General features: G+C 42.5%; 104 protein-coding genes, 1 tRNA gene, 1 pseudogene and 1 riboswitch (2 of these 107 only partly in view). Of the genes and pseudogenes, 59 read left to right on the plus strand and 47 right to left on the minus strand.

All coding sequences use genetic code 11. The features are described 5' to 3' along the window. The 10 genes from AC4JOV_RS01965 to AC4JOV_RS02010 all read left to right on the plus strand — a co-directional run. On the plus strand, positions 1-1,716 hold the 3' portion of the coding sequence (locus AC4JOV_RS01965; RefSeq protein ID WP_229936800.1) for an ATP-binding cassette domain-containing protein. Its footprint begins 504 nt before the window's first position; only the last 1,716 of its 2,220 coding nucleotides appear in the window; the start codon falls outside the window, past its left edge; its stop codon occupies positions 1,714-1,716. After that, entirely contained in the window at positions 1,713-2,879 is a 1,167-nt protein-coding gene (locus AC4JOV_RS01970; RefSeq protein WP_229936799.1) for a beta-barrel domain-containing protein, read from the plus strand. The genes AC4JOV_RS01965 and AC4JOV_RS01970 overlap by 4 nt, the downstream gene beginning before the upstream one ends. 174 nt (positions 2,880-3,053) lie before the next feature. Beyond that, on the plus strand, positions 3,054-4,001 hold the full coding sequence (locus AC4JOV_RS01975; RefSeq protein WP_229936798.1) for an AAA family ATPase: 948 nt from the start codon (positions 3,054-3,056) through the stop codon (positions 3,999-4,001). Between the two features lie 181 nt (positions 4,002-4,182). Beyond that, a complete protein-coding gene (locus AC4JOV_RS01980; RefSeq protein ID WP_229936797.1) occupies positions 4,183-5,016 on the plus strand; it encodes a DUF58 domain-containing protein in 834 nt (277 codons plus the stop codon). 80 nt (positions 5,017-5,096) lie between these two features. Continuing rightward, the gene (locus AC4JOV_RS01985) at positions 5,097-5,555 is read left to right on the plus strand and encodes a hypothetical protein (protein ID WP_229936796.1); all 459 of its coding nucleotides are present in this window, start codon (positions 5,097-5,099) and stop codon (positions 5,553-5,555) included. Continuing rightward, on the plus strand, positions 5,542-6,465 hold the full coding sequence (locus AC4JOV_RS01990) for a vWA domain-containing protein (RefSeq protein ID WP_229936795.1): 924 nt from the start codon (positions 5,542-5,544) through the stop codon (positions 6,463-6,465). Before AC4JOV_RS01985 ends, AC4JOV_RS01990 begins: the two co-directional genes overlap by 14 nt. A 134-nt stretch (positions 6,466-6,599) precedes the next feature. Further along, complete coding sequence (locus AC4JOV_RS01995; RefSeq protein WP_229936794.1) at positions 6,600-7,568, plus strand: VWA domain-containing protein; 969 nt, start codon at positions 6,600-6,602, stop codon at positions 7,566-7,568. Further along, positions 7,565-8,491 (plus strand): tetratricopeptide repeat protein, encoded by a 927-nt coding sequence (locus AC4JOV_RS02000; RefSeq protein ID WP_229936793.1) that lies wholly within the window; start codon positions 7,565-7,567, stop codon positions 8,489-8,491. The genes AC4JOV_RS01995 and AC4JOV_RS02000 overlap by 4 nt, the downstream gene beginning before the upstream one ends. Positions 8,492-8,536: 45 nt before the next feature. Beyond that, positions 8,537-10,030, plus strand: a complete 1,494-nt coding sequence (locus tag AC4JOV_RS02005; RefSeq protein ID WP_229936792.1) for a BatD family protein — start codon at positions 8,537-8,539, stop codon at positions 10,028-10,030. 45 nt (positions 10,031-10,075) lie between these two features. Then, positions 10,076-11,968 (plus strand): TIGR00341 family protein, encoded by a 1,893-nt coding sequence (locus AC4JOV_RS02010; RefSeq protein WP_229936791.1) that lies wholly within the window; start codon positions 10,076-10,078, stop codon positions 11,966-11,968. On the opposite strand, the gene AC4JOV_RS02015 is transcribed toward AC4JOV_RS02010, so the two are convergent. Beyond that, the gene (locus tag AC4JOV_RS02015; RefSeq protein ID WP_404820145.1) at positions 11,963-12,802 is read right to left on the minus strand and encodes a prephenate dehydrogenase; all 840 of its coding nucleotides are present in this window, start codon (positions 12,800-12,802) and stop codon (positions 11,963-11,965) included. The two genes, AC4JOV_RS02010 and AC4JOV_RS02015, sit on opposite strands and share 6 nt — an antisense overlap. A 165-nt stretch (positions 12,803-12,967) precedes the next feature. On the opposite strand from AC4JOV_RS02015, the gene bamA reads away from it, so the two are divergent. Then, positions 12,968-15,331: an outer membrane protein assembly factor BamA gene (bamA, locus tag AC4JOV_RS02020; RefSeq protein WP_229936790.1), complete on the plus strand. Its 2,364-nt coding sequence runs from the start codon at positions 12,968-12,970 to the stop codon at positions 15,329-15,331. Between the two features lie 119 nt (positions 15,332-15,450). Here the strand turns inward: bamA and AC4JOV_RS02025 are convergent, their stop codons facing one another. From AC4JOV_RS02025 to plsY, 5 genes are all read right to left on the minus strand, one after another. Beyond that, complete coding sequence (locus AC4JOV_RS02025) at positions 15,451-16,974, minus strand: Ppx/GppA phosphatase family protein (RefSeq protein WP_229936789.1); 1,524 nt, start codon at positions 16,972-16,974, stop codon at positions 15,451-15,453. A gap of 3 nt (positions 16,975-16,977) precedes the next feature. Then, a complete protein-coding gene (locus AC4JOV_RS02030) occupies positions 16,978-17,232 on the minus strand; it encodes a YfhL family 4Fe-4S dicluster ferredoxin (RefSeq protein ID WP_229936788.1) in 255 nt (84 codons plus the stop codon). Positions 17,233-17,388: 156 nt separating this feature from the next. Next, the gene (gene hsrA / locus AC4JOV_RS02035) at positions 17,389-18,063 is read right to left on the minus strand and encodes a homeostatic response regulator transcription factor HsrA (protein WP_229936787.1); all 675 of its coding nucleotides are present in this window, start codon (positions 18,061-18,063) and stop codon (positions 17,389-17,391) included. A gap of 158 nt (positions 18,064-18,221) precedes the next feature. Then, a complete protein-coding gene (locus AC4JOV_RS02040) occupies positions 18,222-18,551 on the minus strand; it encodes a dihydroneopterin aldolase (RefSeq protein ID WP_229936786.1) in 330 nt (109 codons plus the stop codon). Then, positions 18,551-19,174, minus strand: a complete 624-nt coding sequence (plsY, locus tag AC4JOV_RS02045; RefSeq protein ID WP_229936785.1) for a glycerol-3-phosphate 1-O-acyltransferase PlsY — start codon at positions 19,172-19,174, stop codon at positions 18,551-18,553. Before plsY ends, AC4JOV_RS02040 begins: the two co-directional genes overlap by 1 nt. 110 nt (positions 19,175-19,284) lie before the next feature. Between plsY and nadA the strand changes: the two genes are divergently transcribed. The 15 genes from nadA to AC4JOV_RS02120 all read left to right on the plus strand — a co-directional run bounded on the left by nadA (position 19,285) and on the right by AC4JOV_RS02120 (position 35,000). Further along, positions 19,285-20,280 carry a quinolinate synthase NadA gene (gene nadA, locus AC4JOV_RS02050; RefSeq protein WP_229936784.1) on the plus strand — a complete coding sequence of 332 codons (996 nt, stop codon included), beginning with the start codon at positions 19,285-19,287 and terminating at the stop codon, positions 20,278-20,280. A gap of 4 nt (positions 20,281-20,284) precedes the next feature. Further along, positions 20,285-21,103, plus strand: coding sequence for a carboxylating nicotinate-nucleotide diphosphorylase (gene nadC / locus AC4JOV_RS02055; protein ID WP_229936783.1), 819 nt, complete (start codon positions 20,285-20,287; stop codon positions 21,101-21,103). A gap of 1 nt (position 21,104) precedes the next feature. Beyond that, positions 21,105-22,094: a DHH family phosphoesterase gene (locus tag AC4JOV_RS02060; protein WP_229936782.1), complete on the plus strand. Its 990-nt coding sequence runs from the start codon at positions 21,105-21,107 to the stop codon at positions 22,092-22,094. 68 nt (positions 22,095-22,162) lie between these two features. Further along, positions 22,163-23,545, plus strand: a complete 1,383-nt coding sequence (gene pgp6, locus AC4JOV_RS02065) for a peptidoglycan metallopeptidase Pgp6 (RefSeq protein WP_229936781.1) — start codon at positions 22,163-22,165, stop codon at positions 23,543-23,545. Positions 23,546-23,645: 100 nt separating this feature from the next. After that, positions 23,646-24,530, plus strand: a complete 885-nt coding sequence (gene lpxC, locus AC4JOV_RS02070) for a UDP-3-O-acyl-N-acetylglucosamine deacetylase (protein ID WP_229936780.1) — start codon at positions 23,646-23,648, stop codon at positions 24,528-24,530. Next, positions 24,511-24,978 (plus strand): hypothetical protein, encoded by a 468-nt coding sequence (locus AC4JOV_RS02075; protein WP_229936779.1) that lies wholly within the window; start codon positions 24,511-24,513, stop codon positions 24,976-24,978. The genes lpxC and AC4JOV_RS02075 overlap by 20 nt, the downstream gene beginning before the upstream one ends. A 16-nt stretch (positions 24,979-24,994) precedes the next feature. Beyond that, positions 24,995-25,876 (plus strand): homoserine kinase, encoded by an 882-nt coding sequence (gene thrB / locus AC4JOV_RS02080; protein WP_229936778.1) that lies wholly within the window; start codon positions 24,995-24,997, stop codon positions 25,874-25,876. A gap of 33 nt (positions 25,877-25,909) precedes the next feature. Beyond that, complete coding sequence (locus AC4JOV_RS02085; protein WP_318532949.1) at positions 25,910-26,152, plus strand: DUF448 domain-containing protein; 243 nt, start codon at positions 25,910-25,912, stop codon at positions 26,150-26,152. Continuing rightward, positions 26,145-28,799 (plus strand): translation initiation factor IF-2, encoded by a 2,655-nt coding sequence (gene infB, locus AC4JOV_RS02090; RefSeq protein ID WP_229936776.1) that lies wholly within the window; start codon positions 26,145-26,147, stop codon positions 28,797-28,799. The genes AC4JOV_RS02085 and infB overlap by 8 nt, the downstream gene beginning before the upstream one ends. Continuing rightward, entirely contained in the window at positions 28,799-29,167 is a 369-nt protein-coding gene (gene rbfA / locus AC4JOV_RS02095; RefSeq protein ID WP_229936775.1) for a 30S ribosome-binding factor RbfA, read from the plus strand. The genes infB and rbfA overlap by 1 nt, the downstream gene beginning before the upstream one ends. Beyond that, positions 29,160-29,591, plus strand: a complete 432-nt coding sequence (gene rimP / locus AC4JOV_RS02100) for a ribosome maturation factor RimP (RefSeq protein WP_229936774.1) — start codon at positions 29,160-29,162, stop codon at positions 29,589-29,591. The genes rbfA and rimP overlap by 8 nt, the downstream gene beginning before the upstream one ends. A 457-nt stretch (positions 29,592-30,048) precedes the next feature. Next, on the plus strand, positions 30,049-31,053 hold the full coding sequence (ribD, locus tag AC4JOV_RS02105) for a bifunctional diaminohydroxyphosphoribosylaminopyrimidine deaminase/5-amino-6-(5-phosphoribosylamino)uracil reductase RibD (RefSeq protein WP_491522172.1): 1,005 nt from the start codon (positions 30,049-30,051) through the stop codon (positions 31,051-31,053). Then, positions 31,043-31,780: a bifunctional demethylmenaquinone methyltransferase/2-methoxy-6-polyprenyl-1,4-benzoquinol methylase UbiE gene (gene ubiE / locus AC4JOV_RS02110; protein ID WP_229936772.1), complete on the plus strand. Its 738-nt coding sequence runs from the start codon at positions 31,043-31,045 to the stop codon at positions 31,778-31,780. The genes ribD and ubiE overlap by 11 nt, the downstream gene beginning before the upstream one ends. 18 nt (positions 31,781-31,798) lie before the next feature. Beyond that, positions 31,799-33,061: an exodeoxyribonuclease VII large subunit gene (xseA, locus tag AC4JOV_RS02115; RefSeq protein ID WP_229936771.1), complete on the plus strand. Its 1,263-nt coding sequence runs from the start codon at positions 31,799-31,801 to the stop codon at positions 33,059-33,061. Positions 33,062-33,194: 133 nt separating this feature from the next. Further along, positions 33,195-35,000 (plus strand): bifunctional diguanylate cyclase/phosphodiesterase, encoded by a 1,806-nt coding sequence (locus AC4JOV_RS02120; protein ID WP_229936770.1) that lies wholly within the window; start codon positions 33,195-33,197, stop codon positions 34,998-35,000. Between the two features lie 172 nt (positions 35,001-35,172). Here the strand turns inward: AC4JOV_RS02120 and groL are convergent, their stop codons facing one another. Beyond that, on the minus strand, positions 35,173-36,813 hold the full coding sequence (gene groL / locus AC4JOV_RS02125) for a chaperonin GroEL (protein WP_229936769.1): 1,641 nt from the start codon (positions 36,811-36,813) through the stop codon (positions 35,173-35,175). A gap of 49 nt (positions 36,814-36,862) precedes the next feature. Further along, positions 36,863-37,123 carry a co-chaperone GroES gene (gene groES, locus AC4JOV_RS02130; protein WP_229936768.1) on the minus strand — a complete coding sequence of 87 codons (261 nt, stop codon included), beginning with the start codon at positions 37,121-37,123 and terminating at the stop codon, positions 36,863-36,865. Between the two features lie 159 nt (positions 37,124-37,282). Between groES and AC4JOV_RS02135 the strand changes: the two genes are divergently transcribed. Both AC4JOV_RS02135 and AC4JOV_RS02140 read left to right on the plus strand, forming a co-directional pair. Beyond that, positions 37,283-37,537 (plus strand): glutaredoxin family protein, encoded by a 255-nt coding sequence (locus AC4JOV_RS02135; RefSeq protein WP_229936767.1) that lies wholly within the window; start codon positions 37,283-37,285, stop codon positions 37,535-37,537. 64 nt (positions 37,538-37,601) lie between these two features. Beyond that, positions 37,602-37,678, plus strand: a tRNA-Met gene (locus AC4JOV_RS02140). A gap of 6 nt (positions 37,679-37,684) precedes the next feature. Here the strand turns inward: AC4JOV_RS02140 and AC4JOV_RS02145 are convergent. The 5 genes from AC4JOV_RS02145 to AC4JOV_RS02165 form a co-directional block, all read right to left on the minus strand. After that, the gene (locus tag AC4JOV_RS02145; RefSeq protein WP_229936766.1) at positions 37,685-38,761 is read right to left on the minus strand and encodes a tyrosine-type recombinase/integrase; all 1,077 of its coding nucleotides are present in this window, start codon (positions 38,759-38,761) and stop codon (positions 37,685-37,687) included. A gap of 38 nt (positions 38,762-38,799) precedes the next feature. After that, positions 38,800-39,021 (minus strand): hypothetical protein, encoded by a 222-nt coding sequence (locus AC4JOV_RS02150; RefSeq protein ID WP_229936765.1) that lies wholly within the window; start codon positions 39,019-39,021, stop codon positions 38,800-38,802. After that, positions 39,018-40,199 carry a replication endonuclease gene (locus AC4JOV_RS02155; protein WP_229936764.1) on the minus strand — a complete coding sequence of 394 codons (1,182 nt, stop codon included), beginning with the start codon at positions 40,197-40,199 and terminating at the stop codon, positions 39,018-39,020. Before AC4JOV_RS02155 ends, AC4JOV_RS02150 begins: the two co-directional genes overlap by 4 nt. Before the next feature lie 141 nt (positions 40,200-40,340). Beyond that, positions 40,341-40,610 carry a hypothetical protein gene (locus AC4JOV_RS02160; RefSeq protein ID WP_229936763.1) on the minus strand — a complete coding sequence of 90 codons (270 nt, stop codon included), beginning with the start codon at positions 40,608-40,610 and terminating at the stop codon, positions 40,341-40,343. Then, positions 40,610-41,122, minus strand: coding sequence for a hypothetical protein (locus tag AC4JOV_RS02165; protein ID WP_229936762.1), 513 nt, complete (start codon positions 41,120-41,122; stop codon positions 40,610-40,612). Before AC4JOV_RS02165 ends, AC4JOV_RS02160 begins: the two co-directional genes overlap by 1 nt. A 715-nt stretch (positions 41,123-41,837) precedes the next feature. On the opposite strand from AC4JOV_RS02165, the gene AC4JOV_RS02170 reads away from it, so the two are divergent. The 3 genes from AC4JOV_RS02170 (at position 41,838) to serS (ending at position 45,897) form a co-directional block, all read left to right on the plus strand. After that, a complete protein-coding gene (locus tag AC4JOV_RS02170) occupies positions 41,838-42,365 on the plus strand; it encodes an outer membrane beta-barrel protein (RefSeq protein ID WP_229936761.1) in 528 nt (175 codons plus the stop codon). Between the two features lie 34 nt (positions 42,366-42,399). Next, positions 42,400-44,532 carry a hypothetical protein gene (locus tag AC4JOV_RS02175; RefSeq protein WP_229936760.1) on the plus strand — a complete coding sequence of 711 codons (2,133 nt, stop codon included), beginning with the start codon at positions 42,400-42,402 and terminating at the stop codon, positions 44,530-44,532. Between the two features lie 120 nt (positions 44,533-44,652). After that, complete coding sequence (gene serS, locus AC4JOV_RS02180; protein ID WP_229936759.1) at positions 44,653-45,897, plus strand: serine--tRNA ligase; 1,245 nt, start codon at positions 44,653-44,655, stop codon at positions 45,895-45,897. A gap of 298 nt (positions 45,898-46,195) precedes the next feature. Here the strand turns inward: serS and AC4JOV_RS02185 are convergent, their stop codons facing one another. The 5 genes from AC4JOV_RS02185 to hisH form a co-directional block, all read right to left on the minus strand. Continuing rightward, the gene (locus AC4JOV_RS02185; RefSeq protein WP_229936758.1) at positions 46,196-47,749 is read right to left on the minus strand and encodes a 2-isopropylmalate synthase; all 1,554 of its coding nucleotides are present in this window, start codon (positions 47,747-47,749) and stop codon (positions 46,196-46,198) included. A 308-nt stretch (positions 47,750-48,057) separates the two neighbouring features. Further along, positions 48,058-50,049 (minus strand): ATP-dependent zinc metalloprotease FtsH, encoded by a 1,992-nt coding sequence (gene ftsH / locus AC4JOV_RS02190; protein WP_229936757.1) that lies wholly within the window; start codon positions 50,047-50,049, stop codon positions 48,058-48,060. After that, positions 50,042-50,854: a 50S ribosomal protein L11 methyltransferase gene (locus AC4JOV_RS02195; protein WP_229936756.1), complete on the minus strand. Its 813-nt coding sequence runs from the start codon at positions 50,852-50,854 to the stop codon at positions 50,042-50,044. The genes ftsH and AC4JOV_RS02195 overlap by 8 nt, the downstream gene beginning before the upstream one ends. Continuing rightward, on the minus strand, positions 50,851-51,567 hold the full coding sequence (gene hisA / locus AC4JOV_RS02200; RefSeq protein WP_229936755.1) for a 1-(5-phosphoribosyl)-5-[(5-phosphoribosylamino)methylideneamino]imidazole-4-carboxamide isomerase: 717 nt from the start codon (positions 51,565-51,567) through the stop codon (positions 50,851-50,853). The genes AC4JOV_RS02195 and hisA overlap by 4 nt, the downstream gene beginning before the upstream one ends. An 8-nt stretch (positions 51,568-51,575) precedes the next feature. After that, positions 51,576-52,187, minus strand: coding sequence for an imidazole glycerol phosphate synthase subunit HisH (hisH, locus tag AC4JOV_RS02205; RefSeq protein ID WP_229936754.1), 612 nt, complete (start codon positions 52,185-52,187; stop codon positions 51,576-51,578). Positions 52,188-52,315: 128 nt separating this feature from the next. Here hisH and AC4JOV_RS02210 point away from each other — a divergent pair, with 128 nt between their 5' ends. The 10 genes from AC4JOV_RS02210 (at position 52,316) to AC4JOV_RS02255 (ending at position 62,147) form a co-directional block, all read left to right on the plus strand. Beyond that, positions 52,316-53,206, plus strand: coding sequence for a lysophospholipid acyltransferase family protein (locus AC4JOV_RS02210; RefSeq protein ID WP_229936753.1), 891 nt, complete (start codon positions 52,316-52,318; stop codon positions 53,204-53,206). After that, positions 53,167-54,102, plus strand: coding sequence for an ELM1/GtrOC1 family putative glycosyltransferase (locus AC4JOV_RS02215; protein WP_229936752.1), 936 nt, complete (start codon positions 53,167-53,169; stop codon positions 54,100-54,102). The genes AC4JOV_RS02210 and AC4JOV_RS02215 overlap by 40 nt, the downstream gene beginning before the upstream one ends. Then, on the plus strand, positions 54,099-55,196 hold the full coding sequence (locus AC4JOV_RS02220; RefSeq protein ID WP_229936751.1) for a glycosyltransferase family 4 protein: 1,098 nt from the start codon (positions 54,099-54,101) through the stop codon (positions 55,194-55,196). The genes AC4JOV_RS02215 and AC4JOV_RS02220 overlap by 4 nt, the downstream gene beginning before the upstream one ends. A gap of 10 nt (positions 55,197-55,206) precedes the next feature. Next, on the plus strand, positions 55,207-56,220 hold the full coding sequence (locus AC4JOV_RS02225; RefSeq protein ID WP_229936750.1) for a glycosyltransferase: 1,014 nt from the start codon (positions 55,207-55,209) through the stop codon (positions 56,218-56,220). 67 nt (positions 56,221-56,287) lie between these two features. Next, on the plus strand, positions 56,288-57,448 hold the full coding sequence (locus AC4JOV_RS02230) for a glycosyltransferase family 4 protein (protein WP_229936749.1): 1,161 nt from the start codon (positions 56,288-56,290) through the stop codon (positions 57,446-57,448). 121 nt (positions 57,449-57,569) lie between these two features. After that, entirely contained in the window at positions 57,570-58,619 is a 1,050-nt protein-coding gene (locus AC4JOV_RS02235; RefSeq protein WP_229936748.1) for an ELM1/GtrOC1 family putative glycosyltransferase, read from the plus strand. A gap of 219 nt (positions 58,620-58,838) precedes the next feature. Beyond that, positions 58,839-59,528: a cytidylyltransferase domain-containing protein gene (locus AC4JOV_RS02240; RefSeq protein ID WP_229936747.1), complete on the plus strand. Its 690-nt coding sequence runs from the start codon at positions 58,839-58,841 to the stop codon at positions 59,526-59,528. Next, complete coding sequence (gene aroB / locus AC4JOV_RS02245; RefSeq protein WP_229936746.1) at positions 59,515-60,642, plus strand: 3-dehydroquinate synthase; 1,128 nt, start codon at positions 59,515-59,517, stop codon at positions 60,640-60,642. The genes AC4JOV_RS02240 and aroB overlap by 14 nt, the downstream gene beginning before the upstream one ends. 3 nt (positions 60,643-60,645) lie before the next feature. After that, positions 60,646-61,395: an SDR family NAD(P)-dependent oxidoreductase gene (locus AC4JOV_RS02250; RefSeq protein ID WP_229936745.1), complete on the plus strand. Its 750-nt coding sequence runs from the start codon at positions 60,646-60,648 to the stop codon at positions 61,393-61,395. Continuing rightward, entirely contained in the window at positions 61,389-62,147 is a 759-nt protein-coding gene (locus AC4JOV_RS02255) for a 3-deoxy-manno-octulosonate cytidylyltransferase (protein ID WP_229936744.1), read from the plus strand. The genes AC4JOV_RS02250 and AC4JOV_RS02255 overlap by 7 nt, the downstream gene beginning before the upstream one ends. A gap of 242 nt (positions 62,148-62,389) precedes the next feature. Here AC4JOV_RS02255 and galU read toward each other — a convergent pair whose 3' ends face one another. The 7 genes from galU to AC4JOV_RS02290 are packed head-to-tail and all read right to left on the minus strand — an operon-like array spanning position 62,390 to position 70,181. Next, positions 62,390-63,232, minus strand: a complete 843-nt coding sequence (gene galU, locus AC4JOV_RS02260) for a UTP--glucose-1-phosphate uridylyltransferase GalU (RefSeq protein ID WP_491522173.1) — start codon at positions 63,230-63,232, stop codon at positions 62,390-62,392. 32 nt (positions 63,233-63,264) lie between these two features. Continuing rightward, the gene (locus tag AC4JOV_RS02265; protein ID WP_229936742.1) at positions 63,265-64,488 is read right to left on the minus strand and encodes a glucose-6-phosphate isomerase; all 1,224 of its coding nucleotides are present in this window, start codon (positions 64,486-64,488) and stop codon (positions 63,265-63,267) included. After that, complete coding sequence (locus AC4JOV_RS02270; protein ID WP_229936741.1) at positions 64,485-65,858, minus strand: phosphomannomutase/phosphoglucomutase; 1,374 nt, start codon at positions 65,856-65,858, stop codon at positions 64,485-64,487. The genes AC4JOV_RS02265 and AC4JOV_RS02270 overlap by 4 nt, the downstream gene beginning before the upstream one ends. Further along, entirely contained in the window at positions 65,855-66,874 is a 1,020-nt protein-coding gene (gene galE, locus AC4JOV_RS02275; protein ID WP_229936740.1) for a UDP-glucose 4-epimerase GalE, read from the minus strand. Before galE ends, AC4JOV_RS02270 begins: the two co-directional genes overlap by 4 nt. A 29-nt stretch (positions 66,875-66,903) precedes the next feature. Next, positions 66,904-67,467 (minus strand): YfaZ family outer membrane protein, encoded by a 564-nt coding sequence (locus tag AC4JOV_RS02280; protein ID WP_229936739.1) that lies wholly within the window; start codon positions 67,465-67,467, stop codon positions 66,904-66,906. 56 nt (positions 67,468-67,523) lie between these two features. Further along, positions 67,524-67,763 carry a cbb3-type cytochrome oxidase assembly protein CcoS gene (gene ccoS / locus AC4JOV_RS02285; protein WP_229936738.1) on the minus strand — a complete coding sequence of 80 codons (240 nt, stop codon included), beginning with the start codon at positions 67,761-67,763 and terminating at the stop codon, positions 67,524-67,526. Further along, positions 67,764-70,181 (minus strand): heavy metal translocating P-type ATPase, encoded by a 2,418-nt coding sequence (locus AC4JOV_RS02290; RefSeq protein ID WP_229936737.1) that lies wholly within the window; start codon positions 70,179-70,181, stop codon positions 67,764-67,766. A 56-nt stretch (positions 70,182-70,237) separates the two neighbouring features. Between AC4JOV_RS02290 and AC4JOV_RS02295 the strand changes: the two genes are divergently transcribed. From AC4JOV_RS02295 to AC4JOV_RS02320, 6 genes are all read left to right on the plus strand, one after another. Next, a complete protein-coding gene (locus AC4JOV_RS02295) occupies positions 70,238-70,627 on the plus strand; it encodes a hypothetical protein (protein ID WP_229936736.1) in 390 nt (129 codons plus the stop codon). Positions 70,628-70,733: 106 nt separating this feature from the next. Next, positions 70,734-72,080 carry a transcription termination factor Rho gene (gene rho / locus AC4JOV_RS02300; protein WP_229936735.1) on the plus strand — a complete coding sequence of 449 codons (1,347 nt, stop codon included), beginning with the start codon at positions 70,734-70,736 and terminating at the stop codon, positions 72,078-72,080. A 213-nt stretch (positions 72,081-72,293) separates the two neighbouring features. Beyond that, the gene (murI, locus tag AC4JOV_RS02305) at positions 72,294-73,037 is read left to right on the plus strand and encodes a glutamate racemase (protein WP_229936734.1); all 744 of its coding nucleotides are present in this window, start codon (positions 72,294-72,296) and stop codon (positions 73,035-73,037) included. 271 nt (positions 73,038-73,308) lie between these two features. After that, positions 73,309-73,929 carry a rhodanese-like domain-containing protein gene (locus AC4JOV_RS02310; protein WP_229936733.1) on the plus strand — a complete coding sequence of 207 codons (621 nt, stop codon included), beginning with the start codon at positions 73,309-73,311 and terminating at the stop codon, positions 73,927-73,929. Beyond that, positions 73,929-74,546 carry a rhodanese-like domain-containing protein gene (locus tag AC4JOV_RS02315; RefSeq protein ID WP_229936732.1) on the plus strand — a complete coding sequence of 206 codons (618 nt, stop codon included), beginning with the start codon at positions 73,929-73,931 and terminating at the stop codon, positions 74,544-74,546. The genes AC4JOV_RS02310 and AC4JOV_RS02315 overlap by 1 nt, the downstream gene beginning before the upstream one ends. Before the next feature lie 11 nt (positions 74,547-74,557). After that, positions 74,558-75,076: a hypothetical protein gene (locus tag AC4JOV_RS02320; RefSeq protein ID WP_229936731.1), complete on the plus strand. Its 519-nt coding sequence runs from the start codon at positions 74,558-74,560 to the stop codon at positions 75,074-75,076. 3 nt (positions 75,077-75,079) lie between these two features. Here AC4JOV_RS02320 and trpS read toward each other — a convergent pair whose 3' ends face one another. The 3 genes from trpS to AC4JOV_RS02335 all read right to left on the minus strand — a co-directional run bounded on the left by trpS (position 75,080) and on the right by AC4JOV_RS02335 (position 78,862). Beyond that, a complete protein-coding gene (trpS, locus tag AC4JOV_RS02325; RefSeq protein ID WP_229936730.1) occupies positions 75,080-76,039 on the minus strand; it encodes a tryptophan--tRNA ligase in 960 nt (319 codons plus the stop codon). A 128-nt stretch (positions 76,040-76,167) separates the two neighbouring features. Continuing rightward, entirely contained in the window at positions 76,168-77,574 is a 1,407-nt protein-coding gene (der, locus tag AC4JOV_RS02330) for a ribosome biogenesis GTPase Der (protein ID WP_229936729.1), read from the minus strand. A gap of 109 nt (positions 77,575-77,683) precedes the next feature. Further along, positions 77,684-78,862 carry a mechanosensitive ion channel family protein gene (locus tag AC4JOV_RS02335; protein WP_229936728.1) on the minus strand — a complete coding sequence of 393 codons (1,179 nt, stop codon included), beginning with the start codon at positions 78,860-78,862 and terminating at the stop codon, positions 77,684-77,686. Positions 78,863-78,938: 76 nt separating this feature from the next. Between AC4JOV_RS02335 and AC4JOV_RS02340 the strand changes: the two genes are divergently transcribed. After that, positions 78,939-79,676, plus strand: a complete 738-nt coding sequence (locus AC4JOV_RS02340) for a DUF3108 domain-containing protein (protein ID WP_229936727.1) — start codon at positions 78,939-78,941, stop codon at positions 79,674-79,676. A gap of 66 nt (positions 79,677-79,742) precedes the next feature. Here AC4JOV_RS02340 and AC4JOV_RS02345 read toward each other — a convergent pair whose 3' ends face one another. The 5 genes from AC4JOV_RS02345 to AC4JOV_RS02365 form a co-directional block, all read right to left on the minus strand. Further along, a complete protein-coding gene (locus AC4JOV_RS02345; protein WP_229936726.1) occupies positions 79,743-80,141 on the minus strand; it encodes an ExbD/TolR family protein in 399 nt (132 codons plus the stop codon). Next, entirely contained in the window at positions 80,138-80,644 is a 507-nt protein-coding gene (locus AC4JOV_RS02350; protein WP_229936725.1) for a MotA/TolQ/ExbB proton channel family protein, read from the minus strand. The genes AC4JOV_RS02345 and AC4JOV_RS02350 overlap by 4 nt, the downstream gene beginning before the upstream one ends. Before the next feature lie 9 nt (positions 80,645-80,653). After that, complete coding sequence (locus AC4JOV_RS02355) at positions 80,654-81,457, minus strand: energy transducer TonB (protein WP_229936724.1); 804 nt, start codon at positions 81,455-81,457, stop codon at positions 80,654-80,656. 340 nt (positions 81,458-81,797) lie between these two features. After that, positions 81,798-82,064 (minus strand): hypothetical protein, encoded by a 267-nt coding sequence (locus tag AC4JOV_RS02360; RefSeq protein ID WP_229936723.1) that lies wholly within the window; start codon positions 82,062-82,064, stop codon positions 81,798-81,800. Positions 82,065-82,141: 77 nt separating this feature from the next. Next, positions 82,142-82,393, minus strand: coding sequence for a hypothetical protein (locus AC4JOV_RS02365; protein ID WP_229936722.1), 252 nt, complete (start codon positions 82,391-82,393; stop codon positions 82,142-82,144). 420 nt (positions 82,394-82,813) lie between these two features. Between AC4JOV_RS02365 and ppk2 the strand changes: the two genes are divergently transcribed. The 8 genes and pseudogenes from ppk2 (at position 82,814) to recG (ending at position 91,087) form a co-directional block, all read left to right on the plus strand. Then, the gene (gene ppk2, locus AC4JOV_RS02370) at positions 82,814-83,683 is read left to right on the plus strand and encodes a polyphosphate kinase 2 (RefSeq protein WP_229936721.1); all 870 of its coding nucleotides are present in this window, start codon (positions 82,814-82,816) and stop codon (positions 83,681-83,683) included. A 60-nt stretch (positions 83,684-83,743) separates the two neighbouring features. After that, positions 83,744-84,640, plus strand: a complete 897-nt coding sequence (locus AC4JOV_RS02375; protein WP_256444091.1) for a DMT family transporter — start codon at positions 83,744-83,746, stop codon at positions 84,638-84,640. Between the two features lie 140 nt (positions 84,641-84,780). Beyond that, positions 84,781-85,584, plus strand: a pseudogene (gene kdsA / locus AC4JOV_RS02380) (3-deoxy-8-phosphooctulonate synthase); the annotation flags it as partial. 73 nt (positions 85,585-85,657) lie between these two features. Next, positions 85,658-86,128, plus strand: coding sequence for a 6,7-dimethyl-8-ribityllumazine synthase (gene ribH, locus AC4JOV_RS02385; protein WP_229936719.1), 471 nt, complete (start codon positions 85,658-85,660; stop codon positions 86,126-86,128). Positions 86,129-86,248: 120 nt separating this feature from the next. Next, entirely contained in the window at positions 86,249-86,641 is a 393-nt protein-coding gene (gene nusB, locus AC4JOV_RS02390) for a transcription antitermination factor NusB (RefSeq protein WP_229936718.1), read from the plus strand. 175 nt (positions 86,642-86,816) lie between these two features. Continuing rightward, positions 86,817-87,866: a dehypoxanthine futalosine cyclase gene (locus AC4JOV_RS02395; protein ID WP_229936717.1), complete on the plus strand. Its 1,050-nt coding sequence runs from the start codon at positions 86,817-86,819 to the stop codon at positions 87,864-87,866. A 32-nt stretch (positions 87,867-87,898) separates the two neighbouring features. Then, positions 87,899-89,197, plus strand: a complete 1,299-nt coding sequence (locus tag AC4JOV_RS02400; protein ID WP_229936716.1) for a M16 family metallopeptidase — start codon at positions 87,899-87,901, stop codon at positions 89,195-89,197. Between the two features lie 78 nt (positions 89,198-89,275). Further along, a complete protein-coding gene (gene recG, locus AC4JOV_RS02405; RefSeq protein ID WP_229936715.1) occupies positions 89,276-91,087 on the plus strand; it encodes an ATP-dependent DNA helicase RecG in 1,812 nt (603 codons plus the stop codon). On the opposite strand, the gene AC4JOV_RS02410 is transcribed toward recG, so the two are convergent. From AC4JOV_RS02410 to AC4JOV_RS02445, 8 genes are all read right to left on the minus strand, one after another. Further along, the gene (locus AC4JOV_RS02410) at positions 91,088-91,840 is read right to left on the minus strand and encodes a DUF481 domain-containing protein (protein ID WP_229936714.1); all 753 of its coding nucleotides are present in this window, start codon (positions 91,838-91,840) and stop codon (positions 91,088-91,090) included. It abuts the gene before it with no gap. A gap of 125 nt (positions 91,841-91,965) precedes the next feature. Beyond that, a complete protein-coding gene (gene hpf, locus AC4JOV_RS02415; protein ID WP_229936713.1) occupies positions 91,966-92,499 on the minus strand; it encodes a ribosome hibernation-promoting factor, HPF/YfiA family in 534 nt (177 codons plus the stop codon). A gap of 470 nt (positions 92,500-92,969) precedes the next feature. Next, positions 92,970-96,884, minus strand: a complete 3,915-nt coding sequence (locus AC4JOV_RS02420; RefSeq protein ID WP_229936712.1) for a hypothetical protein — start codon at positions 96,882-96,884, stop codon at positions 92,970-92,972. Between the two features lie 342 nt (positions 96,885-97,226). After that, entirely contained in the window at positions 97,227-97,925 is a 699-nt protein-coding gene (locus AC4JOV_RS02425; protein WP_229936711.1) for a pilus assembly FimT family protein, read from the minus strand. Then, positions 97,922-98,410 (minus strand): type II secretion system protein, encoded by a 489-nt coding sequence (locus tag AC4JOV_RS02430; RefSeq protein ID WP_229936710.1) that lies wholly within the window; start codon positions 98,408-98,410, stop codon positions 97,922-97,924. Before AC4JOV_RS02430 ends, AC4JOV_RS02425 begins: the two co-directional genes overlap by 4 nt. Continuing rightward, complete coding sequence (locus AC4JOV_RS02435) at positions 98,407-99,378, minus strand: prepilin-type N-terminal cleavage/methylation domain-containing protein (protein ID WP_229936709.1); 972 nt, start codon at positions 99,376-99,378, stop codon at positions 98,407-98,409. Before AC4JOV_RS02435 ends, AC4JOV_RS02430 begins: the two co-directional genes overlap by 4 nt. Continuing rightward, positions 99,375-100,115 carry a type IV pilus modification PilV family protein gene (locus tag AC4JOV_RS02440; protein WP_229936708.1) on the minus strand — a complete coding sequence of 247 codons (741 nt, stop codon included), beginning with the start codon at positions 100,113-100,115 and terminating at the stop codon, positions 99,375-99,377. Before AC4JOV_RS02440 ends, AC4JOV_RS02435 begins: the two co-directional genes overlap by 4 nt. After that, positions 100,115-103,633, minus strand: a complete 3,519-nt coding sequence (locus tag AC4JOV_RS02445) for a DUF6701 domain-containing protein (RefSeq protein ID WP_229936707.1) — start codon at positions 103,631-103,633, stop codon at positions 100,115-100,117. The genes AC4JOV_RS02440 and AC4JOV_RS02445 overlap by 1 nt, the downstream gene beginning before the upstream one ends. A gap of 224 nt (positions 103,634-103,857) precedes the next feature. Further along, positions 103,858-103,932: riboswitch (cyclic di-GMP riboswitch) on the minus strand. A gap of 134 nt (positions 103,933-104,066) precedes the next feature. On the opposite strand from AC4JOV_RS02445, the gene AC4JOV_RS02450 reads away from it, so the two are divergent. Then, positions 104,067-104,720: an outer membrane protein assembly factor BamD gene (locus AC4JOV_RS02450; protein ID WP_229936706.1), complete on the plus strand. Its 654-nt coding sequence runs from the start codon at positions 104,067-104,069 to the stop codon at positions 104,718-104,720. A 141-nt stretch (positions 104,721-104,861) separates the two neighbouring features. Then, entirely contained in the window at positions 104,862-107,282 is a 2,421-nt protein-coding gene (gene lon / locus AC4JOV_RS02455; protein WP_229936705.1) for an endopeptidase La, read from the plus strand. Positions 107,283-107,350: 68 nt separating this feature from the next. Here the strand turns inward: lon and AC4JOV_RS02460 are convergent, their stop codons facing one another. From AC4JOV_RS02460 to AC4JOV_RS02485, 6 genes are all read right to left on the minus strand, one after another. Continuing rightward, positions 107,351-107,716: a response regulator gene (locus AC4JOV_RS02460; RefSeq protein WP_229936704.1), complete on the minus strand. Its 366-nt coding sequence runs from the start codon at positions 107,714-107,716 to the stop codon at positions 107,351-107,353. Positions 107,717-107,721: 5 nt separating this feature from the next. Then, positions 107,722-110,835: a hybrid sensor histidine kinase/response regulator gene (locus AC4JOV_RS02465; protein ID WP_229936703.1), complete on the minus strand. Its 3,114-nt coding sequence runs from the start codon at positions 110,833-110,835 to the stop codon at positions 107,722-107,724. A 10-nt stretch (positions 110,836-110,845) separates the two neighbouring features. Beyond that, positions 110,846-112,237 (minus strand): Hpt domain-containing protein, encoded by a 1,392-nt coding sequence (locus tag AC4JOV_RS02470; protein ID WP_229936702.1) that lies wholly within the window; start codon positions 112,235-112,237, stop codon positions 110,846-110,848. Positions 112,238-112,252: 15 nt separating this feature from the next. Continuing rightward, positions 112,253-112,666 (minus strand): PAS domain-containing protein, encoded by a 414-nt coding sequence (locus AC4JOV_RS02475; protein WP_229936701.1) that lies wholly within the window; start codon positions 112,664-112,666, stop codon positions 112,253-112,255. 192 nt (positions 112,667-112,858) lie between these two features. Then, positions 112,859-114,655: an excinuclease ABC subunit UvrC gene (gene uvrC, locus AC4JOV_RS02480; protein ID WP_229936700.1), complete on the minus strand. Its 1,797-nt coding sequence runs from the start codon at positions 114,653-114,655 to the stop codon at positions 112,859-112,861. Then, entirely contained in the window at positions 114,652-115,098 is a 447-nt protein-coding gene (locus tag AC4JOV_RS02485; RefSeq protein WP_491522174.1) for a DciA family protein, read from the minus strand. The genes uvrC and AC4JOV_RS02485 overlap by 4 nt, the downstream gene beginning before the upstream one ends. Before the next feature lie 103 nt (positions 115,099-115,201). Here AC4JOV_RS02485 and nadB point away from each other — a divergent pair, with 103 nt between their 5' ends. After that, positions 115,202-115,343, plus strand: partial view of an L-aspartate oxidase gene (gene nadB, locus AC4JOV_RS02490; RefSeq protein ID WP_229936698.1) — the 5' portion only. The gene runs 1,310 nt beyond the window's last position; the window shows 142 of its 1,452 coding nt (coding positions 1-142); it begins with the start codon at positions 115,202-115,204; the stop codon falls past the right edge of the window.

Here is a 115,343-nt window from a genome sequence, read left to right on the forward strand (position 1 = left end):
GCAATTGCAACGTTTAGTATAAACTTTTTGGCGCTGGGAACATCATTTTTCAGTATGCAGGTGTATGACAGGGTAATCCCAACCCATGGAATGTCCACATTGGTATGGCTTGTTGTGGGTGTGTTCATCGCGATACTGTTGGAGATGATACTGAAAGTTGCCAGATCGATTATACTTGACCATGCATCGGTAAGAATAGACAAAAGTTATTCTCATAATATTTTTGACCGTTTTTTAAAGATCAGGCTTGATGTGATACCCCAGAGTATCGGTACGCTCTCTGCACAACTTCAAAGCTATGTTGCCATCCGTTCTTTTATTTCAAGTGCAGCGATGTATTTTGTCATTGATCTTCCATTCACAATATTCTTTCTTGTCATCATTATGATGATCGGCGGGTTTTATATGGGATTGGTTCCTATGATCTTTTTTGCATTGTCTTTGATGATGGCATTTTTCTTTAAAAACAAGATAGAATTTTTGACCATGCAGTCAGTTGCCGCTTCAAACAAAAAACTGGGGCTTCTTGTTGAGGCAGTGGAGAGTGTAGAGACGGTAAAAGCTTCCGGTCACGGTTATGCGGTATTAAGTAAATGGAATGCTTTAAGTGAGGATGCCATCTATGATGATATAGGCATTAGACACTACAGTGAGTTGTCAGGGTATATTGCAGCCTTTCTACAGCAAATGAGTTATGTCGGACTCATCGCGTTAGGGGCATATATCGTCAGTACGACAGATACACTGACGATGGGGGGATTGATCGCGATATCTATACTCTCCGGTAGAGTGCTTTCTCCTCTGGCAATGCTGCCAAACCTTTTCATGCAGTGGGGGAAAGCGAAGATAGCAGTCAAAGACATAGACAATATCTATGCGTTGCCAAATGATAACGAAGGCGTTGATAAGCCTCTATTCCCTGATATCACAACGCCGATCTATAATTGTCAAAATGTGAAATTCAAGTATGGTGAAGATACGGCATCTGTTGTTGTGTCCAACTTGACGATAAAGCCTGGTGAGAAGATCGCGATTTTGGGAGTCATAGGTTCCGGTAAATCCACCTTGCTGAAGATGTTGTCAGGACTCTATGCCCCGACAGAAGGGAAAGTGTTGATCGATAATATAGATATCCAACAGATCGCAAGAGATAAGATAAGTGAAACGATAGGGTATCTGTCACAAAGCACCAGGTTGATATCAGGAACACTAAGGGATAACCTTGTATTAGGGCTTGTGGGAGTGGATGATAGAAAGATCATGGAAGCAGCAGAGAAAACCGGTCTTTCTATGCTTATCAACAATTTGCCAAAAGGGCTTGATACGATCATCCCTGAAGGCGGAAACAGTGTATCAGGAGGGCAGAAACAGCTTATCGCTATCACGAGGATGTTGTTGACGGATCCAAAAATATGGTTATTGGATGAACCGACTGCCAACATGGATGATATGACAGAAAAGAGAATCATACAAATTTTAGAATCCAATATTGCAAATGATCAGACATTGGTTGTTGTGACACACAAGCCTTCGTTGTTGAAATTGGTAAATAGGATTATCATTATGACGCCGCAAGGAATTGTGATGGATGGAGCGAGAGATGAGATACTGGGAAAACTAGCCAATGCAAAACAACAGCAAAAGCAGCCGCCAGCGAAACCGGCTGCTGCAAATACAGCGCCAGCATCAAATAATCAGGAAAAGAGTAACGTATGAGAGAACATATACCATTAGTAACGAAAGTCAATCCTTTATGGATTATTTTTGGCTCATTTTTTCTGTTGATTATTCCTTTTTTGATCTGGTCTCAGTTTGCTACACTCGATCAGATATCACATGCGGAAGGTCAGGTCATTGCTACTGCAAAAACACAGGAGATCCAAGCGGCAACAGACGGGGTGATAGAGAGAATCTATGTCAAAGAGGGTCAGCGTGTAAAGACAGATCAAAGGCTTATTCTACTCGAACAGGATAAGGCAAAAGCTGCCTATGATGACAGTAAGGCAAAAGTAGCGGCACTTAAAGCAACGCTCATCAGACTTCAGGCAGAAGTCTTTGATAAACCGTTGGTTTTCCCCGATGAAGTCAAAGCATATCCGGAGTTTGTAGCAAACCAGACGGAACTCTTTAAAAGACGTCAGCAGGCTATCAAGGATCAGACCTCTGCCATCAGTGAATCGTTGGCACTGGCAGAAGAGGAGCTCAATAATAACCTGCCGCTTCTTGAGACCGGGGATATCGGTTCAGCTGAGATCATTAAGCTCAAAAGACAGATTGCGGATCTGAATGGAAAACTTTCCAATGTAAGAAACAAATATTTTCAAGATTCCCAAACTGAAATGACAAAAGCGGAAGAGGAACTCTCAACAAAAGAACAGGAGTTGGCAGATAAGAAAATTACTTTGGAATGGACAGATATCAGATCTCCTATGGATGCCATCGTAAAAAATATTCTTGTTACGACAAAAGGGGCAAGAGTCAGAGGCGGTGACATCATTATGGAGCTTGTACCATACGGGGATAAGTTGATCATTGAAGCCAAGTTACCGACATCAGAGGTATCATTTGTCCAGAAGGGCCAAAAAGTGGCAGTAAAACTGGATGCTTACGACTATAGTATCTATGGGATTTTTGATGGTGAGGTTTCCTATATCAGTCCGGATGCCTTAATGGAAAAAACAGAAACAGGCAATAAATATTATTTTAAAGTGAAAGTCGTCTTGTCCGAAACAACACTGGTCGCTAAGAACGGCCGAGAGGTCGTGGTCTCACCTGGGATGACCACGCAAGTGGATATCATTACAGGGCAACGAACGGTATGGCAATATATTACCAAGCCTATCACGAAAACACTCAACAAAGCATTTAGTGAGCGTTAATCTCAGCCGCCTTTATAAAGGGCGGCTTTTTACTTTTCATTTAAAGCGAGATAGTGTATAGAAACTGCCTGCTTCTCCTCTTTTTTCACTCTTTTCCGCCATCCGGCAGTATGATTTACTTTCAATTAACTTGACATAAGTATACTTTTTTTAACATTTACTTAGGAGCGTATTTTGAGTCAAGTCGTACAAAATATCAAAAAAGAGATTTCCAAAGTTCTTGTAGGACAAGATAAGATGGTTGAGGGGCTATTGGCAGGTCTTCTATGCAGGGGGCATATCCTCCTGGAAGGGGTACCGGGACTGGCAAAGACCACTGCGGTAAATGCCTTGGCAAAGACACTGGGACTGGACTTCAAACGTGTACAGTTCACCCCCGACCTGCTTCCTTCCGATATCATCGGTACAGAGATCTACGATCCTTCAAACAACTCCTTTAAGATCAAAAAAGGACCGGTATTCACCAACCTCCTTTTGGCCGATGAGATCAACCGTGCACCTGCAAAGGTACAATCAGCACTGCTTGAAGTGATGCAGGAGCGTCAGGTGACGATCGGTGATGATACCTTCAAGATCGATCTCCCTTTTTTGGTTATGGCAACACAAAATCCGGTGGAGCAGGAGGGAGCGTATGAACTTCCTGAGGCACAGCTGGATCGTTTTATGATGAAAGTAGTGGTAGGCTATAACACAAAAGAAGAGGAGCTTGAGATCGCCCGCAGGGTAGCCAATAGCGGTTTTGAAGAGATCAATCAGGTTGCAAGTCTTGATGATCTGGAGGCGATCCGTAAAGAGGCACTTGCTGTCCATATGGATGAAGAGATTGAAGCCTATATCATAGAGCTGGTGCATGCAACACGTGCGCCCAAGGAGTACGGACTTGAAGAGCTGGAAGCCTATATCGAGTTCGGGGCAAGCCCAAGAGCAAGTATCGATATGTATAAAGCTGCCCGTGCAATTGCCTATCTGAAAGGGCAGGAGTATGTATCCCCTATCGAAGTGGCATATATCGCCAAAGAGGTTCTTAGACACCGTGTCATTCTCAGCTATGAAGCGCAGGCTGAAGATATCACTCAGGATATGATCATCGAGAAGATTTTGGCGGCAGTACCGATTCCATAAATAGGACGCCAAATGAACCAAGTCCATTTGACTACGTTAACACTGGGTTTTACGATTCAGAATTTAGTTCTTCGCTTGCACTGCACTTTAGGTGCTAGTCCTCAGCGGAAGGCTCACGCGGATAACCGCGTTGGAAGTATTGATCAGTGTGAGAGTATGAGTATGAAGACAAAGGCCTAAATTGAACAAAGCAGCTAAAAAGATCATTCTTAAAACCAAAAAGCAGGTCTATGGCGACATGCTTGGAAACAATGCTTCGCTTTTCCAGGGTGAAGGGTTCGAGTTTGCGGAACTTCGTGAATATGTCTACGGGGATGATGTACGAAAGATAGACTGGAAGACGACGGCAAAGCTGGGAAAACCTTATGTAAAGATCTACAAAGAGGAGCGTGAGCTCAATGTGGTGGTCGTGTCTATGCTTGGCGGATCGATGTATTTCGGTACAGTCAAACAGAAGAGTGATGTTGTGGCTGAGCTGGTTGCGACCCTTGGGTTTTCCGCGGTGAAAAACAGTGATCTTTTTACCCATATCCTTTTTGCCGATGCACTGTATGAAAGAAGCAAGCCGAGTAAAAAACACTTCTCTATCCATAAAGCGGTAGAGGACGTCACAGCGTTTGAACTTTTGGGAAAAGAGTCAGATTTTGCCAAACTTACCGAGATGCTGAACACCCGTCTCAAAAAGAAGTCTCTGCTTTTTATCCTTTCAGACTTCATCGGGGATATCGATCTCAGACTTCTGAGTGTAAAACATGACGTTGTGGCTGTAGTGATCAGAGACAGGTTTGAAGAAGATCCGAGTGAACTGGGTTACCTCAGTCTGATCGATATGGAGAGTAAAAAAAGTTTCGAAGGCGATATCAATAGAGGGGCTTTAAAGGCATATAAAAAAGCGATCCATGAGAATGATGAGAAGTTGTACAAACAGTTTAAGAAGCAGGGGATACGCTTTGTCAAAGTCTATACAGATGAAGAGCCCGCACTGAAGTTGATGAATGCAATGAGGAGAGGATAATAATGAGGAGTGAGGAGTTAGGAATTAGGAGTGATGGAAAAGTTTTCTTTGAAAACTGTTTTTCTGATAAAGGCGTTGCATTGCAACTCAAACTATTCACTATTCACTATTCACTATTCACTTTTGCGAATGGAAATGAGCAGAGTCCTGCCTCCCAGTTACGGGATATCAAGCCGCTTCTGGAGATACCGGACCACTCTTTCTATATCTATTGGGGATTGATCGGTTTTTTTGCGTTGCTTGGGCTGGGGATTCTTTTCTTTGTCGCAAAAAAGTTTTGGGAGAACCGCAAGGTGAACCTGGCAAAAGTCTATCTTGAAAGACTCAAGCAGATAGACTGGGAGGACAGCAAGCATGCTGCTTATGAGGCAACCAAATATGCAAGACTGCTGGCTACCGATGAGAGAAGAGAGGAGCTCTTCAGTCAGCTTGAGCCGATGCTGGAACAGTACAAGTATAAAAAAGTGGTCAAGGAAGTAGACCAGGATACCCTCAACCAGTTTCATCTCTTTGTGAGGATCACAGATGAGTCAATTTAGTTTTGAGTTTCCCTTTTTACTTCTGTTGATCATTCCGTTTTTGGTCTGTGCAAAGTTATGCAGGGAGCGCAGCCGGGCGATCTTTTTTCCCCATGTGCAGAAACTCGTAGCCGGCAGTGTAGATAAGAGTTCATTGCTTATGTTTCTCAAATGGTTTGGGATCGTCTCTGCAATTATCGCACTGGCTTCTCCTGTACTTTCCCACAGTTATACCAATACCAAAAAAGAGGGACGTGATATCGTACTGATCACAGATGCAAGTGAATCGATGCTTCAGCGTGGGTTTGATGCCGAAAACCCTCTGAAAAACAAGTTTGAGGTGGTCAAAGAGGTCGTAGAGGATTTTATCGGCAAACGGGAAAATGACCGTATAGGATTGGTGAGCTTCGGAGCGATCTCGTTTGTCGCTTCACCTTTGACATTTGAGAAGGAGTTTCTACAGAAGATCATCTCTATGCAGTATATCGGAATGATCAACGGAAAACGCACAGCAATACAGGATGCTCTGGTACAAAGTTATAATATGATGAGCAAATCCAAAGCCAAATCCAAGATCGCTATCTTACTGACTGACGGTATCGATAACGGCAGCAGGATCCCGCTGGAAGATGTAGTAGATATGATCAAAAAACAGGATATCAAACTCTATGTGATCGGAATCGGATATCCAAACAGGGATTATGATGCTTCCTACCTCAAAATTTTGGCAGATGCGGGAGGGACTCAGGCATACGGGGCGAAAGATGCAAGCGAGCTGAGCCGCATCTATGAAGGGATCGACAGACTTGAAGTCACCAAGATTGAGGATAAGAGAGTGGTACAGCATACCTATCTCTATATCTATCCTCTCCTGTTTGCGATACTGAGTCTGCTTGGGTTTGTCTATTTCAGAAATGCAAGAGGGATATAGAAAATGAATCATTTGATGATCGTAGGTCGGGGTATCCTTACCCCGACAAAAACTTTGAATGAATTGCAACAGCAACAAGCCCATTATATCAATGTCGGGGTGGGGACACCCCGACCTACAAAAAGGACTTTAAGATGAGCTTTGTCAACTCAACACTCTTTTGGATACTCATCGTCCCCTTTATTATATTCGCTATCCTGATCTCCACGAATAAAGAGAAGCTTTCACGTGTCTTTGATGAGAAGGTACTGAAACGTCTCAGTGCCAGTGATGAGACGATACCTCTCGTGATACGCAATATAACGATGTTTGTAGCGATCTTTTTGATGATCGTAGCTTTGGCACGTCCCGTGATAGAGAAGGGGGACAAGGTAGTGGATGTGAAGGGGTTGAGCCTGCTAGTCGGACTGGATATCTCAGGTTCTATGCGCAGCACGGACTTATACCCCAATCGTCTGGAGTTTGCCAAAAAGAAGATGTTTGAGTTCTTTGAAATGATGCCTAGCGATGAGATCAGTGTACTTGCCTTTGCACACTCCCCCTTTATTCTTGCACCCTTTTCAGCCGATAAACAGACACTTAAGATGATGGTGGAAGGGGTAGATGACAGCTACATCACTATGGGCTCGACCAATTTCAGTGAACTGGGGTTGCTGGCAAGCGATGTACTGGAGAAAAAAGAGCCGAAGATCGTCGTGCTTTTTACCGATGGAGGGGATGAAGAGGCGATCGCAGGGTTTGCCGATATCCTGGAGCAAAGCGGGATCGATCTATATGTCGTACTTATCGGTACGACCAAAGGTGCACCGGTACTGACAAAAGAGGGGAAACCCTATAGGCTTGAAGATGGCACGATGGCTATCACACAGCGGAATGATGCGCTGCTCTCATTGGCAAAGAAAAGCGGCGGTGAAGGTATCGTTGCCGGTCACGGGAAAGAGGATATAGAGAAACTGGCTACGCTTATTAAAAACAACTATCAGGATGAGCAGCAGGGTGAAGTAAGGATCAAAGAGAGAGTAGAGCTCTTCTACTATCCTCTTGGTGCAGGAGTGTTGCTGCTGCTGATTGCATTGAGTTCTATTCCAAGGAGAAGAAGATGAAACGATTTGTGAGTATTTGTCTCTACTCTTTTGCTACTTATGCCGTGGCTGGCTTGACGGATTTTAAGACGATTGAAGAGGCGAAGCAGGCGTATGATGCAAAAGAGTTTACCAAAAGTGAAGCACTTTTCAACGCACTGGACAAGAATCTGCCTCAAACCAAGTATGATATCGGTAATGCCCAATACAAGTCAAAAAACTATGATGCGGCAATCAAATCCTATGAGAGTGCCCAAGGCATAGACGAAGCAGCCAGACAGCATAATATCGGTAATAGTTATTTTCAGAAAAAAGCATGGGATAAGGCAATAGAATCCTATGAGAAAGCACTGGAAGCGAGAGAGGATAAGGATACACGCTTTAACCTTGATCTGGCAAAAAAGATGAAGCAGCAAGAAGAGCAGAAAAAACAGCAACAGCAAAAAGAGCAACAGAACCAGGACCAAAAAGATCAGAAAGAGCAGCAGAAACAAGAGCAAAACCAGGATCAAAAGAAGCAGGATCAGCAAAAAAAAGATCAGAAGAAGAACAATCAAGAGCAAAAAAACCAACAAAAGAGTCAACCTCAGAATAGACAGGAAAAGCAGAAAAACCAGGAGAACAAAGAGGGAGAAACAGGCAAAGAGGATCAAAGAAAAAAAGAGGAGAAAAAACAAAAAGAAGAGGAGCAAAAAAAGAGAGAAGAAGCGCAAAAAGCGAAAGAGCAGCAAGAGAAAAATGCCAAAGATAAAAAGTCTGAAGAGCAAAAAAAACAAAAACAGCGTGCTTCAGGTAGAGAAGCTCAGATGAGCGAAGCAGAGAAACAGAAGGCCAAAGAGATGAAACGGCTGATGAAGAAGATGGGTGATCAGAAGATGCCTACGATGATGTATCAGATGAGTCGAGAAGAAGAGGAGGAGAAGAGTCATGCAAACCCTTGGTAGAGTGAGCGTTGAGAGTTTAGTGCTGAGTATTGAGAGGAGCTTTTTATGAAAAAACTAGTTATCCTGACCATTATTTTCCATCTGTTATCTGCGGTGCTTCAGGCAGCATCCGTAGAGGCAAGAGTTTCTGCCTCTGAAGTGATCGAAGGCAATGTTGCCAGGTTGCAGATCAGTGCCGAGGGGGATGAGGTTGAGTTTCCCCGGATCACTGAGATTGAGGGTGCAACAGTAGCGGGAAGTTCGATGCAAAGCAGCAGGAACATGACCTATATCAATGGAGAGATGAAAAGCGAGAAGATCACGACAATGGTCATCGGTTTTGTTCCCCAAAAAGATCTGACGATTCCTTCCTATACGGTGAAGATCGATGGTAAAGAGTATCAGACCAAACCGATCACTGTCAAAGTCGTTGCCTCCAAAGCCCCGAAACTCAAGGCTGATTCCCTCTACTCCTTTGAGCTCAAGAGCGAGAAAAGAGAAGTGATGGCCGGGGAGAGTTTTATCGTGAACCTCTATGTCTCTATCTCAGACAGTATACAAGGTGCGAAGCTTACTGATTTTGCTGATCCTCAGATGCAGGACTTTTACAGCAAGGCACTGGGTGAGCCGAAGCAGTATCGTCAAAACGGATATACCATAGTAGAAAAAGCGTATCTCCTGACAGCTAAGCGTGACGGAAACTTTACCGTCGGTGCTGCAACAGCAAAGCTGGGAGAGGCTGATCTCAGACGCCGTGATTTTTTTGGGCGTTATGCGACACAATGGTATGATATCAGCTCCAATGATCTGATGATTCAGGTCAAACCACAGCCTCAAAAGAGTGATCTCATCGGAGAGTTTACTCTGGACGCAACCGTGGATACGACTGAGGTAGAGGTCAATAAACCTGTCAACCTGACGATTAAAATAGAGGGGAAGGGAAACCTTGAAGATTTTGAGCTCCCGCCTTATGAGATTAACGGTGTGACAATATTCTCGGATGATGCCAAGGTAGAGAGCAGGGTAAAGGACGGTGTTCTCTATAGCAGTTATACAAAAAGCTTTGCGATGATCTCAGATAAGGATTTTACGATTCCGGAAAAAAGCTTTACTCTCTACAACCCTAAAACCTTGCATCTTGAAGTGCTGAAGATCTCGTCCTATGATGTGAAGGTAAAAGGGGACAGCAGCGCACTCGTTGCTACAACTCCTCAAGTGACTGCCCCCTCAAAGGCTGAAGATAAGCCGCTTGAGAAGCGTATACCGGTCCAGAAGAGTGAAGAGGTGCAAGCAGTACAGCCGATAGCATGGTGGATGCTGGTTCTCTCTTTTGGTTCTGGAATGATCGTAATGTACCTTATGCTCAAATTGCTCTCCGGGATAAAGTATAAGAAAAAGGGGTGTAGCCATGATGAAGCCCTGCAGAAACTCTACCCTCATATCAATGAAGATCCTGAAATCGAAGAGATGGTACGAAAACTCTATGCCCAAAAGAACGGAGATAAAAGTATCACCATAGATAAAAAGGTACTTAAGAGACTTATCGAAAAAGTCCAATAGGAGATATGATACAATATTCCTAACGTGTGAGGAAGGGAGTACTGTATGGGCCGGACCTACTATCTTTATGCAGATGAAAATGCACCATTTGTTGAGGAGTATAAAACATACTTGGATGATCAGGGGGTAAAAAGCCTCCCCCTATCACAAATAGAACATTTTGATATAGACCAGGCATCCCATCTTCTTGTTACCGGGACACTGGAAGAGATCAAAGAGGTGCTTATGCTTGCAGAGCACTCAGGTATCTCTATCGGTATCATTCCCAAGCCTGAACAGAAACAGCTCATTAAAACCTTTTCCCTTCCTACCGATACAAAAGAGGCGATTGCTCTTGCAGTGACTCCCAGTGAAAAAAGAGTCGATCTTCTTTATGCAGAGGATAGGATCGTACTGCAGGAAGTGGTAGTGGGAGATGTCCCTCCTCTTGATCAGTATGAGTCGGTACTTGAAGGGAAAGGTCTCTGGGAGAGGATCAAACTTTTCGGCAGTACACTGAAACGGGTAAAGTCACTGCATCATACCTCTTTTAAGATCGTTGACGGCAATGACAATACCGTCAAATTTTCAGCCGTAGGTATCGTGGGGCTAAAGTATCCTATTCAGACGTTTGCATCAAGGCTGATTCCTACACAGCTTTTTGCCAGCGATGGAAAACTCTCATTGGTGGTGCTTTCGCCGGGTTCTACCATACAGTATATGGGGTACCTCTTTAAATCACTGGTATCACGCTTTACGCCAAAGAGGTTGCCAGACTCAGTAGGGTATCTTAGATCTTCTTCCGTCAGGATAGAGGCTTCCCGAGTCCTGACTGCAGTTGTGGATTCGAGCTGTGAACTTCATACCCCTATTACACTTACAGCGAAAGAAGAGGCAATAGCACTCAGTGTAGGAGAGGAGTTTTGGGAACGACAGGGGGAGTTGAAACAGCCTAAAGACAGTATCAAACTTGATCATCTTCCCTGTGATGAAGAGAGTAGTGCCTATCTTGAAAAAGCGATACCGCTGTTTACCCATGCCTCTCAGGAACAGTATGCTGCACTCTTTACCAATCTCCGTGAAGAGGCCCAGCTGAGTTCCGCGTTTATGACGCTGCTGATCTTGGCAACGATGATCGCTACATTCGGACTCTATATCAATTCTCCTTCGGTGATCATCGGTGCGATGCTTTTGGCCCCGCTGATGCAGCCTATAGTAAGTATGAGTATGGGCGTGTTGCGACAGGATAGTGCGTTGGCATTCGGAGGGCTAAAGAGTATTACGATAGGCGTGATAAGTGTATTGCTCACTGCCATGCTAATCTCCTTTTTCACTCCGATAGAGAAGCTTACCTCTGAAATGGTGGGAAGACTCCATCCTACGATTTTGGATCTTTTTGTAGCTATTGTCTCCGGTGCAGCGGCAGCCTATGCAAAGAGTAATGAAAAGATCATGGGGTCACTTGCAGGTGTGGCGATCGCCGTGGCTCTGGTACCGCCGCTAGCGGTATCCGGTATAGGGCTTGGTTGGGGCGAGTGGCATATGTTTGGTATGGCCTTTTTGCTCTTTGTTACCAATCTGGTGGGGATTGTTCTGGCTGCTGCGCTGATATTTATGATGCTTGGATATTCTCCGCTGCATATCGCAAAAAAAGGGGTTACGGTATGGATGATCATTGTATTTGCAGTTGCTGTACCGCTTTATAGCGCATTTGGTACCATGAGAGAAGATATCAGGATAGAGAGCAGACTCTCAAATACAAACTTCCTGATAGAAAGTGAGGCTATCAAGCTAAGAAGTGTTGAAGTGTACCATCGCCAAGGTGTCGATGAGATACATTGCGAAGTGATCACTTCGGGCAGACTCTCAAAAGCAGGTAAAAAGGTCTTAAAAGCAAAGATAGAGTCTTTGGTGGGGAAAGAGGTGGATGTCGTGGTAACTTTCAGATACCGGCTATAAGATATCGTGCAGGGTATTGGCTTCCCCCATCCAGTGGTTTAATGCTTCCCACTCATCGTTTTCAACCATCTTACGGCATTTCTTGAGTTCTACTTCAAAGCTCTCTATCGCTTCGATGAGGTTAGCACGGTTCTGCCTAAAGATATCTTCCCACATATGAGGGGAGGATTTGGCAATACGGCTCATATCTCTAAATCCACCGCCGGCAAGTGCCACGATACTGCTCGCATCTTCCTGTCTCATAACAGAGTTCGCCAAAGAGTAGCTCAGGGCATGAGGCATATGTGAAATGAAGGCGGCATGTCTATCGTGCTCTTCGGCACCCATAAAGACAAGCTTCATGCCGATTTCCGTAAAAATCTTCTTTGCAACTTCCTGTTGATGGGTTCCGCTTTTTTCCAGATCACATAAAACAACGACTTTGTTTTCATAGAGTTTCGGAATGGCTGCTTTAGGACCGAACTTTTCTGTTCCTGTCATCGGATGGGCAGTGACGAAGTTCGTACGGATTGACTCGGGGATAGAGGCCGAGATCTTTGCTTTGGTGCTGCCGAGGTCTATTACGGTGCATTTTTCATCGAGGTTGTGAAGTTGTTGAGAGATAGCGATGATCCCGTCTACGGGAATCGTGAGGATGATGATGTCACACTTGCTGATCTCCTCAAGTGTATGCACGATCTCCTGGACAAGCCCGAGTTCAAGTGCCTGCTGCTGATGGGTCTCATTGTGATCCAGTCCGATAAAGCGGTATGCATTCGATCGCTCCTGAAGTGCGATACTCAAGGAACCTCCCATAAGTCCAAGACCGATAATTCCGACGTTTGTCATATCCATTCACCTATCCTTATAAAGTGCAGATTATAGCATGATTTCATGAATCTTCAATGTGGCCTCATCCACGTCACCCATAGCATGCGATAGAGTATGGATTAAGGTGCTAGATAGATATAAAAAGATACACTATTAGCAAAATTATTTGCAGGACAAGGTTAAAAGGAAATGAAGAAAATAGCGCTTTCTTTGGTACTCGTGGGGACGTTGCTCATCGCACAAAAAATTAGTCAGATCAAGTATATCGGTCTAGCACATCTTTCTCCAAGTGTCGCTACAGAGATATCAGGAATCCAGGTTGGTGATGAGATGGATATTACCAAGATCAATCAATCCGTCAAAAACTTTTATGCACAGGGCTACTTTGAAGATGTATGGGTAGAGAGTAAAGGCAGCACGCTCATCTATCACTTCAAAGAGAAAGTGGCGATTGCAAACCTTAAAATAAAGGGGTTTGGTACAGGTGATGAGGGGGAGAAACTCCTTGCAAGTACAGGACTTAAAAAGGGTGATCTCTATGATCAAAGACGTGTGAAGCAAGCGAAAAAGGCACTGATTGAAAACCTGGAAAGCCAGGGATATTATGACACGGTGGTAGAGGTAACGACTGCCAAAGTCAGCCAAAGCAGTGTCTCCCTTGTCTTTGATGTCAATAAGGGTGAAAAGATCACGATCCAAAAAATGAACCTTGTCGGTGCAAAAGAGCTGGACAAGGGTGAAATAGAGGCCAATTTAGCGAATAAAGAGGTCGATTTTTGGGGATGGATACCGTTCCTGGATGATGGCGTAGCCAAAGTCGATCAACTCGAGTATGACTCTTACAGAGTCAAAGAGGCATATATGCAAAAAGGGTACCTTGATGCAGATGTCAGTAAGCCTCTAATGAAAGTGGATTTCGGTTCCTATAATGCTGATATAGACTACCAGATCAAAGAGGGGGTACAGTATCGTATCGGTAAGATCACTATCACGCAAAACCTCAAAGGTCTAGATACAAAAGAGTTGATGGAGGATCTTACATTAAAGTCCGGAAAAGTGTTTAATATCAACCGTATGCGTTCAGATATCAATCATCTTAAAGAGAAGATAGGGAACCGTGGGTATGCCTATGTTGATATTCTCCCACAGATGCATAAAGAGCCTAAGACGCAAACACTTGATCTTAATTATGTGATCAAAGAGGGGGTACCTGTAACGATCAATGACGTATTGATCTCAGGAAACAGCGTAACCAAAGACAGGGTCATCCGTAGATATATCTATCTTGCTCCGGGAGATAAGTACAACGCAACAGACTTGAAAGATTCAAAAAATGCATTGGGTAGAACCGGGTTCTTTGAAAAGGTGGATATTGAAACACAAAGGGTCAGTGCGGACAAGATCAACCTTCTGGTCAAAGTAAAAGAGGCTCCGACAGGGACGATCTCTGCAGGTGGTGGTTACGGTTCCTATGAAGGATTGATGGTCAATGCATCTATCTCGGACAAAAACCTCTTTGGTTCAGGGATCAGCAGTACGTTAGGATTTGAACTTTCCAAGATTTCAACGAACTATAATGTCTCATTTGCCAATCCTAGAGTATGGGACAGCCTCTACAGTCTGGGTTTGAGTGTCTATAAACGTGACTATGAGTATATCGACTTTACACAGGATCAGTTGGGTGCGAATCTCTCTTTGGGACGTCAGTTCTACAGACATATTTATGCTTCCGTGGGAGTCGGCTATGTTGATAACCAGTCTGAAGTGAATTCAGATGCAAACACAACGTTGTATCAGGATATTTTTTATGATGATAAGTATCAGAAAACCTCAGGCTTTGCCAGTGTAAAGTTTGACAATACTGATGACTATTATCAACCAAGAGAAGGGTTTATCGCTTCTACAAGTGTTGAACTGGCAATGTTAAGCGGTGATCTTGATCCGGAGAATATCGAAGAAGGCTATACAGACTTTGCAGACTTCACAAAGTTTTCAGGTAAGTTCGGTGCCTATTATGGGATGGAAGATATGCTTGATTATGATTTGATCTTACGTGCCAAAGCAAGATTTACGGTACTTTCAGCAGGAGATGATGAGTATATCCCTATAGGGGAAAGACTCTTTATGGGAGGTATAGGATCGGTAAGAGGGTATGATCCGTATTCTCTCTCTCCTACGGTTATTATGGACGATGCCGGTACTAAAAGGGCCGCAGATGATGGAGAACTTCCTAATTATGATCTCAATGAAACGAGCAGACGTATCGGTGGTACGAAGAGTGCATCGATAAGTCTGGAGGCAAGTATCCCTCTCTCTGAAGCTGCAAAGATGAGATTGGCGTTCTTTGTTGACTATGGTGTCATCGGAACAGATTCTGTGCCGATAAAGGATGGTGAGATGAGTTTTGACACTATCTCCAGAGCTTCTACGGGTGCCGTGATAGAGTGGCAATCAGGGTTTGGTCCGATCAATCTGGTCTTTGCCAAAGCACTCAATTCTAAAGATGGAGATAGAACCTCGGTCTTTGAGTTCTCTATGGGAACAAAGTTTTGATAAAGTAGTAAGGAGCAGGGGTAGGGAGCAGGTTTGGTAGGCTTTTCTCTGAAAAGCTTTTGCCAATTAAGGTTGGGCAAAGCCCAACTATGAAAATATCACTTATCACTTATCACTTATCACTTATCACTTATCATTAAATACTTATTCTTTGGAAGCTCGTTCTTATCTGCGATAATGATCGCAAAAGGGATAGGCTTTTTCAATGTCCTGATCTTCTCTTTTGCCAGGTAGAGTGACTTGTCAGAGTAGATCACCAGTACCTGATTCTCATAGGTAAATTCGATTTTAGCACCATTGGATGCTTCATGGATCAGTATCGTGAGCTTATAGAAGAAACTGAGCCATGCAAGGATCTTTTTTGAAGGGAGTAAGGATCTATACTCTCTAAGAAGGATCTTCGGCAGGGTACCATCATTGTCTGAACGTAATAGAAGGGCTATCAGTACTATCTGTTCATGGGTAAAGCCGTAGTTAAGCTCCTGCATGGCGATATAAAAGGCATGTTTATGTGAACGGTAGATCGTCAACGTTTTTCCTATGCTGGATAGCTTCAGGGCATAGAGAAGTTCACTTTCATACGTTTTCTCCAGAGAGGTCTTGTGTAGAAAAGTATGATAGAGTGAAAGAGCGATTTGAAGTTTGGCTCTTTTATTTTTTTCGATGTTGACCATCGGTTTGAACCGGCTCAGGATAGACTCGATACTTGGATTTTTCCCTTCCGGGAACTTGTGGGTACGTTTATTCAGGGAACTGTTTAAAAACAGCCCTTCACGTACACCTGCACTGCTTGTGATGACCTCTTCAACCTCCATCTGTTTAAGCAGTTCATCAAAGATCAATGTCCCCTCTCTGATCGTATCATAACGGTTGCGTTTGAGCGGAAAACGTTTCAGCCCTTTTGCCGAAGAGCGATAGATCTCTTGAAAATAGGCATGTCGTTCCTCGGTTACCGTATAACGGTAGGCATGGAGCTTATCCAGAGGGTATTGGTTTGATTTCATAATGGATTTAGAAAGGGTTCTTGCCGTTCCGCCGATACCGATAGCCCTATGATGTTTGAAGTGTGCAGGAAGTGCTTCCAAAGCGTGATGAATATAGTCTATAGCATCCTGTAACGGTTTCCCTTTATCAAAAAAAAGCTCTTTGAGCCTGACCGTACCTAAATTAAGGGAGAACGTGTCAACAATCTTTCCTTTATTAATCAATGCGAGGTCTGCCGAACCGCCACCGATATCGATCGTGATCCCTTCACTGACCGGTAAAAGATTGCTCACAGCGATAGCACCGTATTGTGCCTCTTTTTTACCGTCAATGACCTGGATATCAAGTTTAAGCTCTTTTTTGATCCAGCTGACAAAAGCGTTGCCGTTAGGGGCATCTCTAAGCGCTGAAGTTGCTACACATAGGGTCTTGGATGTTTTATATTTTTGAATGGTTTCCTGGAAAGACTGGAGAGTAAGAAATGCCCGTTTGATACCATTAGGCTGCAGATAGCCTCCCTTCTGGTAGGCCCCTTCACCTATACGGACTTTGGATTTCTGTTCGCAAATGAGATGAAATCCGTAGCGGCTTGTCTTTTCATAGATGACAAGCCTGGCCGAGTTAGAACCGATATCGATAATGGCGGTTCTATGATTCATCTGTTAACTGTACTCTTCCTGAAGTTTGTCGAATTTGAACTTCAGCTCTTCTACGTTCTCGACATTATCCGGGTCCGGAACGATACAATCTACCGGACATACAGCAATACATTGAGGTTCATCGAAGTGACCGACACACTCCGTACATCTGTCCGGGTCAATCAGATAGATCGGATCATTTTCTTCAATTGCTTCATTTGGACACTCTTCTCTACATGCATCACACGCGATGCATTCATCATTGATTATTAAAGCCATGGTTTCCTCAACTTTTAATTTTATTTTCTTATTTTTCTGATTTATAACCGAAGAAACCTTATGCTTTATTTAAAATAAAACTTTTATAAAATTTATTTACTTTTTTTGAATAAAAAGAGGTAAAGTGTAGAGAAAAGAGCTAAGCCCAATTAGGACTTAGTTTATCTTCTTTGGAAAGCAGAATCGGTAACCTCTTCTTCTCACCGTTTCGATCGTTGAAATATCAAGCGGTTTATCCATTTTCTGTCGTATCTGGTTGATGGCAACTTCGATGACATTCGGAGTAACAAGCTCCGGCTCTTCCCAGATCGCATCAAGTAACTGTTCTTTTGAAACAATCTGGTCTTTATGCATAGCGAGATGGGTGAGTACCTCAAAAGGTTTCCCCTTGAGCTCGATCTCTTCACCTTCATAGATGATCTTCTCCTCTTCGGGATTGATGATAAGTTCGTCTATCTCGATGATATTGGAAGCACCGAAACGGAGTTTCGCTTCTACACGTACAAGGAGAATGTCATAATCCAGAGGTTTACGGATAAAGTCATCTGCACCCGCACGCAGTGCTTCGATCTCGCTCTCTTTCTCCAGTCTGTCTGAAAGTACGATCACTGATGTTTTGTGTGCATCTCGTTTGATCTCTGTAATAATGTCAATACCTGACTTAGCAGCCTTGTCCCAGCTTAAAAGCACAAGATCATAATTTCTGATATCAAGCATATATCTAGCATCATTGATATTCTCAGCGATATCACACTGATAATTTTGCGAAGTCAGTACATCATTTAATGATTTACTTAGTTCCTCATCATTCTCTATGATCAATATTCTCATAGTGAAGCTCCTTTTCTCTTACTCTCAGTAAACTCTCTATGCCATACTCAGGCTCATCTACCCTTGTTCGTTTCAATCTTAGGATATTGACTTAATATCCAAAAAAGTTAAACTTTGCTTAATTATAACATAATATATGGTAGTTGTAAAAGTTTTTTTTAAGAATTAAATTCCCAGGAGTGACTGAGTGCTACAGAACATTCGGAAAGGATATCAGGTTTGGAGATTTTCAGCTTCAGAGCTGTGATTTGGGGATATTCTCCCATCAATTCATCTTTGATGCCAAGCAGTGCATCCTCAAGGAGCTCATAGCGCTTGGTTTTCAGATGTGCAATGATACTCTCTGTGATCTTGGCATAATCCAGAAATATATCTTTGTAGGGATAGGTAGCTTCCATGTCCACTATAACCCTTTGCGGTTTTTCCCGTTCAAAATCAAGCAGACCTATGATCACTTCAAAGGTCAATGCCTCGATATGAATCGTCATTAGACCTGTCCTTCCTCTTTTTTGAAAAGTCTGACGATATTCGGTATATGTTTATAAAAGATCACAAATGCGATGATCCAGATCGGGGCATGGGATGTGATCTCCGGTACTTCAGGATAGAGGATGTAAGAAGCGATAATAAACGCTATCAATCCGATCAGTGAAGAGAGTGAGGAGATCTTGAGCCCTTTGGCCGCGATAAGCCATACGACAATCGCGATCAATGCGGGGATCGGCATCATCACCAGCAATACACCAAAACCGGTAGCAACGCCTTTCCCTCCCTCAAATGCCAAAAAGACTGAAAAACAGTGGCCGAGTACGGCAAGCACTGCGATCGTCCAGAGTACACCCTCGGGGGCACCCAGGAATTGAGCAATGAGTATGACGATGATCCCTTTGATCGCATCCAGGAAGAGTGTGATAGCCCCCAGCTTTTTTGCAAGTTTGGGATCTGTTTCTTTCACAACCCTTAGTACATTGGTTGCTCCGATATTACCGCTTCCCGCCTGTTTGATATCGACGCCTGCAAACTGTTTTGCCAAAAGGTATCCGAATGGTATACCTGCAAGAATATAGGCTGCAAGGTAGAGTAGTATATTTTGGTTACTTAGTAGATCCATATGTGGTTTCCATTTTCTTAAGATAGTGCAATTTTATCCGAATTTAGATAAAATCATACAATTCTGGGGTTTTATGGAAAGAACCCTTTTAGTGATACTGAAGGATAGCAATGAGTATAGATTATAAAGCTGAGATAGAAAGGCTCAAGAGAGAGCTGGATGTAACGGTAGTGGCACACTACTATCAGCGTGATGAAGTATTTGAGATGGCAGATATCACAGGAGATTCACTGGAGCTTGCACGGAGATGTAAGGCAGATAAAAACCCATGGGTTGTCTTTGCCGGTGTGGGATTTATGGGACAGAGTGTCAAGGTGATCGCTCCTGAAAAACGTGTATTGATGCCAAAGATCGCGTGTTGTGCGATGGCAAGAATGATTGACGGAAGTTACTTTGATGAGAGTGTTGAATATATGGTGAAACACGGGGTTGCCAAGGAGAATATCCTGCCGATCACCTATATCAACTCCGATGCATCCGTGAAAGCAAAGGTCGGAGAGATGGGAGGAATGGTATGTACCTCTTCCAATGCCTATAAGATCATTGAAAAAGGTCTGGAGAGCGGCAAAAAGATTCTCTTTGTTCCTGACCGCTGTTTGGGGCAGAATTTTGCAAACAGCATGGGGCTTAAGTCATGTGTGATCGGAGAGGGCGAATGTGATCCCAAAGAGGCAGATGTGATCTGTTTTAACGGTTTCTGTTCGGTACACCAGCTCTTTACGGTAGAGGATGTAGCGTTTTACCGTAACAAGTATCCGGGTATCAAGATCGCTGTACACCCGGAGAGTGATCCTTCCGTAGTGAAGATAGCGGATTTTACGGGATCGACTTCACAGTTGATCAAGTATGTGAACGATCTTGATCCGGAACAAAAGGTCGCTGTCGGTACGGAGTATAACCTTGTCAACCGTATGAGAGAGAAAAATACCTATGTACTCTCCTCAACCAAACCGGAGTGTCCGACAATGAACGAGACGACGCTGGAAGATCTCTATCTGACACTCAAGTCGATTGAAGATGGCAATCCTATCAATGAGATCGTTGTAGATCCGCATACGGTAAAGTATGCCAACCTGGCACTAGAGCGAATGTTGGCGATCAAGTAGAATGATGCTGAAAAGAAAATTTATCGAGGCGATGGTAGAGGAAGATGTGGGCAGAGGGGACCTCTTCAGCCGTATTAGCGACTCTAAAGCGATCAGGGCCTATATCCTTGCCAAAAGTGACGGCGTCTTTGGAGGTCGTGAGTATCTGGAAGCATTTGAAAAGATGTATCATCTGCATATAGAGTGGGCGATCGAAGATGGTGAAGCCTTCTCCAAAGGTGACAGACTGATGGATATCTACGGTCCCTCCAAGACTATTCTATCCTTAGAGCGTTCATTGCTGGATGTGGCGCTGCATGCAAGCTCTATCGCAACATTGACAAACCGGTATGTCAAAGCGATCGAGGGGACCGGTGTGAAGCTGCTTGATACACGCAAGACCAGACCCCTGCTGCGTGAGCTTGAAAAATATGCGGTACGCTGCGGCGGGGGATTGAACCACCGCATGGGTCTGGATGATTGTCTGATGCTCAAAGACACACACCTCAAAACGATCGATGATCTGGACAGTTTTATGGAAGAGGTACGTCAAAAGATCCCGTTTACTTCCAAAGTGGAGATCGAATGTGAAACCCTGGAGATGGTCCAACGTGCGATGAAAGCAGGGGCTGATATCGTGATGTGTGACAATATGGGTTTGGAAGAGACACGTGAAGTGGTAGCTTTCAGAAACGAAAACTATCCACATATCCTACTGGAGGCCAGCGGAAACGTTACACTTGAGACCATACGTGAGATTGCTGAGACCGGTGTCGATGCGATCAGTTCGGGGAGTATTATCCATCAGGCCAACTGGATCGATCTTTCGATGAAGGTTGAATAGGGTGGACAGCAACGTGGCATTGTCTCTGCCCTGTGATGCAGTTCTGCAGAAGATAGAAGCAGCAGAGAGTATCACCATACTCTCCCATATCAACCCTGATGCAGATGCCCTGGGTACGGCTCTTGGCATCTATCATCTTCTCTCTACCAATTACAGAGGGAAAAAGATCGAAGTGGTGAATGCATCAACTGCACTCCCCAGATATCTGGATTTTTTGCCGCACTTTCAACGGATAAAACACAAAATGGATTATGAAAAAGGGTTGGTGATCACGTGTGACTGCGGGAGTCTGGACAGGCTTGGGTTTGATGTAAGCAACAGAGAACTAATCAATATCGATCATCATCAAAGCAACACCCATTATGGTTCTATCAATGTTGTCTTGCCTGAACTGGCTTCAAGTTCACAGGTAGCTTATATGCTTTTTAAAGAACTCTATGCGATAGATCAGAGTGCAGCTACCTGTTTCTATACGGCACTGCTCTCTGATACCCGTTATTTTACCACTTCGAGTGTGACTGCAGAGGTATTGGATGTGGCCAAAGCATTTGTAGAGGCCGGTGTAGATCCGGCTTATGTCTCACGGAACTTTACCCAAAGAAAGCCTTTGGGTGCATTTCGTATCCTGCAGAGGGCACTGGAGTCGTTAACCCTGCACCATGAAGCAAAGGTGGCATCACTCTATGTGACAAAAGAAGATATCGCATCTTCCGGGGCTACTATACCCGATATGGAGGGTATCGTGGATTATGGCAAGTCACTTGCCACGGTTGAGGTTGCATGCTTTGTTATGGAACTGGAAGAGGGGTTACGTATCTCTTTGAGAAGCAAAAGTGTTGATGTCTCCAGTATGGCAAAGGTATTTGGCGGCGGAGGGCATAAAGTAGCAGCAGGTTTTATGGTTCCCGCCAGTGAGGAAGTGACTATCGACAGGATGATCGAACGTATTTTAAAGACAATAGATACACTCAGGTTACTGGATGAAATCTGAAGAGTGTAAGCATAGATAAAAAAAGTATCGATACAATTTTAGAAAAATAGCTTGATTTAGGATAAAAGATGGGTCGTATACGTAAAAAAAAGAGTAGCGGTAAATGGATGATCATAGTGATTCTCTTAGGGCTTCTTCTGGGGGGAGGATATCTATATACCTCACCTGAGTTCGAGAGAGTAGCACCTCAGATCACGAGTCAAAATGACTTTTATTGGAATAAAAAAACACCGCTTAAGGTCAAACTGACCGATAATGTAGGGCTTAAATCTTTCAAGTTGGTTTTGAGTGATGGAAAAACAAGCGTCATTGTAGGACAAGGAGAGTTCGAAAAAGGGGTTAAAGAACGTATCCTTAGTGTAAAGTACCCGAAAAGTAAGCTGCTTGATCCTAAAGCGAAACATTTGAAGATGAAAATTACGGTCGTTGATCAAAGTCTCTGGAACACATTTAAGGGAAATCAGAGCGAAAAGCTCATTGATATCAAGGTAGATACGAGAAGGCCTACGATCAATATCCTTGCAAACTCCTACAGTATTACACAAGGGGGAGCTGCTTTAGTGGTCTTCTTTGCAGAGGATGAGAACCTGGAGAGGCTTTATGTAGAAGCAGGCGGCAACCACTTTAAAGTACAGCCCTATAAACAAGAAGGGTATTATGCGACGCTGGTAGCTTGGCCTTTCAATCAGCAGGAGTTTGATGCATATGTGATTGCCAAAGATGAAGCAGGCAATCAAAGAAAAACCAAGGTACCTTTTTATCTTATAAATCATAATTATAAAGTTTCCTGGATTCAGGCAAGAGACAGTTTCATCGATGGCAAGATCACAGATCTTGCCTCTACAAGCTCTGAGGATGAAGAGGTGAGTGATAGACTGGATAAATTAAGAGCTGTAAATGAAACAATGCGCCTTAAGAATGAAGATAAGATTCACACGTTGAGCAAAGTGGTATCGGATAAGATGCTTTCTACATGGAAAATGGGAAAGTTCTATCCGCTTAAAAACAGTGCTAAGGTTGCAAGCTACGGAGATGAGAGACACTATTACTATGGAGATAGGTCCAATGAGGTTTCCCGTTCCAGTCATGTCGGAATCGACCTGGCAAGTACCAAGATGGCAGTGATCAGAAGTTCAAATCCGGGTAAAGTTGTCTATGCCGGATTTAACGGTATCTATGGGAATATGCCGATGATAGACCATGGATTTGGACTCTATACGCTTTATGGGCACTGTTCACAGCTATTGGTAGAAGAGGGTGAGTATGTGAAAAAAAATCAAGCCATTGCTAAGACCGGAGTATCAGGCTTGGCTCTGGGTGACCATCTCCACTTTGGTGTCCTGGTGCAGGGGGTTGAAGTAAGACCGGTGGAGTGGTTTGATGCGGGTTGGATCAAAAAAAATATTGACAATATTTTTGCAGAGGCTGATAAGATTATCGACAAAAAATAACCTTATTATCCTTCAATGAAGAGATAGAACAATATTTGCATTTTGTAAAAGTATAGAAAATTTGCTATAATGCACCAAATTGATGAAAGGAGAGAGCAGCATGCAACAGCGAACAATAAGTAAGCCGGTTGAGGTTGTAGGAATCGGATTGCATAAAGGTGAACCTATCAAACTGAGACTGGAGCCTTTAGATGTAGATGCAGGTATTGTCTTTTACCGTGAAGATCTTGCAATGAGTATTCCTCTCTCTCCGGCAGCTGTCATTGATACGAAAATGGCGACAGTCATCGGTAACGAAAAAGGATTTATCTCTACGATTGAGCACTTTCTTTCTGCAGTCTATGCCTACGGGATCGATAATCTCAGAGTAGTGGTGAATGAAAATGAGATGCCGGCAATGGACGGATCGGCAATCTCCTTTTGTCTTTTGTTTGATGAGGCAGGTATCGTAGAACAAGATGCCCCTAAAAAAGTGATAAGAGTCAAACAAGCAGTTGAGGTGAAGGAGGGAGAGAAGTTCGTAAGGCTTACCCCTCACCATAGTGCTGAGTTTGACTTTCATGTGAAATTTGACCACCCGGTAATAGGGGATCAGAGTCACTCGTTCCTCTTCTCAACGGAGAACTTTATCAATGAGATCGCACGGGCACGAACATTCGGGTTTGCAAAAGATATTCAATATCTACAGAGCCAAAATCTAGCATTGGGGGCATCCTTACAAAATGCGATCGGTCTGGATGACCATAAAGTACTGAACCCTGAAGGATTGCGTTTTGAAAATGAGTTTGCAAGACATAAGATCCTTGATGCAATGGGTGATATGATGGTATCAGGACACAATATTCTCGGAAAATACGAATCGTTTGCCGGGAGTCACAACCTGAACTATCAATTAACATCAAAACTGTTGGCTGACACTGCAAACTATGAGTTTGTTACAGTAGATGAGCTAAAAAGTAGGGAATTTGCAAAATCATTTGCCTAAATACGAGCTTCTCGTTATCTCTATCTCCTCACCTCTCTTGATAGGCCTCTACAGAGATAAAGCGTTGATAGAGAGCACTTCCAGTGAGAAAAAGACTTCAGAAATACTCTTGCCGCTGTTGAACAGTTATATGGAGCGCTATGACCTATCCGATATCATCTATACGCGGGGACCGGGTTCTTATATGGCGATCAAGCTCACCTATATTATGCTAAAGACGATAGAGATTACACGGGGCATCAACTGTTTGGGATGTAGTGCTTTTGCCCTGAATAACGGTGCTCCGATCAAAGCAATGGGGAACCTTTATTTTACCAAGGAAAAAGAGACTATAATAACAAAAAAAATTGATCAGCCGGTCGATGCAGCGTTTGCATTGCCTCAAAGTATTCAAGATCTACCGTTAGATGAAGAGTCAACACCTGAGTATATCATTCCGGCTGTTTAAGAATAGAGAATAAACCATGTTTGTAAGCGTACCAGCCACTTCGGCAAATTTAGGACCGGGTTTTGATACCCTGGGACTGGCAGTTGATTTGAGAAATGAGATTATCATCAAACCATCCAAGTTTTTATCCATCTCCACCCATGGGGAGGGGGCGGACAACCCAAAAATCAAGAAAAATACCCTCTTTTTGAATATTTTTAATGAAAACTATAAAAGATTGACCAAACGAAGTGATAATTTCCGTTTTGAATTCCATAACAGAATTCCTATCTCCAGAGGTTTGGGAAGTTCTTCCGCGGTGATCGTGGCAAGTCTCAGTGCAGCGTATACTGCAGCAGGTGTCAAGTATACCAAAAGAGAGATACTTAACCAGGCACTGCGCTATGAGAACCACCCTGACAATATCACCCCTGCTGTCATGGGCGGATTCAATGTGGCCTGTGTAGAGAACGGACGTGTCTACAGCAAGAAAAGAAGGCTGCCTGATTATCTTAAAGCAGTGGTCGTTGTACCTAACCGTACGATCTCTACTGCAAAATCCAGAACAGTACTGCCGAAAATGTATAAAAAAGAGGAGGCGGTCTATTCACTTTCAAGGTCATCCTATATGACGGCACTCTTTATGTCCGAATCATGGGACCTGTTACGGATCGCATCTAAAGACAAACTGCATCAATCCAGACGTATGAAAATGATGCCCGAACTCTTTGATGTACAGAAGCTTGCATTGAAGCACGGTGCATTGATGAGTACACTTTCCGGGTCCGGTTCGACATTCTTCTCTCTAGCCTATGAGAAAGACGCACCTAAAATTGCACAGTCTCTCCGATCCCGTTTCCCGAACTATAGAGTTCTCATCCTTGATCTTGACAACTACGGTGTCACGACAAAAGATTAGTACAGCTTAATTCTAATTGGGTATAATACGCGGATGAATAAATCACAGCCCATACGTATGTGTATTAGTTGTCGGGATAGACAGCCTCAGGGGAATCTGTTGCGACTGAAGATGGCCGACAAAGATATCATTGCCTATGATGGCAGTGGCCGTAGCTTTTATCTTTGTGATGTATGCAGTAAAAATCAAAAAAAAATCAAAGGTTTAATCAAACGTTTTAAACAAGATGAAGAACGGTTTGTAAAGCTTTTAGAGGAGTTAATCAAGAATGGATAAAGTAAGAATCCAAGAGATAGCATTAGAAGCAGGACTATCTAATAACGAACTGCTGGAAAAAGCAAAAGAGTTAGGCTTTGCCGTCAAAGCAGCCAACAGTGCGATCAGTATGGATGAAGCAGGGATACTTGTGGACTATGCTATCAGTGGTACACTGCCAAAAGGATTTGACAAACCTGGAGAGAAAAAACCAAAAATAAAAGTGGTTAAAAAAGAAGAGCCTAAGGCTGTTGAACCTTCAGAAGAGAAAGTCGCGGAGACTCCAGAGGAAGAAGTTGCAAAAGAAGAGGCTGCACCTGTAGAAGAGAGTGCACCTGTTGAAGAGAGCGAAGTTGAAACACCTGTAGCAGAAGAAAAACCGGCGCCTAAAAAAGAGGTGAAAAAACGAAAAGGTATCTCGGTAGTTGCCCCCAAAGAGGAACCTACCGCTCAGATCAGAAAGGCTTCAGATGAAGAGACGACCAAGAAGAGGTCTCTCTCCCGAGGCGGGATCAAGATCGTTCGTAAAGCGAAACCTGCACCGGTAAAAGCAGCGAAAAAGATCTCACTTGGCCAGGCAAACATGGAGCCTTTTGTCTCTAAGAAAAAACCTAAAAAGATTGCTGAAGCAAGAGACAGCGGAGAGAAACTGGATATTATGAGCGGTGATATCAGTTCTGATATCAGTTCCGGGTTCGGTGAAGAGGAAGTGGTACTTTTGGACTTCTCAGATAAGAATATTTACGAAGAGATGCAGCGTCAGGAGCAGAAGCGTAAAGAAGAAGCAAAAAAACGTGAAGCAATGGGCGTTATGGGCGGTAAAGGTAAACAGGCATTCCGCCCGCAACAGCGTTCACTAAAACGTGGAGGCAAACGTAAGAAATATGTCAAAGAGACAAATACAGAGGTAGTGACTTCTGTTGAGATCCCTGAAAATGTAAGGGTTTACGAGTTTGCTGAAAAAGTGAATAAATCAGTTGGTGATGTTGTGAAGGTGCTTTTTGCACTGGGGATGATGGTGACGAAAAACGACTTCCTTTCAAAAGATGAGATCGAAATCCTGGCTGAGGAGTTCGGTGTAGAAGTCACTACCATGAACCCGCTTGATGAGCTGGATTATGTAGCTGCGTATGATGCCGTAGAAGATGAGCATCTTGAAGAGAGACCGCCGGTGATTACGATCATGGGACACGTTGACCATGGTAAGACTTCACTGCTTGACAAGATCCGTTCAGCAAAAGTGGCAGATAAGGAAGCGGGTGGTATCACGCAGCACGTCGGTGCTTACCAGGTAGAAAAAGACGGTAAAAAGATCACTTTTGTGGATACCCCGGGTCACGAAGCCTTTACAGAGATGCGTTCACGTGGTGCGCAAGCGACAGATATCGTTATTATCGTAGTTGCTGCAGATGACGGGGTGATGCCGCAAACGAGAGAGGCGATTTCACATACCAAAGCAGCAGATGTTCCAATGATCATTGCTGTGAATAAGATGGATAAAGAGACAGCAAACCCTGACAATGTCAAAGCACAACTTGCCGAGATCGGTGTTATGGCAACTGATTGGGGCGGAGAGTATGAGTTTGTACCTGTTTCTGCACATAGCGGTATGGGTATTGATGACCTTCTTGAGACGATCCTTCTTCAGGCTGAAGTGATGGAGCTTGAAGCTGATCCGACACGTGAAGCGAAAGCGGTTGTGGTTGAGAGTTCATTGGAAAAAGGATTCGGACCGGTTGCGAATGTAATCATCAAAAACGGTACACTGAGAGTTGGTGACAATGCGATCGCAGGTAAAACATACGGACGTATCAAAGCGATCAAGCTTGATGACGGCACCAATGTAAAAGAGATCGGACCGAGCACACCGGCTGCAATCGTTGGTCTGAATGAAGTACCGGGTGCAGGTGAAACACTGATCGTAATGGAGAGTGAAAGAGAAGCACGTGAGTTGGCAGAGAAGAGAGCAGAGTATGATAGAGAGAAACAACTCTCTAAGAGTACAAAAGCATCACTTGATGACCTCTCTGATCTTATTGCAGAAGGTAAACTCAAGTCATTGCCGGTTGTGATCAAAGCAGATGTACAAGGTTCTCTTGAAGCGATCAAAGGAAGCCTTGACAAGCTGAAAAATGAAGAGGTTAAAGTCAATATCATCCATGAAGGTGTCGGTGGCGTTACAGAGAGTGATGTGACACTTGCCGATGCTTCTGAGCATGCCGTGATCCTAGGCTTTAACGTACGTCCTACCGGTGCTGTGAAGAAAAAATCCAAAGAGCTTGGTGTTGAGATCAAATCATATTCAATCATCTATGACCTGATCGATGATGTAAAAGCACTGCTTGGCGGTATGATGAGCCCTGTTATCTCTGAAGAGGTAACAGGTCAAGCTGAAGTTCGTGAGACATTTGTTGTGGGTAAAGTCGGTACAATTGCCGGATGTAAGGTAAGTGACGGTGTGATCACGAGAGGAAGTAAAGCAAGACTTATCCGTGACGGTGTCGTTGTGTATGAGAGTACAATCTCATCACTCAAGCGTTTCAGTGAAGATGCGAGAGAGGTCAAGAGTGGGTATGAGTGTGGTATCATGCTTGAAAATTACAACGACCTTAAAGAGGGTGATGTGATCGAGACTTTCAAAGATGTTGAGGAACAGGCAGTACTGTAATGACACAAGAAGAGATCAAACGACATCGTGTAGAGTCAGTGCTGAAGGAGGTGATTCCTGAAGCTTTGGCTACACTTGATGATGAGCGTATCAATGCACTGCTGGTAACTGAAGTGGTCTGCTCAAAAGGGCGTAGTGATGCTAAAGTCTATCTGGATAAATCTTTTTTAAATGAGAAAGAACAAAATGAAGCATTGCGTCAGTTACGCAGTGTAGCAGGGTATATCCAGAACCATTGCAAACAGAGCGAGGGATGGTTTAAAGCACCTCGTCTTACATTTGAGTTTGATGAACAACTGGAAAAACAGCAGCGTATGGAAGAGTTGTTTGCACAAATCAGTACGAAAAAAGGTGAGGATGATGAGTAAGACAGAAGATCAGATCGCAAAGATCGTTGAGGCGAACGGTGCTTCACTCTATGGCATAGAGACAGTGACTGAATTTGATGAGACGATCTATCGTGTACTTATCACAAAAACAGGCGGGATAACGCTTGATCAGTGTGCTGATATCTCCAATGAACTCTCTCCTTTTTTGGATGTCCATGCACCGGTAAGCGGTAAATACCGTTTGGAGGTGAGTTCACCGGGGATCGAACGTAAACTCACAAAACCAAGCCATTTCAAAAATGCCATCGGTGAGAAGGTGAAGGTGAAGGTTATGGGTGGGGATAAGCTCAAAGGTGAACTGAAAAGCGCAGATGATGAAGGTATCACTGTTACGACAAAACATGGTGATGAAACCTATCGCTATGATGACCTAGGAACAGTAAAAACCTACTTTGAATGGTGAGGCCCGTTAAGCAAATGACACCTGCGTGTCATTTGTAGGGCCGAAACCGGAGCGGTGGAGCAAAGCGACCCGCGAAGGCAACCCCGTTAAGCAAACGACACCTGCGTGTCATTTGTAGGGCCGAAACCATGAGAGCTGTGAAGCAAAAGCAAACTGCTTTCTCACAGAGAGTGCAAGCACAAGGCTTTTGTAAGCTCGGAACCGGAAGTGTTGTGCAGAATGCACCACTGAAGGCAAAGCGACCCGTGAAGGCAAACACGTTAAGCAAATGACTTTGTGCCTGCACTCTCTGTGAGAGGTGCATGTCATTTGTAGGGTCGAAACCATGAAATAGGGTTGGAACCGGAGCGTGTCGAACGCAGTAAGCCGTGTAGGCATGTGCACTTCTGTATCACTGAAGGCATGTGGAGCGAAGCGATCCGCGTAGCCAAAGGGTTGATTTTGCAATAAAATGTAAATGGAGGCAAGAATGTCGGATAACTTCTATATGCAATTGGCACTCAATGAAGCATGGAAGTATCAAGGCCTTACCTATCCCAATCCTGCGGTAGGTGCTGTCGTAGTTCAGGATGGCAGAGTGCTTAGTATCGCAGCACATCAAAAGGCAGGGACTTCCCATGCGGAAGTCCTGGCACTCATTTCAGCTTATGAGACATTAAGTGGACAAAAGGTTGATTTTGATCCAATGGACTCTCACGTATCACACGATTTTTTATTGAAGCTTCCTCAAAACTACTTTGGAAAATGCACTATCTATGTGACTTTGGAACCCTGTTCCCATCATGGTAAAACACCATCATGCGCCTCTTTACTCTCTAAACTGAAATTAGAACAGGTAGTCGTCGCTACCCATGATCCTATCAAAGGACATGATGGTGGTATGAAGTTACTTGAAAATGTGACTTTTGGTGTGTTAAGAGAAGAGGCGGAAATACTGCTTGAGCCGTTTAAACTATGGCAAAAGCGGGCATTTGTTCTTTTCAAGCTGGCCCAAACATCCAATGGGCGTATCGGGGGAGGTTATCTCAGTTCAGAAGCCTCTTTGCGACATGTACATCGTTTGCGAGAAGTGTGCGACAGGCTTTTGATAGGCGGTAATACAGTGAGAACAGACAGACCGACCCTTGATTGCCGCTTTACAGGGGGAAGAGCACCTGATATAAAGATCTACTCTTCCAAGCGTGATTTTGACAGAGAGATACCGCTTTTCAAGGTAACAGAGAGAGAGGTGGAGATCACGGATGATCTGACTTTTTTGGATCACCCTTCATTTATTCTGGTTGAAGGGGGAGAAGGGATGCTCAACGCGTTAAAAGAGAAGATAGATTGGCTACTGATTTATCAGACGCCTAAGCTCTCTACAAACGCTTTATCCTATAATATCGAGATGAATTTGGATTTTTTACACACGCAGAGAGCCGATGTGGATATGATGATATGGAGTAGACAAGTTGGGTATTGAAAAACTGACCGATAAAAAAGAGAAACAAGAGAAGATTGTAAGTATGTTTGATGATATCGCATCAACATACGATCTGGCAAATAGAGTACTGAGTTTCGGTATCGATAAGCAATGGAGAAAAAAAGGCTGCAATAAAGCCTATGAGATACTGGGCAAGGAGACATTGACCCAGATTACTGATGTTGCTACAGGTACGGGTGATCTGTTGATCTTCTGGAGAGATATTGCAAAACAAAGAGGGATAGAAGTCAAGGACTTTGTAGGAGTCGATCCTTCTGTCGGGATGTTAAAAGTTGCCAAAGAGAAAGTGGATTTTGCGACATTTATCGAAGGAAAAGCGCAGGAACTGCCGATAGCGGATGAGAGTACAGATATCATCTCTATCTCTTACGGTATACGTAATGTTGTAGATAGAGTCGAGGCTCTGCAGGAGTTCTATCGTGCCCTGAAGCCCGGAGGTATGGTTGTGATCCTGGAGTTTACCAAGCAGGATAGAAGTGGTGTAGTCAACAAGTTTGTAGATTTTGGAATGAAAAAAGTACTGCCTAGAGTAGGTGGAATCATTTCTAAAAACTATGAGGCGTACAGATACCTTCCTGACTCTATCGAAGAGTTTTTAACGACTGAAATGCTTGAAAATGAGCTAAAAGAGGCCGGCTTTGAGATGAAGTATGTGAAGTCGTTCTCCATGGGTATCTCAACACTCCTCGTAGCACAAAAAGTTTAATCACCTAAAGGAGACCGGATGTCACAGCCTATGATGAGTGTCTCCTCCCTCAATACCAAGATAAAGTCTCTTCTTGAGGCCACTTTTATGCATATTCTCGTAGAAGGAGAAGTGGCTTCAGTGACCTATCATACCTCCGGTCATGTCTATTTTTCCATCAAAGACAGTGACTCCTCGATCAAGTGTGTGATGTGGCGGTCAAATGCTGCCAGGATGAAGTTCCGTTTAGAGCAAGGGATGCATATTGTGATAGAGGGATCGGTCGGCGTTTATACCCCACGCGGAGAGTATCAATTCTATGCAGTGAAGATCGAACCTTACGGGAAAGGGGCACTGGCACTGGCATATGAACAGCTCAAAGAGAAGCTTAAAGCCAAAGGCTACTTTGATGTTGCAGCTAAAAGAAATCTCCCGAAAATCATTCAAAAAATTGCACTGGTAACAGCTAAAGAGAGTGCTGCGTTGCATGATATGTTAAAGATCATTCAGAAACGCTGGCCTTTACTTGAAGTGGTGATCGTAGATACGCTGGTACAAGGTGAGAATGCAGCGCCTCAGATTGCAAGAGCACTTAGGTATGCGGATAGCCTGGAAGCCGATGTGGTTGTAGTGGGACGTGGGGGTGGAAGTACGGAAGACCTCTGGGCGTTCAATGAGGAGATAGTCGCCGATGCCATCTATAGGATGCATACGCCTGTAGTCAGTGCAGTGGGACATGAGGTGGATGTGATGATATCAGATTTTGTAGCGGATATGCGTGCACCGACCCCCAGTGCTGCGATGGAGATGATACTCCCCGATGTTCAGGAGACACTCTATGCATTAGGTGAATTGCAAGAGCGCTTGAGGTATGTATGGCAAGAGAAGATGATACAAAAAGAGAAAGCCCTCTCACACCACAGTGAGCTGATACTGCGGTCGTCTCCTCTGAGAAAACTGGATGAGACCAATAGCGTATTTGAACAGTTAAACAGTGAATTTCAACGGGCCGTAAACCGTAAATTTGAGAAAGAGCACGCTTTACTTCCGGAAATAGAAAAAAGTTTTTCTCAAACACTGGAGTTCATTCTGAAAAATAAAAATGAACTTTTAGGATATATGGCGAAAAGGTTTGAGATGGTAGATCCTAAAAAACAGTATAAAAAAGGGTGGGCGCAGGTTTCCTATCAGGGAGTATCCCTCTCTTTGGATAGGTTGAAAAAAGATCAAAAGTTTATCCTTGAAGATGAGACATCGAGAGTTGAAGCGCTTTGTCTGAATCAAATTAAACGGGACAGCTGAACTCACATGGATGGCATAGAGTTTAAGTAGAAAATTGATAGTATTAAGTCTCGGATTTTTATAGTTTATAGTATAAAAGCGGGAAGATGCATCAGTGATGTATACTCAGGTATGTATCTAAAAAGGCAAGGTTTTGAATATAGAAGCGTTACAGACAATTATCACTGAAAACTTGATGAATTTTGACTCCTTATATCTGATCTCTATCTCTCTTCTACTGATTGTTCTATGGTATCTTTCAAACAAACGTTTAAAAAAGAGACTATCTACTTCAAGAGATGACTCAACAGAGTTACTTGAAAAAGTATTTGATACTTCAGATGATGCAGTGTTGGTTCTCTCTTCAACCTATCATGTACTTTACAGAAACGTATTGATGATCAAATTATTGGGATTAAAACCTAATGATAACTCCAGTAAACTCTATCAGTCGCTTAAGATAAAAGTGAAAAAAAGATGGTTGACGTTAGACGAACTGATCAAAAGTAAATTGACACAATCAGCAAATAGCTCCTATGAGTTGGATAGGACACAACTCACTATGAATGATAATGATACACTACCCGTCTCTATACATATCATTCAGAATATACAAGAAAACAATGAATGGAAGTATATTGTCTCTATACAGGATCTGCGTTATGAAGAGTCACAGAAAACATTGGCATATCGTCATCATGTAACAAAACTACCGAATCAAAATCAAGCGTTTGAAGATCTGAATCCCCTGTTTGCCAAAACACATTTGATAGATGGGAAGATCGTGTTTGTGTTATTGGAGATAGACAACTTCCTGAAACTTAGATCACTATTGGGTTATGAACAATCTACAAAGATCATGATCAAGCTAGCCAGCTATCTTACGTTGGTATCACAGAGACATGGATTTAAAGTCTATCATATGTTCCCAAATAGTTTTTTGCTTGTGATGAGTGATATATCTGATCCGCAGATCGCATTAAACTATGTCAAAGAAATTCAGGGAGAACTCAAAAAGTTTTATAAAATACAAGATGTAAGAATGCATCTAACCACATCGGTAGGTATCAGTATCTATCCAGACAGCGGTAATACACGAAATTTACTTGACAATGCCTATAAAGCATTGAATGAAGCCCAATCGCAGGGACATGGACAGGTCCATGTATTTATGCCGGAACAGGCAAGATTTGTTTTTGATGAGTTGACTCTCTATAATGAGATGCATCAAGCACTTGAAAACAATGAGTTCGAGCTTTATTATCAGCCGATTATGGATGCGCACAGGCAAGAAATTATTTCAGCCGAGGCATTGATACGATGGATACACCCCGTACATGGTTTGATCCCGCCTGATGCATTTATACCGATCATGGAAAAAACAGGGTTTATCATTGAAGTAGGAAAATATATTTTAAATGAGGTAGTGAAACAACAAAAACGTTGGGAGATGTTCAAGTTCAAACGGATATCAGTATCGATCAATGTTTCAATGATAGAGCTTGAAACCGGAAACTTCTTTAACCAAGTTGAGAAAAAGCTGACAGAGACCAAGATAGATCCCGAGTTAATTACTTTTGAAGTGACCGAAGGGAAAGCGATGGAAACTGAGAAAAGTACACTCAATGAGTTTCACAAACTTCATAAATTGGGTGTCGGTGTCTCTCTGGATGATTTTGGTACAGGGTATACCTCTTTTTCCTATCTTAAAAAGTTTCCGGCAGATGTTTTGAAGATCGACAGGTCCTTTATGGAGCATATCCTTGTCAAAAAAGAAGACCAACGAATTGTACAGGGTATTATCGAATTGGCCCATAACTTGGGGATGAAAGTGGTAGTCGAAGGTGTTGAAAACCAGCAGGTAGTAGATCTTATGGCTTCGTATGGTTGTGATTATCTGCAGGGGTATTACTTTTCAAAACCGTTGCCGTCCTTTGAGTTTCAAAAGCTTTTGAGATAGGCAATAGATAACCACTACGCAAACCAATAAATTTTCTTAAAAAAGCCTTGCGGTATCATAGCTTGGATAGTATTAAAACAGTTTTGTAAAAATATTTGAATGGGGATGTAAGTGCAAGTGAGAGAAGAATCATCCTTGCAAGAAGCTGCAAGGATGCATGAGATGTAAAGGATTACATCATACCCGGCATTCCGCCTCCCATTCCTGGTACTTGCGGCATATCAGGCATTGCTGTAGGTTCTTCTTTGACATCTGAGACAGTTGCTTCCGTCGTCAGTAGAAGACTTGCAACCGAGGTTGCATTTTGAAGTGCAACACGCTCTACTTTAAGCGGATCGATAATCCCCGCTTCGATCATATCAACATATTCACCTGTGGCAGCGTTAAATCCTATATTGGCATTTTCGGCATTGGCAATTTTGTCAGCTACAACACCTGCATCAAAGCCGGCATTACTTGCGATTTGTTTGATCGGTGCAAATACTGCTCTTAAGATGATCTGTGCACCCACCTCTTCATCTCCCTCAAGATTAAGGTTTACTGCTTTAGCAGCCTTGATAAGTGCAGCACCACCACCGATAACGATACCTTCGTCTACGGCTGCTTTGGTTGCAGAGAGTGCATCATCAACTCTGTCTTTCTTCTCTTTCATTTCAGTCTCTGTTGCCGCACCTACTTTGATGACCGCTACCCCACCGGAAAGTTTTGCCAATCTCTCCTGAAGTTTTTCTTTATCATATTCACTTGTAGTAGACTCAAGCTGAATCTTGATTTCGTTTGTTCTGGCTTGTACCGCTTCTGCGGCACCTTTCCCATCTACAATGACAGTATCATCTTTGTCGATGACAATTCTGCCACACTGACCGAGGTCCTGAAGTGTTGCTTTTTCCAGTGAAAGTCCAAGTTCTTCCGTGATAACCGTAGCACCAGTCAAGATCGCAATATCTTGCAGCATCGCTTTTTTTCTATCACCAAATCCAGGTGCTTTGACTGCAGCGATGTTCAGTACCCCTTTGAGTCTGTTGAGTACCAAAGTTGCGAGCGCTTCACCTTCAAGGTCGTCAGCAATGATAAGAAGCGGTCTGCCCGTCTGTTGTACCTGCTCCAATACAGGTACAAGGTCTTTAAGTGAAGTGATCTTCATATCTGTGAGCAGGATAACCGGGTTTTCCATTTCACATGTCATTTTTTCAGAGTCAGTGACAAAGTATGGAGAGAGGTATCCTCTGTCAAACTGCATACCTTCTACTACTTCCAGTTCATCTTCGATCCCTTTAGCCTCTTCTACTGTAATGACACCGTCTTTTCCTACTCTATCCATCGCTTCGGCGATCAAATCACCGATACTTTGGTCAGAGTTGGCAGAGATGGTTGCAACTTGAGCGATCTCTTTTTTATCTTTTACCTCTTTTGAGATCTTTTTAAGTTCTTCGATGATCGCTGCACTGGCTTTATCCATCCCTCTTTTTACTTCGATCGGGTTAGCTCCGGCAGTGATGTTGCGTAGTCCTTCTTTGAAGATAGAGTGCGCCAATACTGTAGCAGTGGTTGTACCGTCACCCGCTTCATCCGCTGTATTGCTCGCCACCTCTTTTACCAGTTGTGCACCCATATTCTGGAGGTTGTCACTGAGTTCGATCTCTCTTGCTACGGATACACCGTCTTTAGTGATATGCGGTGCCCCATAACTCTTTTGGATCAATACATTACGACCTCTTGGCCCCATGGTTACTTTTACTGCATCTGCAAGTTTGCATACACCCTCATAGAGACCGCTTCTTGCTTTATCTGAAAAAAATATCTCTTTTGCCATTGTTATTATCCTTTATATAAGAAATTTAATTTTGTTGATCTAGCTAGAATTACGATAAGATGCCTAGTGCATCTGACTGTTCCATAATAAGATATACTTTACTATCGATAGTAATTTCTGTACCTGAATATTTACCAAAGACAATGGTGTCCCCTACATTAATCTCTTCAACATCACTTCCGATGGCGATAACCGTACCTTGAGAAGGCTTGTCTTTTGCATTATCAGGAATAATGATCCCTGATGCAGTCGTAGAAACCTCTTCAACACGCTCAACTAATAGTCTGTCACCAAGTGGTTTAAAGTTCATTATTGCTCCTTTATATAGTTTTGATTTTGTGCGATTTTACATTAATATTCTTTTATTGTCAATAAGTTTAGTCGATATGACTAAAAGTTTTTGATACCGTTATGGTAATTTAAGTCTCTAGCAGGTATATTCTGGTTTATATATTATATAAAGGAGTAAATGATGCAGCCCAACTCTAAAAAGCAAAAGAAGGTTGTGCTTTTTACGACACCGACATGTAAATGGTGCACAACGGCAAAGAAACATTTGAGGGATAATGGCATAAAGTTTAAAACTGTAGATATTACTAAAGATCAAAAAGCAGCAAAAGATTGCCAAAAACATGGATGTCGCGGTGTTCCGGTCTATCTGATAGGCACACAATGGGTTTGCGGATTCGACTATGAAAAAGTAGAAAAATTGTTAAATATTTAATTTTTAAAATTTTTTAAGTTTTCTTAAGGAAACCATAGCTATAATTTCGACCTCCAACCAAGATGTCAAGGTAGCTCAGCTGGTTAGAGCGCTGGTCTCATAAGCCGGAGGTCGAGGGTTCAAGTCCCTCTCTTGACACCACTCACGTTATACCAAGCATTCTAAGTTATTGTCAGTGTTTTTGTCAGTAAATAATTTTATTCCACGATCTACTTTTAAATGTTCTCCTTTAATAAATTTTCCATAATTTTGTATGATCATTTGTGTTGAAGTATGCCCAACCATCTGTGCGATCTCCAAAATGCTTAGATCACTGTTTTTAAGCATCGACACAATGAATGTATGCCGTGTCGCATAAACCTTTCTGTAAGGTATCTCACACGCTGTTAACAGCTTCTTCCATTGTAACTGCTTACTTCCAGTAAAAGTACCGTACGGCTTATCTCCATCTTGTGGCAATACCCATAATGACTTATGATGCTTTGGCAAGTATGGAACAAGATCGTCTAAGATCGGTACATCCCTAATACTACTTTCTGTTTTAGGTGTAGTGATCGTACCTTTGTTAATACTTCTTTTAACTTGTATCACCCGACGTTTCATATCTATATCTGAGTGCATCAAAGCCAAAACTTCACCGGTACGCATGCCAGTATAAAAGCTGATCGCCAAAAACAGACGCATCCAGTCATTAGTATTGCTTAGCAACTTTGCCACCTGCTCACTAGAAAAAGGTTCAACACTCTTTTTCGTATGCTTAGGTAACTTGATGTTCAAGCAAGGGTTATACTTTATGACCTCTTCATCAATAGCAATGTCAAATATCCCACGCAATGGCGTTAAATAGTGATAGACCCGTTTAGGGGTATTGATCTCAAGACGATCTCTTACAAAATCTTTGACCATACCACGGGTAATATTATCTATTTTGTATGCACCAAAACGCTCTGTAAGTACCTTTACAATATTTACAGATTGTGCATACGTCTTTAAATGCTCTTTATCTTTCAAGTAGATTTTGGCATAATGACTTAAATCTTTTGCAGTTAGCCCGTTGATATCTCCCAAGATAATCTTACGTTCTAATGCTGGGATCACCTCTTTTTTAATCAAGAGCCTATTAGCTTTGGTATCTTTTAGCCTTGTACTCTTTTGGATTGTCTTACTGTTGAGAGTATATTGAACATAAAGGATACCGTTAGCTCTTTTAAAAACACTTATCATCTTTACTTACCTTTCGGTCAGTATCAATCGTGTGCATCTTATGATACCAAATCCAATATTTCTTTAGCTTTATCAGATAGATTTTTGTTTTCTATCCAAGCGATCATACTTGATACTTTCCAGTTCGTTCTCTTTTGTTTTGTGAAGTAGTGTGTACCCTCAAAAAAGAATACTCCCTTATGCTTCAATAGATAATCTTTTGAATATCCGATCATTTTAGCCATATCATTGGTTTTTAGATATTGTGGTGTATCTTTCATGCTACACCCCGATGTTTCTCGATTGTATAGTTCTCATTCTTCATATAAACAAGCTCGTCACCGTCAAATATCTCCAAGATCACGTCAGGCTTATCAACACTTGCATAAACTCTTAAACGCTTGTCATTTCTCATTCTCGTAAGTGCTTTAAGTGTGTATTGCTTATAAAGCAGTCTGTAAAGATAGAGTGGGGCAAGTGTCCTGGAAGAACTGAAGCGGGTGATACGATTGTGAGCGTACCAGGCATTAAGATATTTTGCTTTTTTTGTACGACTCTTTCCTTGTGAGTTTGGAAGAGTTTTGTTTACATACTTCATCACGTATGCACCAGCGTTTCTTAGATCATACTGGATATCGTTGCCTTTTTGTGGAAAGAGCCTTTTAAATGCTTCCATTACCCGCTCTATTGACCACTGAGGGACATAAAACAGTATATGTGTATGTGGTGTACCGCTTTGATGTGGTTCATTTACTCTAAAGTAAATACGCTGATCTTTTGGCATTTCTCTAAATACACGATCATTTCTAAGTTTTGCAAAGCGTTTGGTAAGTACCTTTACCGCTTCACGTGGTGAAGTACCGTTAAACTTAGGATTTTTTACCAGTTCTTTGTTGATCAATTTGAAAGGGTGATATTCACTTGGTAGAGTGAGTGTCATAAAAAGAGGTACTAACTCTTTTTGTGTAGCATAACCGATCAGAGTATTAACTCTATTTTGTATCTCGCCATAATATCTATGTGGTGAGTGATTAGCAGATATGATAAGATCTTTTAACGGTATCGTATTACCAGTAACCTTGTCATAGAGTACACTGATCTCTAAAAAACTTCTTTGGATTCTTAGCTTTGTTTCTATATGGGTAAGTTGAGATTTTGTGAGACCATAATAAACAAGCTTGTTATCTTCTAGATTTTTCCAGAGCCTATGTTTAAACTCTTTTTTCTGAAAATCTTGTTCATCATATTTATCATGTTCTTTTAGATATTCTCCGATGTTGTACACAACCTCTTTATAAGTAGTCAAGGTAGTGTGTCTATGCGTCGTCGCTGAAGCGCTCCTCCTTGTATCCACACTACAAAAAGCCTCACTTAGTGCTTCGTCCTGCGGGCTTGTAAGTCCTCGTCCTCTAGCATCCAGTAAGCTTTTATGTTTTGTAGTTTTTTGGCTATAATTCATCTGTTACCTCCTATGGTAATATCGGGCTTGGGGAGATGTCGCCAAACAATCCTCTCCAAGTCTTTCTTACTTGTTATCCCTGACGCACTATCGTTTGTCTTCGGTTAGTTTACCTTGCTTCGCAAGTTTGCCTAATCCGATCTATAGGACACCGTAAAACGTTACTTTTTCTTTTGCCATGTAGTTACACTTGATCTGTATAGTTTGACCCTCTTTGCCTTTATACTTTGATACAAGTTCAGCGGGAATACTTACGTCCATAAGTTCATTTTTGATCTCATCATTTTGTAGCTTTTGTTCTGTCATTAATTGAACAATATATTTACCTTTGGTTGTCTCGCCAGTCTCTTTGTTAGTAAAGTCTGGCTTTTGATATCCTCCAAACATTTTTCCTTCGATTAGTACTATCATTATTTATTCTCCTTTTTTGCAAATTCTAATATTAGAAATAAATTATCAATTTGATATAGCCAGTGAATTGGGTCTATTGTCTCTGAATATAAATCATTAGATTTAGGAATTCGTTTCAAATCAAATTCTCCATCATCATTTAATACGGTTTCTACTACCTCTGTTACAGACATTACTTTATGAAGTTGTTCAATATAGTCAGCTTTTAATTGACGAAATTTTTCTTCAAAACTTTTGTACTCATCATTAGTTAAGCCAAGATATTTAGTCTTATAATCAACATAATAATTTTCGATTTCTGAAATCATGTTCCAAATATCTGAATATTCAGATTCAAAAAACTCTTTAATATAAAATAAAACCATTTCATTTAATATAGATGAAATTTTATGACCATCATGCGCACATACTTTTTCAAATAGTGCTTTCGTATAAGGATCAATTTTAAAACCGATAGTAGTTTTATTACTATCAGACCTATTGTTTAAATTATCTAATAATTCTTTTCTCATTTTTACTCCTTTCTAATATGAGATTAAAAAGTATATTATCGTTTAACTTATACGTTTATTAAATAAATTAAACGATTTTGTTAAACTGTTAGTGTTTTTGTCAGTAAAAAACACACGATATCAACTGACACTTTATTGATTAATGCCCGAAAAGGGCGGGTAGGGTATATTATGGGGGAGTGTCTTAGAGAATCCCTCTCTTGACACCACTTACATTAAATCAAACTTTCAAACTTAACATTATCATATATCTACCGAAATTGATTGTTTTAATGCTCTTAATTTTAGAATATACGGAATACATCTAATAAAATATTTACCTAACTACCACATATTTAAAGTCAAGTTATAGTGTCAGACTTACTAAACTGATATACCACTTGTCAGAACAGAAAATAAAATATTTGTAAAACTGACAGTGGAATTGTCAGAGAGAAGCCCATCAACTTCTAACAGTTATTAGTCTATAGCAGTATACAGCTTGGGATAGGGCTGTAGTATTTTATATCAATGCTCTTTGGACAGCACTGTCTAAAAAATAGCCATTTACCCAATTTGATTCAAATTTATTAATTGTTCACAATAATATATTATTAATAATTGATTTTATAGTATCAATTTTAAAAAAATTATAAAATAATCTTAAAAAATATGATATCCTTGTAAGCAAGGCGTTAGTTACTAATGCATAATTTACATTTTCAAGGAGTTAATGATGGTTAAAAAGGTCGCAATTGCTTTATCTTGTATGGTACTTGGTAGTACAGTAAATGCAGCAGAGGTTTCTGTGGGAAAAAAATTCATAGGTTTGGAAGCAGGAGCAGCGAAGATCCAGGCTGATACTTTACTAATAAACGACCATGACGGGGACGATGTGGAGTTCGGTTTCCGTCTGGGTGCACAGAATGATCAGTGGAGAACTATGTTGGTTTTTGATTATTTTGACAGCTCGGATGATGATCAAAACTACGAAAAAGGGCTCGTACAGTTTGATTACTATCTTTTTAATAACGAATATGAAACATTCTCTTTCCGTCCTTTTATCGGTGTAAATGTTGGATATATGAATTATGAATCTGAATCGATTGATGAGAACGGGTTTCTTTATGGAGGCCAAGCCGGCTTTATCTTTGGGGTGACAGAACATTTCGATGTTGATGTGATGTATCGATACTCCTTTACAGATGCTGCCCATACAGACCATGTAGAGAGTGTAGTTGTAGGACTTAATTATTTTTTCTAGAATTTAGTAAATAAACCAAGGGAAGGTGTTGATGATGAAGAATCTTTTAATGATATTTACATTTCTACTAAGTGTTGTATTGACAGGATGTGGAAGTAACAGTAAGCCAGATGGCACGTCAGATAGTAATGGAAGCGTTATTATTACTACTACTAATTACAGTTTGGTGGCAGTACCTGATGTTATAGATATTGCTGCTTTAGGTGAGACAAGAACATTGAAACTATATCTTAATGATAATGATGCACTAGCACCTGTTGAAGGTGAAGTGATTAGAGCAAAAGTTTTTGATCAAAATTTTGGTACGCTCAACACATATACTTTAACAACAGATGCAAATGGGTATGTAGGATTTATATATTCCGCTCCTGATACGGAATTACCGAATCAATCATTAGTTATTACATTTGAATTAGAGAACAGTGTACCAGTAGTGGATAAGAATGTAACCATTAATTTTAATGGAAGTACGGTAATCATTGGGGATGAACTCAATACAACTAATTATCAATTGGTGGCTGTACCAGATGTCCTAGATGTTACAGCTGGAGGAGAAACGGCGAATATTGATCTTTATCTGAATGATACGAGTGTATTTTCGCCGGTATCAGGTGTAGTGATCAAGGCACAGGTATTTGACCAGACAAACGGTACTCTAAATACATATGAAGTGACTACAGACAGCAATGGTCATGCACCATTTGTCTATACGGCACCAAATATACTACCAGCAAGTTCTTTGGTTATCACCTATGAAATTAAAGACGGTACACCTGCATTGACCAAAGATGTGACGGTGAACTTCACGGGAAGTACTCCTGTGGGAAAAGATGTCAATACAACAGGCTATGAACTGGTGGCAGTACCTGATATTGTGGAAGTTACTCAAGAGGGGGAAACAGCGAACATCGATCTCTATCTGAATGATATGGTTAACCTTGTTCCTGTTTCAGATGTACTAATTAAGGCACAGGTATTCGACCAAACAAACGGTACACTGAATACGTATGAGGTGGCTACAGACAGCAATGGTCATGCACCATTTGTCTATACGGCACCAAATACGCTTCCTGCAATCTCATTGGTTATCACCTTTGAAGTCAAAGCCGGAACACCTGCATTGACTAAAGATGTGACGGTGGACTTTAATGGAAGTACGACTGTGGGAATTGATGTCAATACAACAGGCTATGAACTGGTAGCAGTACCGGGTAGTATGAATATCTTAGAAGCAGGAGAGAGTAGAACACTCGCAGTTTACCTATCCAATATGGTTACGCAGTCTCCTGTTCCGAATCAGACGATTAAAGCTTTATGGTTTGATCCAAATAGTGGGACACTGAATAGCTATTTTGCAACGACAAACAGTAATGGACAAGCAGTATTTAACTATACAGCACCATTAAATCTTGGTGGACTTTCAGATTTTAATATCACATTTGAAGTACTTGACGGGACTCCAACACTAGATACAAACATGACAGTATATTTTGGAACATCATCAGGTACAACAGTTGATACGACAGATATGCAGTTATGGGTAGTACCAGATGAGTTTAACATTACGGAAGTTGGTCAGAGTCGTGCAATTGACCTTTATCTAGAGGAAAATAGTACACATATTCCATTAGAGGGTACAGAGATAGCAGCTGAGTTCTTTGATCCAGCAAATGGAACCTTGAATACCTATATCGGAACAACAGATACAAACGGACATGTTACCTTCAACTATACTGCACCGGAGACACTACCAAGCGGTAGCCTGATTATTACATTTAAAGTGCTACATGGTCAACCTGACCTAAGTGTAAGTACAACTGTAAACTTTATTGGAGGACAAACGATTGATACTACCAATATGAACCTGTACGTTACGCTTCCTTCTATTGATGCCAATGCTACTGTTCCAGAGGCAACAGAAGATATTGATATTTGGGTGGAAAATAGCGTGACTAATACGCCACTTGAAGGAATTGAAGTGAGAGCAATTTTCTTTGATCCTAATTATGGATCATTAGATAAATATACAGATCAAACTGATGTCAATGGGCATATAGTCTTTACATATATGGGACCAGAAGCAAATCCTGGAAGTGATTTAAATATTAGTTTTGAAATTGTAAACGGCAGTCCAACTAAAACTGTTGATGTACTATTAGATTTCTAAGTGAAGAATGAGCCATAATGGCTCATTCTTGTTCCGTACATGCAAGAAACGCTTCTTTAACCATTTTCTCTTAATACTTATCCTATAATACGCTACAGAATTCACATACCAGGTACAAACATGATTGATCTTAAATATCTCCAAAATAATTTTGAAGAGGCAAGTGCCAAGCTTCAAAAAAAAGGTGTAGAGGGTGCAACACTGGAAAACCTTCAATCACTTTTTGTCCAGCTAAAAGAGGCAAACGCAGCCTTTGAAAATGCAAGAGCAGAACAGAACAGCATGTCTAAGCTTTTCCCACAGTATAAAAAAGAGGGGAAGGATATCTCAGAACTTAAAACGAAACTCGATGCGAATAAAGAGTTGATGAATAAGCTGCAAGAGAATGCTAGGGATGCAGAAGAGGCACTTTATGCAGTAGCATTGGCGATTCCTAACTTCCCTGATGAGAGTGTTCCAGAAGGTAAAGATGAAGAGGATAATGTAGAGCTGCGTAAAGTGTTGGAGCCTAAGAGCTTTGACTTTGAACCTAAAGAGCACTGGGATTTGGGAGAGAAGAACGGATGGATCGATTTTGAGCGTGGGGTGAAACTTGCCAAAAGCCGTTTTTCTGTACTCCGTGGTGAGGCTGCAAGGCTGGAAAGAGCGCTGATCAACTTCTTTTTGGATACGAACAAGGGTAAAGGGTTTGAAGAGCTCTGTGTGCCGTTTATGAACAATGCTGCGATGCTTCAAGGGACAGGACAGTTACCAAAGTTTGAAGATGACCTCTTCAAGATAGAGGATGAAGAGCTTTATCTGATCCCGACTGCAGAGGTACCGTTGACCAATATGTACCATGATGAGATCCTTGCTGAGAAAGAGTTGCCGGTACTGATGACCGGGTATACACCTTGTTTCAGAAAAGAAGCGGGTAGTGCAGGGCGTGATACACGTGGTATGATCCGTCAGCACCAGTTTGACAAAGTGGAGATGGTAGCAATCGCGCATCCTGACAAGAGTGATGAGGTTTTTGAAATGATGGTACAAAACGCCTCAGATATGCTTACCGCACTTGGCCTGCCTCATAGAGTCGTAGAACTTTGCGGTGGAGACTTAGGATTCAGTGCAGCCAAGACGATAGACCTCGAAGTATGGCTCCCCGGACAAAACAAATACCGTGAGATCTCATCAATCTCAAATACAAGAGACTTCCAGGCAAGACGAGCAAAGATCCGTTTCAAAGACGGTAAGAAAAATAGATTCGTACATACGCTGAACGGTTCATCTCTGGCGGTAGGTCGTACATTGATCGCAATTATGGAGAACTACCAGAATGAAGACGGAAGCATCACTATACCTGCTGTACTACAGAGGTATATGTAATAATTCTTAATGAGTTAGTAGGAGTTTTTACTTTTTACTCTCTGAGAATCTGAAAGAACCTTAGTAGGGTGGGCTTTTTAAGCCCACCCGAACCTGACATATCCTTTTCCCTCTACAATCTTTCATCCCGAAGCCATAGTATGAATAACTTTGAAATGCTTTTATTTTGAAAATGCATCATTCTGAACTTGCACCCCAAGGGTATTTCTTTCGGACATTTAGAATCTCTCTGTGGTTCAAGTGAGGAATGATTTTATCAGATAGGCGGGGATTCCGGATCAGGGTCCGGAATGACGTGTTAGATTGTCTCTGTACTATCCATCTGACGTAGTTTCAATTTCCCTTCCATACTCAAATAGCTGTTCAGTGCACCGATGTAAGCTTTTGCACTGGCAAGCATCGTATCTAAACTCAAACCGTGTCCGATGATCGCCGGTTCATTTTCATTGAATGTCACTTTTACCGTAACGTTGGCCAAGGCGTCTTTCCCTTGCGAGACAGATTTCACCTTATAATCAATAAGTTGTCCCTGGTAACCGGTAATTCGGTCAATCGTTTTAAATACCGCATCAATAGTCCCGTCACCGATCCCGGCATCGGTGATATCTTCATCGTTATGTCTGATCGTGACCGCTGCACTTGGAACACCGCCTGTAGAGTCCATAAGCTGCATGGCAACCAATTCATAGGCTTTTTCGATATTGGCCATCTCCGAGGTGACCAAAGCGCGGATATCATCATCATAGATATCTTTTTTCTTGTCAGCCAATTCTTTAAAACGTTCAAATGCACTGTTAAGTTCATCATCGCTCAAAGTAAATCCAAGTTTTGCCAACTTGTCTTTAAATGCAGCACGTCCAGAGTGTTTTCCCAATACCAAGGTGTCCTCCATATCTAAGCCGATATCTTCCGGACGGATGATCTCATAGGTCTCTTTGTGTTTCAAGACACCATCCTGGTGGATACCGCTCTCATGTGCAAAGGCATTTTTACCGACAATCGCTTTGTTCGGCTGAGGTTCGATACTGGTAATGTTTGCGATCAAACGGCTTGTAGGATAGATCTCTTTCGTGTTGATATTGGTGTCAAATCCCTTGAAGATATCCTGACGTGTTTTGATCGCCATGACGATCTCTTCAAGCGCGGCATTTCCTGCTCTCTCACCCAAACCATTGATCGTACACTCAACCTGTCCGGCACCGTTTGTAATCGCCTCCAAAGAGTTGGCTACACCCAACCCCAAGTCATTGTGGTTATGTACGGAGATAATGGCACGACCTTTGGTGTATTCGCTCATCTCTTTGACCATGGCACCGATCTCGCTAGGGAGTCTGAATCCAACCGTATCCGGTAAGTTGATGGTCGTTGCACCGGCTTCGATTACAGCATCTGTGATCTCTTTCATAAAACCGATCTCTGAACGTCCTGCATCCTCACAGCTGAACTCTACATCATCTACAAATTCTCTTGCATACTCAACGGCTCTTACCGCACGTCTGATCACTTCATCCGGTGTCATCTTAAGCTTGTACTGCATATGAATAGGACTGGTAGCAATAAAGGTATGGATACGCTTCATCTTTGCGGCTGCGATCGCCTCACCTGCTGCTTTGATATCTGCATCGATCGCACGTGCCAAAGAACAGATGGTTGAGTTTTGTACACGCTGAGCAATTTTACTGACCGCATCAAAATCTCCCGGACTTGCCGCTGCAAACCCCGCTTCAATGATATCGACACCCAAACGCTCCAACTGCGCTGCAATCTGGATCTTCTCTTCCGTATTCATCGATGCACCGGGGCTCTGTTCCCCGTCTCTTAATGTGGTATCAAATATTTTGATAATTTCCATTATAGGTCTCCTTGTAGTGCAGCAAAGCTACACTTCAATTCCTCTCACTAAAGCTACACCTGCGGTGAGAAGGTTTTATCATACAGAAAAAAGTATGGGTGTAAAAAATTATCTAATTTTACCGAATTTACGGTTAATTAGAAACGCAAAAATGTAATGTGTTTGTGGAAAATATTAGAGTGAGAGCAGCAGGAGAGTACTATCTTGTTTGAAAATTTTTTTTTGTTGTATGATGTTTTTCATAATACACTCCTTTTTTTGCAAATTATAATCAGTTTAAAAGGAAAAGTCAAGGATAGTTTTATCCTTTACTTTTCCGTAGCCTCATTGTTTTGGTCTTCAGCGTTATCTTGAGGTTCCTCTTTAACTTTTGGTTTATGTACAAGACGGCTAGGCATGTTGTGCTCTTTTTCATACGTATCAATGATCTTCTGTACCGTTGTACCTTCGATTACCTCTACGTCAAGGAGCTCAGACGTCATTTTTTCGATCGCACCTTTATAGTCACGAAGGGTCTGTTTAACATACGCATAATGCTCTTCAAGTGTCGCTTTGATATGTGTATCGATCTCTTCAGACATCTTCTCACTATACTCAGTGATGGCACCTGCACCGCCGAGGAAACTATGTTCACTTCTTTTGAGTACCATAAGTCCTGCCACATCACTCATACCGTATACCGTGATCATATCCTTGATGATCGCAGTGGCACGGTCAAGGTCATTTCCTGCACCTGTACTGATCTCACCCAAAAAGACCTCTTCTGCTGCACGTCCGCCAAGGAGTACATCGATCTCCGCAAGCAGCTCATGCTTCTGCTTAAGGAATCTGTCTTCTTCATCAGGAAGGTGAAGGGTATACCCCAATGCCCCCAGTCCCCTAGGGATGATGGATACTTTGGTGACACGTGTCGCTCCCTTTGTCAGCTCAGCCATCAGTGCATGGCCGCTCTCGTGGTAGGCAACGATTCTCTTCTCCATATCCGAGACTTTACGGTTTTTCTTCTCTAAACCGACAAAAGTTCTCTCGATGGCTTCAAGCAGGTCAGACTGATCGATCTGCTTTTTATTGTTACGTCCTGCAAGCAAGGCTGCTTCATTGATGATGTTTGCAAGATCGGCACCGGCGAGTCCCGCTGTCTGCTTAGCGATGGCTTCCATATCTACTTTAGTGGAAAGTTTTACATCTTGAGAGTGTACTTTCAGGATCGCAAGACGCCCCTCGTAGTCAGGTTTGTCTACCAGTACCTGTCTGTCAAAACGTCCGGCACGTAGAAGTGCTGCATCCAGTGTTTCGGGTCTGTTCGTGGCAGCGAGTACGATGACAGGCGTATCTGTACCAAAGCCGTCCATCTCTGCTAGGAGTTGGTTCAGTGTCTGTTCACGTTCGTCATTCCCACCCATTTGTCCACCGCTTGCACGTGATTTACCGATGGCATCGATCTCATCGATAAAGATGATAGAGGGTGCTTCTTTTTTTGCTTGTGCGAAGAGGTCACGGACCCGGCTTGCACCTACACCGACAAACATTTCGATAAAAGCAGACCCGCTGACAGAGAAGAACGGTACTTCAGCTTCACCTGCTACAGCTTTGGCAAGGAGTGTTTTACCTGTCCCCGGAGGTCCCACAAGAAGGAGTCCTTTAGGGATCTTCGCACCAAGCTCCATATAGCGTTCAGGGTACTTAAGAAAGTCGACGATCTCTTTCACTTCATCCTTCGCCTCTTCAACCCCTTGTACATCATCGAATTTTGTATTTGGTTTTTCTGAGCTGATAAGCTTGTCCGCTTTACCTGCGCCCAAGATGCCTCCGCCCATGCCTTTGGACATTTTGCGTGCCAGGAAGATCCAGATGGCAAAGAAGATAATGATAGGCAGGAGCATACTGAACATCTCTGCAAAGAAACCATTGCCTATGACCCCCTCATACTTGATCCCTTTCTCTTCAAGAAGAGGGATCAGCTCTCTATCCAACGCAGGGACATTGCTCGCACTGTATCGGGTTTTTGTTCCGTTGGGATTGATTGCGATTGCTTCAATCGTACTTGAGGCGATTTTGACACTCTCAACATGACCCTCTTTGATCTGTTTTTTGATATCAGAGTAGGTGACACGTTTATTTTGTGTGACTTGTTGCCCTCCAAGCATATTTCCAAGGCCGTCACTGCTCCCATCACCTACCATGACCTTGAAGATCATGATCACAACGATAGAGAATATCGCAAATGCAAGCAACGGGTTTTTATTAAAAAAATTATTGTTGTTATCATTATTGTTCTGATTTTGGTTTGGATTAGCCATTTATTTCCTTCTTATAGACGAGGGTGACCCATTCATCTTTTTCTATTCTTTCTATTAAAGTAAGCTCCTGGTATGAACCAAGAAGATTTTTTTCTTTTTTATCCAAAATACCTGAAAGTATTAAATATCCATTCTCTTTGGTAGCTTTTTTCAGATCTTTAGCGATAAATTTGAGTACATCAGCGATGATATTGGCGATCACTACATCATACGTACCTTCGGCTTTATTGATCGAACCTTCCCAAAGTTTATCATAAGTTTCGTCATTTAACGAGAAGTTCTCTTGTGTACTTTTGACAGAAACAGGATCTGTATCACATAGCGCTACTGTAGCACCAAGTTTTTTTGCTGCTAGACCCAATATCCCTGAACCACATCCTACATCAACTACGCTATCTTCAGCTTTCACATAGGTTGAGATGGCTTGAAGACAAGAGAATGTCGTTGCATGGTGCCCTGAACCAAAAGCAAGCGCCGGATCGATCTTGATATTGATCAACTCCTCTTTGGGCTCATACCAGCTAGGAAAGATGTAGAACTTTCCGGCTTCGATCGGCTGAACCGAATCCTGATAGGCTTTGATCCAGTCTTTATTCTCTTTTTCTTCCAGGCTAAAGGTCATCTCAATGCCTTCGAATGCTGCCAAAGCATCTTTAACCGAAGTTAAATCATTCTCAGAACGTACAATGATATTTCCCGTTCCCAACTCTACCGCGTCATCAATCAGGTTGGCAATAACATCTGCGATCAACTCTACATAATCATCATCAAGTGTGATCGTTAATTCATGATAGGTTTTTTTCATTTAACGTCCTTAACAGCATTAAATGCTTCTTCCAGGTCAAGGGTACCTTCATAGAAAGCTTTTCCTACGATAGTACCGTCAATTCCTGCTTCGATAAGGGCATTGATATCACGCATATCTTTAAGTCCGCCGCTTGCGATGGTCTCTACGCCTGATGCCTCTTTGATAGAGAGAGTGAAATCGATATTCACTCCCGTCATCATTCCGTCTCTACCGACATCTGTACAGATGATCGCTTCTACTCCGGCATTGGCAAATTCACGTGCAAGGTCAGTCGCTTTCATATCGCTGACTTCTCCCCATCCTTCAACAGCGACCATACCGTCGATCGCATCGATACCTACGACGATAGGGTATTTTGCTGCCATCTCTTTGACAAAAGCCGGGTTTTTTACCGCAATTGAACCAAGGATAAGTCTGTCAATGCCAAGTTCCAGGTACATCTTGATCGTCTCTTCATCACGGATACCTCCGCCAAGCTCAAGCTTAAGGTTACAGTTTTCACGTATCTTTTTGATCTGTTCCAAGTTCTCAGGTTTTCCTGCAAATGCACCGTTTAGATCTACAAGGTGTACCCACTGGCTGCCTAACTCTTCAAATCTTTTTGCAACCTGCCACGGTTCATCTGAATAGATCTTTGCTGAATCCATCAGCCCTTTGCTGAGTCTTACTGCTTTACCGTCTTTGAGGTCAATTGCCGGGAGTATTGTCATTCTGTGTCCTATAGTTTTGTAAAATTCTCTATGATCTTAAGCCCGTTTTCATGGCTCTTTTCAGGGTGGGGTTGTATACCGAAGATATTACCATTTTGTACTGCGGAAACGAACTGATATCCATAGTGTGTTTTCCCGATCGCATACTGGTCCTCGCATACTGCATGGTAAGAGTGTACAAAGTAGAGGTAAAACTCTTTTGGAAGGCCCGAAAATAGAGGAGTCTCTTTTTGTACAAAAAGTTCATTCCAGCCCATATGCGGTACTTTATGCGGATGATCAAACTCAGCTTCATTGAAAGCGACTACTTTACCGGGGATGAGTCCCAGTCCTTCCGTAGTACCGAACTCTTCAGAACTTTCAAAGAGCAGCTGCATACCCAGACAGATACCCATAAGCGGTTTGCCTGATGCTGCATAGGTCTTGATCGCTTCATCCATACCGTTACGTTTGAGGTGTTCCATCGCATCACGGAATGCACCCACACCGGGAAGAATGAGTTTGGTATATTGATCCAGTTTTGCAGGATCACTTTGCACTTCTATTTCAGCACCTACACTTTTAAACGCATTGATAACCGAAGCAAGGTTACCCATATTATAATCGACGATTCCTATCACAATGATATCCTTAAGAATAGATAGAGGAGTTAATATATCGTGATTATAGCGAATTTTATTGAAAGGGAATATTCGTGTACAGCATTTAGGCTATTTAGATAAAATATCATTATAAAATTGAGGTAGTGATGAGAGAGAAAATAGAATATACCATGATCAAAGTATTTTTGGGAGTCTCAAAGATAGCTCCCAAGGTATTGATATATAGATTTATCCGTTGGTTGACCCTTCTGGTATACTATCTTGATAAAAAGAGACGTTACATCACGGTTCAAAATCTTAAAACGGCATTTCCCGAAAAGAGCGATAGTGAGATAAAGCATCTCGCAAAAGAGGTATATACAGAACTTTCGAAAACAATTTCAGAAATATTATTGATGTTTGTTGACCGGTTTGATATCGATAAAGCGGTGGTGAACAGAGAAGAGATCATTGCAAAACTGAAAACTGCAACAGAAAATGCGCCCCGAGGTATCGTAGCGATGACAGCGCATTTTTCCAACTGGGAGCTACTCGCGCACTTTTTGGCAAAACATGGTTTGCCTATGTTGGTGGTCGGACGCGAGGGGAACAATAAACTGATTGAAAATAGGATCACCCAGCCGTTTCGTAAAAAATATGGCAATGATACAACCACAAAGAAAAAGGCCATACTCTCAATGGTAAAACGCTTAAAAAGCGGAGGTAATGTGGGGATTTTGATCGATCAGAAAGCAGGAGGTCCCAATGCCGTCGCTGTGGATTTCATGGGAAAACCCGCTCAAACCATTACTTCTCTTGCCATGCTCAAACACAAACTTGATCCTCAGATCATTCCTTTTTTTGCTGCCAGGGTAGGAGAGGGGAAATACAAGATCATTATGCAGGATCCTATAGAGTATCGTGCAGAAGAGGAATCCGATGAAGCAAAGAGGATAGAAAAAATGACTGCCGAGTACAATAAGGTCATGGGGGCAGTGATCAGAGAGTACCCTTCACAATGGTTCTGGATGCACAACCGCTGGAGAATAGCGCTTTGATGAAAAAGGTTCTGATACTCAGCGACGGCAGGCCGGGACATCTCAATCAGTCTATCGCTTTTGCTAAATATTTGAATGCGGCATATGATATCGTCCCGGTAAAATTCAGGTCGAAATGGGCAAAAGGCGTATCCTTTGTTTTGGATAAGATGCACTTTTATACGGATCTGCTGCATACTTCTTCTCTTATCCCGGATGTTACCTATGATGGGGTGGTTTCTGCCGGTTCGGATACCTACTACCTCAATAAGTTTCTCTCCAGAAAACTGCATGCCAAATCTATCACCATGATGCTTCCGAAAGGATACCGGTATGATTTTGATCTGATCTTTGCACAGAGTCATGATGCGCCGCCCATCAAAGAGAATATTGTCCAACTCCCTGCAAATTTTGCTTATATCGAACCCAAAGGGATTTACCGGGCGGTAAAACCCTCCATTGGTATTGTGATCGGGGGCAGCAACAGATATTTTACGCTTACGGCAGAAAAGCTCAAAGAGCAGCTGGACCTGATAGTCCGGCACTATCAGGGATATGAGATTGCGGTCACCACCTCTCCCCGTACCCCCAAAGAGATAGAGAGACTTGTGAAAAGCTATCGGTTTGACTATGTGGTAATCTTTTCCGAGAATCCTGTCAATCCCATTGCCGATTTTCTCGAACAGTGCAGTGATGTGTTTATCACAGCCGACAGTACATCCATGATCTCCGAAGCGGTGTCATGGGGAAGTGCGAATGTGGAAGTATTGCCTTTGGAGAGTCCGGGCGAAAACAAATTTACACGCTTTGCCGCTTTTTTGGAAAAAGAGGGGTACCTGCATAGCTTTGACGGTACTTTCAAGCAATGCAACAGAAAGATAGATTTTTTACGATATATTCCAAAGGAAGTGCTATGAAAATTGTACAGATCTTACCTGAGCTCAATGAAGGTGGTGTAGAACGCGGTGTTGTTGATCTTAACCGGGAATTGGTGAAGTTGGGGCATGAAAGTGTGGTCATTAGTGCCGGCGGAAAGTTGCAAAATCAGATAGAAGAAGATGGGGGCAAGCATATTGTATTTGATGTCTGTTCTAAAAATATTTTGACAGCCCCATCCCGTATCTTCAAGCTGTATCGTTTGTTTAAAGTTTTGCAGCCTGATATTTTGCATGCGCGCAGCCGTGTTCCGGCTTGGTTGACTTACCTGGCAAATAGAACATTGCAGATACCATTTGTAACTACCGTACATGGTTTTAATAGTGTAAATGCGTATAGTAAAATCATGACCTATGGGGACAAAGTGATTTGTGGAAGTAAATTTATGATAGATCATATTATAAAAAACTACCAGACTTCCCCGGAAAAGATTGTTTTAGTACCAAGGGGTGTTGATATCTATTCTTTTGACACGAAATTAAATGAAGCGTTTATGCAAAGTTTTACAGAGAAGTATCACTTAAATGATAGCTTTGTGATTACGCAGGTAGCCAGGATCACGCACTGGAAAGATCAAAAAACAACCATCAAAGCTTTTTTGGAAGTAAAAAAATCTCTTGGAAATGCGAAGTTGCTACTTGTAGGAAGTGTTGATAAGAGTCGATCAAATTACTATGATGAATTGAAAAAAATCGTTGATGATAGTCCCTATGGAGATGATATTATTTTTACCGGGAATCAACAACATATCAAAGAAATATTTTCTATCTCAGATGTGAGTATCTCTGCCTCCAACAAACCTGAAACATTTGGACGAGCCAATGTTGAAAGTATATTTATGGGTACACCACTGATCGCGACAAATATAGGGGCTACAGCAGATTATGTCATTGAGGGTAAAAACGGATATCTGTTTGAACCAAATGATATGGATGCATTGGCAAATCTTATTCTCAAAATTGATAAGAATAATTTTGATAAAGAAGTGATGGCACACTATATAAAAGAGAATTTTTCTTTAGAGCAAATGGTCGATAAAACAGTATCAGTTTATGATAACTTGTATAAAAAATGAGGATTAGATGATGAAAGTTTGTCAAGTTTTAGCTAGTAGAGGGGATGGAGGATTAGAAAAACATACTATAGAGCTTGTAAAAGGATTGTACAAAAACGGTATTGATGTGACAGTGATAGCACACAAAGATTTGGCCAAACATTTTAAGGATATCCGTTTTATTCCTATGGATTTGGAAAAAAGTAGAAATAATGTATGGATGTTGTATCGGTTATATAAAGTGTTGAAAAATGAATCTTTTGACATTATCCATGCCCAAGCGAATAAAGCAACATCTATTATAGTGAAATTAAAACCTTTTCTACACTCTAAGATCGTTGCTACATTACATAATTATAAAAAAAATTTAAAACCATTTTTAAAAGCTGATGCAGTGATTACTGTCTCGGATAGGATTGGAGAAAAATTGAACTGTAAGTATAAAACTACAGTTTATAATGGTATAGAAACGAGCACTGAAAAGATGACTGATCTGCATGAGACATTTAATATAAACAAAGATAAATTCATCATCAGTAGCGTTGGGAGGCTGGTAGAGGCAAAAGGTTTTGATCTGTTGATTGAAAGTATGCAGTATGTAGATAATGATATCTGTTTATTAATCATTGGAGATGGACCCTTAAGAGAAAAATTGGAAAATTTGTCTGAAAAGTTTCATGTAACAGATAAGATAAAATTTTTGGGAAGCCTTGATAACAGTTTTACAAAAAGTATTATCAAATCCAGTGATCTATTAGTTATTTCATCAAGAAGAGAAGGTTTTTCTTATGTCTTTGCTGAGTCACTACTGTTAGATACACCTATTGTATCTACAGATGTCGCAGATATTAAAAAGTTTATAACAGAAGAATTTATTGTGCCATTTGATGCAGTTAGATTAGCAAAAAAGACCAATATGTTCAGAGCAAACTGTGATCAAAACATTGCAACGTATCAAGTGATATTTAATAAAGCAAAGAATACTTTTACTCTTGAAAATATGGCGAACCAAACAATTCAAGTTTATAAGAGTGTAGTGAGTTGAACTTTTGTATATATAGCTGAGAAACCTAGTTATTGAAACTGGAAAAATATTATTAAGGATATAGAGAATGAAAAAGTTAAGTATTTTAATTCCACAACATGAATTTTTAAATCGCTATAAAGGAGGGGCTATAGCAAGATGGATAGATGATGTATATAGGCATACACAATCTAGGTATAAGTTTTATATTTTAGGTCGGACACTAAACAATCAAGATGATTTTAAAAGTCATGGTTCCTCTTATAATATTGTTTCGAAATATAATGGGTTAATGAAGATTTTGACAAATGTTCCTGTTCTTAGGCACATAATGAAACCATTTATATCTTCGATTTATTTAAAGATTTACAAAAAAAATATTCTTGATAGTGAAATGCTTGAGGTACATAATGCATTCGAATATGTTTCTAAAATAAAAAAATTTAATTTTTCAGGAAAAATTATATTGCATATGCATAATAACTACTTAGAAAAACAAAGTCAAAAAACGATAGATACTCTTAACTCTCAAATAGATTTATTATTTTTCCCAAGTCAAGCCCTTAAAAATGATTTTTTATCTATACATCCATCTTTTACTAAACCTATTAAAGTTTCACATTGCGGGTATGATCCAAAAAAGTTTTTTCCAAAACAGGAATTAGTCAATAAACCTAATCCTATTATAGGTTATATTGGGAGATTTGACTCCAATAAAAACATACTAAATTTGTTAGATATATATATTGCCTTGTTAGATAAAATCCCTAATTTAGAGTTTTATCTTATTGGTTCAGGAAAATCAGGCGGAATTGGAAATAAGTACCAAAAACGTGTAATGAAAAAGGTAGCAACTATTAATCAGCAAAATGGAAAAATTACCTATTTGGGGTATATACATAATGATGAACTTGCGGACTATTATAATTTATTTGATATATTTCTCTCTTTACCTGTTGAAACAGAAGCTGGTGCAACAACTTTTGTAGAAGCTCTTGCTTGTAAAACAATCTGTATAGGCTCAAAGATAGGGGGAATACCTGAAGTAATTGGAAATAATGAATTAGTAGTTAATAACCCCAGAGATCATACTGAAGTGGTTGATAAAATTGTTGGAGTATTGTCTGATAAGGCTCTACAAGAGTCATTAAAAGAGAAAACATTTGAACATATTTCTGCTAATTTTCAATGGAAAACTATACGAGAAAAAAAAATAAAGGACTTTGACCTTTTAGTTGAGGAGTTTTAGTTTATAAAAACAGTTTGTGTCTAACGAGTCAAAGTAGTGCTTGTGGTATCTTACAAATAGATAATAAGATAGTGAAGTGTAATACACTTAGTACATATTGATATAATGTAAAAGGTCTGGTTTGAATAAAAAAATATTAAGATTGAATGATGGTAAAGCAGGACATATGTTTGCCATTGATGGTGTCATAGCCGCACTAAAACATGAGTTTGATTTAGATGTAATAAGTTTAGATGTTAAAATACGTGTAAAGTTTTTGTTACAAATTATGAAATTACTTGTCCATTATCGTTGGTTTGATAATTGTTTAAAAAAGCATCCTAATTTATTAAAACTTTTTTATAAAAATTTTGTTTTACCCAAAGAGCATATAGATCTAATCCTCTCTACGGGTGGAGATACATCTTATTTAAATGTTTGGTTGTCAAGAATTTTAAATACGAATAACATTTATTGTAGTGGGCTAAGAGGTTTAAAAACAGACTACTTTACTTTACTTATTAGTTCAATTAAATTAGATTGTAAAAACTATATTATTTTTAAGGAAGCTTTTCCAAACAAGAATATATTGCAAGATATGACCAAGCCTACTTCAGAATTTTGTGAAACACAAAACCTAGATAAAGATGATAAATATTTTGTTTTGCTTTTGGGAGGTGATACAGGTGGAAAATATGAATATTCAACAAAAGACTGGAAAGAGATTATAGATGGTTTTATGTATCATGTCAAAAACGAGAATGCTAAGGCACTTATATCAACATCAAGAAGAACAGGATTAAAAAATGAGGGTTTAATTAAAGAGTTATTAGAACCTTATCAAGATGACATTGCATATACGATTTACTTTAATCAGAAGCCGGAAAAACTTTTAGGAATATTTTTGCCGCTCTCTTCTAAAATATTTATCACTGAAGAGAGTGGTTCTATGATTGGGGAATCCCTTTATTATGGCAAACCAGTCTTCACGATAAGTCCACGAAAAATAAGGACTGACAAAACATATGAAAAGTATTTGAAAAGTTTAAGAGAGCTAAAAAGGATAAAAAGTATTAAAGTAAATGAGTTGGAAGATATCGATTTGACAAATATTGAATTTGAATTTATGGAAAATAATCCAATGGATGACTTGGCAAAACAATTGAAAACACATCTGAAGGGTATCTTATAATTGAAAGTTCTTTCTGTTAGAGATTTTATTCAACCTATGAATTGTTTAGCTGAAACTTATTAAAAATCACTCTTTATCAAGATAAATGTATAATATGTAATTGAAGATCTTGATTTGGTGAAAGTTGCTGATATGAATAAATTATATTAGTTAATGGTGTATATAAATGATGGGAAATGTTGGATTTTTTTAATCTTAAAATAATAGAGAAGGTAAGACATGAAAGTAAGCGCTTTTATTCCATATTGGTTGGATTATCAGGTTGATATATCTGGAAAACATAAGAATTTAAAAAAGCTTGGTGGTAAATATCTCATCAACTATAGTATTGATCTATTAAACTCAATACAAGAAATAGATGATGTGACTGTGTACTGTTCAGATGAATCTTTAAATTCTTATATTGATCAAGAACTGAAGTACAGATTTGTAAAACGTGATAAATGCCTGGATGATAAAGATGTTTCGATTGATACGATTATCAAATCTTTTTTAGAAGTAAATAATGCTGATGTAATTATTTTACTACACCCAAACAGTCCCTTTTTGAGTTCGAATACAGTATCAGATTGTCTAAATCAAGTAATCTCGGGTAAATATGATTCTGCATTTACAGCTTATAGTTTTCAAAAGCTTGCTTGGTTTAAAAGTAAACCTTTAAATTATGCATTAAACGAAGAAACCCCTAAATTAAAAAACTTAGATCCGGTGATCATAGAGGAGTCATCACTATATGTATTTACTAGAGAATCATTTACTATCCATAATAAAAGAATAGGCAATAATCCATATGTTAAATGTATCAATCATTTTGAAGGTTTGGAAGTGGAGAGTGATGAAGATTTTGAAATTGCTGAACTGATAGTGAATTCTGGTATGTATCCAAAGGTTGAATATGCAAAAATATAAAGTTATTGATGCAAAATTAGATACTGTAGAGTATCCAATATTGATTGGAGAAAATGTTATAGATCAGATACTGGACTTAATAGAGAAACATACCAAAAATTCGAAAATTATCATTGTTGGAGACACGTTCTTTCAAAATGGTATTTGCGCTTCAGTAGAAAATAAACTGTCTGATAAATTTGAAATATATAGCTACTATATGGATGCCGGAAAAGGTAATAAATCGATCAATGAAGTGTTAAAAATATTTGGTATTTTGGAAGAGAACAACCTTGCCAGAGATTCAGTCCTTATAGCAGTGGGTGGTGGTGTGATCGGTGACTTGGCCGGTTTTGTTGCGAGTACATGGTTAAGGGGGATGAATCTCATTCATATCCCTACCACACTCATGGCTATGGTTGACAGTAGTGTTGGCGGTAAAGTTGCAATCAACTATAGACAAACTATCAATGCCATCGGTAACTATTACCACCCAATGGGCAATATTATGGATTTAACATTTATTGACACTTTATCTCATAGGGATTATCTATCAGGTTTGGCAGAGGTGATCAAGTGTGCGATGATTAATGATAAAGATTTTTTTGAATACTTGGAAACAAATAAAGATGTAGTGTTGAAAAAAGATCATGACGTATTAATAGAGTTGATTACTAAAGCAATAACGATAAAAATAGATCATGTGAATGGTGATCTCCGTGAGGGAGGAAAGAGGCTTTTATTGAATTATGGGCATACATTGGGACATGCTATCGAAATCTCAACTGAAAAAAATGGGCATGAGCAATTAAGGCACGGTGAAGGCGTCTCTATAGGTATTGTTGCAGTTGCATATATCGCTACTCAATACTTAAATATATCAAAATCAATTTTTGAAAGATATGAAAATATATTTAATAATTACGGTCTTCCGACGAAAATTAGCGCATCTGAGTTAGGTTTTGACAAGGAAACATTACTACATAAATGTTTTGATAATGTAAAAAAAGATAAAAAAAGACTTGATAATAATATTAGACTTATTTTATCAGATGAAATTGGTTCTGCTAAAGTATATAATGATGTTCCGTTTGAACTCATACAAGAAGCTTTTGAATATGTTATAGAAGAATAAATAATGAAATTAGAAAATAAAGTATGCATCATTACAGGTGCAGGTAAAGGTATAGGAAGAGATACGGCGATACTATTTGCTCAGCTTGGGTGTAAATTAGCCCTCATAAGTAAAACTCGAGAAGACTTAGTAAGTCTCTCAAATGAATTACAAATAGATGCCTCAGATTTATATTGGGTGGAGGGAGATGTCTCTTTAGAGGATAGTGTCAAAGAGTTTGTAAGCAATGTCTATGAAAAGTTCGGTCGTATAGATATATTGGTCAATAATGCCGGCATGCGATTTAGAAAAGAATTTTTAGAAATAGAGTATCAAGAGTGGCAAAAGGTCATGAATGTAAATGCCGGAAGTACGTTTCTTTTCTGCAAGGAAGTCGGAAAATATATGATCAAACAGAAGTATGGGAAGATAATAAATATGGCATCTATTATCGGGACACTAGGCTTACCTGAACTAGTTGGTTACGGTGCATCTAAAGGTGCAATCATCAGTTTAACAAAATCACTTGCGGTAGAGTGGGCTGAATATAACATCAATGTAAATGTTGTGGCACCTGGTTTTTGTAAAACTTCTTATGCTGAAAAATTTAAAGAGAAAAGTGAGCTATATGACTTTACAATTGATAGAACACCTATGAAAGCATGGGGTGAATCAAGAGATATATCGAATGCAATTGCATTTTTAGCGTCTGATATGTCAAGATATATTACCGGTGAAGTGATAAGTATAGATGGGGGATGGAGTGCATGGTAAAAAAGAAGACCAAAGTTCTAGGAGTTATTCCTGCAAGGTATAAATCAACCAGGTTTGAAGGGAAACCTTTAACTCTAATCAATGGGGTACCAATGATTAAGAGAACATATAATCAAGCTAAAAAATCTGAGTTGTTGGATGAGTTGATCGTTGCCACAGATGATACTAGAATCTCAACTTATTGTGAATCAGAAGGGATTCCCGTAATTATGACTTCTGAGAATTGTCTTACGGGTACTGATAGATTGGCAGAAGTGTCAAAAAAACTGGACTTTGACCTATATGTTAATATCCAAGGCGATGAACCAATCATAGATCCTAATGCTATAAGCCAAATTGTTGACATATATCATCAATATGGTAATGAATATATGGTGTATAATTTATATAAGATCATTGATGATATGGATGAAGTAAATAGTCACACGATTATTAAAGTTATCGTAAATGAACAAGACGAAGTAATGTATATGTCTAGACTACCGGTTCCTTTTTCAAACTCAAAACTAGTACAACAGTTCAGACAGCAAATACCGGTATATGGTTTCACCAAGGACGCACTTTCCGTTTTTTCAAATCACAAGAAAACTATCAATGAACAATACGAGGATGTAGAGTTATTAAGGTTTGTAGATCTGGGCTATAAAATTAGAATGAGTGAAACTAAAGTAGACTCTATTGCTGTAGATGTTCCCTCAGATATTAAAAAAGTGGAAAAATTTTTAAATAATAAGAAAGATGAGAGCGTGTAAATCCACATGTTAGGGGTTGATCATATCAATGAACTTTTTGGTGGGCTCTGAGTATTTTAAAAAAGTAGCAGGTTTAATTCTCTAGGTTATCTCCAGAGTGATAATGTTTGTCACCTCATAGTTCACTGTCGTCAAAGAGCTTATTGATCTTTTCGATTGTAAGATTTTTTAAGTCAGTGCACGTATGAGATCTGGTCTATGATAATAAAAATTTATCAATATAGTATGAAGTATATTTGTAATTACTCGTTCATCTCATAAAAATAGTTTGTCGCCTCAACAAACCCATCTACAGAACCGCAGTCAAAACGTTTCCCTTTGAATTTGTAGGCAATGACTTTCCCGTTTTTTGCTTGTGTAAGAAGGGCATCGGTGATCTGTACCTCGCCATTTTTACCGGGTTTGGTCTCTCTGATGATATCAAAGATATCAGGGGTCAGGATGTATCTTCCGATGATCGCCATGTTGGTAGGCGCATCTTTGGGGTCAGGTTTCTCTACCATATCGGTGACCCTATAGGTATCATCGGTCCCGTCTACGAGGTGTCCGGCGATCACACCGTATTTATGAGTCTGGTCCATCGGTACCTCTTCTATGGCTACGATAGAGCATTGGTATTTTTCATAGACCTCTATCATCTGCTTCAATACCCCGTTATTGCCATTGGTACAGAGATCATCTGCAAGGATCACGGCAAAGGGTTGATTACCGATCAGTGTCTCTCCGGTGAGGATCGCATGTCCCAGACCTTTCATCTCAACCTGTCTGGTGTAAGAGAAAGTACATTCAGTGATCAGTGCACGGATCTCATCGAGCAGGTGTTCTTTGGAACCACCCTTGATCTGGTGCTCCAGTTCATAGGAGATATCAAAATGGTCCTCTATGGCACGTTTCCCTCTTCCCGTAACGATCGCCATCGTATGGATACCCGCTTCCACTGCCTCTTCTACACCGTACTGTATCAGCGGCTTGGTAAGCACGGGAAGCATCTCTTTTGGCGTAGCTTTGGTAGCAGGCAGAAAGCGTGTTCCGTAGCCTGCTGCGGGGAATAGACATTTGTTGATCATATTTTTCTCTTTTTTCATATATTATGGTTCTGATTATAACTGAAGCATCATTAGCACTTGGTTTTCTGAAGCTTTTTCTTCAGGATGATTTTCCCGTTTTCAACACCGGGTTGGTCGTAGGCATTGACATCCATAAGCTCTGCTACGAGTGAAGTAAGAAGTTCATAGTAGTAGATCAACGATCCGATGGTATAAGCATCTACTTTAGGAAGCGTGATACTGTCAATCGGGATATCTCCCTCCTGCTCCAAAGACTCTATCACAGAGTCACACTGCATATTGATGAGTGTATCAAAAGAGATAGAGTTGAGGATATCCAAAGATTCTAGATGAGGGAGCGAGATATCCGGAATGATCATGCCCTCTTCAAAATTTTCTATCTTGATAAATGTGATAGATTTATCCCGGGTTCCATCTGTCAAAAGCTGTAAAAAGGAGTGCTGGTCTTTAGGCCCTATCAGTCCGATAGGAGTCAGTCCTACGTGAAAGGCAGAGTGCCTTTGGTGTTTTCCAAGACTCTCCCCCCACAGTTGTACATACCATTCACAAAAGTATTTGAGTGATTCGGAGTAGGCAAAAATACAGTTGATATTGTATTGTGCATGGTGTTTCGCATAAAAGACCGCTTTTTTGAGAAGCGGTTCCTGCATATATCCCTGTTCAAAAAAGCTCTCCTTCACTCTTTGTGCTCCCGCCAGCAAAGTGCCGATATCAATGCCGCATAATACCAGAGGGAATAATCCTACCGGTGAGAGTACGGAAAATCGTCCGCCTACATTTTGAGGAACATAGAGTACATTTGCATTGATCTCCTGGGCGTATTTGTCCAAGGGAGAATCAGGATCGGTCACGAAGGTATACGAAGAGGTATCCGGATGCAAGGAGTAGACATATTTATAGATGGCAAATGTCTCTACGGTAGTTCCCGATTTGGAGATGACAATAAAATGCGTTTTACCCAGATCGATCTCTTTGAGTGTGGCATTGATATCGATAGGATCGGTACTCTCAAAAAGATAGAGTCTGCGTTTGAGGTCATTGACAGGTTTGACAAACTCATAGATTGCTTTAGCCCCCAGAGAACTTCCGCCGATACCGATGATCGCGATACTCTCCACGCTATCGGGGATCTTTTCGGCATACTCCAGAATAGGGGTGATATCCTGGTCGGGCAGGGTATAGTATCCTATCTCTTTTTGTTCTTTTTGTATCGCCTTGAGCGCATGGGCCTGTGCTTTTGGATGATTTGATGTAAAGTATAGTCTATTTTTCATAATGAATCTTTTGCCTTTTGAATCAGTTCGTTCACTTTTGTCTCATAGGTTTTTGCCATGGCTTCATCCGTAGATTCAAACCGTGTCACCAGTACAGGTGTTGTGTTGCTGGCTCTGACTAATCCCCAGCCGTGTTCAAAATTAATGCGGACACCGTCTACATCGATCACATTTAAAATCACCGGAAATGCTTCAGGCGGGTGGATAAGAAGTTCCTTGATCTTGTCAATAATGAGAAATTTCTCTTCCTCGGTTGTCTCTACTTTGATCTCTTCAGTGGAGTAGACTGCAGGAAGTGCATCGATCTCTCTGTCCAGATCTATCCCCTCTTTGATCAGTTCAAGCATTCTCAGTGTCGCATAGAGGGCATCATCATACCCGAAGTAGCGGTGTTTGAAAAAGATGTGCCCGCTGACCTCACATGCAAGGTGGGCACCGGTCTCTTTCATCTTGACTTTGAGGTTGGAGTGGCCGGTCTTATACATGATCGCGTTGGCACCACGCCGTTCTAGCTCATCATACATCACCTGCGAACACTTGACCTCTCCGATGACTGTCGGGTTCTCCATCTGCATGGCAAAAAGCAGTGCCATGTGATCACCCTTGATGTTGTGCTTATGTGTCAGTACCGCGATACGGTCTGCATCCCCGTCATAGGCAAAGGCGATATCGCCTTCTATTTCAAGCGCTTTTTTGACATCACCGAGGTTTTTTTCTACCGAAGGGTCCGGATGGTGGTTGGGGAATGTCCCGTCCGGTTCACAGTATAAGCCTTTATAGTCAAATGCAAGCGCATCAAAAATATCATTGATCACGGTCCCGGCAACCCCGTTACCGCAGTCAATCACGATCTTCTTATCCAGACCTTTGAGGTGGGAAAACTCTTTGACCATATAGTTGATATAAGGCGTTTTTACATCGATCTCTATACGGTCGGTACGATCTTCTATTTCTTGATCCTGGTTTTGGATAATTTCCTCGCCAAGGGCATAGATCTCTTCACCGAAAAAAGGTGCCTGATCGATCGTGATTTTAAATCCGTTGTACTCACTCGGATTGTGTGAACCTGTGATCATCACGGAAGCATTCGTAGTAAAACCATCAATCGTTTGATAGTTGCTGAAGTAGTTGACAGGAGTAGCGACCATACCCATATCCAGGACCTTGCATCCTGCTGCATTGAGTCCTGAAGTAAGATAGTCACGAAGGAGAGGAGAGTGCGAACGTGCATCATATCCGATCGCCACTACCTTATCGCCTTTGATCCTCTGGCCCAGGTAGTAACCTATCAGTTTGACACTCTGTTCGTTAAGCTCTTCTTCAAAGATACCTCTGATATCATACTCTCTAAAGATCGATTTACTGATCATGCGTCTCCCTTATATCCGTGAGGGTTTTGTGATTGCCACCGCCAGGTGTCACTGCACATTGCATCTATATCTTTGGTTGCTTCCCACCCTAAGATCTCTTTGGCATAACTCGGGTCTGCAAAACATTTGGCAATATCGCCGCTTCGTCTAGGTGCAATACGGTAGGGTACCTTCTTCCCTGATGCCCGCTCAAATGCTTTTACCATATCCAGTACCGAGTATCCTTGACCTGTACCAAGGTTCACCGCCAGAACTTTATCGATGCTTTTGATTTTCTCGAGGGCTTTGAGATGTCCTTTTGCCAGATCAACCACATGGATATAGTCCCTCACTCCTGTACCGTCATGGGTATCGTAATCATCGCCAAAAACAGAGAGGTACTCTCTTTTGCCTACCGCTACCTGGGAGATAAAAGGCATAAGGTTGTTGGGAATACCGTTGGGATCTTCACCGATCAGTCCGGATTCGTGTGCTCCTACCGGGTTGAAATACCTCAGAAGTATCACCTTCCATTGGTTATCCGAGATATGCAGGTCACGCAGTATCTCTTCGATAAAGAGTTTGCTGCGACCATAAGGATTGGTTGCCTGCAGCGGGAAATCCTCTCTGATAGGAGTGGTGTGCGGGTCGCCATAGACGGTGGCTGAAGAGCTGAATACAATGGATCTGCATCCATGCGATGCCATCACTTCACACAGAACGTTTGTTCCATGTACATTGTTATCATAGTATTTCAGGGGATGCTCTACGGACTCCCCTACAGCTTTTAACCCGGCAAAATGAATCACCGCATCTATCGTGTAACTGTTAAATGCATGGTCGAGATCCTCTTTGTTGCGTATATCCCCCTGGATAAAGGGAACCTCTTTCCCCGTGATCTTCTCTATACGCGCAATGCTCTCTTTGGATGCATTGGAGAGATTATCGAAAATCACAATCTCATACTCTGCCTCTAAGAGCTCTACACAGGTATGTGACCCGATATATCCTGCTCCTCCGGTAACTAAGATAGCCATTCTTCCCCCTCTTATTATCTATATTTCATCTAAAAACTGAGTTTTAGACCGCCGTAAAAGCTGTTATTGAATGTATGGTCAGATGTTTTATAGTCGGTATCGATATTTCTGTATCCTGTAAATATATGGATATTTGAAACTACCTCCATATCGACCTGTGTACGGAATTCCGAGTACTCTTCCGCTTCGTTAAAGCTAAGCACTTTTGGTGCATAGGCAAAACTCATTTCAACTGTGGTTGTAGGGATCGCGTCAGTGAGCGGTAGGATATAGGCCCCTCTGACCAGGAGCGGAACCGCAGCAAACTCATCTGCAAACACGGTTTTGATTCCCAGGCCTACAGTCAGTCCATAGACCCCTTGCAGTTGGTTTTCTCCGGAGAGGCCGATACCAAAGAGATTGTCACCGTCAGTGTGTAGGTAGTTTGTATCAAGGGTATAGGTCGTACCGTCTGCATATCCGATGATATCATTGAAGTTAAGCGATGCCTGCAGCTCTACATCTTCATCGTTGATATTCAGTGAGACAGAGTTCTCCGCTGATAATAATCCTGTCACTAGAAATGTACTGAGCACTATTTTTTTAAGATGCATAAAGACTCCTTTAATATTGATGTGTATCTTACCATACCTTGGATTAGCGGATTCAATCAATCCGGCGGACCATAGGCTTTTTCTTCATTTTCTTTCTTCTTTTGTCGCTTCTTTTTCTTCTCTTCCATCATCACTGCATCTCTGAGTGCATCTTCACCGTCAAAACGTGCACTGTCGATAAATTTGGACTGGTCATCAAACTGGCCTGTTTTGATTCCCCAGAGCAGTGCGATAAGCCCTAAGGCTCCCAGCAAGGTTGAGACACCAATCATCAAAATCACAATATTTTCTGACATCTACTTATCCTTTTTGAATTTCAACGTTTTAATACGCATAGAGTTACCTACAACGACGAGGGAACTCAAACTCATTGAGAGTGCGGCAACCAGCGGGTTGACAAAGCCTGCTACGGCAAGCGGTACGGCTATTACATTATACATTAAAGAGAAGCCGAGATTCTCTTTGACTGCCCGGAAGGTACGCCTGGAGAGCCTATAGGATTCATAGAGGCTCTCAGGGCTCTCATCAAGTAACACCACATCACTCACCGAAATAGCCACATCCGCACCATTCCCCATCGCTATGGCGATATCTGAAGAGGCCAGTGCGATCGTATCATTGATCCCGTCCCCGGCCATCACAACGATCTCACCCTCTTCGTGGAACGTGTCGATCATTTTAGACTTTTCATCCGGCAACAGTTTGGCATAGAACTCGCTAATGCCTACAGCATCTGCCACTCTTTTGGCACTCTGTTCATTATCTCCTGTGAGCATGACCACCCTGATGCCCATCTCTTGGATCATTCCGATAGCCTCTGCCGCCCCTTCCCGGATGGTATCACTGAGCTCGTAGCGTGCCACGAGCGTATTATCGATCGCAAAGTAGAAGAGGGTATACTCGCTTTGCTCATCTACCGTCATCCCTGAGGCCTGCATAAAGGAAGCATTCCCTCCGATCAGTTTATGCCCTTGGTAGCGCGCTTCAACACCCTTTGCCTGTATGGTCTTGATCTCTTCAAGCGGATACGCTTCAAGCTTCTCATGCTGTGACTCCAGGTGTGTCGAGATACCTTTTGAGACAGGGTGGTTTGAGGTATTGACGAGAGAGTAGAGGAGGTTAAAGTCAAACGCTTCGATTATCCGCTCTTTCTGTACGGAGGGTTTTCCTTCAGTGATCGTACCGGTTTTGTCCAGTGCGAGCAGTCTGCTTTTGGCCATCGTCTCAAGAAAGGTTGCCTCTTTGAAGAGGATATTTCTTTTTGCTGCCATAGAGATCCCGACAAGCGATGCCATAGGTGTCGCAAGCCCAAGGGCACAGGGACAGGCGATGACAATCACGGAGATCCCGATGATCAGTGCAGTTTCAAAGTTTCCTGTGTAGTAGAACCACCCTGCAAAAGTAAGCAGGGCGATGATCAGGATCACGGTAGAGAAGTATCCCGAGACCGTATTGGCAAGCTGTTCAATGCGCGGCTTTTTGGTGATAGACTCCTCGAGAAGGTTTACAATAGAGGTCAGCAGAGAGCTTGAGGCATCTTTTTGGGCTTCATACTGCAGTGTGGAGTCCAGGCAGATCGAGCCGCTGAGGATCTCCTCTCCTTTCTCTTTGTAGACCGGTTCACTCTCACCGGTCAGAGAACTCTCATCAAACGAGGCGGCCCCCTGTGTAACGGTACCGTCGATAACGACCTTCTCCCCGGGTTTGAGCTCTATGATATCGCCTATGATGATATTTTCGACACTGACAAGTGATTTGACTCCCTCTTTGATGGTCGTCACTTCGGTAGGGGTACTTCCTATGATATGGTCGAGCGTATCCACCGCATGTTTTTTACTCAGTACCTCCAGGTATTTCCCGACCAGTACAAAGGTGATGATCATCGTGACAGAGTCAAAGTAAACCTCACCATGCTGTGTGACCATGGCATAGATGGAGTAGATATAGGCTGAGAGTGCCCCGGAGGCAACCAGTGTATCCATGTTGACCGTTCTGTTTTTGTACCCGTAGTAGGCACCTCTGAAAAATATCCATCCGGAGTAGAAAAGAACCGGTGTAGCCAGGATGAACTCGGCTACATTGAGAATATCTTTAAACGATTGCTGTATCCCTCCGAAGTACCCTGCATAGTGTGCGACAGCCAGCCACATAATGTTCATGGAGCCAAAGACGGCTACCAGAATACGCATATAGTAGCTTTTTCGGGTTTTGACTGCACGCTCTTCCTGGAGTTTGGGATCATAAGGGTAGGCGTTGTAGCCGATGGCGCGTATCGTTTCGATGATCTTGGAGAGCTTGACCTCTTCGGGATCCCAGACAACCTTGGCTTTGTTATTGGTATAGTTGATGACGGCTTCCATCACCCCGTCAAGATTATGCAGTACCTTCTCGTTCAGCCAGACACAGGCAGAACAGTGTATCCCCTCAATGATAAGGTTGATCTCATGCAGCCCGTCATCATGTACCTTGACATAACGCTTCTCAAAGCCTTCCAGGTCGAATTTTTCCAGATCCTCCCCTTGAGGTGTCGCCGGTTGAAGTTTTGTATCTCCGAGTTTATCGTAAAAACTGCCGAGTCCCTCATCTTCAAGCAGATGATAGACACCCTGGCACCCTTTACAGCAGAAATGGAGTGTCTGACCGTTATGCTCTTCATTGATCATTACGCTCTCATCAAATGTAAGGTTACAGTGGGTACAAGTACAGTCTGCCAAGTCAAATCCTCTGGTGTGTTTGCATGAATTTTATCCAAATAAGAGTAAAATCCCACATGGAAACAGTACTTTTACTTACTTTTATACTTTTTGGGGCGGAACTCTTTGAAGCGTATATTCAGAGGGCACCTACACTGCTTGGCATCCTGGAGCGGCTCAATTTCTACTATCAAAAGTCCATTTTTCTTTTCTTTGCGGTGCATCCGGGATTCTATTTTGTACTGTTTGTTGTCATGGCAACGGACATACTCAACGTCAGTATGATCTTTTTAGTGGCGATGAAGGTCTTTGATATCTTCTATAAACTGGAGCTGCTTAAAAAGCTTTTTAAAGAACGTGTTGTCTCAGAAGAGCTTGCGCAGCTCTTGATGTGGCGGATTCCCTCATGGTATTTTTTCTTAGGGCCGATACTCTATCCCTCTTTGTTGTTTTATGCATTAACTTAAGTTTTAGTTTAAAAGGTTTATAATACGTTATCTACATAAGTTTTAGATAACTATATAACATACACAAATCTTCTAAGAATAATTTCCAGAACACTCAAGAGGACACATGAGCGATAATCAAAAATCTTCCGGCAATACCAATGCCAAAACACCAAAAAGTAAAAAAAGCGGCAATAGAACACATGTACCTGTTAAAGGGCACAAAGTAGAGGATCTTCAAAAGCTACCACTCTCGGAACTGGTAGAGATAGCAAAAGAGGTCAAAGTTGAAAACCCTAACGAGTTTCAAAGAAAAGACCTGATCTTTGAGATCCTTAAATCACAGGTAAGCCAGGGAGGATTTATCCTCTTTACGGGTATTCTTGAGATCTTGCCGGATGGGTATGGATTCTTGCGTTCAGAAGAGGGCAACTTCGCCAACTCTAGTAACGATACCTATGTGAGCAGTACACAGATTAGACGTTTTGCTCTCAGAAACGGGGATATTGTGACCGGGCAGGTGCGTGCACCGAAAGAGCAGGAGAAGTATAACGCACTGCTCAAGATCGAAGCGATCAACTATCTTGCACCGGAGCAATCAAAACAGAGACCGCTTTTTGACAACCTGACACCGCTTTATGCCAGTGAACAACTGAGACTTGAGTACAACCCTGTGAAGATGACAGGGAGAGTGCTTGATCTTTTCACCCCTATCGGAAAGGGTCAGAGGGCACTGATCGTTGCACCTCCGCGTACAGGTAAAACAGAGCTTCTCAAAGAGCTCGCACACGGTATCACACATAACAGTCCGGATGCGACACTGATGGTACTGCTGGTTGATGAGAGACCCGAAGAGGTAACCGATATGCAGCGTTCTGTCAAGGGTGAGGTCTACAGTTCAACATTTGACCTGCCTGCACAAAACCATGTAAGAACTGCCGAGATGGTGATCGAAAAAGCCAAAAGACGTGTAGAGATGGGTAAAGATGTGATTATCCTGCTGGACTCTATCACAAGACTTGCTCGTGCGTATAACACTGTTACACCAAGTTCCGGAAAAGTCCTCTCCGGTGGTGTGGATGCGAATGCACTGCATAAGCCGAAACGTTTCTTCGGTGCGGCTAGAAATATCGAAGAGGGCGGTTCCCTTACAATTATCGCTACTGCACTGATCGAGACAGGAAGCCGTATGGATGAGGTGATCTTCGAAGAGTTTAAAGGTACAGGTAACTCTGAAGTAGTTCTCAGCCGTCATGTTTCTGAGAGACGTATCTACCCAGCGATTGATGTGACGAAATCAGGTACACGTAAAGAGGAACTTCTTGTGACTCCTGAGACACTGCAAAAAGTCTGGGCACTGAGAACTGCAATGCAGAACATGGAAGAGGTGGAAGGACTGAAATTCCTCTTCTCTAAAATGCTTAAAACCAAGTCTAATGAAGAGTTCCTCTCCTTAATGAACGAAGGGGCGTAATTTTATGAGCCTAGGCTCATAAAAAGTGAATAGTGAGGAGTGAAGAGTGAAAAGTTTCGGTATGTTTTACGATGTAAAACTTTTATTCCAATTTTTTGTATCAAAGCTTTTCGTACGAAAAGCATGCCTGAACTCCTCGGTTCTTACCCCAAGGGCACTTGTCTCTTCGTTCGGGCGTACTCCTCGTTCTTCATTATCTAAAAAGGTCTCCTTTTGAAGATAGGTGTATTCGATTCGGGGGCCGGTGGACTGAGCGTAGTCAAATCCCTGTTGGACCACAAACTTTTTGACGAAATCATCTACTATGGTGACACAGCACGTGTCCCTTACGGACCGAAAGATGCCAATACTGTGATCCGTTACTCCCTTGAAGCCCTGGAATTTTTTAACAATTTTGATATTGATCTGCTTATCACGGCGTGTAATACGGTAAGTGCTTATGCGATCACTGAAATGCAGAGCAAAGCTTCTTATCCTGTAGTAGGGGTGATTGAACCGGGTATCAAAGCATTGGTAAACGGTTTTACCGATAAAGATGCGCCAATCCTGATCATCGGTACACGTGCGACGATAGCTTCCAAGCGTTATCAACATGCACTGGAGCAACTTGGCTACCAAAACCTTACTGCACTGCAGACAGGACTGTTTGTATCGATGGTAGAAGAGGGTATATTTGACGGCCCTTTACTCTATGAGACGATGCATCACTACTTTAAAGAGATTGAGACACCCCAAGCGATCATTCTGGGGTGTACACATTTCCCTTTGATCTCTGAATCGATCAAAAGCTATTTTGACGATATCCCGACTTTAATACATTCAGGTGAAGCAATCGTCGAGTATCTGGAAGAGAGACACGGTATCAAAGAGAATGTAGAAGAGACAAAACTCAGTATCTATGCCTCAGATAATGTGGAAGGGCTGCGTGCGATTGCCAATCGATGGCTCAATGACTGATCCCGGAGTAGACAGACTTTAGCCATAAGAATAATTTATTACCTTTTTTTATAATTGTAAAATATAATTAACTATATGTTACAATCACATCTTAGGATTGTAGTGTATGGGAGGAAGAAAAGTACATGGTTTTGTATGTTGATAAATTTTTCATTTTCTCATTGTCTTGAAATCTAAAGTCACAGATTTATTGAACTTCCTCTAAACCTTTTCATAGTACTTTTTTATATATTTATAATCAAATCATAGATAATAAATTCAGGAGTTACGTATGAAGCTAAGCTACCTTGTACCGGCTTTAGTCGCTTCAAGTCTGTTGCAGGCTAATGAGGTCGAAATCACTGAAGGTGTTCCTTTTGCAGAGATAGAAGCGAATGGAAAGACCTATAAAATCGAACGGGAGCAGAGGCCCGACAGTTATCTTACCAATACCTTTGCCTTGACCTCAAGGCCCTCGCCGCCGTTTTTTATAGAACCTTTTAAAGTAAGTGATCACGTAGAAACATTCGGAGAGTTGGAAGTGTTGGATTTTTTAACGCATAAAAAAGGGCTCTTTATTGATGCAAGACTGAAAAACTGGTATGAGAAAAGTGCGATCCCGGGTTCGGTGAATATCCCGTTTAAACTCTTTTTGACCGATACTCCTCAAAGAGATAAAGTGCTTACAGAGTTAGGCGGTGTAAAAAGCGGAACAGATGCCTGGGACTTTACCCATGCAAAAACGATTTTACTTTACTGTAACGGTGCATGGTGCGGACAGTCTCCTACGGCAATCAACGCACTCTCGGAGATAGGATACCCGGAAAAGAAGATGAAATACTATAGAGGCGGTATGCAGGCATGGCAACTCTTAGGCTTTACAACGATCGTACCATCACAGGAGGCAAAATAATGAAAGGGAGATTAATCGCAGCAGCATTAATGACAGGAAGTTTACTCCATGCCGGACAGTATGATAAAGTTAAGATCACACCGGATATCTCCTCTGTCTATATCTATCATAAAGGTAAAGCGGTAAAGGTTCACCGTATACAGGATACGAAGCATAAACTCACAGGAGAGTATGCCAAAACCTACAGACCGGGAACCTTTATCCAGCCGATCGATCTTAAAAACGGTGTAGAAACGATCGGAGAGGTTGAGGTGCTTAAGTTTATGAAAGAGAAGGTCAATAGGCAAAAAGGTATGCTCATTGATGTCAGAGATAAAGCACACTATAAAAAAGAGTCTATTCCATCAGCAGTGAACATTCCTGCTCAAATCAGAAACAATGATATCGCTATGCATAAGATCTTCAACTCTTTGGGTATGAAAGAACAGGAGAATGGAACCTGGGATACAAGCAGAGCATTGGAGTTGGCGATCTATTGTGACGGTATGTGGTGTAAAAAGTCTAACGATATGATAGAGAGTCTACTTGAGAGAGGATATCCGGCGGATAAGATATCCTATTATCGCGGCGGTTTCCAGATGTGGAAGATATTGGGCTTTACAACAGTAAGAAACTAGAAAGGTAATTGATGAAAAAACTACTGGAAAATATAGCGGTGGGACTCGTCATACTCCTCTCCCTGGGAGTAGTCGGGTTGGTCGTGCAGTATAATATGCTCTCTGATAATGCGAATGTAGAAACAGAGTATGAAGAGAAAATTGTAGCGTCGTTACAGAGTAAGAGCGGCAATGAAGAGAAGCAAACAAGTTATCTTGACTCTTTGGAAGGGTATGAAGAGGTTGATGTAAAAGTCGATCCTGGAACGGAAGCGTCCAATCTAAACATTGCAGTCGTCAAAGTTGAGACCAAGAAAGAGGGAGTGGTTCAGCGTATCAGCAGTGCGGTAGAGAGTGTCGAAAACAAAGAGCGTGATAAGAAAACAGATCCTGGGAAAGAGGATGCTGACCTTAATGGTACGACTGAAGCAGCGGAAGAGACTCAGAATGTGGTTGAAGCCAGTGATGAGGGGGAACTCGGTTCCGATCCCTTAAGTGAGATCGTGAGTGATATAGACTTGATCATCGATGAATCAGAGTCGCAGAAGTAGGACTTAGAGTCCTATCGCTGCTTTGATTTTCTCCATTTTTGCTGAAGCGATGGCTGAAGCTTTCTTCGCACCCTGTGCCAGGATATCCTCTACTTCATCCATATGGTCGAGGTAGTATGCTCTTTTCTCTCTGGCTTCGCCAAGCTCTTCCCAGATGAGTTCCTTGAGATATTTTTTGAAGTGACCGTATCCCTCTTTACCGCTTTTATAACGTGCCTGAAGTTCGAGTTTCTCTTCATCGTTTAAGAAGAGTGAAGCAATAGCATAGATATTGTCACCTTCCCATTCTAACGGTTCACCCAGCGGCGTAGAAGAGGAGATGATCTTGTTACATCTTTTCTGAAGCGGTTTTTCATCCATAAAGAGATCGATCGCGTTATCGTAACTCTTGCTCATCTTCTGCCCGTCAATCCCAGGGATCGTTGCCACCTCTTCTTGTACCAGGTGTTCAGGCAATATAAAGAGCTCACCGTATTCGTTATTGAACTTGGTGGCGATATCACGTGTCATCTCCACATGCTGGATCTGGTCTTTCCCTACAGGCACTTTCTCCGTGTCAAGGATCAGGATATCCGCTGCCATCAGTACAGGGTAGCTGAAGAGCGCATGGCTGGCAGGGATTCCTTTGGCAACTTTGTCCTTGTAGGAGTGTGCACGCTCAAGCAGTCCCATCGGGGTAAATTTTGAGAGTATCCAGTAAAGCTCGAGTACTTCAGGCATATGGCTTTGGACCCAGAAAGTGGTTTTGTTCGGATCGATACCGATAGAGAGGTAGTCAACTGCCGCATCGATGGTATATTGTCTAAGCGTTTGGGCATCTTTGGAAGAGGTTAGCGAGTGGTAGTTCGCGATAAATGTAAAGAGTTCATGTTCCTCTTGAAGTTCTACCATGGGTTTCATCGCTCCAAAGTAGTTTCCCAGGTGAAGTTTACCTGAAGCCTGGATTCCTGTAAGTACACGCATAGCAATATCCTAAAATTTTTTTGAGATTATAGCAGGTGAGGGCTTTAGGCTTTTATTGGTAGATTGTTTTAAGGGAAGAGTCTGTCAATTTTTTCATGAAGAGCATGAAAAATCCATGCTCTTTGATACTACTCATCGATCGTACGTTCACCGCGTTTACGTGCTTCCAGGTCCAGAGGTACCCCCTCGAAATCAAACTTGCTTCTAAAGTAGTTTGCCAGATAGCGTTTGTAACTGAAGTGCAGGAAGTTGGGACGGTTCACAATCAGTGCGATCTTCGGCGGTTTGGTTTCATATTGTGTAGCAAATTTGATCTTGACCACTGCTCCATGGTGTGACGGGATATGGTGACGGTTGATCGCTTCGCGCAGTACATCGTTGAGCTTAGAGGTTGGGATACGCTGCTTGTACCGCCCATAGATTTCAACGATCTGATCCAGTATCTTTTGTACACGTTGCCCTGTTTTTGCCGAGACGGTAATGATCGGTGCATAGTGAAGGAACTTGAGTTCATCACGGATATCTTCAATGGCCTGTTCATAACTCTTCTCTTCACGGATATCCCATTTGTTGATAACGATCAGTGAACCCAGTTTAAACTTTTCGATCAGTCCGGCTATTCTCTCATCCAGTTCGGTGACCCCTACGGTTGCATCGATCAAAAGGAGTGCAATATCCGCTTTTTCAAGCATCTCTTCGGTACGGCCTAGTGCATACTTTTCTATCCCCAGGATTTTACCTCTTCTTCTGATCCCGGCCGTATCGACAAAGGTGATCTTATAGTCGTCGTGTTCGATAGACTCATCGACCGGATCGATGGTTGTACCGGCCACATCGGAGACGATCGTCCGCTCTTCACCAACCAGTGCATTGAGAAGGGAGCTTTTCCCTGTATTGACACGCCCGATCAGCGCAACTTTGATCTCTCTGTCCTCTTCCTCCTCCTCTTCTTGGTCAAAGTGGATCTCTTCAAGCATCTCTGCGAAAGGGTCTATCTCTTCTTCCAGTTCAAGTCCGCCTTCCTCTTCTTCCTCTCTTGGCGGGATATACTCTTCAAGCCAGGTATAGAAGTCATTGAAGTAGCGGTTGTGGCTTACAGAGAGGGGGAATGTTCTTTCCGCACCGAACTCCAGAAACTCCCAGTAACGTTCCTCTTCTTTGTCATTGTCAATCTTATTGACGACAAGCGCCAGAGGTTTGTTCAGTTGCTGAAGTTTATAAAAGAGTTCTCTATCCTCCTCTTCAGGAAGTGTTTTCCCATTTACCATATAGATAATGACATCTGCTTGTTTTGCCGCATTGAGCGCATGTTCTGCTACTTTGCTGAAGAGCTCCGATGAGTAATCGATCCCTCCGGTATCAAGGATCTCAAAATCCCGGTTTCCTGAGATCGTGACCACACGTTTTTTCACATCTCTTGTGGTTCCGGACATATCGGAGGTGATAGCGTCCCGTTGTCTGGCAAGACGGTTAAACAGTGAGCTTTTACCTACATTCGGTCGTCCTATTATGGCTACTTTTTTTAGATCTGACATACATATTCTTTCTTAGTGGTTTGTATCTGTAAAAGTTAGGCTACAGCTCCCTATGAGCTATAGCAGAAGATAATTGATGTGATTATACCATATTATTGGTTTCGGCATATCATGTTTGAGGCATACTCTCCAGATAGATAGAGTGAGAAGGGAAGGCAAAGCTTGAACCGTGCTTTTCGACTATTTTCATGATTTTCAAATTGATATCTTCTCTGATTTGCAGATAGTTTTCCCAGTTTGCCGTGTTGGTAAAGGTATAAACAAAAATATTGAGAGAGGAATCACCGAAGGATTCGAAATTGACAAGAAGCGTATCATTGTGTGAAATCCCCTCATGCGTTTGGAGCATCGTTTTGATATCTTCAACAATGTTGGTGATCTGCTCTGTGGAGGTAGAGTAGGTGAGACCTACATGCATCTTGATACGTCTGATACCTCTTCTTGAAAAGTTCTCTATCGGGTTGTTGGCGATCACATGGTTGGGTACGGTGATAATGGATTTGCCAAAAGAGCGTATCTTGGTCGTACGCATACCGATATCCTCGACCACCCCTTCTACATTGTTGACGATGATCCACTCTCCTATCCTGATGGTACGGTCAGCCAGCAGTGAGAACGAGCCAAAAAGATTGGCAACGGTATCTTTGGCCGCCAAGGCGAAGGCCAGACCACCGATCCCCAGTGATGCGACCAGTGCAGTGACATTGATCCCCCATACCTGAAGCATCGCTCCCAGGCCTACACCGGCGATCAAAATTTTGATAAGTGCGAGAATAAAGTTTCCCATCTCTTTGGAGAGATCTTTATTGAACTTTCCTGTAATATCATAGACCACACCTTTCATCGCTTCGATGATGGATAGAATCGCCCAGAATACTGCATAAACGACCAGTGTCTCCAGGATACGTTTGATCGTTTCTGTCTCTTTGAAGATCAGAAGGAAAAAAAGGTGGAGACCGATCAGAATAAAGGTGAAGCTAAGGGGACCCTTGAGGGCAGAGATGATCTTGTCATCATAGTAAGTGGAAGATTTCTTTGCCAGCTTTTGCAGAAAAACCACAACGACCGAGGTGAAAACTCTACGTAAAAAAAGAAAAAGGAAAAAGACCAGAACGGCAGCTATCAGGTTGGCATAGGGGATACCCCATATGGTATTGGAGAGCACGGGGAAAGCCTCATAAACCGGTGCAAGTAACTTTTGTACTTCTGTCGGTACCCCCAGATCGAGTCCATCGATTACATTAAGTGCCATTGTTGTATTTTGTTCCATATTTTCGTTTACAGACATTGTAAATTCCCTTTCTGATCTACTTTACGTTATTATATTAAAATTAAGACTAAAATAAGCAAAGGGGCGGTTTATCGTGAGAAAGTATCTACTATTGAGTGTTTTTTTGTGGATCTCTTGGCTTGATGCACAAGTGATTGATGTAAAGTATAAAGTGAAGTTTGGGATCTTGGGAGAGTTGGGTGTTTCCCATGCGCATCTGGAAACGAATGGGGATAAGTATAAAATATCCATCAACGCCAAAGCAACAGGGATCGCAAAGACACTCAGTCGGAACAGAAAAGAGACCCATCTCTCTGAAGGATTTATCCGAAACGGCAAATACTATGCAAAAAGCTACAGTATCAAGGTGGAGTATGGAGAGAAAAAAAGAGAAAAGCTTTACACTGTAGATCATCAAAAAAAGATCGTGACCAAAATCACAAAAAAATACAGAAAAGGCAAACTGACCTCCGAAACAAAACAAACGTTAGATTTCTTCAGTACGGATGATCTACTGACACTCTATTTTAATTTGCCAAGGCTGATCAACGAAAATAGCAAGCCAGGAACTTACAGTTTTAACGCGATAGGTGCTGAGAAACAGAAAGGAAAAGTGGAAATCTATCTGCCAAAACCTAAAGAACGTGAAAAGTATGTTGATACGCTGGGTAAAGGAGAGTACCGGTATCTCACAGCGATCATCTACCAGAAGATATTCTCCAGCAGCAAAGGGGAGCTGATGCTCGCGATCGGTAAAGACGGTATTACGAAAAAAGCAGTTCTGAAAGACCTTGTGATGTTTGGTGACCTTACCGCCGAGCGTATCAAATAGTCTGCATCAGAGAGAGCTGTTTCTTCATCCCCTTCTTAGGTGAGGGGAATGCTTTTCCCTCTCCCCTCATTCTGAATCATCGATCTTTTTTTTGGTTACCAGTGCCAGATTGTTCAATCCATACTTTTGAAGTATATCAAGGACCTGGACGATTCTTTTATAGATGACCTCTTCATCTATCCTGACAATGATTGCCCTTTTCTTATCCTCGATGTTTTTCAGTACATCCTCCAGTACTTCAAGCGTCACCTCTTCGCCTCTGAATGCGAGCTGCTTTTCAGAGAGTTCAATCGTGATCTGCTCTTCCTCGATATCCAGTTCCTTTGCACTAGAGGAGGGCAGGTTAAGAAGAAGTGCCAGTTCCTCTTTTTTGAATATAGAGGTGACGATAAAAAATATGATCAGAATAAAAACAACATCAATTAACGGAGTCATCTCCGGTACAAGCGGTTCTCGTCGTCTCATAGCTGCTCCAATACCTCTTTTTCAAGTCCGATCTCAATATTTGCCAGAAGTGATATAAAGTAGTTGTACCCGATATAGTGAGGGATCGCCACGATCAGCCCGGCAACTGTAGTGACCAATGCAACGGAGATACCTGAAGAGAATACCGCCGGATCGCCGAGCCCCTGCTGACTGACAGCATCAAATGCACCCAAGACACCGACTACAGTTCCCAGAAGACCCAAAAGCGGTGCAATAGAGGCAATGGTTTTGATCGTATTCAATCCAAGTTCCAAAGCGTTGATCTGGTGATCGATCGCATTCTGCATGGCTTTCTCTTTTATGGGCAGGTCGTGTTCCCGGATAAACAGGAGGATCTCTTGGATGATCTTCTCTTTTTGCCACCTTGCGAAAATAAGAACAATAAATTTCCATAACATAATCGTAAAGCCGATAATATTTAACCCAATGAGGATATAGACAATGATGCCCCCTCTATCTACATAATGCATGATATCTAACACTTTGACCTCCTAGTTTCGTTGAATTTTATATCTGACAGGGACAATGATCGAGAGTGAGCTTCTCTTGAGCGCTTTGGGAATGGGAGGAAACGATCCGATCTCCCTGAGTATTCTCAAGGCTGCATTGTTCAATCGTTGATGGGGAGACTTTTTTGCCAAACCGATATTTCTGATCTTCCCGTCTCTGTCTATTGTGAAAGAGAGATGTACAACACCCTCCTGGTGCATTTTTTTTGCCACACTCGGATATCTTTTTTTTCGCTCTATCGCCTTCCATACTATTGAAAAATAATTTTCTCTGAAGCTTCCTCCCGGTCCGGAGAGCTCTCCCCCGGATTGGCTTCCGGAATACGCTCCTCTCTTCCGGACGGTGCCTCTTTTTTCATTTTTTTCTCCCCTCTTTTTTAGCAACTTCTTTTTTTGCTTGACGGGCTTCTTCTTTTTGACCGGCTCGGGGGCCTTTGAAGTCTCCTCTTCTATAATTGGCAGAGGCTCAGGTTCCGGTTCTGGTTCCACTTCTGGTTCCACTTCTGGTTCTGGTTCCGGTTCCGGTTCTGGTTCTGGTTCTGGTTCTGGTTCCGGTTCCGGAGGAGTTTCTTCATGAAGCGCTTCGGGGAGAGGGGAATCACTCAGAGATTCGGTCACAGGTTCGGTATCTTTGAGGCAGGCTCTTTGGAGGTTTATCACGGTAGAGACCTTTCCTGCAGAGGGCAGTGCTATATGTATCTGCTCTACCTTGTATGCGTTCAGCAGATAGGTATGGAATAGTACGACAATAACAAATGAAGCGAAGAGACTGGCCTTGGTATTCATATGCTTAGGCTTGCTCCCTTAAAAAGAGGAGCGAAATAGAGCGTGGAAACTCTACGCTGTTTCAATAGTGGGTTCAAATATGATTTGAATCGTTTCATGATATCGATGATACTTCCCCCCTCCTGGACCTCATACTGACTTCCCTGACAGTCATATTGAGATTATTGCTACTATTATAACCTTTTCAAGGTTGAATTTAAAGTGACTATTCCTATTTTTCTTTAGAGGTCAGAGGATAAATCGAGAGAATCAGGCCGGGAAAATCAGTTTGGAATTGATCTGTGGTGCATGGAGGTGTATCACAATTTAGTTGTTTCTCTTCAACAGAGGAGGCACATGACTAGTCACGTTTGTATTGTGCCCGTAGTACAAACGCTATTACCTTCTCATCACTCATCTCACAAGGTTTCAGCATGCCGCCTTTCATCGTGGGGTAGTAGTTTCCGCTGATGATATCGTTTCCTCCGAGCTCCTCTGCGTAGATTTTGATGAGCTTACCCTTCAGCAAGGTCTCTTTGCGAAGCAGGTAGCGTCTGTTTTGGTAACATAGATCATTGGCACCATCGGGAAGCGCTAAAAGTCTGGTATAAAATTCTGTTTCATTCATAGGTGTCATTATGCAAAAAGTAGTTGAAATGCAGCAGGTAAAGCGCTAAACTTTTTAGCGCTTTGAGGTAATAGTGATCAATCTACCCACTGGGGTCTGTGATGGTTTTTTTCACTATAGGAAAATGAATCGTCATACTCATCCTCTTCATCATCCATCCAGCCGAATATCTCATCGGTAAAGATTCTCGCATATCCCAACGCTTCAAGCATCTCATCCAGTTCAGAGAGACTTGCCTGTGTTTTTTTGTAATGCGATATAAGCGTTTCCATATCTTCTGTTTCCACGCCATAACTCTTTAGGGTAAATTCCATATCTTTTAGTGTCATCGTATCGTCCTCTTCAGAGCTTCATTTCTAATAAAGTTGTTTGAGAGGATACTGTGAAAAAATGGATCGTTTTCACTTTGGTGATGCCTCCAACATCAACATCTAACTATAGAGATATCATTGATATCTTATTATACGGGTACGTATCGAAATGACCGTCCAACATAAACCTGAATCTATTAAAAATTATACTCTGAAAAATGAATTTTGCAGCTAAAAAGTTGATTAATTTTTATACGCCCGATATTAAGCAGAGTTGGATTAAGATTTCAGATAGCCAAGCTGCCTAAGAGAAGGGGAGTAAAGGATGATATAATGGACCTATATATTTAGGATAATCCCTTCTCAGTAAGTGGTAAGTATAGGGTATAAAGTTGAGGAGAACACGCCTCGCATTTAACAGGTAGAATAGGAAAAAGTATGCAAGAGAGTGAGCTGGAAGTACTACAAAAGCGCATTAGTCTTTTAGAAAAAGAGAATCAGGAGTTAAAAGAGCAGTCATCAGAGGCAATAAAAGTTGTCGATCAGATCAAAGCGCTTGAATATTATCAGGCCGAGATGATCAAGCTGCAGCAGCATATTGAAAAACACGGTAAGAAGCTGATCATACTGTTTGAAGGCAGGGATGCTGCAGGAAAAGGAAGTCTGATCGGGACAGTTTCCCGTTATATGAATCCGAAACATTATCGTATCGTAGCGCTGGGGAAGCCCACTTCTGAGCAGAAGACACAGTGGTACTATCAAAGATATGTAGAGCATTTCCCTTCAGCGGGTGAGATCATTCTTTTTGACCGCAGCTGGTATAACCGTGCCATGGTTGAACCGGTATTCGGTTTTTGTACGCCTGAAGAGTATCGGTGGTTTATGAATGATGTCACAGGATTTGAGAGGTCTTTGAGCAGACAGGGCGTGATCTTGATAAAGCTCTACCTGAGTGTCAAGAAGTCTGTACAGGCCGAGCGTTTTGAACAGAGAAGAGTCGATCCGTTGAGACAGTGGAAACTCAGTGAGATAGACCTGCAGGCACAGGAGCTTTGGGATGAGTTCAGCAAGATGAAGTATAAGATGTTCCAGAAGACAGATCACAAATACGGGCCATGGCATGTCATCCGTTCAAACGACAAGCACAAAGCAAGGATCGAAGCGATGAAACTGATCCTGAACCATTTTGACTATGAAGAGAGAAACCCGACACTCAGTTTTGATTATGAACCGGGTATCGTTGTCTCTTTGGAGGATGAACTTAAAATGATGGAGAACAACAGACCGGATCTTTTTTGGAAAGAGTAGGGCTTTTAGAGATATCTTAGCAAGATATGCTACACTTCCAAAAATTTTAAAAGGTCAAGTGTGAAAAAGTATCTTCTGGGCATCGATCGGGGTATCTTGTATATGATCATCGCTTCGCTCTCTTTTGCCGTGATGGGTGGGTTTGCCAAAGTAGTCAGCGAGATACTTCCCCCTGTTGAGGTGACTTTTTTCCGTAATGTATTTGGTGTGATACTTGTAGGGTATGCGATCTACAAATCCCCGCTCAAGCAGATAGGCGGAAAGCCCCTGCTGCTGCTCTTTCGCGGGGTGATGGGCTTTTCCGCACTTCTGGCCTATTTTTATATCATCGCTTATATCCCTTTGGGAGAGGCTGTCACTTACAATAAAACCTCTCCGATCTTTGTGGCGATTTTTGCCTTTTTATTTTTAAAAGAGAAGCTTCCCGGATCTGCAGTTTTTGCTGTATTGCTCGGATTTACCGGAATCCTGTTGATCGCACAGCCTGAGGGTGGTGTCTTTGACAAGTACGACATACTGGGTATCTTCTCCGGACTGGGTGCAGCGTTGGCTTATACCTCCATCCGTGAACTGAGACAGTACTATGATACCAGGGCGATCGTGATGAGCTTTATGGGGGTGGGGACGGTGGCACCGTTGCTGCTGATGTTGGTGACGCCCTATGTCGATCCGCCAAAAGAGCTGGATTTTATGTTTGCAACATTTGTGATGCCGGAGGGCATACTCTGGTTTTATATTTTGATGATGGGACTCTCTGCTACCTTTTCACAGATCTTGATGACCAAAGCGTATGAACATACCAAAGCAGGGATTGTCGGGACCATCAGCTACTCCAATATCGTTTTTGCACTGATTATCGGGATAATGCTGGGAGATCCGATACCTGATATTTGGACCTTTTTGGGTATACTGTTGGTCATTACTTCAGGGCTGATGGTAGCCCTTGGCAAAAAATAGTCTCTATTTTTCTAAAACGGGTGTTGAAGCGTTGAGAGGGAATCATGGAGTGATTTCCTCTCATCATGTTTTGGCATAGAAGCGGAAGGAATTGATAATGGGTGTTGCTCATTATTGTGTGAGATAACAATGAGGAGAAAAAAATGATTATGATCGCCGGACCATGTGTCCTTGAAAGCCGTGACAATGTGATGAGGATCGCAGAGTCACTCAGTAAATATCATGAAGACTGCACGAAAGATTTTTACTTTAAAGCGAGTTTTGACAAGGCAAACCGTACGAGCCTTGACAGCTTTAGAGGACCGGGACTGGATGAAGGACTGAAACTGCTTGCTGAGGTGAAAGAGCAGTTTGGGTACAAGATACTTACCGATGTACATGATTATACTCAGCCTGCTGCTGCTGCAGAGGTGGCGGATGTACTTCAGATCCCTGCATTTTTGTGTCGTCAGACCGACCTGCTTGTTGCAGCGGCAAAAACCGACGCAGTGGTCAATATCAAGAAAGGGCAGTTTCTTGCGCCTCAGGCGATGGAACACTCTGTTGCCAAGGTACTCAAGACCAGAGGGTTTGACGGAGAAGTAAGTTACGAAAATGCCGAGAAATACAAGGTATGGCTCACCGAACGCGGTTCAACATTTGGCTACGGTAACTTGATCGTGGATATGCGCGGACTTGTAACGATGAGAGAGTTTGCTCCTGTGGTCTTTGATGCAACCCACTCCGTGCAGTCTCCGGCAAGCGGTGGTGCGACAAGCGGTGGGGACAGTTCAATGGTACCTTATCTCTCACGTGCAGCAGCTGCAGTAGGTGTAGACGGGTTCTTTTTTGAAACACATTTTGATCCGAGTATTGCGCTGAGTGACGGACCGAATATGATAGAGCTTAAGAAACTTGAAGCATTGATGGAACAGATCGATGCAATACGCTCGATTGTGGAGTAAGTATTCAGTTCGTTAGGTTAGTTTTTGTTATAATCAGAAAATTTTAAAACAGTAGTGTGAAAGGTAGATAAATATGACAGTAGTAGAAGGTCATTTAAGCGTAGACAGAAGTAAAAAAGTAGCGATCATTAATGCAAGATTTAACCACTTTATCACTGATAGACTGGTAGAGGGTGCAAAAGATGTATATGCAAGACACGGGGGAAACCCTGAAGAGCTTGACCTGATCCTGGTACCGGGTGCATTTGAGATCCCGTTTGCGCTGGATAAAGCCCTGTCCTCAGGTAAGTATGACGCAGTATGTTGTCTGGGTGCAGTGATCCGTGGTGCGACACCTCACTTTGATTATGTATCGGCAGAAGCAACAAAAGGTGTGGCGAATGTAACCCTGAAACACGGTAAACCGGCAACATTCGGTGTATTGACAGTCGACAGCATCGAACAGGCGATTGAGAGAGCAGGTACAAAAGCCGGGAACAAAGGCGGTGAGGCGATGGCCGGGCTGATCGAACTGATGAATTTATATAGTGAGCTTGAAAAATAAGCTCACAAAATTGAGGACGCTTTTAAAGCAAAGCTCTAAAAGCTACGCTAACGCTGTGTTAACTTCAGCAGTTGGCTCACGCGACTAGTCGCGTTTAAAAATAAGTCAAATAGGAATATTATGGCAACAAGACATCAAGCACGTACAGCAGTAGTAGGTCTGCTCTATGCGTATGACCTGGGTAATGAAAATATCGCTAAATTTTCGGATGAGATTCTTGAAGAGGATAAGATCCGTAATAAACAAAAAGAGTTTTCAAATACACTTTTTCACGGAACTGTAGAGAATTTAGAGATGATCGATACAGAGGTCCAGAAACACCTCAAAGAGTGGGACTATGATGCGATCGGTAAGGTAGAAAAAGCGATCCTTCGTCTGGGTGCCTATGAGATTCTGGTAGCAAAGACTGATAGAGCGATCATTATCAACGAAGCGGTAGAACTGGCGAAAGAGTTGGCTGATGACAAATCACCAAAGTTCATCAACGGAGTACTTGATGCCATTGGAAAATAGTATTTTCCAATGACAAATGAGGAATGACAAATGAGGAATGAAAAATGAGGAATGAAAAACTAATGTATGCATTTTTTCAAAACGCTATGAATAGAGGTATTGCTCTGCAATACAATCCGACACTCATCACTCATCACTCATCACTCATCACTAAAAACTCCCAAAGGAGTTTTTTATGCGTATGAGTATCGATGAAGCGGTAGAACTTATCGAAAAAGCAGACCTTAAAACGTTGGGGAAGATGGCCTATGCGCGTAAGCAGGAGCTGCATCCCAAAGGGGTGACTACCTTTGTCGTAGACCGCAATATCAACTATACCAATATCTGCTGGGTAGACTGTAAGTTCTGTGCATTCTATACGCATGAGAAAAAAGAGAATGCCTATATCCTCACTTTTGATGAGATCGATGAAAAGATCGAAGAGTTACTGGCGATCGGCGGTACACAGATACTTTTCCAGGGAGGCGTGCATCCAAAGCTTGAGATCGAGTGGTACGAGGATCTGGTAGAGCATATCCATAAGAAGTATCCGCAGGTGACGATCCACGGTTTCTCGGCGATCGAGATAGACTATATCGCCCGCCGTTCCAATATCTCTATCTCTGAAGTACTTCGTCGTCTGAGAGACAAAGGGCTTAGTTCTATCCCTGGTGCGGGTGCTGAGATACTCAGTGACCGTGTGCGTGACATCATCGCACCGAAGAAACTGGATAAAGATACATGGCTGGAAGTACACAGAGAGGCACATAAGCTTGGTATCAAGTCTACTGCTACGATGATGTACGGTACGGTAGAGACAACCAGAGAGATCGTAGAGCACTGGGATATGGTACGCCAGCTGCAAGAAGAGACAGGCGGTTTCAGGGCATTTATCATGTGGTCATACCAGAGTGACAATACACAGCTTAAACGTGAATTGCCGACAATTGAAAAGACGACTTCAAATCTTTATCTGCGTTACCTGGCTGTTGCCAGACTCTTTTTGGATAATGTTAAAAATATCCAAAGTTCCTGGGTAACCCAAGGCTCTTATATCGGTCAGATGGCGCTGCTTTTTGGTGCGAACGATCTGGGTTCAACGATGATGGAAGAGAATGTCGTATCGGCTGCAGGAGCCAAAAACCAGATGAACCAGGAAGAGATGATCAACCTGATCAAGGATGTAGGGGAAAATCCGGCCAAGCGTAACACCGCGTACGAAATTTTGGAGAGATTTTATCAGTAGTTCTCTCTCCAGACTCTCCAAAAGGTTTTTTAATGAAACAGATCATTACACTATTAGTTTTACTGCAAGGAGTATTGATGGCGTCAAGCATCAATGAAGTCAACGTTAAAGACAGCACAGTGTCTATTGTCTATGAGGGAGGTGATTATGTTCCTATCGTCTCCATCCAGTTTGTATTTACGGGAGCCGGGCACCTGAGCAATACCAAGGACGGGATCGCAGAGATGTCTGCAAAACTTCTCAATGAAGGAACAAAGAAAGAGGGCTCCGTTGGCTTTGCAACAAAGCTTGATGCGCGTGCGGTAGATATCCATAGCAGTGTAGGGCGGGAGAGTTTTGTGATCGAGGTTTCTGCACTGAAGAGTGAGTTTGCCTATGCGATAGAACGGCTCAAAGAGTTACTGAAAGATCCTAACTATACCGAGGAGGCTTTTGATCAGATCAAACGCCAGAAGATCGGTTGGCTTCATCAGAAGGAGAGTGACTTTGACTATATCTCTGCTACGGCTCTGCGTGCAGAGCTTTTCAAAGGGACGGCTTTAGCAAGACCTTATAATGGTACGTTTGAAAGTATCGAGACGATTACGCTGGATGATCTTCAGCAATTTATTCAGAGACATGTCGGGTATAACAACGCTATCGCCGTTGTGGGCGGGGATATTTCTGTCGATGAAGCAAAAGCGTACACCCGTGAGGTACTGAGTCTGCTCCCAAAGGTGGATACCAAAGAGGTTATGCAGATCCAAGCCTCAGATAAGAGAAGGACCGTCTATAGTGATGAGGAGACGCAGCAGGCCTATATCTATTTTGGTGCACCGTTTGACTACAGCTACAGAGAAAAAGACCAGTATAAAGCGAAGATCGCCGAGTATCTGCTTGGCGGCGGAGGGTTCGGTACACGTATGATGGAAGAGATCCGTGTGAAACGCGGGCTAACTTACGGGGTATATGCTTCTCTCCGACGTACCAAAAGCGTATCCTATATGAGCGGGTATCTTCAGACCAAGCTCTCTACACAGGATGAAGCGATGCAGCTTATCCAGGAGGTCGTTGATACCTTCATCGCCAAAGGGATCACACAGGATGAGCTGGATAGAGCGAAGCAGTTCCTTGTAGGAAGCGAACCGCTGCGTACAGAGACCCTCTCTCAAAGGCTTAACCGTGCCTATAATGAATTCTATTATGAAAGACCATTAGGATTCTCCAAAGAGCAGTTAAAACAGCTGGAGGCAGTCTCTCTTGAAGAGATGAATGCATTCATCTCTTCGCATAAAGAGCTCTCTAACATCACCTTTAGTGTCGTGACCAAAAAGGAAGAGAGTAAAAAGTAAGATGTCAATTTGACATATTTTCTTCTTCCCTTTTTCAAACTTTTGTATAATGGTTAAAAACAAAAGGAAGGAGAAGAAGTGGAAGAGGCAAAACAGCTTTTTAAAAAGCTCAAGATCCATTCCCTACTGGATCTTGCACTCATTACCCCTGCTTCTTACAATGATACGACACTCTCCAGCGACTTCCAGTTAGGGAAGGTCGGTACCTATGAGGCAACGGTAAAAGATGTCAGTGTAATGGGAGGCAAGTTACGGGTCAACTTTATCCTGAAACCTTCAGGAAGATATCTCTCTTCCACTTTTTTCCGTACCACCCCCTATCACCATAAACTTTTTACCGTAGGCTCACATCACTATATCCAGGGACGGATTGAAGAGTATCGGGGATATCTTCAGATGTCACAGCCAAAATCGATCAAAGAGATCGGAAAGATCACCCCCAAGTATAAAACGGTACTCAAGGAGAGTGAGATCAGGGCACTGATTGAGTGTTATATCAATGAACGAAACCTTTATAATGAAGGACTGGACTCCAAAGAGGTGGCGACACTGATGTGGATTCATTTCCCTAAGAGTATCGAGCAGGTCTATGAAAACGGTACCTTTAGAAGTGAGATCATCTCTGTATTAAAATTTATAGAAGCCTATAATCATCTTAAAAAGATGAAAGGGAAAAGGATTGATTTTCCCGCACTCCATGCACTGCATGGTGATATAGAGCCTTTTGTAAAGAGTCTGCCGTTTCAGTTGACACAAGAGCAGCAAAGTGTGATCGCACAGATCCAAAAAGATTTGTCCAGAGAGGATAAGGCAGCCAAACGTATGGTGGTAGGTGATGTAGGATCGGGGAAAACCATGGTGATACTCGCTTCAGCGATGATGGCACTGCCTTACAGAAGTATCCTGATGGCTCCAACCTCCCTTCTGGCACTGCAACTCTATGAAGAGGCGTGCAAGCATCTGCCCAAAGAGGTAAACGTCTCTTTGGTGATGCAGGGGCATAACCATGGGGATTACAGGGAGGCTGATTTCATTATCGGGACCCATGCACTGCTCTATAAAGAGGATCTGCCTGATGCTGCACTGGTGATGGTCGATGAACAGCATCGGTTCGGTACACAGCAGAGACAGGGACTTGAAGCTCTGATCAGCAAGGGGGGAAAGAAGCGGGCACACATTGTGCAGTTCTCTGCAACACCGATCCCGAGAACACAGGCGATGATGGATTCCGCACTCCTGGATGTCAGCCTTATCACGACGACACCGTTTGAAAAAGACATCACGACACAAACCATCTCTAAACCGGACTTTCCGGCTCTGCTGACACATATCAAAGAGGAGATTGCAGAAGATCATCAGGTCCTCATCATCTATCCGCTGGTGGAAGAGAGCAGTGAAATCCCTTATCAGTCCCTGGAAGAGAGCAGGGGATTTTGGGAAAATAAATTTGAGGATGTCTATGTCACACATGGCAAAGACAAGGAGAAAGAGGAGGTACTGTTGGAGTTTAGAGAGAAGGGTAAAATACTTCTCGCTACGACTGTCGTGGAGGTCGGTATCTCTCTACCGAGACTTACATTGATCGTGATCGTAGGGGCAGAACGTCTCGGATTGGCGACACTGCATCAGCTTCGCGGAAGGGTCGGTCGTAACGGGCTGAAGAGCTGGTGTTATCTCTATAGTAATGCACCAGCCAATGAACGGTTGGTACAGTTTTCAAAAACCAACAACGGTTTTGATATCGCCAAACTTGATCTGAAGTTTCGTAACAGTGGTGATATCCTGGATGGGACGATACAGAGCGGACAGAAGCTCAGATGGCTTGATATGGCTGAAGATGAGCAGATCATTGGATCTGCCCAACAGAGGCTCTCCGGAAATGAGTTGTAATTATTTTAACTTGTATCTCAGGTTGATGGTAGAACGGAAGTCACTCTTTTCCACATTCTGATAAGGTGTTGTGTTGTAGTGATGCATCAGGTCTAGAGAGAGGGTGATATTTTCCGTGATGAGACTGTTCAGCTGCAGTGTCTGCGAGACCGTATAATCTGAAAAATCCTCTATATTGGGTTGATAGTAGCCAAGATAGGTTACATTCACATGGGCATTGAACTTCTTTAAAAAAGAGATATAGGTGTTGAGTTTGGCGCGTCTGTAGATAGGATTCTCTTCGGCTAGCTCATCCGGTCTTTGGTATTCATAGAAAATACCTGTACCAAGATAGAACTTGTCAAACCCTATATTCAATTTTCTTCTGATATTTGTTCCTGCAAGATTTCGTATGCGGATATTTTGAAACTCGTTAAACTCTGTTTGATAGAAGATCTCATAGTCATAGCTATCCTCGACAAGTGTATGGATATAGCGAAGATGTATCATCCCGTCATTGGTGTCCTTTTCTCCGTTGGATTCCCCGTAACTATAGGCAGCGATAAAGTAGAGCAGCCACGCTTCACTGTTATACTGTCCTTTGGTGGAAGTACCGACAGAGGCCTTATCACTGTTACCGCTATTGTAATCGGCATTGAGGGAGACTTCCGTATTGATCCCCTCTTTTTCTCCGATCACAGGAGGTTCTACATTGATAAAACCATATCCAAGCGAGCTGAAGAACAGTGTGGTAAAAAAGATTTTTTTAAACATAGGTTGCCCTTGAAAAAGAAATAGCGATATGGTACCTTACTCCCTATGAAAAAAAAGAGGTAAAAGAAAAATTTGTGGAGGGAAATGGAGATAAGAGCAAAGCGTTCTTTGCTCTTATGATGTTTTTAGTATAGACCGAATCTGCCGTCCGCTCTTTTGTACATGACTCTCATATTACCGTCATTATCGTTAAAAACGATGAATTGTCGTTTTTTCTCTGCTTTGAGTGCATCGATCGCTTCATCAAAGTCAAGCGGTTTATGAAGCTCAAGGTCCATTGGTACGATTTCAATCTCTTCAGCTGACATCTCAGCTACGGCTTCAGCCTCTTCTCCAAGATCTTTAAAGCTCATGATTTTATGGTCTTTGATCTTTTCAGCATGTCTTCTGAGTGATTTTTTCATTCTCTCGATCGCAAGATCAATAGCCGCATATACATCTTTGTCATTTTGTGTGATTACAAGTGTATTTTTATCTTTAAGGTTGATGATGAACTCTGTACTGAAACCTTTTTTACCATTTTTCTCATTGGCAGAGATGACGGTACTTGCCGAGATAATGTCAAGATGATATTTGTTTAGTCCTTCAACTGCAGCTTCAGCATAGGCTTTGATCGCATCTGTAAGTTCAAAATGTCTTCCCGTAATACTTGTATTCATAGTAAATCCTTTTATTAAGATGACTTGTCTAACTTGTCAATCATTTATTGACAAACTATCTTACTGGAGTTTTCACTGTCGTGTGCACACCAGGAGGATCAACAAGTATGGCTATATCGCTATATCCATACTTAATTGTAACTTAAGTATCTTAATAAAGGGTAAATAGAAGTAAATTAAGAAGATTCTTGTTTTACAAGATAGGGATAACCTCTTTCAGGTTCAAGGTTGATTTGAAAACACTCTCTCTTCATTCGTAGTCAACAGTATCTCTATCACTGGATACTGATCTATAGAAGATTTTTTAAGAGGTAAGATAAACAGCCTGAATTTATCCTTTGGAGAGGGGAAGGTCATGCCGATCACCACTGCTTCTAGCGCGATCGGCATCTATGCGGACATCAGTCAGATACCGGGTGAATGACCATAAAGATCAACTCGATGCTGGTAACGGCTCTAACTCTTTTCTATTACCAATTTAACCTTTTAGCATCTATCGTACTCGCATTGAAATCAAGTACATGTCCTGTGTCGCCGACACCTGCCCATCCGGAGTCACCTGTAAAACGTACTTTATAGAATGGGTCCGGATCAAGTAAAAGACTGTCTGGATTGTAGACGAGCCAACTATCTGTCACCGGTGCAGATGGCGTTGCGGCAGTGTTGCCTGTCTCCAACTGTATATTATAGGTGACGGGAAGAGATCCGCTATTGTGTTGTACTGTTACTGTTGTATCCTGTCCGTTAACAAGAGTGAGATTGGAGCTTACCGTAGCGCTACCGCTTCCCAGTGCAACCTCCGGTGAACCTTGAAGCATAATATTCCCATCTCCCAAGGCTTCATTGTGATCACGTGAGAGCCACCAGTTATTGAGGTCTGTTGTCCCGAACAGTACATCAATATGATGATCATCACACCAGGTATAGCTCTTCTCTGCAGTATTACAATAGACATAGACAGCTACTGGGGTGTTGGCTGTAGTTCCTTTGAGATCATAGAACTCTTTGGAGGCTTTGGCACGTCCAAAGTGGAAGGTTGCACTGCTATCCTCACCTCCTACACCGTTGCCTGTGACAACCGACTGATTCTTTGTGCTGCTGGTATAGGTTGAGGATACAGAGATATTGATATCACTCCCCGGTACCCGGAATGGATTGACGGGTTGGTTATTGTTTCTTTGGTAGTTGAAGATAAGGCTCTTACCGGCATCGCTGATGGTATGTGTCCCGTTGGCTTCATCCGCACCTCCAAAACCAAGCAGTACTTCATTCGGTATAGCTCTGCTATTCACATCATTATTTAAGGGATGCCTGTTTTGGGAAGAAGCATTCCAGTCGGTGATACCCAGCGTTACGCTCACAGGATTCTCATAGAAGCCTGCTCCCTCACGGAAATTTTCTGTGATAGCCCCTTGAGTGTTGCGTGCCACAATCGTAGCACCGACCTGTGCAGACATATTGAGGTCATTGGAGAGGTAGGTGAAGTTTCCTTCGTTATTATGGTCTCTCAGTGTGATACCGGTCACATCAAAGTAAGCGGGGATGAAGGTGGCATTCTGGTCTCCACAGATATAGGCACCGTCCGGGATATCCAGAAGGGTGCCTTTCTCATTGGTAAGGGCACCGCCGTTACAACTTTGCGGTGTGTCATCGCTGTCGAGATTCGCCCACTGAGTATCCTGCAGCAAGATCTGTACCCGTCCCACATCACTGAATGAGATCCCAACACTTTGAGTCTCTGCAGGATTGGTCCTGGAGGTACTGATACCATTGACAAACTCAAAGTTGTTGTCATTGAATCCTAATGTCCCATGCAAGGTGTTGTTGGTATCTACGCTCCCATCTTTGAAGAGGAGGCGTTGCATAAGTGTGAGGTTCTCTTCCTGTTGGTCATCTGCAGAGACATATACCTGGTCATAGCCGTTTGTCTGTGCATCGGCTTCATTATTTGCAATGATGGTAAAACGGTGGGTAGCACCTGAGGCAAGCAGTTCGATATCCTCTCCGTCCGGCGGTGTGAGGAGAAACGACTTGGGTCTGATCGCAAACTCGTCTGAGCTGAAACATCTTCGCCATTTCGGATTGCTGTCAGTATCTTTACAGTTAACGATACCGCCGCTGCATTCGGTGCTTTCAAGAAGTGTATAGGTTGTCCCGTCAAATTCGGAACAGAAGACAAACCCTACATGTACATTTCTTGATGCTGTCATAACATTGGTATAGGTTTTATTGATATCCAGAGTGGTTTTGATATCGAAGGTATCGAGTGTTCCATCGATCGGGGTATCCCCGTTATAGAGCCCATAAGTTACGGTGCTCGAGATCGATTTTGCTTCGAGACTGGTCAGTTCGGCATCAAGATTGGCAATCGTAAGAGAGAATGTCTTGCCGGCAATTTTGGTTGAGATGTTTTTATCGTCAAACTTCCCATCGTGATCGGTATCTCCACGGAAGATATCCCAGGCATCAAATGGACCTGTCTGATAAGAGGGTGGTCTCTCGGTGATTTTACAGGGGTCAAGCCGTATATTGTAGTGACGGTCGATATCATCCGTATATTGCCCGAAGTAGATCAGCTGACTGAAGTCAAGGATTTCACCTGAGATAAATGATTTTTTATGCAGTTCATAGTAGATCTCATCAGGCGCATAGGTAGGGTATCCATCCCCGATATTGTAGTTGACATATCCGTTCAGCAACCCTATATCCAGACCCAAAGGAAGATCTGCATAAAGGGCACGGCTTTTGTAGGTACTGCTGCCGGTTACCTCGTTGCCCTCTTTGTCCAGTACTTCATGGTTACTTCCCAGGCCAATTCCTAGTAGTGATTTTTTTGCTTCGAATACCTGCACATCATCCAATGGTATCGGAGAGATGTTTTTGACCGGTACATATATGTCGCATGGGGTCAAAGGTGAACAGAGACTCAGGAGATGGTAAAAGTTCAGGCCGTTCGGTCCTCTCGGCGGATCGTAACAGAGGGCACACTCTCCCAGTCCGAACTGGTTGGCGCCGTCTGCATTGTACTTGAACTCGAAATTATTTCCTGTCACATCGATACGCCCTTCGGCTGTGATACCCCCGTAGATCTCAGAGTGTGAATTTCCCTGGATCAGTACATCTCCCTTTACATAGAAGAAGGCAGAGATATAACCGTCACCGCCACCTTCGCTTGAAAGGGTCAGATCCCCGCCCACATAGAAAAAGAGCGATGCGGAAGGATCGGCCCATGCGGCGCTGTTTTTTGCGTAATTGAGATCGTTTTTGATGAAGATACGGACATTGCCCCGCGGTTCTATCTGGAAACTGTTCATCTGGATATCCAGAGACCTGAAGTAGTAGTCGCCCTCCTCAAAGATCAGTACCTGGCTATTCCCCGAGAGGGTGACATCCCCCAGAAGCATCACTTTTTTGTCGCTGTTGCTGTAGGTCCGGGTGGGGTTGAAATGAATCTCCTGTTTGTTTCCGGTAAAGATATAGTTGCCGTACTCCAGTTTAGTCAGTTCTGTGTTTTGCATTGCGGCCAGAGTACTGCTATCCGTTGTTTCAAGAAAGTCGTGATCATAGCGGTTGGTCGGAGGCGGTACGAAGTTACAGTTTCCGTTTGCCTCGATCTCATCTACATCCTGACAGAGCTGGGCGCTTGTCAGGTCAGTGTAACAGGTAGGTGCGATGTTGTGTCCCTGTGTAAACTCGTTTTCCGGATAGGAGATGGTACAGCTGTTGAAAACGGTATTTTTCATCAGGGACATATGTTCATAGGAGGTCAGTACACTCGGGAAAGTACCACAGGTATACTCATTTTGGAAGGGCAGGTTGGAAGAGGGATTACAGCTTTCGAGACGGCCGCGGTGAAGCACGTTGTCCTTGATATAGGTGGCATAGATCTGTACACCGCTTAAATCGACGAGATCGCCGTGTTTATGGTAGATCGAGTGAGATTCATAGGGGACATAATCGGGCATCTCATAGCGCAGGGCATCATGCAAGATCGTTGTATCGATCAACCAGTCCAACTCCAAGCCCAGTTTTCCCAGCGATTCGGTATCTTCGTAAACACACTCGCCCGAAGCAATTCGGGAGATATCATCGATACCGCAATCAAACTCCGGATCGAGGGGAACAATGTCCAACAAGGCATTGGTAGCAAAGATGAGTCCTACCTCTGATAGATCCTCGCCGCTCTGATTGATAATAGGAACGGTTCGTTTATGAAAGTAGGGGATATTATCGAGCGGTTGCTCCATGATCTCTCCATAGCAGAGATCATCCGCATTGTCCACAACGGGCATTGATTTGGCTGCCATAACTCCGGTAGAGAGACCCACTAAAGCCATTGCTATAATGGCAAAAAATCCCTTTTTCGATCCTCCCAAACTTTTCATCTCTCCCTCTCTTTCTTATATTCATATAGATAGCAGAAACGTTACTTGAAAGATAGTCTCTGCTGATAAAATTGTGTTGGTATAATGAGGGGTTTACAGCAACTTTTTATATCAGCATACCTGCTAGCCGATACCCCTCCTCCTGCTGTCAATGATGAAACTTCTGTCCCATCTTCAAATGCACTTCTCCCTGATCATTTCAAAGAGTAAAGATATTCCCATTTTTCTATTTGGTAGACTCTTTTTTATCCACACCTCATAGATGGGATAAAAAGTATGGACAGATCCATACTTATATAATGATATTAAATTGTAACTTAATCAAGGGTAAATAGAACAAGATCAGGAAGCTTCCTGTCCTACGATATAGGCATATCCAGTTTCAGGTTCAATATTGATCTGAAAGCTGTCCCCATCCGAAAGGGTGAAGGTAAAGGTACATCTCTGGTCGGCATACCCTTCATAGTCGACAGCATTGGCATTGGTAAACTTTGATCCATGAAAAGGTCTTCCCAGGTGGTCAAAGGCGATATGGGCAGCATCATCAGTGTTATCATCGTCACAGGAGTTCGTTATCGTATCGATACCGAATTTATAGGTCAGGAAGATATCTTCACTGACGGTACCGTCTCCTCCTTCGGGGCAAATAGATCCATTTTGCCAGAAAATGGGTTTGCCGGTGACCGGATCGATCGCTGCCTCCGTTTTTGCAAAAGAGGCATTGGTAGAGCCTGTCATATCATTATCGCTTCCTATCATGTAGAACTTAACCGTATTCCCTGAGCAGCTGCCAAATGTAATGTGCCAGAAACGGCGCTGCCAGAGTTCGTTGTCAAAACGCTGTTTATAGTCATTGAGTGCCAGGTGCTGTGTATAACGGATCTGGGAGAGGATATGATCGGCTGCCTCCTGTCTCATATCACGGTCCATTCTAGGCATTGCCATTGCTGCGAGTATCCCCAGAACAACGATGACGATCACAAGCTCTATCATCGTAAAAGCATTTTTTTCAGTATGCGTTTTTTGGTTAAAGTATTTCATATCTTTTGCAGAGTCCTTCTATGGTATGTGATCCATGGCGAGCCGGCGATATTGCTTTGGATGATATCTTTGTACTCGACATAGACATCGACAATAATGTTCAGTTCGTTATTTCCGGTACTTGGATTGTCCAGTTCACTTGTATCTTTGCAGGCTTGTATATCACCATCGGCACCGATATAGGCGATATGCGTACTTACCTTGTAGCCTTCACCTGTGTTCCCCGGATCGTTCGATCCGACAGTGGCATTGATATCGGTAATGCATTGCCCTGTTGTGTTCCTATCATTGGCAGTCACTGTCATAATGGCAAGTTCCGTATAGCTTTTTGCCAAAAGGATCGCCTGCTCTTTGTTGTACTGGGTTGTTGTCTCTTTGACGATCTTCCCCGAAAGGCTCATGACATAGATGGCAATACTGGACATCAGTACTATCAGGAAAATCGCTGTGATTAAGGAAAATGCTTCTCTGTGGTTTCTTATCATCGGATCACCGCCTTCTCTTTACAACTGTTGATCGTAAGGTCTCCCCCGATATTTTCTCGTTGACAAATTTTCAAACGAATAGAGCTTCCGCTTCCGGTAAAGTTAAAGACACTGACGTTTCTGATCAGGACCTGACTTTTTCCATTGTCATAATTTTCATCCTCCCATGGCTGATAGTCATAGTAGAGTCTGAGATCCCATAGACCCGCTTCGTCGCCTTCACCTAAATTGATATCTTCAAATCCGCGGTCTTTCAACTCTGCAGCAGTGAGCTCCACAGGTACGACAGCATAGGCTGTCCAGGCAAGCTTGTAGTGCTCTTTGACGGTTCTGCTGACTCCGGTAAGCCTACTCTCAAGATTTAAAACGGTATCTCCAGTTTGTCCCGATACCGGATGTATGTTTTCCGCACTGACGCCACCGGCATACCCTACCGTATCGGCATCAAAGGTATCGGGGAAGAGGATCGCACTGTCACCAAGCCCAGAATTACCTGAAGAGAGTTCACTGATAATGCTTCCCAAAGCACCCAATCTTGATCCAGGTGTGGAGAGGGCATCCTTTGTGCTCGCTGTCACATCGGCATAGCCGCTCCAGGCAGGCCGTCTTTTCTCTCCGGTTGTAGGGGATGTGGCGACGGCACTGAAGCCATCATTATCATAGGCTATCCACTCAAGAATATTATGTGTCGTATCCCCTGCCGGGATACTCTCTATAGGAAGAAAGTTTGCATTGTCTTGTCTGGCTATCACGGTTCGAGGGATGCTGTAGGCGAGTCTGTTGACCAGTTGCGTGATCGCCAGTTCGGTTTTCACACTGCTTCTGTGTACGGCTCTCTGCATGATATAACTCTCATAGACCTGAACAATGATCTGCGAACCGATCGATGCGACGATCCCGAGTACGACGATGACAAATACCAGCTCGATCAAAGAGAAGGCTTTTTTATGTCGAATAGAATGTATCATGGAAATACCACCTGATTGAGTTTATAGGTACCGATATTGCAGGAAAAAGCATTGAGGACGATATTTTTCTGCAACTCCTCCTCCGGGCTATTGGTTTGAAGCCTCACTTGAACCTGTTTGATATTGGAGTCGGTTGCGACAGTGTTATTGAAAGGGGTGTTGTAGGTGAGGGTATCGCTTGTACCTGCATAGGTGCTTCCCCCCGGCGTATCATTCAGGTAGTTGACGGTAACTGCAACGGTGATCTGTTTGTCGACGACATCACCGATCAAGGTCGAGGTAGGGTCTTCATCTATTAATGCGGTGGTGGCATTAGTGATAAAGTCATCAATATCATCCGTATCTCCGGCATCCGAGCCTAAGTTTATGGGTGCTGTGGCATTGATCTCTCCTCCCAGTGAATCAAAAAAACGTCTGCTACTGGAACTGGGTGTACCTGCTCTTCTCCCCGTCGGTATCGCTCCAACCATCTGCTGGTCCAGATCATCATTTCCGTTCACAGAAACCAGTATAGAGGCGGTGCGTGTGCTGTCCGTGTTGCCTTCATCCCATTGATGTGTCAATATCATTCCTATCTCCGCAGAGGCAGAGGCGATCGCTTCCTGCTGTAGTGCCACATAACTACTTTGTGTTGCAGTAGAGATCAGCATCGGTGCTGACATCAGTACGATACCCAGGATAACGATCGCAAAGATCAACTCGATCATCGCAACGGCTCTTCTCATTTTTCTTTTCATTACCAGTTCAACCTTTTCGTTTTGGTAGTACTTGCATTGACATCAAGTACATGACCCGTCTCCCCGACACCTGCCCATCCGGAGTCACCGGTAAAGCGTACTTTGTAGAATGGATCGGGAGGCAGAGTCGGGCTGTTTGCATTATAGATCATCCATGAATGCGTAGTGGTAGGCGTTGATGTGTTGAGGAATATATCAAATATCGCCGTAGTTGACCCGCTGGTTCTCTCTACCTGGATACTACTGTCTTGCGCATCTGCAATGATATTGACATCTGTATCTACCGTGGCACTGCCGTTACCCAGTGAAAGGGTCGGAGGATTCTCAAGTGTGATACTGCCGTCTCCAGTGTTTTCATTGTGATCAAGCGAGAGCCACCAGTTATTTAGATTGGTTTGACCTGTAAGCTGTATGGAGTCAGGGAAGAAGGTACAAGTAGGGAATATATCACAGTATACAAGCGCAGTGATCGGTGTCGTTGCCTCTGTCCCTTTTACGTCATAAAAGTCTTTGGAAGCCTTGGCACGCCCGAAGTAGAAGGTGGCATTTCTCTCATCCGTCTCTACGCCTGTTCCAATGATAACGGCCGTTTTCCCGGAAGCGGTATAGGTAGAGGCTACAGAGATATTTACATCACTCTCGGGAACCCTGAATGGATTAAGAGGCTGGTTGTTGTATCTCTGATAATTGAACATCAATCTATGACTCAGGTTGCTGTCGTTCCATGTGATGTTACGAGTACCGTTTGCCTCACCCTCACCTCCAAATCCAAGCAGCAGTTCATTCGGAATATCGTGGATAAGTGTATCATTGTTGAGCGGGTGTTTATTGGCGAGTGACGGGTTCCACTCTGTGACATTGAGGTCAACACTGACAGGGTTTTCATAGAAAAGCTCTCCCTCTCTGAAGTTTCTTGTGACATTCCCCTCGGCGTTCAGTGCACTGATCGTTACATCCATATGTGCAGACATATTGAGGTCGTTGGAGAGATAGGTGAAGTTGCCGTCGTTGTGGTTTCTCAGTACGATATTGTCCACACTGAAGTGGTGTGGGATGAAGGTAACCATATCATAGGTACAGATATAGGTATGCGCACGGCTCGTGTTACAATCCATAGGCGTGTCATCATTGTCTACTGCCGCCCACTCCTTATCATAGATGTTCAGCATGATGGTCCCCACATCCGTATAGGATACAGCTACGGTCTCATCCGGGTTGGGCGCACTGGATGGTCCAGAGAGGTTCTGACTTGAAAGTCCTCCCACCATAAATCCTATCTGAGTAGTATTGAGCGTAGCGTTACCTTCCAGTACCTCTTCCGTATCGGGTTGACCATTTTTAAAATATCTGATCTCCACGGACTCAAGATCACTGTTGTAGTTGTGATCATTCACGGTATAGTCCGAGACTACAGCATCTGTCGGGATCGCTGACCCGTTTGTATGGATACCGTCATCAGGGTATCTTGCTATGAGTGAAAGGGGATACTCCTTACCTGCTCTCAGCAGGTCCGGGGCATCAGGGGAGGTCATCCCCGTATCCATATGGTCCGGACGGATGGCAAAGTTGTCTGTGGTGCATGAAGGCTGGATGTTGAAGGTACACATATAACATCCCAGTTGATTCACATAGATGCTGTCTGTTGCCGGGTCATATGTGGGATCACTCGGATCAGCAAATCCGTTATTGGCTGAATCACATGGTTTTCCCCCATCCATCCCGCATCGGTCCCAGGCATCCTGTCCAAAGGCAGTTTTATACTGAACCTCGGAGTTCACACACTGCGCAAGTCTGGCAAAGTTACCGGTGGTACTACTGTTTGCCAGACAGTTCTGCCCTTCGACACTCAGAGAGTTTGGATCGACAAAGATCAACCGCATTCTGGATGCTTTTGAGACGGAGGTCGGTACGATCATCGGATTCTGTGCAGAGATAGTATCGGGCAGTATGTCAAGGACGAGCTGCTGCCCTGTATTGGGGTTGATGATATTGTCTATTGTCAACGAACAAGTATCATCGGACATATAGGGTACGATGGAGTAGGGGATCCCTGTAAGTGTTTCATACGGGACAGCTTCTCCCGCAAGATTGAGGTGTACACCGGTGACCTCTCTGCTTGGCATCCCGGCAACCATCGTCTGGATATATTTGAGCGAACCCTCTACATCTGCAGCATGTGCATTATAGGTGGAGGCATTGCTCCCATCGATAGGGGTATCTATCAGGTCTGCACTCGATGTGACTGTTACACCCCCCTCACTGGTCCCGTTACATTCATAGATACGGCCTTTATGGTGGAATCCCAGTGCGGTGTAGTAGTCACCGAACATTGCAATACCATCTATCCTAGGGGTATTGTAGGTGCCGCTGTCATGGAGGAGTACCTCTATATTGTTTACCAGGTTGTGATCGATATGAATGGCATACCCTTGCGTATAAGATCCATACTCTGTAGCATGTGAGATATCGTTACAGTCATCTCCCACTGCCCCTCCTGATGTGGAGCCGATATAGTCACAAGAACCGGCTTTTGTTTCCGGGGCATACATCTTATAGAGTTTTATATCACTCAGTACAGTCGTTGCATTGTACTCTCTGACCGCTACATACGCTTCACATCCACTTCCATAGTAGAAGTTACCTTTCATTTCACAGGTGCTGTTATAGTCTACTGTACGTAATGGGGTCATATCCGTATAACATAGATGTTCGGCAGTATCTTTTTCATTTGTTATACCAGTCGTCTCCGTAAAGGTATTGTCACTCGGATGCACATCCGGCAGTGCGCTCTCCACTGTTATGGTATTTGTCACCACTCCTGAGTTAGGCTGCGCAGATGGTGCACGGACATGCAGCCTGAAGATAGAAATCTCTCCTGTATCAAGTTCTCCATCCAGTGTACACTTTACGATACCGTAAGCTAATCCCGTAGTAAGATTATTTTCACCTCTACAGTCCCATTCGCTTGTAAGGCCATTGGTCATATCCAGATCAACCGACATACCATCCGGCAGTGTATCGGTGAGATTTACATCTGTGGCATTTTGATTTCCGATATTACTTACACTCACCGTATAGTAAAAACGATCATAGATCAGAGCCTCTTCAACATTTGCTATTTTTGTTACTTTCAGGTCATTCCCCTCTGACGGATCATTCGGTGTAAATCGAGCAGAAATATTATATGCATTCGCAACATTCTCACTGTCCCCTTCCAGGTAGATAAAATATTTCCCTGCCAAAGTTGAGGGAATGGTAAGGAGTGTTGAAGCATTATTCCCTATAGACCCGGATGCAATCGTAGGACAGAAAGGGTTTCTCAGCTCAGAGTAATTTAAAATTTTATTTGTATTGTTATGGATGGTGACTTCTAGCGTTCCATTGGCGGGAACATCAAACGAGTAGTAGTCTCTATCTCCCGAACTACTGGAACCTTGAACTAATCCGGTATAGATTCCGAATGCAAGTACCGGTTCGGCTTCACTACAACCATTGTTCGGTTCTGTTTCTGCATACAAGATACCCCCAAAGAGTATGAGGATGCCTGAGACTAAAGAAATAAAACTCCCTTTCACTCTACGAAAAGGTAATAAAATCAAAAAAAATCTTTTAATGATATAGGTCAGATACTGCATGGAACCTCCTTTCCAACCGCTTCTTATTATTATACTAAAAAATATAATAAAAAGCTACAAAAGAGACCAAACACATTAATGTAAAATAAATAACCAATTTACTTCTATTAAGCAACCCGGCTGTCTACAAGAGACCCGTGGCTTTCCGTCCCTATCTCGCAATAGGTTTGGCCTACAATTGTTTAATGATGGCATAAGGTTACTTAATTCTTTCTAATGTAAATAATGGATTGGAATCTCTCGAAGCTAATACGCTTTTTACGTATTTTGAGCTATGATATTGAGAGTTAAAGAACTTCACAGGGAGTGATGATAGATGTTACAGATGATGAAAACAGTTTTTATAGGAGTATTTATCTCCTTTTTTCTTGTAGGGTGCGGAAGCGATGAGAGTACAGTCGAAGAGTTCAATAAGCCGGCGCTCTACTGGTATCAGAAGATAGCAAAGAGTATCTCCGGCGGGTATATGGACAAAGCTGATGCTTACTATGTCTCGCTCAAAAGTGAACATATGCGTTCCCCTATGATGCCGTCTGCGATCATTATGCTTGCGCATGCGCATATGAGCCAGGAGGAGTATCTGCTTGCCAACTTCTATCTGGATGAGTATAACAAACGTTTCGGGGCAGGCAGCAATCGTGAATATATCGAGTTTTTGAAGATCAAGGCCTCTTTTTTGGGGATTAAGGATGTTTACAAGGATCAGAAGTTGATACAGGATACCATCCTTAATGCAAAGATCTTTCTCAGCCGTTATCCCGGGTCGGACTATCATCCTTTGATAGAGACGATGCTCGTCAGGCTCTATATGACACAGTATCTTCTCAATGAAAATATTGCAGCACTCTATGAACGTACAGGCAAAGAGAAAGCGGCAAAGATATACAGGGATAAAAACAGAGATTCTGTGATTCAGCAGAGTGATATCACCCCTCCTGAACAGGGGATCGTAGGTCGTGTTTTTGACTAACGTGAGGTAGCAGTCGGTTGAAAACCGTTAATCTTTTTGCGGTAGCCTAAGTGAAAATAGTAGAAACACGCTATCAGTTTGATATAGTCTGGTAGACATTTACAGAAGAAATTTTATGGAAATAACAAAGGAAATATTAGTATGCAATTAAGTGATTATGATGCATTTCCCACACAGTTGCCTGTGGTCGTAGAAGACGAACTCTTTCTCTACCCGTTTATGATCAGTCCTATTTTTCTGAGTAATCAGAAAGATATCGATGCCGCTACCATGGCGATGGAGAATAACTCTCTGCTCTTTGTCACCTCTTCAGTGAGCGGTAAAGAGGGAGAAAGAGATTTTGATGCGATGTATAAAGTAGGGGTTGTAGGCTCCATTATGCGTAAAGTGCACCTGCCTGACGGGAGGGTAAAGATACTCTTTCAGGGGCTTTCCCGTGCAAAGATCGTCGAGGGCACCGAGGGAGAGATCAATCAGGCGATGATCGATACAGTAGAGCTGGAACCCTATAATGAACTGAAAACCAATGCACTGATGGATATACTCAGAACCAAGATCAAAAAACTCTCTTCTCTTAACAGTAATATCCCGGCTGACCTTTTGCGTACGATAGAGGAGAACGATGAGCCTAACCGTATCGCCGATCTTGTCTCTTCCATGTTGAAGCTGGATAAAGAGGTGGCCTACAGACTCTATATCGAACTGAATATCGAGAAACGTCTGCTTGCACTGATCGATGTGATCACTTCCGAGATCGAAGCAGCGAAGATCCAGAAAGAGATTCGTACGAAAGTACACAGTAAGATAGAACAGACCAATAAAGAGTACTTCCTCAAAGAACAGCTCAAAGAGATCCAGCAGGAGCTTGGTATCGATACGCAGCGTGAAGAGGAGATCGCCAACTTCAGGGAAAAGATCGAAGCACTGAAGCCCCACATGCATGAAGATGCCTATAAGGAGATCAGTAAGCAGTTGGAGCGTTTTGCACGTATGCATCCGGAATCTGCGGATGCCAATGTACTGCAAAGCTATCTGGAGTGGGTACTTGACCTGCCGTTTGGCAAATATACCAAAGAGAACCTCAGTGTAGAGAAGGTAGCGCAAGAGCTGGACAAGGATCACTACTCACTAGAAAAACCCAAAGAGCGTATCGTCGAGTTTTTCTCGGTACGAGAGCTTGCATCCTTAAGAGGGATGAAGCAAAAAGAGACCAGCGGGGCGATACTCTGTTTTGCAGGACCTCCGGGTGTGGGTAAAACGTCATTGGCAAACTCAATTGCTACGGCTTTGGGTAGACCGCTGGTCCGTATCGCTTTGGGTGGTCTGGAAGATGTGAATGAGCTTCGAGGTCATAGACGTACCTATGTCGGCGCGATGCCGGGCCGTCTTGTGCAGGGATTGATCGAAGGTAAAAGTATGGACCCGGTGATCGTACTGGATGAGATCGATAAAGTAGGGCGTTCTATGAGAGGGGATCCGACTGCGGCACTGCTTGAGATACTTGACCCTGAGCAGAATGTAAAGTACCGTGATTACTACCTGAACTTCAATATCGACCTAAGCAAGGCGATCTTTATCGCTACGGCCAATGAAGTAGGGCGTATCCCTGCACCGCTGCGTGACAGGATGGAGTTCATAGGATTGAACTCCTATACTCCAAGAGAGAAGTTTGAGATTGCAAGACGTTATTTGATCCCTCAGGAGATCAAAAAACATGCATTGAGAAACAATGAAGTCTCTATCAGCGATAAGGCATTGAAACTGCTTATCAGTGATTACACAAGGGAAGCAGGGGTAAGAAACCTTCGAAGACGTGTGGCTGACCTTATGCGTAAGAGTGCGAGAAAACTTCTTGAAGACCGTAGCTTGGACAAAGTTTCAATCAGTAAAAAGAACCTAGAGAAGTTTACGGATAAAAAAGTCTTTGAGATCTCACCGGTTCATCCTGAGCCGCAGGTCGGTGTAGTGAATGGACTGGCATGGACCGCAGTAGGTGGTGATGTCTTAACGATCGAGGCGATCAAGATCAAAGGCAAAGGGGCATTGCAGCTCACTGGTAAACTCGGTGATGTGATGAAAGAGTCCGTGCGTATTGCACACTCCGTTGTCAAGATATTGATCGATGAGCGTAAACTGCCTGTCTCTTCATCCATCATACCGCATACGCTCAAAGAGAAAGAAGAGCGTATTGCATTGGATGTATCGGAAGTCTATAAACGATTTGATCTGCATATTCACGTACCGGAAGGTGCCACACCGAAAGATGGACCGAGTGCCGGTATAGCAATGGTGTCTGCTATCGCATCGGTATTGAGTGAGAAAAAGATCAATAATGAAGTAGCGATGACAGGCGAGGTTACACTTACGGGTAATGTCCTGCCTATCGGTGGACTGAAAGAGAAGCTCATTGCTGCATATACCGCCGGAGTAAAACGTGCTCTGATCCCTGCTAAAAACTATGAAAGGGATATGGATGAGATACCTGAAGAGGTTATTGAAGCGGTCGAGATCATCCCTGTTAAAACGATCGATGATGTACTTAAAGAGATATTCGTAGATTAAAAAAGAGGGGATTTGGCAGAGGAGTAATCCTCTGCTTCTGAAGTGTTACATGCTTAAAGCAATGGTTCTTAAGACCACTGCTCCAATTTTGCTTTGAGGTCATCTTCTTTGACCGGTTTTCTAAGAAAGTCATTCGCACCATTCTCAAATACTTCCGTTTTTCTCGTGTCATCTGTTGAGAGTACAATAACCGGGATATGAGAGTTTTTCATATCCGCTCTAAATATCTTTAGGAACTCTACACCGTCTACTACCGGCATCATAATGTCAAGCAGTACAATGTTGATATCAGGGTCTTTTTTAAGTTTTTCCAAAGCATCAGAACCATTTTCTGCTTCAATGGATTCTGATACCTCCGGGTTCTTTTTTAAAAGAGTTTGCAACAGTTTTCTGTTGATAAAGTCATCATCTACTATTAGTACTTTTAGTGCCATCTATCTTATCCTCTATTCTCTTGAATGATACTTTCTATCTGTTCTTTTGTATTTTGCGCTGTAATTATAGCTATATTATCAGAAATATTGCTTATTTCTTCCGTGACCAGGTCACTATCCGTAAAGACGATATCATAGTCACCGGAAGCCAATTCTGCTTGTAGATTATTGAGATCATCAAGCACTGCATACCCATGTCCTAGATTCTCCAGTACCTGTTTGAGCACTCTCCCTTCAAGCAGGAATTTTTTGGCGATGAGAATCTTTTTCTCGCTCTCAACCAAGTCCACAGCAGGCATCTCTACCGTTTCTTCTTCATTGATCGTGATCTCTTCACTCTCTGTAACGGCTATTTCTACCGGTTTTTTCTCGGTAGCAGCTTTATGCGACAAGAACTTGTTCAGAATATAGAGCAACTCTTCTGTCTCGATCGGTTTGGTGATATACTCATCCATCCCTTCTGCGAGGAATCTCTCTCTATCCCCTTTCAGTGCATTGGCTGTCAGTGCAACGATAGGAATGTGCGCCTCTTCTTCATCCTCTTCAAAGTCAAGGATCTCATGTGTCGCTTCGATACCATCCATTACCGGCATTTGAATATCCATAAAGATAAGGTCATAATCGCCTGATCTACGTTTCTCAAAGGACTCTAGACCGTTATTTGCGATATCAACGGTAATACCATGCTCCTGAAGGATACGTGTAATCAGTTTCTGGTTAATGATGTTGTCTTCAGTGACCAATACACTGGCATCAAAGTATGTCTCCTGCTTCTCTACAGCCTCTTCGATGATCTGAGGTTTTGTCTCTGCAGTTGCACTCAGGAGCTCTTGTACTTTGGTGACAGTCACAGGTTTGTAGATCACATTCTCTTGTGGAATTCCAAGCTCTTCCACTTTATTTCTGCTTGTCACACTTGCTACGATAATCAGTTTGGATTTATCGATATTATGAAGTGCATCAAGAATGTTTTGTTTCGCTTTATCGATATCAACCCAGAAAGAAGAACACTGATCACTGTCAATCAACTCTTTGAGGTCTCCTACCGACTCAAACTTTTTAATGGTATTGCCGAAATAGTTAAAGTATTTTTCAAAGTATGTATCAAGCTTCGTTGGAATATCCTGCTCATACTTCCCGATGGTGACATCAGTGAATGCGTTGGCATAGTTTGCTTCTGTAGAGGCTACCTCTTCCAATGGTATTGTAAAGAAGAATGTCGTTCCTTTGTCTTTTGCACTCTCAAGTTGAAGTTCTCCACCCATGAGTTCAACGAATTGGCTGGAGATCGTTAGACCAAGACCTGTACCACCGTATTTTCTTGTAACTGAAACATCCGCTTGTGAGAAGGCATCAAAGATACGTGACTGTTGATCTTTTGTCATACCGATACCGTTGTCTGAGACACTGAACATAATGTTCGATTCACCTTCGTTGCTCTCTACGTTTCTGATCTCTACATTGATCTCTCCGCCGTAGCTGGTAAACTTGATGGCATTTGAAAGGAGGTTAATAACAATCTCTTTGATCTTTGTCGGGTCACCTTTCAGCTTCTTGGAGATGGTAGGATCCATAAAGAAGTTGAGATCGATATTCTTTTCTGCAGCACCGACGGCATAGGTCTCTACCGCACTTTCAAACTCTTCAGCCGCATCAAATACGATGTTTTCAATCTCAATCTTATTACTTTCAATTTTTGAAAGGTCAAGAATGTTGTTGATAATACTGAGAAGGTTTTCTGAACTCTTGTCGATAATGTTAAGGAACTCTCTCTGTTCTGCATTAAGGTCGGTACTTCTGAGGATCTCTGTAAATCCAACAATACCATTGAGCGGTGTACGGATCTCATGGGACATGTTTGCTAGGAAAAGAGATTTTGCTTCATTTGCCTGCAGTGCTGTAAGTTTATCCTCTTTTGCAGTTTCAACCAGTGTATCAAGGAAGTGATAAGCCTCTTTGGTACCTTCATGCGTATCGAGGTCGATGTTTTCGATCGCTGCAATATCCGAAGAGAGATACTGCTCACTGCTCTTCATCTCATTTACTGCTTTATTGAGGACATCTTCAAGCTCTTCGATGTTTCTCGAAAGGTCTCTTGTCGTTGTATACGCAAGATAGGCAAGAAGAAGACTCAGGAAAAGAATGACGGATGCAATCGTAAGAAGCTGGATCTGTCTCTCCAGGTAGGCTTCACTCTTCTGCCAGAGTGTGTTAGAGATAAGAAGTTCCGCTTTGGAAAGAAGTGTGATCTTTTTTGTCTGAAGTGCGAACCAATCCATCGGTTCTTCAGCATAATCCCCGTTATCGACATCTGTTTGAACTGCTGAAGAAGTTTCGGCTAGCTCTGCCAGCATCTCAACGGCTAAAGGACTATTGATGAGTTTTTTCAATTCTGTACGAAGTTGGGCATCGGTTACATGGTCAATATCAAAAAGGTTTGCTTTGGTCTTGAAATCATCCCAAAGTGCTATCTCCTCAAATGACATGGACAATCTTCTCTCCATAAAGTATGCAACATAATCTCTCTCAAGACCTGCGTTCTCTTTGGAGATATAGAGTTGTGAAAGTGACGAGATAAGTGAGGTGATCTCTGTATCAAGTGCAAAGTTGTTTACTTTTAGCAGTGTATTGAGCGTCGGGCCGGTAAGTTTATCTGTAAACTCATCGGAGAAAACTATTTTAAAGTCAGGGTTGCTGCTCTCAACAATCTTTCTGATCTCAGTAATTCCTTTAAGGTTTTTACTCATCTGGGTATAGTTCATCAGATCTACTGAAAGATCTTTATTGATCAATCCTGCAATAAACGGGAGGTATGCATTGTCATTGGAGATCGGTTCCAGTTTCAGTCCTGCAATCGCCTGATCTGTCTTTATTCTCTGTTTATCCAGAACCTCTTTGAAATCCTTCTGTTCACTACCCAGGTAAAGAGATGACAAACCACGTTCTTTCCCAAGCTGTCCAAGCAAGCTATCGAGTTTGGCATTGTTACTCAGTGTCAGCTTCAATGCATTTGCCTTTTCAAAGTTGGCATATGAAGTGATAAAGAAGTAACTAGCCAGTAAAAGTAGTAGGGTGATTGGTACCAGTCCAAGCAGTTTTAGTCTGTTACGTATTGTCATGTTCTTTCCTTTATTTAGATGTCAATTCCATTTGTTTTTCAAATGCAATGAAGTGTGCCCAGTAGCTTTTGATCAAAGCCTCAAGTTTACTGCTATCCTCGCAGAACTGTATCTCGTACAATGTATCTGCAAGCGGGTTGATACGAAGGTTGCTGGAAGCCCCTTTTAACAGGTGTCCGATCTTTTGGACTCTGTCCAAGTCACCTTGCTTGTAGGCCTCAAGCATATTTTCTGTTTCTGTCCGTGCCTGTTCAATAAAGTCATGAACAAATTCATCGATCAGCTCTACAGGAAGGCTGAGCTCTTCTGCAGCTTCTTCAAGGCGGAAGTCAAAGTGTATAGGTCTTACATCACTAAGATCGATCGTACCGAAACTTCCTTCCGGAAGCACTTCTTCTCCAGATGTTTCTTCTAGCTCCATCTCCGGCGCAACGAGCATCTCTTCTGCTGCCTCGGGTTCCAGAGAAAGATCTTCTTTCTCTGCTGCTTCAGCTACGCTACCGGTAGACGGCTGGGTGGTGACCCTTGCAAGCAGAGTGTAAAAATTTTCTACAGATGTACCGCGCTCTTCTACTGTAGTCTCATCGATCGCTTTGGCAGCATTGGAAAGCTCTGGAAGGTGGAGGACTTCTGAAAGCTGTACCAAGGTTTTTACTGCTGAGGATTGTGCTTCTTCATTGTCGCTGTTCAGATCTTTTTCCAGAGCAATCGCAGTATCGATAAACTCGTTCAGGAAAGTGTTGTACTCATCAGGGGTAATACCGATTGTTTCACTCACATGCGCAATATCGATATAGATAGGTTCTGTTGTTTTTTCAGCTTCCTCTGCAGCTTCTTCTGGCGCAGCAGTTTCGAGGGTAGGTACTTCTATCCCTTCTTCCTCTATAATGCCGATCGGTTCAAAATCAACAGCTTCCTCAACTGTTTCAGGTTTTTCTTCACCGATAGTGATCTCTTCTTCATGTTCCTTGAGAAAATCTTCATCAAGTATAGAGATAATATCCGCGTCTGCACCTGTATCTTTACTCTCTGCAATTGCGATAGGCTCTTCTTCTGGTTCACCGAATGTAATAGGTTCCTCTTCCGTCTCAAGTATGCTCATTTCATCTGCGAAAGAACTACTCTCAAGCTCTGATTCTTCTGAAAGTTCAGCGCTTGTTAAAACATTGAGTGTCAGTTCACCCAACATACTGGAGAGCGATGAACTTTTCAGGTCAAAGGTGTAGTGCTCACCATTCTCCTCAGAGACGATGGTTAGATTGTCTGAACCCAGAGAGGTAAAGGAGAGTTCTCCCTTGATCACCTTTTGATACAACTCCTCAACGCTTTGAAGGCCGATCAGATCAAGCAGTGCTTTATCTGCAGCCACCACTTGATTAGTTTGATTGGTTATGTAGTACATATCTGAATAACTCCTTTAATTGTTTTCTTTTTCGAGTAGATCTTTGTAGAGAGGGATTACTTCATTGATCTCAGTTTGTGAGGCAGGTCTTCTTGCGGCTGTATATCCTATGATTTCACCATTTTTTTCTATCGGAGTGATATGTGAATAGACCCAATAGTATCTGCCGTCTTTCCGTAGATTTTTTACGATACCGGTCCACTCTTTACCGCTTTTTATTGTGTCCCACAGCTCCTGAAATGCAGCCTTTGGCATATCGGGGTGCCTTACCATATTATGGTTTTTACCTATCAATTCACCACGTGAATAGTTGGCAATTTCACAGAACTTTCTATTTGCATAGGTGATGATCCCCTTCAAGTCAGTCGAACTGACAATCAAACCTTCCTCAAATTTGAATTCTTCATCAATTGGTTCGGGTCTCTGCATATTTTACTCCTTGTTCAGATGAAATAAAAATTTTTTTATCGATATTTACAGACAGCTACCAACCAGTAAATTAAAAAAATTGTTATTCAAACTTTATAACAATTAAACTAAAAACGGATTGAAAAACGCCTTTTTAGTAAAAAATATTAAGATTTACGTTTGTTTATAGAGTTGATAAACTCTTTTTTATATCTAATGCTCATCTTTAAGGGTTTGTATGGCTTTTGCTACCTGATGATTGGTCACCTGAATCAGCTCTTCAAATGAAGCATTTTGAATCGACTCAAATGTCCCAAAATAATCAATCAGCTTTTTGAGCGTTGCTTTCCCGATCCCTTTCTGATTCAGTAGTGAGACCTGTATATCCTCTTTGCGTTTTTTGTTTTGATGGTAGGTGATCGCATAACGATGGGCTTCATCTCTCTGTCTTTGTATCCAGTGCAGGCGTTCGTCACTGGGCTTAAGCTCCATAACGCCCCCATCGGTATAGAGAAGGTCTCTGGAGGACCCTTTGGCACGGTGTGCCTTGGCATCGAGTTTCTCTTTGGCGATTGCGATAACATCGAGGTTGACTCCTGCCTCACTTAAGAGTTTTTTGGCAAGATTGAGGTTGGCCTGACCTCCATCCAGGATCCACAGGTCCGGGGCTGACTCCTCAGAAAACCTATCGATACGACGGCTCAGCAGTTCTTTCATTTGACCATACTCATCCCTGGCATGCAGTTCATAACGGCGGTAGCTGCTTTTATCCCACTCTCCTTCGTTCCAGACGACCATGCCTCCCACTGTTGCAGCGCCCATCATATGGGAGTTGTCAAATGTTTCCACACGGTAGGGAATGGCTGAAAGGTCAAGCAGGTCAGCGACTTTTTGTTCAATGATATTTTTCTCTTTGGGTTTTCTCAGTAGCTCATCACAGTTTTGTAGTGCCAGTTCCATAAGCTTTTTCTTGGGACCTCTTTGGGGAGTAGCGATCTCGATCTTTTGACCAAAGCGTTTGGAGAGCGTGTGAGCCACCTGGTCTGCATCCTCAAAGGAGTGGGCGGTCAGTATCTGTCTGCTGACATGGGGTGCATCAACACTGTAAAATTCCAGCAGGGCCTGTTTGTAGGCTTCATTCTCATCGTAGATATGGGTGTGCCTGAAGTAACTGTGCGAAGAGGAGATCACTTTTCCCTCCCGCATGAAAAGCTTGACGATCACGCCTCTCTCGTCACCGCTCTTGATCGCAAAGACATCCAGGTCGACACGGTTTGCGATATCGATATTTGAGGTGAGTGTCAGTGAAGAGATAGCCTGGATCATATCCCTCATTTTGGCTGCTTCTTCAAAACGTTCATTCATCGCCAGATCCGTCATCTTCCCGGTGAGAATATCCAGCAGTTTTTTACGTTTGGTGATCGAGGTTTTGACCTCGCTGATCATTTCAGCGTATGCTTTGGGTGTGACCTTCCCCTCACATGGCCCCAGGCATTTCTTGATCTGGTAAAAGAGACAGACTTTTCCCTCTCTGAGACAGGATTTCTTCTGTACCAGGGGATAGACCTCATAGATCGCATCAAGGAGTGCTCTCCCGCCTGTGGGGAAAGGTCCGTAGTAGGTGACCTCCTTGCCTTTGACCACTTTTCTGGTGATCTCAAAGCGCGGGTAATCTTGGGATTCATCGATATAGATATAGGGATAGGTCTTATCATCCCTCAAAAGGATATTGAACTTGGGCTTGAGCTGTTTGATCAGAGAGTTCTCCAGTATCAGCGCATCCTCTTCACTCTCTACAATGATATACTCGAGTTTCTCTGCTTCGCCAAGCATCATCAATATACGGCTGGACTGGTCAGGATTGGGCCTGAACTGAGGGGTAAACCTCCAGTAGCTTTTTACACGGTTTTTCAGGCTTTTGGCTTTTCCCACATAAAGCAGTTTGCCCTTTTTGTCAAAATACTGGTAGACTCCCGGTGACTGAGGAAGGTTCTGTATCGTCTCTTTCACAGGTTTTTCTTTATACTGGTTTTTATCGCTTCAAACTTCTCTTGCAGTTTGGTATCTTCACTGCAGATCTCAAATTCACCCTCTGCCAGCTCATAGTAATGGGGTACCGTTGAAGTGTTCTCTGCCTGATTAGGCACTTTATGAAACCTGGAGTGAAAGATGACAACCTTGTCAGCTTGTAACATACTGCAGTTTTTCTCCATCTGTACGAATTGAGATAAAATAGCTTTCAACACTTCTTTATTATAATTGAGCTCCATTTTAAAGCCCGGGTGCTTGACAGCAATATATAACGTGTTCTGTTTGACATACACAAAAGCGATCGCTTTTTGGTACTTTTCGCTTAAAAGTCTGATATACTTTTGGTAGCACTCATGTCGCTTTAAATATCTAAATTGGGGTTGTCCTTGAAGATTAGACAAAATAGTATGCGCGTTTTTCATAGCGCGATTATAACATCTCTTTGCTGTATGGTATTGAGTGGATGCGGTCATAAAACTGATCCTGTCTACGTGCCTGATCAGACAGAGAAGACGGAGAAAGTTAATGGCTAAAAAGTATGATGTATTGATTATCGGAGCGGGGATTGCAGGCCTGTATGCAGCGATGAACCTTCCCGAATCAAAAAAAGTGTTGGTGGTTTGCAAGGATATCCCCTGGGAGTGCAATACATTTTATGCACAGGGAG

The sequence above is a fragment of the Sulfurovum sp. MH2-6 genome (assembly GCF_058374785.1).

Excerpts from the sequence above, each read along its gene's own strand:
- AC4JOV_RS02295 (WP_229936736.1), top strand. The coding sequence starts at position 70,238 with ATGGAAACAGTACTTTTACTTACTTTTATACTTTTTGGGGCGGAACTC.
- AC4JOV_RS01990 (WP_229936795.1), top strand. The coding sequence starts at position 5,542 with ATGAGTCAATTTAGTTTTGAGTTTCCCTTTTTACTTCTGTTGATCATT.
- AC4JOV_RS02460 (WP_229936704.1), bottom strand. The coding sequence starts at position 107,716 with ATGGCACTAAAAGTACTAATAGTAGATGATGACTTTATCAACAGAAAA.
- AC4JOV_RS02320 (WP_229936731.1), top strand. The coding sequence starts at position 74,558 with ATGAAAAAACTACTGGAAAATATAGCGGTGGGACTCGTCATACTCCTC.
- AC4JOV_RS02310 (WP_229936733.1), top strand. The coding sequence starts at position 73,309 with ATGAAGCTAAGCTACCTTGTACCGGCTTTAGTCGCTTCAAGTCTGTTG.
- AC4JOV_RS02410 (WP_229936714.1), bottom strand. The coding sequence starts at position 91,840 with ATGTTTAAAAAAATCTTTTTTACCACACTGTTCTTCAGCTCGCTTGGA.
- nadC (WP_229936783.1), top strand. The coding sequence starts at position 20,285 with ATGCTGAAAAGAAAATTTATCGAGGCGATGGTAGAGGAAGATGTGGGC.
- AC4JOV_RS02400 (WP_229936716.1), top strand. The coding sequence starts at position 87,899 with ATGAAACAGATCATTACACTATTAGTTTTACTGCAAGGAGTATTGATG.
- ccoS (WP_229936738.1), bottom strand. The coding sequence starts at position 67,763 with ATGTCAGAAAATATTGTGATTTTGATGATTGGTGTCTCAACCTTGCTG.
- AC4JOV_RS02440 (WP_229936708.1), bottom strand. The coding sequence starts at position 100,115 with ATGAAAAGAAAAATGAGAAGAGCCGTTGCGATGATCGAGTTGATCTTT.
- aroB (WP_229936746.1), top strand. The coding sequence starts at position 59,515 with ATGCAAAAATATAAAGTTATTGATGCAAAATTAGATACTGTAGAGTAT.
- AC4JOV_RS02360 (WP_229936723.1), bottom strand. The coding sequence starts at position 82,064 with ATGAATGAAACAGAATTTTATACCAGACTTTTAGCGCTTCCCGATGGT.
- AC4JOV_RS02015 (WP_404820145.1), bottom strand. The coding sequence starts at position 12,802 with ATGGATATGACAAACGTCGGAATTATCGGTCTTGGACTTATGGGAGGT.
- xseA (WP_229936771.1), top strand. The coding sequence starts at position 31,799 with ATGTCACAGCCTATGATGAGTGTCTCCTCCCTCAATACCAAGATAAAG.
- AC4JOV_RS02365 (WP_229936722.1), bottom strand. The coding sequence starts at position 82,393 with ATGACACTAAAAGATATGGAATTTACCCTAAAGAGTTATGGCGTGGAA.
- AC4JOV_RS02255 (WP_229936744.1), top strand. The coding sequence starts at position 61,389 with ATGGTAAAAAAGAAGACCAAAGTTCTAGGAGTTATTCCTGCAAGGTAT.
- AC4JOV_RS02135 (WP_229936767.1), top strand. The coding sequence starts at position 37,283 with ATGATGCAGCCCAACTCTAAAAAGCAAAAGAAGGTTGTGCTTTTTACG.
- ftsH (WP_229936757.1), bottom strand. The coding sequence starts at position 50,049 with ATGGCTAATCCAAACCAAAATCAGAACAATAATGATAACAACAATAAT.
- AC4JOV_RS02345 (WP_229936726.1), bottom strand. The coding sequence starts at position 80,141 with ATGAGACGACGAGAACCGCTTGTACCGGAGATGACTCCGTTAATTGAT.
- pgp6 (WP_229936781.1), top strand. The coding sequence starts at position 22,163 with ATGGGTCGTATACGTAAAAAAAAGAGTAGCGGTAAATGGATGATCATA.
- AC4JOV_RS02475 (WP_229936701.1), bottom strand. The coding sequence starts at position 112,666 with ATGCAGAGACCCGAACCAATTGATGAAGAATTCAAATTTGAGGAAGGT.
- AC4JOV_RS02165 (WP_229936762.1), bottom strand. The coding sequence starts at position 41,122 with ATGAGAAAAGAATTATTAGATAATTTAAACAATAGGTCTGATAGTAAT.
- nusB (WP_229936718.1), top strand. The coding sequence starts at position 86,249 with ATGGCAACAAGACATCAAGCACGTACAGCAGTAGTAGGTCTGCTCTAT.
- AC4JOV_RS02175 (WP_229936760.1), top strand. The coding sequence starts at position 42,400 with ATGAAGAATCTTTTAATGATATTTACATTTCTACTAAGTGTTGTATTG.
- infB (WP_229936776.1), top strand. The coding sequence starts at position 26,145 with ATGGATAAAGTAAGAATCCAAGAGATAGCATTAGAAGCAGGACTATCT.
- AC4JOV_RS02005 (WP_229936792.1), top strand. The coding sequence starts at position 8,537 with ATGAAAAAACTAGTTATCCTGACCATTATTTTCCATCTGTTATCTGCG.
- AC4JOV_RS02335 (WP_229936728.1), bottom strand. The coding sequence starts at position 78,862 with ATGTCTGTAAACGAAAATATGGAACAAAATACAACAATGGCACTTAAT.
- thrB (WP_229936778.1), top strand. The coding sequence starts at position 24,995 with ATGTTTGTAAGCGTACCAGCCACTTCGGCAAATTTAGGACCGGGTTTT.
- AC4JOV_RS02240 (WP_229936747.1), top strand. The coding sequence starts at position 58,839 with ATGAAAGTAAGCGCTTTTATTCCATATTGGTTGGATTATCAGGTTGAT.
- AC4JOV_RS02250 (WP_229936745.1), top strand. The coding sequence starts at position 60,646 with ATGAAATTAGAAAATAAAGTATGCATCATTACAGGTGCAGGTAAAGGT.
- groL (WP_229936769.1), bottom strand. The coding sequence starts at position 36,813 with ATGGCAAAAGAGATATTTTTTTCAGATAAAGCAAGAAGCGGTCTCTAT.
- AC4JOV_RS02315 (WP_229936732.1), top strand. The coding sequence starts at position 73,929 with ATGAAAGGGAGATTAATCGCAGCAGCATTAATGACAGGAAGTTTACTC.
- ppk2 (WP_229936721.1), top strand. The coding sequence starts at position 82,814 with ATGCAAGAGAGTGAGCTGGAAGTACTACAAAAGCGCATTAGTCTTTTA.
- AC4JOV_RS02265 (WP_229936742.1), bottom strand. The coding sequence starts at position 64,488 with ATGAAAAATAGACTATACTTTACATCAAATCATCCAAAAGCACAGGCC.
- der (WP_229936729.1), bottom strand. The coding sequence starts at position 77,574 with ATGTCAGATCTAAAAAAAGTAGCCATAATAGGACGACCGAATGTAGGT.
- AC4JOV_RS01995 (WP_229936794.1), top strand. The coding sequence starts at position 6,600 with ATGAGCTTTGTCAACTCAACACTCTTTTGGATACTCATCGTCCCCTTT.
- AC4JOV_RS02215 (WP_229936752.1), top strand. The coding sequence starts at position 53,167 with ATGGTTCTGGATGCACAACCGCTGGAGAATAGCGCTTTGATGAAAAAG.
- AC4JOV_RS02040 (WP_229936786.1), bottom strand. The coding sequence starts at position 18,551 with ATGACGATTCATATCGAGGCATTGACCTTTGAAGTGATCATAGGTCTG.
- rbfA (WP_229936775.1), top strand. The coding sequence starts at position 28,799 with ATGACACAAGAAGAGATCAAACGACATCGTGTAGAGTCAGTGCTGAAG.
- AC4JOV_RS02225 (WP_229936750.1), top strand. The coding sequence starts at position 55,207 with ATGAAAGTTTGTCAAGTTTTAGCTAGTAGAGGGGATGGAGGATTAGAA.
- AC4JOV_RS02030 (WP_229936788.1), bottom strand. The coding sequence starts at position 17,232 with ATGGCTTTAATAATCAATGATGAATGCATCGCGTGTGATGCATGTAGA.
- AC4JOV_RS02420 (WP_229936712.1), bottom strand. The coding sequence starts at position 96,884 with ATGAAAAGTTTGGGAGGATCGAAAAAGGGATTTTTTGCCATTATAGCA.
- AC4JOV_RS02230 (WP_229936749.1), top strand. The coding sequence starts at position 56,288 with ATGAAAAAGTTAAGTATTTTAATTCCACAACATGAATTTTTAAATCGC.
- AC4JOV_RS01970 (WP_229936799.1), top strand. The coding sequence starts at position 1,713 with ATGAGAGAACATATACCATTAGTAACGAAAGTCAATCCTTTATGGATT.
- AC4JOV_RS02025 (WP_229936789.1), bottom strand. The coding sequence starts at position 16,974 with ATGAATCATAGAACCGCCATTATCGATATCGGTTCTAACTCGGCCAGG.
- AC4JOV_RS02000 (WP_229936793.1), top strand. The coding sequence starts at position 7,565 with ATGAAACGATTTGTGAGTATTTGTCTCTACTCTTTTGCTACTTATGCC.
- lon (WP_229936705.1), top strand. The coding sequence starts at position 104,862 with ATGCAATTAAGTGATTATGATGCATTTCCCACACAGTTGCCTGTGGTC.
- AC4JOV_RS02220 (WP_229936751.1), top strand. The coding sequence starts at position 54,099 with ATGAAAATTGTACAGATCTTACCTGAGCTCAATGAAGGTGGTGTAGAA.
- AC4JOV_RS02085 (WP_318532949.1), top strand. The coding sequence starts at position 25,910 with ATGAATAAATCACAGCCCATACGTATGTGTATTAGTTGTCGGGATAGA.
- AC4JOV_RS02210 (WP_229936753.1), top strand. The coding sequence starts at position 52,316 with ATGAGAGAGAAAATAGAATATACCATGATCAAAGTATTTTTGGGAGTC.
- AC4JOV_RS02450 (WP_229936706.1), top strand. The coding sequence starts at position 104,067 with ATGTTACAGATGATGAAAACAGTTTTTATAGGAGTATTTATCTCCTTT.
- trpS (WP_229936730.1), bottom strand. The coding sequence starts at position 76,039 with ATGCGTGTACTTACAGGAATCCAGGCTTCAGGTAAACTTCACCTGGGA.
- galE (WP_229936740.1), bottom strand. The coding sequence starts at position 66,874 with ATGGCTATCTTAGTTACCGGAGGAGCAGGATATATCGGGTCACATACC.
- hsrA (WP_229936787.1), bottom strand. The coding sequence starts at position 18,063 with ATGAGAATATTGATCATAGAGAATGATGAGGAACTAAGTAAATCATTA.
- AC4JOV_RS02280 (WP_229936739.1), bottom strand. The coding sequence starts at position 67,467 with ATGCATCTTAAAAAAATAGTGCTCAGTACATTTCTAGTGACAGGATTA.
- rho (WP_229936735.1), top strand. The coding sequence starts at position 70,734 with ATGAGCGATAATCAAAAATCTTCCGGCAATACCAATGCCAAAACACCA.
- galU (WP_491522173.1), bottom strand. The coding sequence starts at position 63,232 with ATGAAAAAAGAGAAAAATATGATCAACAAATGTCTATTCCCCGCAGCA.
- serS (WP_229936759.1), top strand. The coding sequence starts at position 44,653 with ATGATTGATCTTAAATATCTCCAAAATAATTTTGAAGAGGCAAGTGCC.
- AC4JOV_RS02425 (WP_229936711.1), bottom strand. The coding sequence starts at position 97,925 with ATGAAATACTTTAACCAAAAAACGCATACTGAAAAAAATGCTTTTACG.
- AC4JOV_RS02145 (WP_229936766.1), bottom strand. The coding sequence starts at position 38,761 with ATGATAAGTGTTTTTAAAAGAGCTAACGGTATCCTTTATGTTCAATAT.
- lpxC (WP_229936780.1), top strand. The coding sequence starts at position 23,646 with ATGCAACAGCGAACAATAAGTAAGCCGGTTGAGGTTGTAGGAATCGGA.
- hpf (WP_229936713.1), bottom strand. The coding sequence starts at position 92,499 with ATGAATACAAGTATTACGGGAAGACATTTTGAACTTACAGATGCGATC.
- AC4JOV_RS02010 (WP_229936791.1), top strand. The coding sequence starts at position 10,076 with ATGGGCCGGACCTACTATCTTTATGCAGATGAAAATGCACCATTTGTT.
- AC4JOV_RS02270 (WP_229936741.1), bottom strand. The coding sequence starts at position 65,858 with ATGATCAGTAAATCGATCTTTAGAGAGTATGATATCAGAGGTATCTTT.
- AC4JOV_RS02355 (WP_229936724.1), bottom strand. The coding sequence starts at position 81,457 with ATGAATACCAAGGCCAGTCTCTTCGCTTCATTTGTTATTGTCGTACTA.
- AC4JOV_RS02195 (WP_229936756.1), bottom strand. The coding sequence starts at position 50,854 with ATGAAAAAAACCTATCATGAATTAACGATCACACTTGATGATGATTAT.
- AC4JOV_RS02465 (WP_229936703.1), bottom strand. The coding sequence starts at position 110,835 with ATGACAATACGTAACAGACTAAAACTGCTTGGACTGGTACCAATCACC.
- groES (WP_229936768.1), bottom strand. The coding sequence starts at position 37,123 with ATGAACTTTAAACCACTTGGTGACAGACTATTAGTTGAGCGTGTTGAA.
- ribH (WP_229936719.1), top strand. The coding sequence starts at position 85,658 with ATGACAGTAGTAGAAGGTCATTTAAGCGTAGACAGAAGTAAAAAAGTA.
- plsY (WP_229936785.1), bottom strand. The coding sequence starts at position 19,174 with ATGGATCTACTAAGTAACCAAAATATACTACTCTACCTTGCAGCCTAT.
- AC4JOV_RS02155 (WP_229936764.1), bottom strand. The coding sequence starts at position 40,199 with ATGAATTATAGCCAAAAAACTACAAAACATAAAAGCTTACTGGATGCT.
- AC4JOV_RS02160 (WP_229936763.1), bottom strand. The coding sequence starts at position 40,610 with ATGATAGTACTAATCGAAGGAAAAATGTTTGGAGGATATCAAAAGCCA.
- rimP (WP_229936774.1), top strand. The coding sequence starts at position 29,160 with ATGAGTAAGACAGAAGATCAGATCGCAAAGATCGTTGAGGCGAACGGT.
- AC4JOV_RS02430 (WP_229936710.1), bottom strand. The coding sequence starts at position 98,410 with ATGATAAGAAACCACAGAGAAGCATTTTCCTTAATCACAGCGATTTTC.
- AC4JOV_RS02185 (WP_229936758.1), bottom strand. The coding sequence starts at position 47,749 with ATGGAAATTATCAAAATATTTGATACCACATTAAGAGACGGGGAACAG.
- AC4JOV_RS02435 (WP_229936709.1), bottom strand. The coding sequence starts at position 99,378 with ATGATACATTCTATTCGACATAAAAAAGCCTTCTCTTTGATCGAGCTG.
- AC4JOV_RS02395 (WP_229936717.1), top strand. The coding sequence starts at position 86,817 with ATGCGTATGAGTATCGATGAAGCGGTAGAACTTATCGAAAAAGCAGAC.
- AC4JOV_RS02470 (WP_229936702.1), bottom strand. The coding sequence starts at position 112,237 with ATGTACTACATAACCAATCAAACTAATCAAGTGGTGGCTGCAGATAAA.
- nadA (WP_229936784.1), top strand. The coding sequence starts at position 19,285 with ATGAGTATAGATTATAAAGCTGAGATAGAAAGGCTCAAGAGAGAGCTG.
- ribD (WP_491522172.1), top strand. The coding sequence starts at position 30,049 with ATGGAGGCAAGAATGTCGGATAACTTCTATATGCAATTGGCACTCAAT.
- AC4JOV_RS02170 (WP_229936761.1), top strand. The coding sequence starts at position 41,838 with ATGGTTAAAAAGGTCGCAATTGCTTTATCTTGTATGGTACTTGGTAGT.
- hisA (WP_229936755.1), bottom strand. The coding sequence starts at position 51,567 with ATGACAATACTCCCGGCAATTGACCTCAAAGACGGTAAAGCAGTAAGA.
- AC4JOV_RS02485 (WP_491522174.1), bottom strand. The coding sequence starts at position 115,098 with ATGAAAAACGCGCATACTATTTTGTCTAATCTTCAAGGACAACCCCAA.
- bamA (WP_229936790.1), top strand. The coding sequence starts at position 12,968 with ATGAAGAAAATAGCGCTTTCTTTGGTACTCGTGGGGACGTTGCTCATC.
- AC4JOV_RS02150 (WP_229936765.1), bottom strand. The coding sequence starts at position 39,021 with ATGAAAGATACACCACAATATCTAAAAACCAATGATATGGCTAAAATG.